The organism is Arachidicoccus ginsenosidivorans (genome assembly GCF_007971385.1).
In the GTDB taxonomy this organism is placed as follows: domain Bacteria; phylum Bacteroidota; class Bacteroidia; order Chitinophagales; family Chitinophagaceae; genus Arachidicoccus; species Arachidicoccus ginsenosidivorans.
Genome location: NZ_CP042434.1, coordinates 3,056,587 through 3,171,929, shown reverse-complemented (window position 1 = coordinate 3,171,929; position 115,343 = coordinate 3,056,587). Strand labels below are relative to the sequence as shown.

The following is a 115,343-nucleotide window of genomic DNA, read 5'->3' as shown; positions in this document are numbered from 1 at the left end:
CAGTTTTCTCCTAATTATTTAAGTCAGTTTGCCGGCAGCGGCAAGGAGAAGAGCAAAAAGGAGCATGTACTTTCTTTTACTTATTCCACTTCATTTGTGAAGTTGTTCCCGGTTTGCCCCAGGCAGCGCACGACGCTTTCTGCGTTGTTGGAAAGAAATTATACGGGCACCATGGAAAATATTTTTATCAACTCTAAGATCCACGAGATCCTGCTCTATAGCATGGATTGCCTGATCGAGGAAAAGAACCGTGAAGTTTTCACTTGTCGGTTCTTAGCAGATGATGCTGGCCTGGATAAGATCCAGCAGGCGAAAGATATATTACTGGAAAACCTGGACTCTCCTATTACCATTAAGGAACTAAGCAAGAGAGTAGCCATTAATGAATGCTATTTGAAAAAAGGTTTTAAGGAAGTCTTCGGTACCACCATATTTGATTTTTATCAACAGCAAAGGATGGATCATGCCAAATACCTGCTTTATCAAAAGGGATTGAGCGTGACAGACGTTGCAGCCATTTTAGGGTATTCTACAATTTCTCATTTTTCTGCTGCCTTTAAGAAACAAACAGGGATTAAACCTTGTGAGCTGTTGCTTAGGCCGTAATGGATGGGTATTTGTGATTGAAAATAATCAAGAGATTCGCAAAAAGGTTAGAAAATCTAAATAAAAAGAAAGCTAGTCATGGTGAACAATGCTCAATTGTCCCATTTAAGGTAGTCATAAACAGTAAGAACAGTATTTGCCCAAAATTACATGAAAATTCAATAGTTGTATTTTAATGGTTAACTTTGTATTCAAATTTTAATAATTGAAAGGCGAATTTTATTTTCCCGAATTATCCCGAATAATCTGATGGCGCTGAAGTTGATTTTTTTGATTAGTGAAAATATGATTTTTGCCGTTTTATAATTGAATAAGATATCGAAATAACACGCGGGGCGCATAAATCAAATAAACATATGCAATTAGACTTAATCAATTCGAAAATTGGTCGGAAAAATATAATAAATAATAATTTGGCAATGCCTGACCTTTATAAAGCTGTTGGCATGGTAGGCGTATTATTTGAAAATAAGTATAGGTTTTTAAAATCGCAATTAGAGCGATATTATGAAGTTGATGGGAGAACTATAGAACGCATTTTGGTAAATAACTCCGATGAATTATCAAATAGTGGTTATGAGGTTATGACCGGAGAACGTTTAAAATTGTTTAAAAAATCACTTCTTGATTCTTCCAATTTAAATGATCTAGAGCACAGCTCGATAATAAAGGCCCCTTCCTTGGGTGTATTCACTTTTAAATCTTTTTTAAATATAGGAATGTTACTTGTGGATTCCGAAAGAGCTAGACAAACCAGATCTTTAATATTAGATATTGTTATTGATGTTTTAAATAAACGATCTGGAGGTAAAACTAAATTTATAAATCAAAGAGAAGAAAAGTATCTTCCTGCTGCGCTAGATGAGTTCATTTATAGGAAAAAATTTATAGATGCAATTGATTTGTATATAGTTGATAATAATTTCAAGTACAGTCAATTAACGGATAAGGTTTATAAAAGTATTTTTAAAGAAAATTCTAACGAATATAGAAAAATTTTGAGATTGAGTTCGAATGATAGTGTTCGGTCTACATTATATAGTGAGGTGCTTCGTATTGTGTCAGATTTTGAGAATGCATTTGCAAAAAAATTAAAATTAGCTTTTGAAAACAAGGGAGAGAAGTTAAGTTTAACTGAAGCTCATGAATTATTTAATGAATTCTCCGAAAAAGCACTGCTTTTGATGGAAGCATCTGTAAAGGATGCAAGAAACAAGATGGCCAGCCGAGATTTAGCCTTTAGAGATGCTTTGCACGAGAAATTAGCAAATTATTTAAAGGATGTACCAGCAGAAGATTTTGAGAAGTTTCTCGGAGAACAAAGTTTGAATTTAGAAAGACAATTAGAATTGAATAAGGATGTATTTAAACGGTTAAAAGATAGATAAATGATATACATTAGCTCGGCGCAAATCATTTCTACGCATGATAAAGTTCTAAATATATCGGGTGGCAGGCCAGGTGTTAAAAATATTGAATATTTGGAAAGTGTTGTCCAAAATATTCAAATTGATCATTATTATCCCGAAATTGAAAGTAAATTAACCCATCTCGTTTTTTCTATCAATAAATTCCACGCATTTATTGATGGAAATAAACGGACTTCCATTGCAGCTGGAGCGCTTTTTTTGGAATATAACGGATTTGACGGGTTAGTTAGTAAATTTATTCGTGAGATGGAAAACATTGCCGTCTGTGTGGCTGAAAATTTTATAGACAAAGAAGTTTTAGAAGAAATAATATATTCAATTCTTTTTGAAAGTGATTATAGCGAGGAATTAAAAATGAAAATAATAATGGCGCAAGGCAAGATGGATGATATTGCCAGCAATTTGGATGATATTTATTAATAAATATTTTTTTTATAATTTTATATAGCTATTATTAACTCTACAACGTATTGCGCATATTAATATATACTCTAATTAAGTAATTGAAATACAATAAGTTACCCAAATTACTATTGATGTTACCGACATCGATGTCGGTAACATCAATATTTTTTATACAAGGATAAATTGCATCATTAAGTAATATTTTGATTTTGAACAGCCGTAAAAAAAACGATACCAATTATCGATAAAAACGGATCCACCCCATTTTAATCAATCAAATCTCACCATTCACAAATCCAACACCCAGTATTAGGATTTTTTACTTCCCAGTTACCCAATTTAATATTCTTTTTTAGCCTTTAATTGTTTAGGCACAAAACACACCTTTATAAATTTATACTAGATTATTCAAAATGACTTACGTCTATAATTTACAAGTAAATTACCCCAATGATCCCTTCTTAAGGTGATTCTCAAAAAAGCATTTAAGCAATCATCTAAAACGAGCAAGGCTGCCTATCACTTATATGCGACAGACAGCCTTGCTCGTTTATATCAAACATCCCTCTTCCTTTACACTTATCCCAGCTCTGGATAAAGCGGGAATTGCGTCATAAACTCATTGACCTGCTTTTTAACAGCAGCAATCACTTGTTCATCTTCTGCATTAGTCAGAATCTTATCAACAGAATCTGCTATAAAGCCCATATGCTCCTCTTTCATGCCACGAGTAGTTACTGCTGCTACCCCAAAACGAACTCCAGAAGTAACAAAAGCAGATCTGTCATCAAAAGGCACCATATTTTTATTGGCTGTGATTTCAGCTTTTACCAGCGCCTGTTCGGCTTTCTTACCACTGATATCTTTATTTCTAAGATCAATCAGCATTAGATGGTTGTCTGTGCCACCACTGATGATATTATAATCTTTGTCAACAAAAGCCTTAGCAAGCGCCTGGGCATTTTTCTGTACCTGATGGGCATAGGCCGTATAATCGTCACTTAGAATCTCACCAAAAGCGATGGCTTTTGCAGCGATAACGTGTTCTAACGGGCCGCCCTGTATACCTGGGAACACGGCCAGATCCAACAGTGCACTCATTTTGCGAACATTGCCCTTATTATCTGTCTGGCCCCATGGGTTATCAAAATCATTACGCATCATGATAATACCCCCTCTAGGTCCGCGAAGGGTTTTATGCGTAGTAGAAGTAACGATATGACAATGATCAAATGGGTCTTTTAAAAGTTTTTTAGCGATCAGCCCTGCTGGATGCGCAATATCTGCCATTACCAAGGCGCCAACTTCATCGGCTACTTTGCGGATACGTTCATAATCCCAATCCCTGCTATACGCACTGGCGCCACAAATAATCATTTTGGGTTTCAGGGTGCGCGCCTGATTTTCAAGCATTTCATAGTCAATCAGACCGGTCTCTTTGACAACGCCATAAAAATGCGCATCATAGAGTTTTCCGCTATAGTTCACTGGAGAACCATGGGTCAGGTGTCCGCCCATGCTTAAGTCCAGTCCCAGAATTTTATCGCCAGGTTGCAAACAAGCCAGATGAACAGCTGCATTTGCCTGAGCACCACTGTGTGGTTGCACATTGGCGTAGCTAATATTAAAAATTTCTTTTAAACGATCGATGGCCAGTTGTTCGGTCTGGTCTACAATTTCACATCCGGCATAATATCTTCTACCTGGATAACCTTCCGCATATTTATTCGTTAATACGGACCCCATTGCCTGAATGACCTGAAGACTCGTAAAGTTCTCAGATGCAATCAGTTCAATGCCACTTCTCTGACGATGTAACTCTTGATTAATTAGATCGAATACTTGGCTATCTCTTTGCATTGATTCTATTTTTGAAATTTAGTGTAATTTGGGCGTGAATTTACTACATTCGTGCAAAATAGCGGTACAAATAGGTAAAATAATTATCTTACAATAACGACTATTCGTGCGTTTTAGGATAATCAACTACAGAAAAAACGTTTCATGAAAGCAATTATTCCGGTAGCCGGAACAGGTGCCAGACTTCGTCCTCATACGTATACACAGCCAAAGGCACTGCTGCCCCTGGCTGGCAAAACCATATTGAATTTTATCGTAGACCAGCTAAAAGATGCTGGTATTCAGGAATTTATATTTATCATTGGCTATTTAGGTGAAAAAATAGAGGAATATGTACAATATACCTACCCTGAACTAAATTGTCAATACGTTTTTCAGTCTTCAAGGATTGGTACCGGCCCTGCCATTGCACTCACCAGGGACCTTGTAGGGGATGATGAAGTCTTTATTGTCATGGGGGATACTATCTGTGATTTTGATATCAAATCCGTACTGGATAGTCCCTATTCCATGATTGGTGTTCAAAAGGTGGATGACCCCAGGGGATTTGGGGTGGCGGAGATCGGTAGAGACGGCTTTGTGGAACATTTGGTGGAGAAGCCCAAAATCCCCATGAGCAATACAGCGCTAGTGGGGTTGTATAAGATCAAAGAGACCGATATTATGTATGATTGTCTCTCCCATATCTTTTCCCAGAATATTACCACAGAAGGACAGTTTCACCTGACAGATGCCCTGCAGTGTATGATTCACCGGCAGGCCAAAATCCAGACTTTTAAGGTGAAACATTGGTATGATTGCGGCCGCAAAGAAACTTTACTTGAAACCAATGCGCTACTACTTAAGAAAATCGGCAATGAAATAGATCCCACGGCCCAGATCGAAAACGCCATTATTAAACCGCCCGTCAGTATAGGACCTGGCAGTCGGGTCTCCAATACCATTATCGGTCCACATGCCTCTATCGGTGCCAATACCGTCATAGAAGCCTCTGTGATCAGAGACTGCATAATCGGCTCTTTTTCTAATCTGCATGAGGTGGTACTGGATAATTCTCTGATCGGTAATGATGCCAGTGTAAAAGGACTCAGTAGAAATTTAAATATCGGGGATAATACAGAAATCGATTTTGGGTAACCCCCCGCAGTACCCACACAATTTACGCCCTTCTATTCAAAGCATGTCAATACTCCCCTATCCAATTGTCATTGAGGTCTCTATCGACTTTTAATGGACTCAATGCAATGAAGCCAGTTCAGCACAATTTGTAGGCCTCCAGGAGTCATAAAAGACTCCGGATGAAACTGCAATCCATAAACAGGCAAGCTTTTATGGCAGATAGCCATAACCACCTCGCGCGGATGTTCTTTATCAGCTGCTGGTAAAATCGCCGTGGCCAGTACGCTTAACGCTGGTACTGCCGACTGATTATCCATGCCCCAGGAATGATAGAGCCCTACTTTAATGGGGGTAGCTAAACCGTCAAAAAGGTGCATTGCTGAACAATTTTCCACGTTATTTACAATGTGTACTCCTGCGCCTGATTGAGATTGAGTTTCTGCCTGCGCCTGGGAGTCATTCTTAGTTTGAGTACCAGTCATTAACTTAGTTTCCGTGCCAAAAGGCGTATTAGTCCCTTTTGCACAGGACTCCCCCTTCAATAACAACGCTACCTGCCTGCCATGCTGAATATGGGAAAGATTATACAACCGGCCACCAAAGTACCGGACAATGGTCTGGAGCCCCAGGCAAATACCTAGTATAGGAACAGGCATTAGGGCGCCTTGCCTGCCTTCTGCTGCACAGAGCAGGAAGTCCAGTAGGCGCTTTACGGCAGGATAATCCTCCGGCAACCCGGGTCCGGGAGATAGGACCACCCCGTCATAGCCAAGGCATTCATAAAGATTTTTTGGGGCAACGCGTCTACGGACCAAACCTTTACGGACGTGACCTTCTTTCCTGCCCCTTCAAAAAGACCGGCAAGATTGTAGGTAAATGAGTCATTATGGTCAATTATTAATATTTTTGCGCCCACTGGAACTTATAGAATGATAACAAACGCAAAGGAAGTATTTTTTCAGCGGATAAATACGCTCTATCAGGCAAAAAAGCCATTTTTCTTTCTAACGGACTATGAAGGAAAGCAAATGGAAGTGACTGCCTTGGAGGAGCTGGATGAACATGTTTGTTTCCAGGCTCCCTACTTATCCTTTCCTAGTAGCAACCAACAGGCGTTTTTACTGCCGGATAAACCGCTACTTTGGCAAAAACACCCAATTTCCTTTGCAACCTATCAAAAATCGTTTAACCTTGTTAAAGAAGCACTCCAGCAAGGCAATACTTACCTGGTCAATCTGACCTGCAGTACACCGGTAGAGACTAATCATTCACTACTTGAACTCTACCAGCTGGGTCATGGTAAATACAAACTACTATATAGAGATCAATTTGTTCATTTTTCACCAGAGCCTTTTATACGGATAGCAGGTAATACCATCAGCAGCTATCCCATGAAAGGAACTATAGAGGAAGATGAATTAAATGCGGCAGATACCTTACGTGCAAGTGAAAAAGAAATTGCCGAACAGTATACCATCGTTGACCTGATTCGCAATGATCTTTTCCAGGTGGCCACCCAGGTAGAAGTAGCCAGTTTTAGGTACCTGGAAAAGCTAAAGACCAATCAAAAAGATCTATATACGGTGAGCTCTCATATTACAGGTAGCTTAAGACCTGCTTATCTGAATCACCCCGGAGACGTTTTAAAAGCCATGCTGCCCGCCGGATCCATTACCGGTGCCCCAAAAGCCTCCACCCAAAAGATCATCCGGCAGGCAGAAATCCATAACAGAAACTATTATACCGGGGTCTGGGGTTATTATAACGGAGAAATACTGGACTGTTGCGTTATTATCCGCTATTTGGAAAGTACGCCAGTTGGCTTTATCTTTAAAAGTGGCGGCGGGATTACTTCGCTTAGTGATCCTAAGGCTGAATATCAGGAAATGATCTCAAAAATATATGTACCCCTTCCTTGAATCCATACGACTCGAACACCAGAAATTGCACTTTATGCCCTTGCATGAAGCGCGATTTGTCCGTACCCAAAAAGATAACTGGGGCCGGGTAATCTATACGGATCTGCAAAAACTGATACAGCAAAGTCCTGGATTTCCCGGAGATAATACAGGTGCTAATCCAGGAGATAATCCAGGAGATAATCCAAACGATAACGCAAAAGTTCATCATAAATATAAATGCCGCGTTGTCTATAGCCAGACAGATATTAGCATTCAATTTATCCCTTATACCCCAAAAGTCATTCTACAGCTTAAAACGGTCACTCAGGATCCTATTGATTACCATTACAAATCCACCAACAGAAAAGTTTTTGAAATACTTACTAAGGGACTCGCTTCAGATACAGAAATCCTGATCTTTAAAAATGGATTACTGACGGACAGTAGCTTTTCCAACCTGGCATTATATGACGGAAATACCTGGTGGACCCCAAAATCGCCTTTATTGTCCGGGGTACACAGAAGGCACCTTTTGGACAACCACACGCTTAAAGAAGTTGATATTACCATGGCCGATCTTCCTTCTTTTCAAAAAATAAAACTTATCAATGCCATGATGGACTGGGAAGATACATGGCAATTGCCCATAACGGCCATAGAAGGGATATTGAAATAAGGGAATAATATTTACCGGCGTATTGCTTATTGCTGCATTGAAAAGGAGAAAACGTAAATCCTGCATTTTATTATTTCAGAAAAAAGACGATTCAGTAACATTGGTTTTAACAGCGGACTAAAATGCTCCCCCCAACTTGCATCAAAATTTCATTTTAGATGTGACGGGAAAAATGGAAGAAAGGGAGAATATAGGTAACAAATAATTTTTGGAGTAAAATAATGGCAGATATAACTATTTCTTTAGTTGGCAATAGCCTAATTACCGCATAAATTATCAAAACCTTTATATCAGCTGAGTTTAAAATATTTAAGACTTCAAGTGGCACGGATATTCAGGTTGTACTGGAGAATGATTCAGTATGGCTTGATGCTCATTTGATTGCAAAATTGTTTGACGTAAATAGTCCCGCAGTTGTTAAGCATATCCAGAAAATATATAATACTGGCGAATTTTACCATCTGCTTCAACCTGTTCCATAATGGAACAAATTGAAGCAGATGGTAAAATTCGCAAAATGTATCAATATAACTTGGATGTAATCATTTCGGTCGGATATCGCGCTAATTCCAGGAAAGCAACACAATTTCACTAATGGGCGACTGGTAGACTAAAATAATATCTGGTAGAAGGGGTTGCTATCAATCTATGGCGTTTGGCACAATTACAGCGAACGATTCAAATAATCCGTGGGACTGTAAGTTCTCCATTCCAATTGTTACGGTGGTAATTGTTACGACCGTAACAATTACCACCGTAACAATAACGACCATTTCCTCATTATCCATTGAAGGGGCGCTAAATTAAAATGCTGTTTTTGCAGAGCGTATCAAACGCTCCACAAAAACAGCATTTTGTTTTCTTTATTTTCTCGTTTTCTCGGCTTTTCAGCCTTATTCGACTACCATCCACCGCTGGCTCCGCCGCCACCACTGCTGCCGCCACCAAAACCTCCGAATCCGCCGCCGCCGAAGCCACCTCCGCCGCCACCAAATCCACCACCACCGAAGCCGCCGCTACCACCGCGGCCCATGGCACTGCCAAGGATCATCGGTAAAATGATATTGGACCAGCCGCCACGACTGGCAACGCCGCCCCCTCCACCTTTGCCCCCTTTAGAAGCAATAACAATAAAGATGACAATGGCCAGGATAATAAAAAATACAACAGCACTCCCTCCTGAATCATCAGAACGGTCACGTGCTACCTTGTATTCTCCGGCCGCCGCCTTTTCCAGTGAATTAATGGCCTGGTCAATACCCCGGTAATAGTTTTCCTGTCTAAAATTTGGGGCCAGGTCATTTTCAATAATGCTTTTAGATTGTACATCGGTTATAGCCCCTTCCAGCCCATAGCCTACTTCGATTTTTATCTTTTTATCATTAGCTGCAATAAGCAGTAAGACACCATTGTTGTTCTTTTTGCCTCCAATCCCCCAGGATCTGAATAGCTTAGTGGCATACTCCTCAATTGGATAGCCATTCAGCGTAGGGATAATGACGACACTAATCTGATTGGAAGTACTGTCATCGAAGGCAACCAGCTTATTTTCCAGGATCTCTGCCTGCTCCGGGATCAGAATCCCCGCCTTATCCACCAATAACCTCGGTGGATTAGGTACAGGTAATAATGCCACATCCTGTGCATAAGTATGAACACTTGCAAAAGTGACCATACACAGTAAGATCAATAATAAACTCCGAAATTTTGAAGGGAAAGAAAAAGACACGTATAAATATGTTTTAAAGCTATTTGCCATAGACAATATCGTCCGGCAGCTCGTTGATGTCATTTATTTTATCATAGGGGAAGGCGCTTTTTAGCGCATCCCCTATGGATAATATAATTAGTTTAAGTCCACTACCATAGGCCTGTTCACGAAAATGGTCTTTGACCTGCTGTAATTTCTGTTTCCAAAAATCAAGGCCTACTTTCTGGTGGATACCCTCATCGCCAAAGACCGCCAATTGCCGGTCTTTCATGGCCAGATATATCAGCACCCCGTTTCTGGAAGCTGTCTCGTACATGTGGAGTTCATCAAATACCTCTTTTGCTCTGTCAAGCGCATCTACATATTTGCAGCGCCCTTCAACATAGAGCCTGATCTCACCACTGGTGGCCGTTTCTGCCGTCTTGATGGCCTGAACAATTTCCGCTTGCTGTTCAACAGTAAAATATCCAGGGTCTTTTTTCTTATTAAATAAACTCATTACACAAGGTTTAATCCGCACCCGCCTGTTAATATAAATAACCAAAGGGTCTGCGGCTGACAGCTCAGCTGATTATTTAATATTAAAATTAATATCCGGTGCTTTCTCTGCACCTGCATCCGCTTTATAATAAGCCTTGGCATGGAAGCCAAAAAGACCGGAGAGTATATTTTTAGGGAAGGTTTTTACCGTCAGGTTATAGCTATTGACTGCCGCATTATAATCTCTGCGCGCAACATTAATCCTGTTTTCCGTACCCTCTATCTGAGTCTGGAAGTCCTGGAACGCTTTAGTCGTTTTCAGATCAGGATAGGCTTCAGAGACCGCCATCAACCGGCTAAATGCTCCTTGTAACTGTGCCTGTGCGGCCTGATATTTAGCCAGGCTTTCCGGATCATTGATATCCACCGTAACACTGGTGGCCTTTGAGCGCGCACTGATCACATCATTTAACGTTGATTTCTCAAAATTAGCAGAACCCTCAATGGTTTTAATAACACTGTTATATAGGTCTGTGCGGCGCTGGTAATTGGTTTCTACATTACTCCAGACTTGCTGTACCTGCTGATCCTGTTTGACCAGACCGTTATATCCATTACAGCCATAAACGCCTAAAATAATGGCGAGAACTACAATAATAATCCAACCTTTCTTCATGGGTTTTTAATTTTAAATGGTTCATTTTGGCTGCCATAAGCTTCAATTCAGGCAGCACAGTTTATTAAAAATAGGTTTTTTTGTGGGTTTTACCGAAAATTTCGGGCAATTTTTGTCAAATGGCCCGTAAATCTATTTTTACGGGCCATTTGAGCCATGGGCGGTACAAATAGCTCAACACTTTTTACCTGATTACCCTGTTATTTTATGCCATAGCGGCTTGTACAGTCTGGATCAGATCGTTTATAGCGATCCGTTGCTGCTCCATAGAATCCCGGTGGCGGATAGTAACCGTCTGATCCTCCAATGACTGATGATCCACGGTAACACAAAACGGTGTACCAATGGCATCCTGTCTGCGATAGCGCTTGCCGATGGCATCTTTCACCTCATAAAAACACCTGAACTGCTGGGCACATTTCTGGTAGATATCATGAGCCAGTTCGGGTAGCCCGTCCTTTTTGGTCAGTGGGAAAATGGCTAGTTTCACGGGTGCGATCTTAGGGGAAATATGCAGCACCACCCGCTGATCCGTAGAACCATCCTCTTTGGTGATTGTTTCCTCCTCATAGCTATTGGAGAGTATGGACAAAAACATACGGTCCAGACCAATGGAGGTCTCAACTACGTAAGGAACATAGTGCTTATTGATTTCTGTATCAAAATAAGTCAGTTTTTTACCGCTGAACTCCTGATGACGACTAAGGTCATAATCTGTACGGGAGTGAATGCCTTCCAGTTCCTTAAAACCAAAGGGGAATTCAAATTCAATGTCCACTGCGGCATTGGCATAATGCGCCAGTTTCACGTGATTGTGGAAACGTAATTTTTCTTTGGGCGTTCCAAGGCTTAAATGCCAGTCAAAACGGGTTTGTTTCCATTTTTCATACCACTCCAGTTCGGTGCCGGGGCGCACAAAAAACTGCATTTCCATTTGCTCAAATTCCCGCATTCGGAAGATAAACTGCCTGGCCACAATTTCATTTCTGAAGGCCTTGCCAGTCTGGGCAATCCCAAAAGGGATTTTCATGCGGGCAGTCTTTTGCACATTGAGGAAATTTACGAAAATGCCCTGCGCGGTTTCCGGTCGCAGGTAGATGGTATTAGCTTCCTCGGTTACTGACCCCAGCTGGGTATCAAACATCAGGTTAAACTGACGAATATCCGTCCAATTGGCCGTCTTACTGACGCTGCAGACAATCTTTTGATCATCCAGCAGTTGACGTAGACCAGTGTAATCATCAGCCGCCAGGAGTCTGTCCATTTCAGCGAGCAGCTGCTCTGCCGCCTCAGCCTCTCCGCCGCCTTTCAACTCCGCCGCCTTGGCCTCAATCAGGTGATCTACTCTATATCTTTTTTTGCTGTCTTTATTATCGATCATCGGGTCACTAAAGCTATCCACGTGACCACTCGCTTTCCAGGTGGTGGGATGCATAAAGATGGCTGCATCAATGCCTACGATATTCTCATGTAACTGGGTCATGGATTTCCACCAGTAATCACGGATATTTTTTTCAGCTCACTGCCATAAGGACCATAATCATATACGGCACTTAAGCCATCATAGATTTCTGAACTAGAGAAAACAAAACCGTATTCTTTTGCATGCGAAATAATCGCCTGGAATTTTCCTTCTTCTTGTTGGGTACTCATATGGCAAATATAATTAAGACTTCAAAACGAAGGCATCTTTTTGGTAAAAATTCGGATAGATCTGCCTCAATTTAGATAAACAAGTGCCGATGCACGGTTTATGGCTCACTAATCCAGGCAGTAGATCCTTTAACCTTTGACTATACCCCCTTAACTTCCACTGCCGCTTTTATTGTCAGCACCACTGCTGCATCCGCCTGTTTTAAAAAGCAATAAGCACTGGCTTTGATCCAGCTTGAATCCGCCCAGTGCTTATTATCCAATATTTTATACGCTAATGTAGATGAGAGCCATTCAGTCGGCGATACTTTTACAAGCCAGGCGACCGGCTCACGGCCTGCATCCTCAATTAGTGTACTTTTGAGTAAACGTGTTGATCATCGTGGTAATTTTCCTCAGTTTTCGTAAGCGTTGAGGACAAGTATTCATCAAGGGAGACTTTCTGGAGCTTTTCCTTCTTATTATTTTCTTTGGCCAGTTGTGCCAGTCTGAGCTGCTCCAGTTTTTTATTCCGGATTTTAATGGCTAAATATAGTAAACCAGTTGCCATTACTAATAATACACCGATCGCAATGGTGGCATTCCATCCCAAGGCTACCATGCCAATGGCTGCTGCCATAAAAAAGGTCGTAACCCCCACCAGCGTACCGGCTACCTGACTGGCATTCAAACCGATATCCAGTAGCACATGGTGCACATGGGTTCTGTCCGCATGAAAAGGAGAAAATCCTCTTAGAATCCTTGTGGTAAATACCCTAAAGGTATCATACACAGGAACAATAATCGCAGCCAGTGCAATAACTACCCCACCATTACCCCTTTAAATAATCCGCTCAAAGGAGAGGAAGCCGGAAGCAAGTTCATTTTAGAAACAAAGGAGATGGCCATTACCGAGGCCAGAAATCCAAGTATTAAGGATCCGGTATCCCCATAAAGATCTTTGCAGGGGCAATATTGTATCTTAAAAAGCCCGCTACCGCACCGGCAATGGTAAAGCATAGCATGGCAGAGCCGATATTTTTATTGATAGCGAAAAGCACTCCCAAAAAGGTAAACAGCAACATACTCAGGCTACCTGCTAATCCATCTACCCCATCAATCAAATTGAACGCATTGGTTACGAAGGTGATACCGACAACAGACAACAAAAAACTAACCAGGTAAGGTAATTGGTGAATCCCTAAAAACCCTTGCAGATTTTCCAGGCGGATCCCCGCCAGGTAGACCACGATAATGGCTGCTACCAGCTGGGCTAAGAATTTCTTATAAGGATCAATGGCGACCAGGTCGTCTTTAAGCCCGGTAACAAATAACAGGAAACTAGCACCCAAAATACAGTTCCAACCTGTAAAATAGAAACCGACATTAAAAATAGAAGCCACAAATATAAATGCAGAGAAAATACCGATTCCGCCCAGATTTGGGGTTACATTTACATGTTTTTTGCGGTGATCGGGTTTATCCAGCAGTCTTTTCTTTTTAGCAACAAAAATAATATTGGGTATGGAAAAAATAGTGATTCCCATAGCCAGCAGGAACATAGCGATGTATATATAGACTACAGATTGTGATAGGTCAAAATATTTCATGCAAAGTCTAATTAACGTAACTAAGGCAATATAATATATTAAAATACGCGCCTTCAGAGAATTGATAAAAACACAATTTACGTGCCGTATTTCCTTTTAAATCTCAATATACTACCTGCGGTAAGGGTCGAAAAATGTTGATATATGCAAAAATATACTAAATAACCCAAACACTTACAAAATTTTACAGAAATTGTGGCTTTTGAGCTTAACCTTATGTAACGGGCAAATGTACCAGTGCGCTACACCCCTTTAAATTTATTTAGCATAGAGAGCAATCCATTCTGCGATCAGCACCATGTATTTGGGTACTCCGGCAGATTGCAATACTTTTGTAGCATAATAAACACGTAGCATGAATTCAACCAAGCGTTATCTCATAACAGCGGCACTACCTTATGCCAATGGACTCAAACATATCGGTCATCTGGCGGGCGCTTATTTGCCCGCAGATATTTATGTGCGTTACCTCAGAGCCCAGCAAAGAGAAGTGCTTTTTGTCTGTGGCAGTGACGAACATGGGACTGCCATTCCCATCCAGGCCAAAAAGGAAGGTACTACTGCTCAAGCGATTATAGATAAATACCATCCCATTATCAAGCAGAATTTCAAGGATCTGCTCATTAGCTTTGACATCTATCACCGCACCTCCGCTCCCATTCACCATGAGACGGCCAGCGCCTTTTTTAAAAAGCTCAATGACCAGGGTGATCTGGAAATAAAAGAAAGCGAACAATATTATGATGAGCAGGCGGCTACCTTTTTAGCGGACCGCTTCATCCAGGGAACCTGCCCCAATTGTGGCTTTACGCAGGCTTTTGGAGATCAGTGTGAAAAATGCGGGACCAGTCTTAGTCCGGAACAGTTAATTGACCCGGTCAGCACACTTAGCGGTAATAAGCCGGTGAAAAAAAGCACTAAACACTGGTATCTTCCCCTTGACAAGCATGAAAGCTGGCTCAGACAGTGGATTTTAACCGAGCACAAAGATGATTGGAAGGGCAACGTACTGGGTCAGTGCAAGAGCTGGCTGGATGGCGGCCTGCAACCACGTGCCGTAACCCGGGATCTGGACTGGGGCGTAAAAGTGCCGGTTCCAGGCGCCGAGGGTAAGGTACTATATGTATGGTTTGATGCCCCCATCGGGTATATCAGCGCGACAAAGGCCTATTGCAAAGAACACGGAATGGACGCCGATATTCTTTGGAACGATAAAGATACCAAGCTAGTACACTTTATTGGAAAAGATAATATTGTTTTTCATTGTATTATCTTTCCCGTAATGCTCAAACTGCATAACAATATCCTGCCGGATAATGTTCCGGCCAATGAATTTGTCAATCTGGAAGGCGATAAGATGAGCACCAGTCGTAACTGGAAGCTGGAAATGCAGGATTATATCGATGATTTTATCAATAAAGAAAATGGTGGTCCTGCCATGGCTGATGTATTGAGGTACTATCTGACGACCATTATGCCGGAATCCAAAGACAGTGAGTTCACCTGGAAGGGATTTCAGGATGCCAATAACAGTGAACTGGTAGCTATATTCGGCAACTTTGTTAACCGGAGCTTTGTGCTGATGCATAAACTCTGTAAAGGCAAAGTCCCCCCTTTGCATGCCACACGCCTGGACAGCAAGGATCAACAATTGATCAAAGACATTGAAGATGCTAAAATCAAAATTGAACAAAGTATTGAACATTATAAGTTCCGTGAAGCTTTATTTGAGGTGATTGATCTGGCCCGTAAAGGCAATCGCTATATGCAGGAAAAAGAGCCATGGATTGTAGCTAAGACGCTGGAAGAAAATCCTTTAAATCAACAACTGATTGACAATTGCCTGCACCTTTGCCTGCAACTGACGGCTAACCTGGCTATTTTCATTAATCCGTTTTTGCCCCAGACAGCCCAAAGGCTTTGTCATATGATGAAGGTGGTGGATAAAATGCTGGAATGGAAAAACGGCGGTCGTATTAAGCTACTCAGCGTAGGCTACAGCCTTCGCGCCCCTGAGTTACTGTTCCGCAAAATTGAAGACAGCGAGATTCAGCAACAGCTCGAAAAATTAAAAGCAGGTGCTGCTAAGGCAGATGCAGCCAAGGCAAAAACCGAGGCGGCATTAACTGGTGATAATAAGCAACCATTAAGCCAGGAGCCGACAGTTCCCTCTGACAGCAAGGCTGAAATCCAGTTTGATGATTTTGCCAAGATTGACCTTAGAGTGGGTACCATAAAAACCGCTGAACGCATCCCCAAAGCAGACAAACTTCTAAAACTGGAAGTGGATATGGGAGAGGAAGTGCGTACCATTTGCTCTGGTATAGCGCAGCATTTTACACCAGAGGAGATCATAGGTAAACAAGTAACCGTGGTGGCCAATCTGGCGCCCCGCAAAATGCGCGGGATCGAAAGTAATGGTATGATTCTCATGAGCGAAGACCACACAGGAAAACTGGTATTTGTTGGTCCCGATAGCCTGGTTCCAAATGGGAAAACTGTAAATTAGGGTAAATAAGCGATCCCTTGCGGAATTTAGCCGGGGAAGGGACACAATACTCTAAAACCAATTTTAAAAGCCAAAAGCGCTAAGCAATGTAAATTTGCTTAGCGCTTTTGGCTTTACTGCAGCTTATTTGTACAAACAAACAGTCAATTAATATCAAACATGTTCAAAACTGCCGGCCGCAGTACGGCTTTTACTTTGATAAAGTTCATAAGCCCCGAATAGAACCGCAGAAAACACCAAAGTAGACAGCAGACTAAAAGGAAAATAAAAAGGAAAACCGGCAATATAACAGGCTTTAAGTCCCGCTGTTGTCATCGGATAAAATCCGGCAAATGCCCAAACTCCGAGATTGGATAAAAGGAAAAACACCGTTGGCGCAATCAGCGAGGCAAGACCAACGGATAATAGACCTGGTTTTTTGATCCCAAACCCTATAAAGGTCAATAAAGCAAAAAGGACATAATTCAATAGCTGGCCATCATAAAAGCCAGGCGTTGTCCAGGCACCCATTTTATACAATAGCTGTATTAATACATCGCAGATAAAAAAACTGAGTAGCGGTAATAAAAAGGCATATTTCTTATCCTTTTTAAAGATGGCTCCGCCAAAGATAGCCATGGCATACATCGGCGTGACGCCGTATATTCCAGCAGGCATAGGGATCAACCGCATGACAACAGCCAGGGTGATCAAGAGGCCAAAACAGATCATTACCTTTGATTTCTTTTCCACGGGTACAATATATTTTTATGATGTTCCACAAAATTAGCAACAATTCAAGGGAATCCCAAGATTTCTTTGTGGTGGGCTCAATAATCACCCGGTAAAACCTCAAAAAGGAATAAAAAAACCTCCACTAAATAGGTTTCTATTTTAGCGGAGGTTCTTTTTATACCTTTTCTAATGTTTACAACACAACAATCATTCTATTGCAGTTGCAGACAGTAGTGCTTATTTTGCTGCTTCTTCAGTTGACTCGCCAGCTGCATCGTCTGCTTTAGGCGCTTCAGCTTCAATAGCAGGTGCTTCAGGTGCTGATTCAGCCACTGGAGCCTCTGGAGCCTTTTCTTCTACAACTTCCACATCTTCAATAGCAGATGCTGTTGTTGGTTCAGCGCTTGCAGTAGTAGCATCAGTTGCTTTCTTTGCAGCGCTGCGGCTACGACGGGTTCTCTTGGCTGCTTCCTGGTTTTCACCAGCTGCAGCTGATTTGCCGTATACTTCATTGAAGTCTACCAGTTCGATCATTGCCTTTTCGCCATTGTCACCAGGACGGATGCCCAATTTGATGATGCGGGTATAACCACCTGGACGATCACCGATTTTAGGGCCAACCACAGTGAAAAGTTCTTTCACCGCTGTCTTATTCTGCAAAAAAGAGAATACCAGACGGTGGTTGTGACTGATCTGCGCTTCAGAAGCGTTCTTCTTTGTCTTTGTAATCAATGGTTCTACATATTTACGCAGTTCCTTTGCTTTTGCAAGCGTGGTTACAATTCTCTTATGTGTAATCAGCTGGGCAGCCAGATTAGAAAGAAGGGCATCTCTGTGCGCTTTTTTGCGACCTAAATTGTTTTGTTTATCTCCGTGACGCATTTTTGTTGAATTTTATACTTACACCGTGTCAAGGAATGTAAGCACCGGCCTTTATTGGCCTATGTGATAAAAAATTAATCGTTTACTTCTACACCCATACGAATGAGATCCATGCCAAATTGCAGGCCTCTTTCGTGTAACACCTGTTCGATCTCGGTGAGTGATTTCTGTCCGAAGTTGCGGAATTTCATCAGATCTTCCTGTTCGTATTGAACCAGTTCACTGAGAGAGTTGATCTTAGCTGCTTTCAGGCAGTTAAAGGCACGAACGGAAAGATCCAGATCTTCCAGCGGCGTCTTTAATACCTTACGCAATTGCAGCACAGTTTCATCGACCACATCTTCTTTCTTATCCTCTTTGCTGTCAAAGGTGATGTTTTCATCTGTGATGATCATTAAGTGCTGGATCATTATGCGAGAAGCTTGTTTAACAGCATCTTCGGGATGAATGGTACCGTCTGTAGTGACATCCAGTAACATTTTTTCGTAGTCAGTGCGCTGTTCAACACGGTAGTTTTCAATAGCGACCTTTACATTCTTGATCGGGGTATGAATAGAGTCGATGGCGATGTAACCAAAGGGTGCATCTTTCACCTTGTTCTCTTCAGAGGGAACATAACCGCGGCCTTTGGCAATGGTTAGTTCGATATCCAGTTTTGCGGATGGATCCAGAACACATAAAACGAGTTCAGGGTTCATCACTTCAAAATTAGGAGTGGCTTCACCGATATTACCGGCGGTAAACTCAGGTTTGCCCTTGATGGACAAAACGACCTTTTCAGGACCCAGGTCCTGATCTACCGTCTTTTTAAAGCGTACCTGTTTCAGGTTCAGAATCAATTCTGTTACGTCTTCTGTAACACCAGGGATAGTCGCAAACTCATGGTCTACGCCATCAATTTTGATTCCTACAATCGCATAACCTTCCAGAGAGCTTAACAGGACTCTGCGCAGTGCGTTACCGATCGTTAAACCAAAACCGGGCTCCAGCGGACGAAATTCAAATTTACCATCGAAATCATTAGCCTTCTGCAATACGATTTTGTCTGGTTTCTGAAAGTTTAATATTGCCATATTAAAACTTGATTTTATTGAGCTTTCGGGCTTTATGGAAAAGCCCGAAAGATATTTGTTTTAGAAAAGATTGTGCGAATATAAAGAAATGGTTCCAAAACCATTTCTGCTGTCCGTTATTTAGAGTACAACTCTACGATCAGCTGTTCTTTGATGTTCTCAGGAACGCTCTCTCTTTCCGGGAAGGTAATGAATGTACCTTTCTTTTCTGCTTCGTTCCAGTCTAACCAACTGAATTTAGGGTTTTTACCACGGATCTGGGAGGTCAGAGAAGCATTGGCTTCACTTTTTTCTTTCAGACCGATGATATCGCCTGGTTTCAGACGGTAAGAAGGGATATTTACAACATCTCCGTTAACAGTGACATGCTTGTGGCTCACCAGCTGACGGGCAGCAGGACGAGAAGCAGCCAGGCCTAAACGATAAACGGTGTTATCCAGACGAGCTTCCAGTAATTTGATCAGGTTTTCACCAGTGATTCCTTTCAGACGGTTCGCGTCATCGAAAGTATTACGGAACTGACGTTCTAATACACCATAAGTGTATTTAGCCTTCTGTTTTTCTTTTAACTGTGTAGCATATTCACCCAGTTGCTTGCGTTTACGGTTTGCACCGTGCTGACCGGGAGGGTTAGGGTTTTTTCCTAAATACTTACCATTACCTAAAATAGGTTCGCCGAACATACGGCAGATCTTGGTTTTTGGACCAGTGTAACGAGCCATAAAATTTTACTTGTTTTGTGATTTTTTAATGACGATGTGTTATCTGTAAAAATCTAAAATGAATAGCACACCCTATGATTAGAATAAGAAACAGAAGCCTGTATTACCAGGCTTCTGCTTAATAATATAATTCGATTATACTCTTCTCTTTTTAGGAGGACGGCAACCATTATGTGGTAATGGTGTGATGTCTTTGATAATATTGATCTCAATGCCGTTCTGAGACAAAGAGCGAATAGCCCTTCTCTTCCTGAACCAGGACCTTTTACATATACATCAACCTTTCTTAAGCCAGCATCTACTGCTACTTTAGCTGCATCTGCAGCTGCAGTCTGCGCAGCGTAGGGTGTGTTCTTTTTAGAACCACGGAACCCCATTTTACCTGCAGAAGACCAGGAGATAACCTGTCCCTGTTTGTTGGTAAGGGCGATGATAATGTTGTTGAATGTTGCACTGATATGTGCATCACCATGCGCATCCACTTTTACGATTCTTTTTTTCGCAGCGGCTTTTGCACTTTGCTGTTTTCCTTTTGCCATTTTTTTTGTTTGTAGGTAGTCTTCTAAAATGATTGCCCCTCCTATCAGTGCCTTAATCTTACTGATCTGGCCCTAATTATCCGGTGGCTTTTTTATAAACACAAAATTTCAAATCCCAAACAGAGATAAAATCCGTTTGAGATTTGAAAAAAAGTTGAATATTATTTCTTAGGCGCCTTTTTCTTACCGGCCACGGTTTTACGCTTACCTTTACGGGTACGGCTGTTGGTACGGGTACGTTGACCACGTAAAGGTAATCCCTTACGATGACGCAGACCACGGTAACAAGCAATATCTAAAAGGCGTTTAATGTTCATCTGAACTTCACTACGCAACGCACCTTCTACTTTGATTTCGTTAGTGATGATGTTACGAATAGCAGTTTGCTCTTCATCATTCCACTCATTGACCTTCTTGTTGGGGTCAATACCTGCAGTGTTCAGAATATATTGAGCTGTTGAACGACCAATACCAAAAATATAGGTCAATCCGATTTCGCCTCTTTTATTTTTTGGTAAATCTATACCGGCAATACGAGCCATAAATTAATTAAGAATTAAAAATTAAAAAAATCTTATCCCTGACGTTGTTTAAATCTGGGATTCTTTTTGTTAATAATGTAAAGCTTACCCTTCCTGCGAACAATTTTGCAGTCGACGCTACGCTTTTTGACAGATGCTCTAACTTTCATTAGTGTTTTTATTTACAATTTTCTAAAACCCTTTTTATTTGCCGGATTTGCTTTTAAAAAGCTTGCCGGGTATATTGTCCAAAGGAAATCCTTTGGCTTTTATCGGACTGCTATTTATACCGGAATATAATCCGGCCCCTGGATAGATCATAAGGGCTCATTTCCACCCCCACTTTATCTCCGGGTAGAATACGTATATAGTGCATTCTCATCTTTCCCGAAATGGTAGCTAAAATCTCGTGCCCGTTTTCTAACTTAACCCTAAACATTGCGTTGCTTAGCGCTTCGAGAATTACTCCATCCTGTTTTATAAGTGGTTGTTTCGCCATACTATTTTTGGGAGCGCAAAGATACAATTAATAGGTGGAATAATAAAAATTTATTCCTCAAAATATTTGCATCCAGCGCAAGTTCTTGAATTTCAAGCGCAAATTTAGGGCATAAATTGCAAAGATTAAAATTAATTTAAGATTAATTTTAGAACTTATCCTCATCAGCCAATCGCCTTCACTGGTGTTACCGCCCTGCATATCTATTTGTTTATCAAAACCAGAGGGATTTACCCTGGGGTTTACCCTGGCACTGACAATTTAGCCTATAATATATATAATAGTACAAAAAAGAACAAGCGCGGTGATCAACCCTGCTTAGCTTCACCTGAAAATCTAAAAACGAAGCAATACCAACCAGGAATTGCCCCCTTACAATCAATACGAATTGCCCCCTATCATTGATGAGGTTGGTCCAAGGCTTGGCGAGTCCCGTGCAACTTATCCCCGGATTTTGCATTACGATTAGCTAAACAAGCTCATTATCAATGTAAATCTGAACGATTCAAATTTACATTGATGAAATTCAATTAGATAAAACCTAGGCAATACGGCTGATTTTTCAATTTAACCCATTAATTTTGCTCCGGCGTTTGCATCTACATCTTTTTGATGTAATTTCACGCCCTCATTATTAAGCAAAAAGACGGGCAGGTAATCTATCTGCACGATTGAAAAATGATACTATTATGGCCGAAGTGATTAAAATGCCGCGATTAAGCGACACCATGACCGAAGGAGTTATTGCCGCCTGGCATAAGAAAGTGGGTGACCCTGTAAAAAAAGGCGACCTGTTGGCTGAGATTGAAACAGATAAAGCCACCATGGAGCTGGAAAGCTATAAAGAAGGCACCCTATTATTTGTAGGTGGCCCGGACGGCAGCAAATTACAAGTGGATGATTTACTGGCCATTATAGGAAAGGAAGGGGAAGATATCAGTGCATTAACCAGTGGTGGTTCTGCGCCTGCTCAGCCAGCAGCTGAAGCGCCCAAAGAAGCAGCGACAGCACCTGCTGCACAGCAAAATCAGGCAGCACCCGCTGCTGCGTCTGCTGCACCTGCACTGGACCTGGCCAATATGGAGGAAGTTGTTTTGATGCCCCGTCTAAGTGATACGATGACGGAAGGTGTGATTGCTTCCTGGCAGAAAAATGTTGGAGACGACGTGAAAAAAGGCGATGTACTCGCTGAAATAGAAACAGATAAGGCTACCATGGAGCTGGAAAGCTACAAGGATGGTAAATTATTATATCAGGGTGCACCTGCTGGAGATAAAATTGAAGTAAATCACCTACTGGCCATCATTGGGGGTGATGGTGTAGACGTTGACGCCATTGTCAAAGCTGCCAAAAGCAGTGAAGGCGGACAAGCGGCACCTGCAGCTGAAAACGCAGCAACTGCCCCTAAAGCAGCAGAAGAAGCAACAGCAGCCCCGGCGGCTCAGACGGCGCCAGCCGCTCCTGCATTACAGGAAGTGGTGAATGAAGGCCGCATTTTTGCCTCTCCACTGGCCAAAAAGCTAGCAGAAGAAAAAGGCGTTGACCTTAAATACGTAAAAGGATCTGGTGATAATGGCAGAATCGTCAGAAATGACGTTGAAAATTATACGCCTGCCGCTACTACCGCTACCGCGTCCGCTTCTACGGCAGCTGCTGCACAAGTGCCAGCCGGACAGGAATCTTTTGAAGAACTACCGGTTTCCCAGATGCGTAAAGTCATTGCGCGCCGTCTGGCAGAAAGCAAGTATTCCGCACCGCATTTTTACCTGACCATGGCTATTAATATGGACGCAGCTGTTGCAGCCCGTCCTAAACTCAATAAAGAAGGTCAGCCTAAAATCAGTTTTAATGATATCGTGCTCAAGGCGGTTGCCGTAGCACTTAAAAAGCATCCTGCTGTTAACAGTAGCTGGTTGGGCGATAAAATCCGCATCAACCATCACGTAAATATCGGGGTTGCCGTAGCCGTGGAAGATGGCTTGCTGGTACCAGTTGTACGTTTTGCGGATACTAAACCGTTGACGGTGATTTCTCAGGAAGTAAAGACTTTCGCTAAAAAGGCAAAAGACAAAAAACTGCAACCTTCTGATTGGGAAGGCAGCACCTTTACCGTAAGCAATCTGGGTATGTTTGGTATCGATCAGTTTACTGGTATTATTAATCCACCGGATGCCTGTATTCTGGCTGTAGGCGGTATCTCTCAGGAACCAATTGTGAAAGACGGACAGATCGTGGTAGGTAATATCATGAAAGTAACACTTAGCTGCGACCACCGTGTCGTAGACGGTGCTTCAGGCTCTGCTTTCTTACAGACCCTGAAAGAGTTGCTGGAAGAACCTTTAAGAATGCTGCTGTAATCTGCAGTATTCGTTCTATAAGATATAAGTAAAATCCCTCTGTACAATTAAAAAGTACAGGGGGATTTTATTTAAGCTTAAGCGCAAATATGCATCTAAATATGGTTCTCTATTTTTAGTCTCTGTATTCCCCAATAACCTTTCAGCTTATTTAAATAAGATATCCATTTGAAGATCATTTTGGACCATTGATGAACCGTAGCTATTTGATATGAGGCCAAAGGTTGTAATAAGGGTGAGATATAAGGCTGACTTAGTCTTTGTTTGTTCCTTAAATACCTCAATTTTTGTTGCTAGTGAATCTGCGTTTTATACATTTAGCAAATTATAGGCTTATATTTTGCTAAATGTGGCATTTTTTTATAGTTATAGCTAATTATACAGTTATAATTAGCTAAATGTCGAATAAAATAGTAGATTTAGCCAAATATGACGCTTTAAATATGAGGGGCACAGCAACTATGCAAGCCTAAAATGTCAACATCCCAGGGTTAAAATAAAGCTGACGTCCCTATACTATTACACCGGACGGGTACAGGTAAAATAACACAGCCGATGTTAGGATGATGTGGACAACCATAGGGTGCAAAATCCTGTTAGGCATATTATTAGAGCAGTCCCAGTAATATTAATAGGCACCATACCATGCAATATTGTTAGGCAGTTGTCAAAATACATATCAAGGTGTTCTAATATCTATCATGCTGTGGCAGAAGCGGCCCCATTTTTGTCTAAAAATAAATAATCCTATATAATAGGTGAAGAAATTGGACCATAAAGTGTGATATTATTTGGCCTTGCTAAAAATATTGGTCCCCCATCTACGTGCTCATTATCCAGTTTACGAATAAATCATAATAAAATACGGCAGAAGGTAGTTGGTGAAAAAAGCAATTAGCGAAAAGATTGAATTTTCCACCTCAACAATGCAGGCTCGTCTATGGTTATAAAAGTAGAATTTGATCTTTGCATGACAATTCTGGCCAATAATATTTATAAAATATACGGAACGCATCTTGACGCATACAACCATAAAAAAGCAAACAGGAGATATAATACATTTACTGCTAATAATAGACAGCAATTCAGAGTCAAATTTCTTTTTACTGGTAGCGTAGCTTTCAGAGGTCGGTAAAAATATTTTTCGCACTAATTTTATTTTGTTTCTTTGTATGGTCAGCAAATCGCAATGGCAGGGCTAGGCGTGTAAATTATGCATTAAAATAAAATATTATATAATAGACACAGCATCGCCTAGGCGATGCCTCAATATTCTCCATAATTTTTATTGTTTATCAACATTCAGTTGACAGCCCGTTCCCTAGACGGGCCTTTTTTTACGTTAAGAGCTGCTACAAATATACAATATATATAAATTATAAACAAATAATAATCATTTAATTACAATTTTTCTTCACTGTTTTTGGCACTTTTTTTGCATAGGAGAATTTCAAGATTTAAGCACCGCTGATTTGATTTATCAGCTAAATAAAGTGAGCCATCATTTCTTTCCTGAGTTGTCGGACTGGCTTGGCGAGGTGAAGGACCACCGGATTGATAACTGTTGTAAATATAGCATGTCTAACCTATTGACCCAGGTCATTCACATGTTTCAGGTTCAGGGTTCAACCCGTAATAACATGAACCAACTAAGGAAAGATGGGAGCTATTTTAAGGATAATTTTGAAGCATTACACGGCGACATGCAATTAGCGCACTTTGACACGGTGAACAATGTAATTAAAACAGTAGATGCTGGAGACCTGATATTGGTATTAGGCAAGATGATTAACGCTTTAATCCGATCCAAAGTGATTAATCCGGCAGAAGGTTATTATCATATTGTAATGGATGCTACTGGAGTTGCGAGTTATCACACCCCACCATTGGATGGAGCGCTTTCCAAGAAAAAAATAATACAACTACTTATTATGCCAGTGTACTAGAAGCTAAAATCATAACGGATAATGGCCTTTGCCTGTCTGTGGCCAGTGAATTACTTAGTAATGAAGGAAAAGGGTTTTATGACAAGCAGGACTGTGAACTGGCTGCCTTCTCCAGGCTCGCAGACCAGTTACACAAACTGTTTCCCCGGCTGCCTATCTGTTTGCATTTAGATGGGCTCTATGCCAATGCAACGGTTATGAAAAATGCGAGCAATATGGCTGGAAATATATAATTACTCGTAAAGACGGTAACCTTCCAAAACTGGACGAGCAGATTAAGGACACCCTAGAAAAAGTTAGTTTTGTGTACCCGGAAGTGCTGAATCCAGGGCAAAAGGAAGCAAACCTAGGAGATGTTCAATATCTATGGGCTGCTAACCTCCAACACCAAAACCACCAGTTAAACTATATGGAGGGGAGATTCCCAAAGCATAACAGTCAAGCAGTGACCAAGTTCGCCTATATTACCAACCTAAACATTAATTTAGATAGCCCACAGCTTCAATCAATTGTCAGACGTTTTATGTCTTCTGGCCGCAGCAGATGGCTAATAGAAAACAAAGGATTCAATGATCAGAAGAATAACGGGTTCAATATGGAGCACAAATTTGTTCGCAAAAGCATCATGAACCTGTATAAATACTATATACTGCTGCAAATAGCCCATATAATTCATCAATTAACTATAAAGTCAAAGGCGGTGGTTAAGCTTGTCAAACAGTCAAAGGTTACCATAAAAATGCTGTGGGACCGGCTTAAATCTGTTTTATTGGAACGGGTCTTATGCAAAGAAACGATCATGCAAAACAGGCAACGGTGCCAAATCCGCCTGGAATAGATAAAGAGGCGGGAGGATAAGCCCATAAACCTTACGAAACCAATTTCTTAACTCCAACTAAAACCAAACCTAAACCTACTAACTACGCTACTAAATTGACTCAGCTTGCTGGGCTGGCGGAGCTATGCCTAGTCTTGGAAATTAGCACAGTAACGGAAATTTTACTTAAATTGACTCTGAATTGCTGATAATAGACACATGGCGCTCAAAAACGATCTTATAAACGTAGAATTGAAAAAAAAAGAGATCTGCCACTGGTGTTGGAATTGATGCAAGGCTACAAAGAACAAAAGTACCCGTGGCCAGGTAACAAAACCTTGAATTTTCTTCCTCAAGTTCCTGATTTTAGGGGACAGATTAAATTTTTGAAAATCTGTGATGATCATAAATCAGGAGGATCAATGCACGATTACTATCAAACAAATTAGAATCATAGAATTCGCCTCCAATATGATGAAAATTAAAGAAGAGATTGTTGAATCTGCCAATTCATCAAGTTACTACTAATTTCCTTAACATATTCATCAAGCCTTATTATTTTTTTTCCCTCATTTCTGGCGTGTGGTGCATTATTAATAGATTTAGATTGAACACTGCTAGCAAACCACGTCGTATGTAAACTTGGTACTGCTAAACCTAATATCATACCTGGAAGTCCATTGGCAATTTCGGGGCCAGAGGGTACTGGAATTTGTGGTGTAAAAAAAGCTACCACATAAAGCGAATCCATCATTAGTCCATTAGCTCGTCTGCAAGAAAATCCGGCTATATCACGAACCTCGTTAGTAATTTTCCAAACTATCTTTGGCAACGTGTCAGAAATAAAAAAATGTTGTCCTGATACAGGAAGATTTATGTCTAATTTTTTCTTCTTAAAATCAGTTAAAATTATATTATCACAACCTTCGACCTCACCAATGCGAAGATCTTCGTCCGCAGTTCTATTAGTTAATCTGGAATAGATACTCCGGTCTTTATTAAAATTTAATGAATATTCAATTGTTCTAAATGAAGAAGGATAACTTGCTTTATAATCTGTAATCAATTTGTTGGTTATATAATCATTTTTATCGTAGAATCGTTTCTTAATAAGAGCATCCAAATTAATCCGTTTTTTAAAAATAATAGTGCCTTCTCCAATAAATTGGGCATACTGCGCCTTCCCTATATTAATAGCAAATAATATGGATAAAAAAATTAAAAGCAATGCACGCTTTTGAAACACAATTTGAATTTCGTTCATCTTCTCAATAATTTATAATTTACTTACCGCCAACTTTATTAAAGTTCCAGATTGCAGATATCATGAGAAATCTTCTAATAGTCGTGTACGTGTTTTGTGTTAACCCAATATCATCCACCTTTCTTTTAAATCCATTATTTTGATTCAAAATATCTTTACACTCCAATTTAATGGATAAACTTTCATCTTTAAGGAAGGACTTTTTAATTGAAGCGTTCCAAATAACTTGATTAAAAACTGGAAGCACCTCTGTCTTTTCTTCCCATTGATAATTAAAATCTGAATGTAAATTTATTTTCCAAGGCAATTCTACGTCTCCTCCAAACTCCCCATTAAAATTGAAAGAATTATTGTTATAAATAGGTTGTAAAGAAGATCGGTTAAAAGCGTAGCCTATTGTGGGTCTAATATAGAAACTAAAATGATCTGTATTTTTAGCAAAATTAGGTGTTATCATAATTTCATTATCTGTAATCCTATTAATATTCATATTAATAACATTTAATAAAGATAGACCTCTAAGGGAAGCATCAAATCCGTATGTAATACCCTTTTTTGAATCAATTTTACCCAATTTGAATTAATAGAATAATTATTTGATGATTTATGTAGAAGATTAAGGTATGAGATTTTATTTTTTCCTGTAGATCCTTCTATTGACATATTTGTAACAATAGGATTATTTAAAATTCCAAAATCAGCAAAAAGATACCATCTACGCTGTATCACTTTGTTATAATCCATAAATGTAAAAGAAAAGCTATGGTTAAACGCTGGCTTTAATTCCGGATTACCCACATAAATATTTAATAAATCAATATTATTTTGAATAGGTTGCAATTGAAAGATAGTGGGTAAGATTGTTTTCCCATTGTATTCGCCAGTCATCCGAATACTATTCTTTATTGGAAGCTTGCGATTGGCAATAAATTTTTAAACTTTCTACTTGTTATATCTCCAATTAACAGATTGCGTTGTTTTAAAGTTATATATCCGAGCTTTGACCCAATATTTGCATTCCATTGTCCCTTATTAAAATTAAAAGTTACTCCGGGAGTATTAGATGTTTGACTAAATAAATAATGATTTGTGTTAAGGGAATCAATATTCAAATATTGTTTTTCAGAGTTCTTATTGTATGACAATATATCTGAGTTACTTTTTGAAAAAATTGAACTGTATTCAACGGACACATTAAAAAACTTACTTAACGGTTCCGTATACGTTAGAGTCCCCCATAGATTTGATTATAAAATTTAGACTTTTTAAGCTGGTCAACAATTTGGTTCGCTTTATTTTCGTCATCTTGATTATAAAAATTAATTTCGGAATACAAGTACGTCATAATATCTTTATTATTATATCCTTGACTTAGGTCAAGGATAAATGAACGACGCTTTTTCCTGAATTTTTGTAAATAACGTAAATCTGAATTAAAGTTTTTATTCTTACCATTGTCTCGAACGGTACGTTCACTGGAATTAATTAAAATGTCAGATGAATTCTTTATTTGACCTTCAAAGCTATCATCACTGTTATTATTACTTATTGTTCCATTAGCTGCGAAGGTAATAGAAGCTAAACTGTCTAATTGCAATTTAAAAAACGCATCTATTTTCTGTCTTGATGTATAATTATCAAATTTTTCAGTCGAATTATTGAACTGACTACTATCAATACCTATGTTCTGTTGTTGTATAGTTCTATTTTCTCCTTTTGTGTCTATTCGACCTACTTTATAATTTGCGTTCAAAGATTCTTTGTCATCATTCCATTTATTATCATAGTGAGCCCCTCCAGTTAAAACACTCGGAATTCCTGCACCATTATATTGTCCATTATAATTATCTAGTGACCCACCATCGTCATGAACAGTGATGAGCCCATCAACGATAGAAATATTATCTGCAGTTGTACCTAATTTCGATTGCTCGCTGAAACCGAGACCAGTAGTGCCCGTATTTGAATATGTGCCATAGATACTAATTTTTTCCTTTCCGTTGAATCGATTAAAAAAAGCCTGGTTATTATAATAAGTGTTAGCAACTCCACCTTCAATTTTCCCAAAATATCCATGCCTTTTATTTTCCTTAAGTTTCAAATTTATAGTAGTAGTTCTTTTACCATCGTCAATTCCAGTAAACATCGCTTGATCGCTACTTCTATGATATAATTGGACTTTATTTACCATATCAGCTCTTAGATTATGAGTTGCCAACGTTGGATCATCCCCAAAAAACTCTTCACCATCTACTAATACCTTTTTTACAGTCTCCCCATAGCAGTTATCTTGCCGTTTGCATCAACTTGAATACCGGGTAAAATCTTAAGGAGATCTTCTACATTAGCATTGGCAGAAATTCTATATTTACTTGTATTAAATTCTGTTGTATCTCCTTTGATGTTAATCGCTGGTGCATCGGCTTTTACTATGACATCTTGGAGCAAATGAGATTTTGAAATCATAAATATATTTCTGAATGAAACAGCATCGTTGTCCTGATCAATAGAAATATAGTCTGAGAAATCAGCATATTCTGGGTATAAAACAAGTAATATATATTTCCCTTTTGAAATATGGTCAATCAAGAAGTTACCATTTGAGTCTGAATAACTATACCCTTTTAAAATAGAATCCTTCCTATTTAGAAGCATTATTGTGGCATTTTCTAAAGGCATTTTATTGACAGTATCTGCAATATTACCTTTAATTTTCGAATTGCGTAATTGACAGTGAACAACATTTATAGATGAAACAAATGTTATACAGAATATTAAAAGGAAACTCAAATTCGTACCTACCAAAAACAATATTTTTTTTAAAAAAACTTTTTCGTGTTCTTCATTACCTTGCGACATAATATGCTTAAAGGTTAATATATATATTAATTCCATTTACATGTTTTGGGGTTATTTTTACAATTTTGGGGTTTGAATATACCCCCATCAACTGTATAAGCCCGACAATCACTGCAAATAAGTGTGAATCCACAATCTTTGCATCCCTCCACTTGACCTTTGTCTATATCCCAAGCGATGTTATGCCTGTAATATAATATATTATTTTAATACCGGGAATAGAAAAAATTGTTGCCAACCAAACCGCAGCATTCCTTACAAAGAAACAACATTAGATTTAGTGAGAAAAATATCCCTCCATCCTCTAGAAGCCGATCCAATTCTGAAAAGAAATCCTACTCTGAATTATTATCCAATGAGCTTTTTTCATTTGGTCTAATTTGCGATAAATTTACTGCGTTTTGTACATTTAGCAAATTATAGCCTTATATTTTGCTAAATGTGGCATTTTTTTATAGTTTTAGCTAATTATACAGTTATAATCAGCTTAATGTCGAATAAAATAGCAGATTTAGCCAAATATGACGCTTTATCCTATTATTAATTCTTCTAATATGAGTGGCATTCTGGCCATAGTTGTATCTCCCAGGAGCCGATTATGAAAGAAGCCGATTATGAAAGACAGACAGATCGTAGCAAGTAATATCATGAAAGTAACACTCAGCTGCGACCACCGTGTTGTAGTCGTTGCTTCAGGGTCGACGTTGCTTCAGGCTCTGCTTTCTTACAGCCCCTGAAAGAGTTGCTGGAAAACCTTTAAGAATGCTGCTGTAATCTGCAGTATTCATTCTATAAGATATAAGTGCGCTTAACTTGAGCTATCTATATATTTTTGTATCTTTATTTATTTGCATATAACCTTAAAAAAATGTTGAACAGAATAAAAGAGCAATAACCACCTTAGCCAATATGCCGTAAAATGGGAAGATTAATTTTATTTATAATGGCCGTTTCTCTAATTTTTAGTTGCAACAATACTAAAAACGCAACAGGCAATATTAACCCTTTTCACAATAAAAGGGAATCGTATTTTATCAGGGGAGAGCTGTATTGGAACATTGAAAACAAATCCCCTTGGCAATTGGATACTGCCGCTTACTACTTTGAGAAATTTTTAGGAGACCTAACAATAAAATACAAGCATCCATTGACCCAAAATGAAGAATGCGCTTTTTGTTGGCTTCCACAAATTTATTATCGCCGAGGGGAGTTTGAGAAATTAGATGCCTTTACGAAAATTGTTATGCGCTTTTATTCAAATAACTTTCGCATTGTTAATTCAATTTGGTGGAATTTTGCCCAAAGCAATTCTCTATACCCTCACAATCCTGAATTTGACAAAAAGTATACAACCTATTTCAAAAACCTTACAGGCTTTGGAGAGGGAGGCAAATATGGCGTACAGAAAAAATTATTAGAAGAAGTGTTCGATAACGATCAAAAGTTTAGGCGGCTCCTATTGAATAAAAACAATGAATTTTTAGATAGTATTCCAAAGGCAATAGACGACAGCATAGGAAGGGTTGATTCCATGAACATTGCAATTGTTGCTGGAATTATTGACAAGTACGGCTGGCTTGGACCAAAGGATGTTGGCGTTAAAGCTGTCATGGGGGAATTCTATACTATTCAGCATGCTGATCGTGCCACATTTTTTAAATATTACCCCATTATTAAGAAGGCATACAGGCAGCAACAATTAACACAAAATGAATATGAGCTATTTATAGACAGAAGGCAGGTTTATTTGCATAAACCGCAAATTTATGGGACACAAAGGAGTTATGATAGCACCCGAGGGGAATGGTTTACAGATCCAGTTAAGAAGTAATTTTATAGGGCGATTTGATTTTGCGAACCTTTCCATTAAAAAATTAAACTTTAAAAGGCACTAATATACTGAGTTACTATGGCATAAATACCCCCAGAGCACTCTGAGTGAACATAATATTACCAGGATTCCCACACAGATATACATGGTTTTAATGGGGAGCTTACCTGAAAGTCTGGCCGCAAAGGGTGCTGCTAATACACCGCCAAAAATAAGTCCTGCAATCACTTGGAAGTGCATCTGTCCGAACACTATAATAAAAGTGGCGGTACTGCCGATGGAAGTAAAAAACTTGGTAAAGGTAGAGGAGCCAATGGTATAGAGTGGATCCCTACCGCCGGATATCAGTGTACTGGTAACCAAGGGTCCCCAGCCACCACCAAAGGCATCTAAAAAGCCACCGACAAAAGCTACGGGGCGCACATTGACAATCTTGCGGTGCCGTTGCAATTTAAGGTTCTTAAAGGCCTTTTTGACAATCTTAAAGCCCAGGTAGAACGTATAGATGGCAATAAGCGGCCTTAGGATATGGCCGAACTCTTTGCCCATGGTACCTATAAAAAGTGCCCCTAAAATAGCGCCAATTGCACCAGGGATAACCAAGGCCACCCATAATTTTTTATTGACGTGTTTGTATTTATAATGACTGATCCCTGCAGTTCCTACGGAGAACATTTCTGCCATATGCACGCTACTGCTGATGCCGGCAATTGGGATCGGCAAATTGGAAGAAAGTAAAAAAGTAGTAGAGAGCACTCCATAGCCCATACCCATGGCTCCGTCTACCAGCTGAGCACAAAATCCTGCAGCAAACATCCAGAAAAACTGTTTATCCAGGCTTCCGGCCAGGTAATCAAAACTTTTGTTTACCCAGTGCACCGGTAGTACATAGCCAAACAGCCAATACCCCAATAGCATGACGGCTAAAAAGGCAATAGCGTAGAGTCCCAGCTTTTTCCAAAAGCTCGCTCTGAGCAGTCTTGGCTTTTCACTTTCTTTTTTCTGTAATGGATTGACCAGGCCTTGCGTCACTTGATTGAGCGCCTGAACCTTATGTTGAAAATCCCCTGTGAGGGTTTTTCTGAACTTTTGCAAGTTATCCAGTGAAGTTTCCAGTTCACCTGGCAAACCGTCCTGCAAAACCGTTTTGAGTCTTTTGGCCAGTGTAGGGGACTTGCCATTGGTGGAAATGGCAATTTTAATGCTGCCTTTTTTGACAATGGACCCTAAATAAAAATCACAGAGTGTCGGTTTATCGGCCACATTGATGAGTTTGCTTTTAGCCTTAGCATCTAAGCTGATTTGTTCATCAAGGGTGATATCCGCTGTAGCGACGATTGCGATATCGCAACTGTCCAAATCAGCAGGCTCATAAGGCTTAATCAGGATTTCCACATTAGGATATTTATCCGCATAGGCCTTAAAGGCAGTGCTGACCTCCAGCGCTACCACCTGAATCCTGGTTGCCGGTGCATTGGAAAGCACAGCCGTCAGCTTTTCCAGCCCGACATTACCTGCACCGACGAGCAGTAACCTGAGCTGTTCCAGTTTTAGAAAAACAGGGAATAGCGGGTTGGGCAGAGACTGCATAGGCGTCTGCCTGTCCGGACTAACCACAGGTGTTTGTTGCGCTAACATATAGCTAAATTAGGCTAATATTTTTCTGAATGCAAAATCCCCGAAACTTTCTTTTTCTTCTCTTTCCGCTACAAACCGTCCCAGCAGTTCATCCAATGTGGCCAGTATCTGGGATTCATCCAGGCTTTCCTTATAGAGTTTATTACAACGGAAACCTAAAGCATCAGCGCCGATATGCATATTATAATGTCCCAGAGAAGTCCCGATAAAGGCAATTTCCGCAATATAAGGGCGGGCACAACCATTGGGGCAGCCGGTCATCCTAATGGAGATCGCTTCGTTTTCCAGATGGTGCTTTTGCAGTATAGGCTCTATCTTATCCAGCAGACTGGGCAAATATCTTTGTGATTCAGCGAGCGCCAGGGCACAGGTATTGAGCGCCACACAGGCAATGGCATTTTTTCGGATAACCGAAGCGCTGTCCGTAAACTGAGTAACCCCGTATTTTTGTAAAATCGCCTCGATCTCGGCTTTATCCGCCTGATCAACATCGCTAACAACGATATTTTGGTTACACGTGAAACGAAAATCGGCTTTTCCTGTCTCTGCGATCTCATAAAAGGCCGTTTTATAGAGTCTGCCATTTTCAGTGTCATCCAGTATCCGGCCATTTTCTATAAAGGCAGTATAGAACCATTTATTATGGTGGTTCTTCGCCCAACCATAGGTGTCGATACGCTGGGTAAACACATAAGGTTTCAGCGGCTGGAACTGAACGCCGCTTCTTTTTTCCACTTCGGCCTTATAGGCGTCAACGCCCATGCGGTCAATGGTATATTTAAGCCGCGCCAGTTTACGGTCTTCTCTATTGCCGTAATCCCTTTGTACGGTAGCGATCTCATAAACCACTTTATCCAGGTCTTTCTTGTCGATGTAGCCAAACAGAGAAGCTACTCTAGGATAGGTGGCTGGATTTCCATGGGTGGCACCCATACCGCCACCGGCACCTACATTGTAGCCGACTAATTCTCCATTTTCGACTATAGCGATTAAGGCGCAGTCATTGGCAAAGACATCCACATCGTTTTCGGGTGGGATGGCAATGGCGATTTTGAATTTACGGGGTAGATAACGATCTTCATATAATGGATCTTCTTCTACTTTCTCCGCCACTTTTTCACTACCCACAAACACTTCATAGTAAGCCCTTGTCTTGGGCTTCATAAAATTACTCAGATGCACGGCTGTCTGATAGACTTCCTCATGGATGGGTGATACGTCCGGATGAGCAGAGGCCAGTACATTACGGTTTACATCGCCGCAGGCGGCGATAGAATCCAGGCCTACCCTATTGAACTGCTGATGGGTGGGACGGGCATGATGTTTTAAGATACCATGCAGCTGTACAGTTTGACGGGTGGTTATCTTAATGGTGCCAGTAGAATAGGTGCCGGCTACATGGTGCAAACCTTTCCACTGTTCAGCGGTCAATTTACCACCTGGCAGTCTGAGTCTTACCATAAAAGCCCATAAACGGTCCAGTCTTTTAGCGGCGCGCTCCTCTCTTCTGTCTCTATCATCTTGCAGATACATCCCATGAAATTTCACCAGGGCTCTGTCATCCTCTCTGATAGCCAGTGTATGTTCATCGGCCAGGCTTTCCAGTAAGGTTCCTCTAAGTCCCCGGCTGGCCTTTTTTATTTTCTCAACGTGTGATTCTTTGTTGCTCATTGAAGTATTTCTAATATGCGCTTGTTAAAGAAAACGCCGGCGCCCCTATTATTGGATATGCCATTGTTTTCTTTTACTTACTGTGTGTGCTTTTTAATTAATAGACATCTTTTAAAAACCGGCCTTCTTCTTTCAGGTTCTCCAGGTATTTACTGGCTTCGACAAAAGAAAGCTCTTTTTGTGTAGCGATAATCTCTGTCAGTGCTCTTTCGACATCAAAACTCATGGGTTCTTTTGCACCGCAGATATAGATATAAGCACCGTTTTCCAGCCATTCAAAAAGTTCTGCGCCTCTTTCGCGCATCTTATCCTGAACATAGACTTTCTTTTCCTGATCTCTGGAGAAGGCGCCATTGAACTCCGTTAACACGCCTGTATCCAAAAATGATTGAATTTCAGTTTGATAGAGAAAATCGCTGGCGATATGCTGGTCGCCAAAAAACAGCCAGTTTCTTCCTTCTGCTCCAGCGGCGTCCCTTTCAAATAAGAAAGACCTGAAAGGAGCCACCCCGGTTCCTGGCCCGATCATAATGACATCTTTGTCTTCTGGAGGCAATTTAAAGCCTTTATTCGGGTGAATGTAGAATTGCAATTTGGTCTCTTCTGCAACATCCAGCAGGTAGCCGGAGCAGAGCCCGGTTTCCTGTTTATCACCCACATAGAACTGATCTTTGGCTACGGTAATATGAATTTCGTCCCCGTGGGCCTCTGGAGAAGAGGAAATGCTATAAAGTCTAGGCGCTATAGGCTCCAGAATCTGCAATACCTGGATAAAATCTTCCTGATTATTTTTGAGCGGGTATATCTTTAAAAGGTCCACCAGACTCATACGGGTATCAGGAATCTCCTGGCCGGCAATATCTGCATATTTACGCACCACTCTTTCCGGCAGATATAATAATTGCGCCTTGATAGAGAGGAGTTCTTCTACTGTATGTGTCTGATCCCTCCAGGCAATGGTCTGCTGTGGGTCTACCTCTGTAAGGGACAAGACCTCTTGAACCACTTGGGTGGGATTGGGTGGTACAATACCCAGGGCATCTCCCGGTGCATATACCAGATCTTCTGCTTCAATTTCTATATGATGGGTTCTTTTGGCAGAATCCCGGTCATTTAAATTGAAGTTAGTGATCACGGTCCCTTCGTAGATTTTTTTATGACTGCCGGCAGCCGGCGCCTTGACTGTTGCTTTTGCAGTAGCCGCTGCGCTGTCACCTGACTGACCGCCAGAGAGCAGGCTCAAGGCTGTTTCCAACCAGCTGTCTGCATAGCTGGAATAGTCTGTATCACATTTTTGCAGTGGCACTTTACGTGTACCACCTCTGAGTTCAAGTTGTTTGTCCACATCCACACCTGCCTGGCAAAATAGTGGATAAGAGCTATCGCCGAGTGCCAGTACACCAAACTGAAGTTTATCCAGTTTCAGGTTTTCATCATGAACGGCATTATAAAATTTAATGGCGGTAATGGGCGGTTCTCCATCCCCCTGGGTACTGATAATCAGTAAAAGGTATTTTTCTTTCGCCAGATCGGTCAGTTTATACTGTTCAACAGAAGCCAACTTGGTTTTGATGCCTTTTTTCTTGGTAGCGGCAGCAAATTTTGTGGCGACGGATTTTGCATTACCGGTCTCTGAAGCGTAAAGCAGGGTAAGCTTATCGATCTGAACGGATGCAGCTATCTGCGCCGGGGCAGCTCCACCAGCTCCCGATGCGCCTGCCCTGGCAGAGGGCAATGTGCTCTGGTCCAAAAGACCGGCTAAAAAGCCGTTCATCCAGACGAGTTCATCATGGGTGGCTTCTTTAATAAGCTGACTGAAAATATCTTTTTTGGCTTCTACTAACATGACTGAAACTTTATAAATAATATAGGGTAATTAAAATTTAGGCGCTACGCTTTTTATGATTAATGACCTCTACTGCGCGGCTGGTGGAGGATCTGAAATAGGGCTGTATCTGTTCATCCGGTATCTGACTCAGCCAACAATACGCTTGATGAAGCTCGGGCACCCTGCCAATCACTAACAGTGAAGGAGAGATAAAATGCTGCTCCTTCGGCGGGGAGATAAGCTCTTTAAACTGGTAGGTATTGACCTTTTGATAAGGCGTTGTGGCCTGCTGAATAATAGAAATATATTTAGATCCATCGATGCCGTTTGTTTTGAGTAGACTTGCCAGCTCAAACCAGTTTTCGCCTGTCATATAAAAAACCAGGGTATCGTCCGTACTAGCTAGCTGCTGCCAGTAATCTGGCGCCACCGGATAACGCTCCGAATATGTCTGAAACCGTACACCTCTACTGTAGCCTCTGGCTGTTAGCGGCATCCCTGCGTAAGCGGAGGCGCCGGAGGCGGCCGTGATGCCTGGTACGATCTGATAGGCAATACCTGCCTGCTTTAAGCTTTCCAGTTCATCCAGTACGTTGGAAAAGATAGCGACATCGCCCCCTTTGAGTCGGACAACTTTTCTGCCCTGCTTAGCATATTTGACGATAAGCCTGTCTATTTCATTTTGGGCAACGGAACCACTCTGGGTTCTGCCTTCCTTACCTACAAAGACGATTTTAGCCCCTATTCTTACATGGGTATCTAAAATCTCCTGGCTGACCAACCGGTCTGTCAATACAACGTCTGCCTCGCTGAGCAGGCGGGCGGCTTTCAGTGTCAGGAGCTCAGGATCGCCCGGACCTGCACCAATGATGCTGACCCGGATCTCTTGTTCTTGCGACTTTGCAGTAGCTGCTCCTGTAACCCTAAATTTCATGTTTGAATCGTATGCTATTTATTAATTGGAAATGCCGTTTGAACCCTTTTTGTTGTTACCCTCTGGCTTTACACTGGAACCACTTTATACTTATATCTTTTGATTTACTGTAATAAAGCTGCGCCAACTGTGACAAAACTGGTTTGGTCTACCAGGATCGCACCACCGGAAGCTCTGATGTCATTATAAGCATCGTAGGCCAGCGGGGAGGCGGTTTTTAATTTCACTTCCACTACTTCATTCAGATCTGCCTGGCTGACATCATAGATTTTTTCCAGTTCATTGACGTCCAGTTTGTATTTAATCTCTTTGACCATCGCAGCAACTACTTTGCTGCCATGTTGCAGGAAGTATTTTTGCCCGACACTTAGCGGTTTTTCATCCATCCAGCAAACTACGGCATCAATATCCTGGCCTACTTTCAGGCTGCTGTCTTTTTTAACGATGCTGTCACCTCTACTGATATCTATATCCTGATCCAGATGTAGGACAACGCTTTGTGGCGCGAAGGCTTCTGGGACTTCTTTGCCACCCAGTTCAATTTTATCGATGGTGGCTTCTACGCCAGAAGGATATACGACGATCTGGTCTCCCTTTTTGTAGATACCGCTCTCAATCTTACCGGCATAACCGCGGTAATCATGTAGATCATCTGTCTGGGGGCGGATGACGTACTGCACTGGGAAACGGGCATTGGTCAGGTTCACTGAGCTTTTGACTTCTACATTTTCCAGATAATCTAGCAAGGTCGGTCCCTGGTACCAATCCATTTTGGTGGAAGGATCCACGATATTATCTCCTGCCAGTGCACTGATGGGCACATAGGACACATTGCTTAAATTTAAAGTAGCGGCGACTTTTTGATAGTCAGCTACGATATCATTATAAGCTTTCTCACCGTAGTTCAATAGATCCATTTTATTGATGGCTACTACTACGTGAGGAATATTGAGTAAAGAAGCGATTAAGGAATGTCTTCTTGTTTGCTCTACTACGCCGTTGCGGGCATCCACCAGAATAATAATCAGATCCGCATTGGAGGCACCTGTGACCATGTTTCTGGTGTACTGGATATGTCCCGGTGTATCTGCTATGATGAACTTCCTTTTTGGCGTGGAAAAGTATTTATAGGCAACATCAATGGTGATGCCCTGTTCTCTTTCTGCACGCAGGCCATCCGTTAACAAGGCCAGGTCAACTGAGCCGTCCTTACGGTTCTTGCTGCTGCGCTCAATGGCGTCCAGTTGATCGATCAGAATATTTTTGCTATCATATAACAAGCGTCCGATAAGGGTACTCTTACCATCATCCACACTGCCTGCTGTTAAAAATCTAAGTAAATCCATTTTGTTGCTTTTTTGTAAGTTTTACGTGCGCTGCACATTTTAGTTTCCAGTCCAGATTTAGAAGTAACCGTTCTTTTTACGGTCTTCCATGGCCGCTTCTGAGAAGCGGTCATCGATTCTGGTTTCTCCTCTTTCACTGGTCCTGGTAGCAGTGATTTCACTGATGATATCATCGATGCTATAGGCCTCAGAAGCGACTGCGGCTGTACAGGTCATATCCCCTACGGTGCGGTAACGCACTCTTCTTGTGGAGATCTTGTCGTTCTCGTCAATCTGTATAAATGGAGATACGGCGATCAGTGCATTTTGGTATTCCAGCACCTCTCTTTCATGGGAGAAGTATACGGAGGGTAACTGAATATTTTCCCGTTTGATATAGTTCCAGATATCCAGTTCTGTCCAGTTGCTGATCGGGAATACTCTTACGTTTTCTCCTTTATGGATCTTGCCATTATAAGTATGCCATAGTTCAGGGCGTTGGAGTTTTGGATTCCACTGGCCAAAATCATCTCTGACAGAAAATATTCTTTCTTTGGCCCGGGCCTTTTCTTCATCTCTGCGCGCACCACCGATGCAGGCATCAAATCCAAATTCTTCAATGCTGTCCAGTAAGGTGAAGGTCTGCAGCTGATTTCTGGAGGCAAATTTGCCTTTTTGTTCCGTCAGATGCTTGGCCTTAATGGTATCCTCTACTTTGCGAACGATTAACTGTTCGCCAATCTGTTCTGCCAGCTGATCTCTGAAGGCCAGGGCTTCCGGAAAATTATGTCCGGTATCGATATGTACTAATGGGAAAGGGAATTTACCCGGTCTGAAAGCTTTTAAGGCTAAATGTACCAGGGTGATGGAATCCTTTCCGCCACTAAATAATAAGGCAGGTTTTTCGAACTGTCCCGCTACTTCACGAAAAATATGGATGGACTCTGACTCTAGTTGATCCAAATAATCCAGTTGATAGTTACTCATAATATACTTGAAAAATAAATGTCGAATTGTTGTTTGCTTGACTTAAGAATGGACGTGCAGTCCGCATTCCTTTTTACTGTTGTCTTCCCACCACCAGCGGCCGGCCCTGAAATCTTCTCCCGGTCTGATGGCCCTGGTACAGGGCTGACAGCCGATGCTGACAAAGCCTTTGTCATGCAGGCTGTTGTAGGGAATATTATTTTGTTCAATGTAGGCCCTGGTCTTTTCTGTACTCCAGTTAAGGATCGGATGAAACTTTAAAAGTTCATGGGTGCCGTCCCATTCGAGTTGGTCCATTGACCTTCTGGAAGCAGAGTGTTCGGCTCTAAGTCCGGTGATCCAGACCTTTTTGCCTTTTAGTGCCCTGCCCAGGGGTTCTACTTTGCGTAGATAGCAGCACTGTTTGCGCAGTTCAGGAGATATATAAAATGCATTGGGGCCTTCTTTTTCAACGAAGGCTTCTAGTTCACTGTGAGCCGGATAATAGGGTTTGATATGTGTATGATATCTTTCATTGGTACTGCTCCATACAGAATAAGTCTCCTTGAAGAGTCTGCCGGTATCTAGTGTAAAGATTTCAATATCCAGTCCTTCTGATAAGATCATATGTGTGATGGCCTGATCCTCAAAACTAAAGCTGCTGGAGAACACGACCTCATCCGGGTAGGTCTCTGCCAATAAGCGCAGTGCCTCTATCTCACTTAGTCCACCAATTTTATAGGCTAATGCATCCCAACTGTTCGCCATTTTAATACTGCACTTAAATAATTAAATAAATATTCAAAATATCTGGTGATTCCACGCACCGGGGTAGCTTACATTGCCAAAAGTCTACCATATTTGTGGACAAAAATAGTTATAAAACAAACAGGGGCAAAAAAAAATATACAATTAGTCGATTACTTAGGGGCTGAAAATAAGTATAACACTCATTTTCAGCACATTACAATATTAAAAAATAAAACATAAATAACGTTCGTAAGTTGAAAATTGCGGCTATTTAGTGTATAAACCTAGAAAATCTATGGTTCTTTTCCAGGCTAAATCAGCTGCCGCACGGTTAAATCTGGGCGTAGTGTTATTATGAAACCCATGATTGACATCCGGATAGATATATACCTGGTATTTTTTGTGATTTTCCTTGAGTGCTGCCTCATAGGCAGGCCAACCTGCATTGACTCTTGTGTCGAGGCCTGCGTATTGAATTAATAGCGGTGCCTGTATCTGTTTAACCTCATCCTCAGGCGGTTGTCCTCCATAAAATGGAACAGCTGCAGCAAGTGTAGGGATTTTTACGGCCATCAGATTAGCAATGCCTCCACCGAAACAAAAGCCCACAACGCCTACTTTGCCATTGCAGCTTTTTTGATCCCGCAGGTAATAATAGGCAGTAATAAAGTCTTCCAGCATTGACGCTGTTGTACGCTGCGTTTGTAGGCTCCTGCCTTCATCATCATTGCCAGGATAGCCGCCCAGTGGTGTCAGTGCATCTGGTGCAAGGCTGATAAAGCCTTCCAGCGCCAGTTTTCTGGCTACTTCCTCAATATATGGGTTTAATCCTCTGTTTTCATGAACGACAACCACTCCACCTAATTTACCTTTAGCACTTTTGGGTTGGCATAACAGGGCTTTGATCCGGCCGCCCCCATTTGGGGAGTCATAATAAACATATTCTGACATAATTCTAGGATCATCCGGGCCAACTTCCACTGAATTTTTATAATCCGGCATCAGAAAACTCATTAATGCCGGGACTGTCAGTCCTCCAACTGCATACAGCGATAATTTTTGAACAAAGTCTTTTCTGGTGATGCGGTTATGCGCATACTGATCATACAAATCAAAGACTTCTTGTTTGATGGCGGGTGGTTGGACAGGTGCCTGCCCTGCAATTTGTTCCTCTTCTTTAGCGTCTTTCATGATTGGGCACTTTTTGATAAATTAAATGCAGCAATGAATGCAGCACTAAGCAAATAAGAAATTAAGTAATTTAAAGGCTTGATACGTTAAAGATACTGCTTTTTTTTAGATATCATTTTTAGGTTTGCCTCTCTTATACCCCAGCAATGGCGCATGCAGCTGTGTTTATTGGTTAGTTTTTTAGGCAATACCATTTCTGCCCTGGCTAGACTTGGTCTTCTGCTATATTAGAGGCTATTGGCAGCTGGATTCTAAAGGTTGTGCCTTTGCCAGGCTCGCTTTGGCGAACAAAGATACTCCCATGGTGGTACTGTTCTACAATCCTTTTGGTCAGCGCTAGGCCCAGGCCCCAACCACGTTTTTTGGTGGTAAACCCAGGGTTGAATACCTTTTTGAATTGGCTGTGTGGGATGCCTTTGCCGCTATCCTGAATATCAATTAATATCTGACGTTCATTTTTGTGTAGGCTAACTTGGATACTGCCAGTGCCACTAATGGCATCCAGTGCATTTTTAAGTAGGTTTTCAATCACCCAATCCATTAATGGTCCTGATATCATTGCCTGATAAGGCGGCTGAACTGCTGTAAATGTAAATTGTACTCCACCACCGGCCCTTTTTTTGATATAATGGACCATATTTTCTACCTGGCTGGCGACATCGGCTGGTAACAGCTTTGGCGCACTTCCGATTTTGGCGAACCGGTCGCTGATGAGTTTTAAGCGGGCAATATCGGTTCCCATTTCTCTTAGAATCTGGAGATGGTTCTTTTGATCTGTATTCGCCTTATCTGCTTCTTGTCTCTTTAAATCGGCTGGACTATAATCTGTGGGTCGCTCCAGCTGCTCATAGTTGCTTTTAAGGATCTCTGACCAGCCTTCCAGGCTGGTTAGAGGTGTCCCTAACTGATGGGCTGTCTCTTTGGCCATCCCTACCCATAATCTGTTCTGTGCGCTTTTATTGGCCACTCGTTGGATGACGATCAAAACAATGATAAATAAGCCCACGATGCAAAGCTGTATGACGGGGAAATATCGGAGTTCTCGTTGCAGGCGGCTTTCTCCATAATAATAATGCAGGGAGGCGGAGGTATCTTGATCAAAGGTCAAAACAATCGGCGCATGCATGTTTTTAAAGTCACGGAGCTTATCTTTTAAATAGGCTGGGTTATCCACTGCACTGGCACTGTCAAGGTTCAGGTAGTTGCCTGTAATGCTGTCTTTAACTGTCGTTTCTATTATCGGGATATCTTTGTTTTCTGAGGATATTTTGACTGCGAGATTCAAATTTGTCTCATCTGTTGCATTCGCAATGGTCCTTTGTGCTTCTACCCAGGTCTCTACTCTTTGGGTTTCTATCTTGCCCAGCTTTAAGGAAAGATACCTGGAATAGACTAAACTACCGGTGACGATCACAAGGGCGATCAGTACCAGTAGGATTTTCCAGTTAAAAACGGGGGCGAACTTCATCCCCCGAAATTAAGGCAAATTATGGGAATAGGTATTATGGGCTGCATTATTTATGGGAAACGAAGTGGAGCTAGCATAAAACATCTGGAGCAGCTACAACGGGAAAGGTGGCAGTTATTTAAGGGCTGAAAATGTTACACCGATTCAGAGTAGAATTTCATTTTAATGCTGGCGGAGCTTTCAAAGGGCAGCTAAAAATAAATATTTACAACAATGAATATATTCATCTTTATTTTCTTATACCAGGCATTAATCTAACTTCAACAGAATTATAACTAGCCCTCACCTTACTTCCCAAAGCACTCTATTTAAGTTTAAGAATACACAATCCTTCCATAATGAAATTAAGCAAAAAAGATAGGCCAATAAATTCTAATTTTTAAATTAAGCACCATTATATCTCATAATTTAATAAATTTTTACCATTTAAGAAATTTGAGTACATTAGCTGTCAATATAAGAAATGCAAATAATTGAAATAAACAAAATAAAGCCACTTTATATATTTATTTAGCTTATAATTACTAAGAATAAAATATAATTAATTACCCATAAAATTGATAAAGGTTTCATTAAAACTTTAAACCATTATGAAGGAAAGAAACTATTTATATCCAAAACTCATATTTATCTTGTTAATACTACAGTTTGAAACAACTTTTACTTCTTATGCCCAAAAGTCGCAAACAATCCGTATTGCCCCAGAAGCCGCAAGAGGTGGGCAGGTTTCGGACATATTTGATTCTGTTTCCTTTATACCTTTAGAATCCACTAAGGAATCCGAATTTGGAGAAATTAATCAGTTAATTGTAACAGATAAATATTATATAATACTAGATAATCGAACAACAAACTGCATTCTTATTTTCAATAAAGATGGAAAGTTCCAAACAAAAATAAGCGATTGGAAAGGACATGCGCCAAATTTTCTATCCAACAAACCGTATATTTCCGATGGAAAGTGGATTAATTATATAAGCTATGATAACCAAAACCACGTTATAGAGGTTAAGCTTTACCAAAATAAAGATTCCACCACTTATGAATTCGATCTAAATGGAAAATTAATAAAAAAAATAAAAAAAACGTGGGGGGAATCAGATCAATGGTTGAATTTAAAAAATAATGACAGAATACACCTTCACTCAATTTCAAAAACCTATTTCAAAGACAAAACAATTGATGCATTTAATCAGATTGATATCATAAATCATGATTCAACCATAAATTCATTTTGGCCAATAGATACAGCCTATCCTTTAATTTATAATTACAGTGGTCAAAATTATATGGCAAATTATGGTCTAACATTTTATAAAGACACTGTTGCTTTATTATCATTTCCGGGAAGTTATGATGTATACGAAGTCACACCTAATGCTATAGAGAAAAGATATAAATTCATATTTCCAGAGAATCTATACTTACAAGATAGTCTCAGATCAATTAAAGCTTTTAGTAAGTATAAAATCTATAAACATCCTCACATTTTTAGCACTAAAACTATTCAGGTAGGTTATTTACTCTTTATAAGAGCTTTTGATGTAAGAGAAAATGACACATATATATATAATCTTTTAAATGGAAGCATTACGAACTTTTCAAAAATTGAGCCTGACAAAACCTCTTATTTCCTAAAAATTTGCGACGCATCAGAGGGAGGCGTAAATTACAGTAATAAAGGATTTTATTTATCGGATGGGAAAAGCATCTACACCGCTTACCCAGGTAAATATTTAAGTCAGCAATTTGGGGAAGAGATTGCTAAATCAATAAAAACAATACCCCGTTAAAAAAATTCTTCGCAAGTCCCAAAAAATTTAGAAACTATGTCATTGTAAAATTAACTCCAAAATCTCAAAATTAATGTATGCCTAAAGCAAGGGCAATAATATCAACCATTGTAATAATCTTTATTTTTATTTCTTCTCCCAATTTAATGGGACAAAATACAACTAACACTACAATAAAAGGAAAGGTGATTGACTCATCCTTAAATAAAGGATTGGAAGCAAGTACGGTTACTATATATAAAACAAAGGATTCAACGTTAGTTAACTATACGCTATCAGATATCTACGGGAATTTTACACTTGACAATATCCCCCATAATCAGGAATTATACATCATTATCAACGCTATAGGGTACCACCCATTGTATAGACAATTGAAATTCACCGATAGTAACAAAATTAATAAAGTTACTCTTTACAAATTCAAAATGCAGCCATCCACAAAAGCTTTGAACGATGTAATTGTCAAAAGTGTGCCTCCTATTACAATGAACAACGATACCATTGAATTTCATGCAGATGCCTTTAAAATGGACCCCAATGCAGTTGTAGAAGACCTACTTAGAAGACTTCCAGGAGTAATTGTGTGGGGGATGGTGCAATTACCGTAAATGGGAGGCCTGTCCCATCTGTTTTAGTAAATGGAAAACCGTTTTTTGGAGGAAATGCAAAAATATCAACTCAAAATATTTCTAAAGAAGCTGTGGACAAAATTCAAGTATATAGTAAAAACAATCAAAATCATAACAGCGATAGTACCCTGGAGGCTAATATTCAATTAAAAAAAGGACATGAAAAAGGTTATTTTGGAAAAATGATCATCGGGGAAGGCACGACTCATCGACATAACTTATTAGGAAACATCAATATTTATAATAACAAATTCCAATTAGGAGTTATTGGGACTAATAATAATGTAAATAATTTTACCAATGACATCAATACATTAATTGCCAACAGTACTTATAAAGGCATCGGAGCATCATTGGATTTGCAACCAGATTTTGAATCTGAAGGGAATAATAAAACACTTTCAACAGGGTTTACCCTTAGAAATGAAATTAAAAAAATAGTACATTAAACTTAGATTATTTATTTCAAAATAGAAAAAACAATTTGTACAAGTCAGCAAACTCAATCAGAAACATAGCCCAGGATAGCACACAAAATACATTATTGTCATCCAATGATGATAACAAAGAATCTCTAAGAACTCTTAAGGCAAAATATATGTGGAAAATAATAAATCCCACTTATCGGTGAGTACTCAACTTAATTTTAAAGATGGAGATTCTAATATTCAAGATTCTACTGAAGTGTTCATAAAGTCTAATCCAACCTTGCAAAGCAAAAGTTATTCAAAAGAAATCTCAGCTTCCAAAAGCAATTCCAAGCATATTAAAATTAATTATGGTCTTAAAAAAAGAAATGGTTTGGACGATGTTATTGGATTGACTTATGAATTTAATCAAAACTGGAACCGATTTAACAATAAATCAGAAACATCATTTCAATCTGAACAGGATCCAACTCAGAATTTATATTTCAATAGACAGTATAAAAATTTGAATGAAAAAACTAATCATAATTTATTATTTGAGGCCAATAATATGTTTGAATCATATAGTAACAGGTATTTTGGAGGCATTATCATAAACACGAAAAATGAGTTTAATACATCAATTATTCTTCAGGACAATAATATTTATGATCATTTGGATAACGAACTATTGCAAAATAAATATTTAACTGTAGTAAACCATACACGCATAATTAACGAAAGGCCAACAATTAGTTTAATAAAAGATTTGAACCGTGACTGGCCAGGAAGATATAATAAAAAACTTTCGTTTCAAGTTGATTTCGCAGCTCAATTATACGAATTCAAAAATAAATCTACTCACGATTTCCAAGTCATTAAAAAATTTCACATAAAATCAATCCCCTCCTTTGCCTTTAGCTACGATTATAGAAACAGCAATCTATATAATAAATTTTCTTTTAATTTCAAAAGATCCTATCGCTATCCTATCTTAAATGAATTAGCTCCCACTACGGATAGTTCCAATATTTATTTTTTAAATATCGGGAATAAAACTTTAGTACCTTCAACTACCAATTCATTTATATTTGGCATTACTCATTTTGGATTAAAAAAATATCCTTGGAGCTATTTTTTTAATTTTAGGTTGGATAAAACAAATAAGTATTTTGCAGACAGCAGTAGTACAGATTCATTGGGAAGGACCATTTCCTCTTTTACCAACTTTGGAGCACAAAACCGTATTGCAGAATCTTTTAGGTTAGAAAAATCATTTGTATTAAACAAGAACCAATTTAGTTTAAGCCTAAATGAAAATAATTCCTACAGCATTCAACCCGTCTTTATAAATAGCAGGCAATATCAATCGAAATATTTTGTATCAAGTTCCTTCCTGTCAATGAATTACGAGTTGATAGACCTTTTTCAAACGATGTTAATAACCGAATTTAGATTTTCTAAATCTAGGCAAGAAGCAAATAATGATGAAGGTATATTCAAATATAATAATAATGAATTCATTCAAACGCTAAGTGGGAGTTTTAACATAACAAAACGCTTTAATATAAGTTCAAATGTAAAATATCATCGGTACTCTACCGCTGGTCTCAAACCCATTAATTATGTAATCTGGAATGCAAGTGCCACATTCAGATGCCTTAAATTAAATAATCTGGAGTTTAAATTTTCGGCGCTCGATTTACTTCATCAAAACTCATCCGTCATAAATATTGCTTCAAATAATACCTTTCGTCAAATACAAACAAATGTTTTACAGCAATATTTTATGCTATCTGTTGCATTTTATCCAAGAAACTTTGGTAAAAATCCAGATTAGTCTTGCAAAAGTTTTCAACGATCAACAGGGAAACAATATCTTTCAGGCAAAAATAGATTCATAAGATATATGACTATTTTGAGACTGCTTAATTATTGTCATCTCCGCAAAATTTTGCTTCATTTGCTTCACAGATGCAGCAAAATTTCTTTTATAATAAAAATCATATGTTTGTTTTTTTATCTCCTGAAAGAATATGTCTTCAGGGAAATCTAAGAAGCTGGATATTTTATCAACAAGGGTCTTATTTGTACTTAAGATCCCCTTCTCTATTTTGGACAAGGTTCCCTGTTCAATCTGCAAATTTTCTGACAGTTCCTTTTGTGTTATGCCACGATATTCCCTTACTAATTTTAGCGTATCGATATTAAATATTTTCATTATTCCTATATATAAGCTATCTAAAACTCGCTCAAAAAAATAGCCTTGATCTGAAATTGCCCAATGCGACCACCTTAAAAACGTTCGGTCAATTCATACTAAACAGTGGATAGATCTTAATTTAATGCCAAGTCTAGTGCTCTGTTAAGTTTAATATGACGGATATAATCTTTTTAATTTGATTCTAGCATCGGTAGCTGTAAATTGCCAGTTTATCTTAGACTTTTTGTTATTCCGTGCATTATTCCATGCCTGAACTTCATCTTCCACCATCTCTATAGTTGGAATATGGCGATTCAAGCACTGTCCGTTTAAAACATGTAACTCTATTTCCGCCATATTCAACCAACTACCATGCTTTGGAGTGAATACAAATTCAAATCTATCCCATAATTGCTTTGCCACTTTAGGTTCAAATGCCTCATAAAATGCAGAAGGTGAATGCGTATTAAAGTTATCCATTACCAAAGTTATTTTTTTTGCCTTTTTATAATGACTGGCTATCTCTTTAATGAATAATGCCCAATCTCTCTTTTTCTTAAACTCCGTCACTTTTACAAATCGCTTACCAGCCAAAGGTTCATTTGCCATAAATATATTTACACATCCTTTCCTTATATACTCATAATCTTCTCGTTTATCCATCCCCGGTTTCATTTTAATACTTGGTCTTCCTTCTTCAATTAGCTGCTTAGGGCTTTCATCCATACACACCACAGGAAAGTCGGGATCATATGGTCTCTTATATACATCCAATACGTTTTCCATATTCGACACAAATTCGCCACTTCTCTCAGCTGGAATGACCCAGCCTTTCACTTTCCAAGGCTTAAGTTCGTTTTTTTTAAAACATTCCCAACCGTTACATGAGAAATCTTATCAACATACTCCAGCTCAACCAGCTTATCCGCTAATAAACGCAATGTCCATTTAGCATAACCTTTAGGTGGCGCGCTACAACATAAACTCACTATATTGGCTTCCAAATCACCATCTACTTTTCTATCATAGACTCTTGTCGTTGGTTTGCGGTCTAAAACGGAATCTAAGCCCTCTTCAATAAACCGCTTCTTAACCCGGTCAATTGTACGCATACCTATTCTTAATACTTGGGCTAATTGCTCATTGGTGACTTTTTGAGAGTATTTCCCTTCATCACAGTTTAAAAGGATATAAGCCGCTCGAAAAGTCTGCGTCGTATGGGACCCCTTATTTATAATACCTTGAAGAACATCAACTTCCTCTTTGGTCAGATGTATTGTATATCGTATCATTAGTATAAATTTAATACAAAGATATGATATTTAATCAATACGTCATATTATGCTTAACTGAACACTAGTCTCATTTTTAATCAACGATTACATTTAATGATTTTTTCGGATCAGTTCCAAATGGCTGCATACACACTTAAGTCTTCAATTTCATGGCAAATTTCCTTATCTTAAATTATAAACTAAGGCAAGATATGCAATTTCTTTTTATAAGTTTCCAAAATACACAAAACTAATTAATTAATAATGCCTATTGAATGACAAATAATATCCATATAATATTAAAACCACGATTATCCCGATCAAATCGGGGAAAAAGATTTTAAACTCCCCCTTTTTCCGGATTGCGTAACCCTTTTTCCCGATTTGATAAACAACATCCTACAGCGCCCCCCTATCTTTGTATCCACAACACACAGTAACATATCACAATTTCGAATAGAGGTGGCGACCTAGTCTTAGAACGCCACTAAAAAAAATCCAAAATCAGACTTTATATAAGGTCTGATTTTTATTTTTTGGGGAGCCTCGCAGGAATTTCCATATCGCGTAACCCTTTTTCCCGATTCAATAAATAATTGATTTACAATATGCTGATCTTTGTATCCTGAATATGTAACATATCACACAATTTGAATAGAGGTGGCGCTCCATTCCTGGCGCGCCACTAAAAAAATAAAAGCGGGCTGCTTGATATTAAAAATCAAGCAGCCTGTTTTTATTTTCCTGCCGGGCTTTAATTTAGAAAAAGTTTCATAATACTGATATTCGCGGGAATTGCTTCAGTATCTAAGTGGAGGTTGAATGGTAGGTTCAGTTATATTGCGTATTGGCACATTTGGCCGTAACTGAACACTTCCAGGATGTGTCAGTAATTCCCTATCCCGTAATCCTTTTTCCTGAATTGATAAACGGCCTTTATTGTCTCCACCTACCTTTGTGCAAGCAGACGTTAAAACATAATCACAATTCGAATAGAGGTGGCGACCTAGTCTTAGAACGCCACTAAAAAAATCTAAAATCAAACTCCGCAGTTATTGTTAGTAACTATCGGAGTTTGATTTTTATTCTTTTTAATATCTAGGGCTGATCCTTGTCTGTTTTCTCTGTTTTTTAATCCTTTTGTTCGCTATTTGTTCGCTTTCGATTCGTACCCTTTACGGTTTCTGCTTTCCAAATGGGTGCCTTTTACAGCAGGCATTTAAAATTAACTTCTAAGTTGGCATAATGATGATTATACGAGCCGTAATATCAATGCTTTACTTTGTGTTGCCCTTCATGTTCCCATTTGTGTACCCTACTTAAAGGAAAATGTCGGGGACTTTACGTCATGGTAAAACAAAAAGATCCATTTGCCTTCTTCACCTTCTGCCCACCACTTTTTCCTGAGTTCCATGCACTTTCTACCGTCGTAGTCATATTTGGCGACAAATCTGTTTTTCATCTGCCCTAATTGCGGGGCATCATCTGCACCGTAAAAAACGGTTTCTTCACCTTCTTTGAACCAAAATACCTGGTGGTATTTACTATGTGCTCCGGTTACCTGATAGGTAATATAGCCGTCTAGTGTTCCGTCCCCATCCAGGAGCACTACTTGCGGGTGGTCTTTTAGGATCTCAAACTGCTCTTTAAGATAGGATGGATTCTCTCCACTTAACCCATAGGCTAGTTCGCTTGCCTGAAGATAATAAGTGGCATTGGGGAAAGTAAGGGTGGCCTCGCCATTCGGTTTTGTCATCTTTATCCCACCTGCATGGTCTTTATGTAAGTGAGAAAGCAGTACTTTGGTCACTTCGCCAGCACCAATTCCATGCGCTTTTAAAAGCGCATGAATTTGCGGTTCCCCATCTTTTGTGAACCCCAACCCGGTATCCAAGAGTAGTATATCTTTATCTGTTATAATCAAAAATGGCTGTATTTCAACGAGTAAGCTCCCAACAGCCCTTTTTTGAAGATCATCCGTAGATGGGTCAAAGGGTATGAACTTCTTAGAACTGTCTATGGTAAAAGCGCCTTCTGATAAGGGTATTATTCTCATGTGGCAAAGATAATCCAATCAATGCAACTGGTATGCAGCCAGGTTGTTATTCTTTCGGTCAGCCGTCACGGGCCTTAGGTAAATAACCCTTCTTTTCCAGAGCAAGTTCGTAACTTCGCTATATGCCTTTTGAATTACATGCCGAATATAAGCCCTCAGGGGATCAACCTGATGCCATCCGCCAATTGACGGAAGGCCTTAAGGATGGTGAACAGTTTCAGACACTTTTGGGTGTTACCGGATCTGGTAAAACCTTCACGATGGCAAATGTCATCCAGAATGTACAGCGCCCGACCCTGGTATTAACGCATAATAAGACCCTGGTAGCTCAGTTATATGGTGAGTTTAAGCAATTTTTTCCCCATAACGCCGTAGGTTACTTTGTCAGTTATTATGATTATTATCAGCCGGAAGCTTTTATGCCGGTCAGTAATACCTATATTGAAAAGGATCTGAGTATTAATGAGGAGCTGGATAAGCTGCGGCTGCAAGCCACAGCCCAGCTTTTGAGTGGTCGTAGAGATATTATCATTGTGGCCAGCGTCAGTTGTATTTATGGTATCGGTAACCCCGCGGAATTTGAAAAGGGGATTATCCGGCTCCATGTTGGTCAGGTCATACCACGGCAGGCATTTTTGCATGCACTTGTCAATTCTTTATATACCCGAACCCAGGTGGACTTTACCAGGGCGAGCTTCAGGGTGAAAGGCGATACGGTGGATATCAATCTGCCATATGTGGATTATGGCTACCGGATTACCTTTTTTGATGATGAAATTGAATCTATCGAGACCATTGATGTCATCACGAACCAAAGGATGCTAAAAATGGACAATGCGGCCATTTTCCCAGCAAATTTATATTTGGCTCCAAAGGAGATGATGCAACAGATCACTTATGAGATTCAGGATGAGCTCAGGGCGCAGGTCGAATATTTTGAAGGTATCGGCCGCATGGTGGAAGCGCAGCGTATTAAAGAAAGAGTAGAATATGATCTGGAAATGATGCTGGAACTGGGATACTGTAATGGTATTGAGAACTACTCCAGATTTTTTGACAGAAGAGAACCAGGCACAAGACCTTTCTGTCTCCTGGATTATTTCCCAGATGATTTTTTGTGTATTTTAGATGAGTCCCATCAGACGATTCCTCAGATATCCGGTATGCACGGCGGCGACCGAAGCAGAAAGCTGACCTTGGTTGAATACGGCTTCCGTCTGCCCAGTGCTATTGACAACAGACCACTTAGTTTTAGTGAATTTGAATCTATGATCGGCCAGACTATTTTTGTATCGGCCACGCCTGGTAATTATGAGTTAGAGAAGACAGGTGGTGTCGTGGTAGAGCAGATTGTCCGGCCAACTGGTCTGTTGGATCCACCCATTGAGCTCCGCCCTAGTCATGACCAGGTAGATGACTTGTTGGACGAAATCGACCAACAGGTGAAAAAGGGTGGCCGCATTCTAGTGACAACGCTTACCAAAAGAATGGCAGAGGAGATGGACAAATACCTCAAAAAGATCAATATCAACTCTAAATATATCCATAGCGATGTAGACACACTTGACCGAGTGGAGATTCTGCGTCAATTAAGACTTGGTGAAATTGATGTACTGGTAGGTGTCAACCTGCTCAGGGAAGGGTTGGATTTACCAGAGGTAACCCTGGTGGCAATACTTGATGCGGATAAGGAAGGTTTTCTCAGAAATGAGCGGTCGCTGACGCAGACGGCTGGTCGCGCCGCCCGTAATGCGAATGGCCGGGTCATTTTTTACGCAGATAAAATGACGATGAGCATGCAACGAACCATCGATGAGACCAACCGCAGACGGGAAAAACAGATTGCCTATAATGAGTTGCATCATATAACGCCTACGACCGTCACCAAAAGCAAAGAGCAGGTATTTGCACAAACAGCTGTACTGGATATTAAGGGGTTTGATGAACATAAAGCCTATGCGATCGGCTACAACGAAGATATTGTTGAACATAAGGTATACGAGTCTCAAGTAGATCCAAATAAGCGTACCATTCCCTTTTTAGAAAAGGCAATAAAAAGGCTCAAAAAAGAAATGGACAAGGCTGCCAAAGACATGGATTTTATTGAGGCGGCGAGGCTTAGGGATGAAATGTTCGCACTTCAAAATGAGCTTAAAACAAAGAAAAAATAAAACTAGATAATATTTTATAGCTTTTCTTTAAACCAACCTAGAATTTCTAATAAGGCAATCAATTTCTTTATCATTTTAGGTAAGCAATCTCAGGTATTTCTATCCCTTTTTAAGTCGCTAATGCCTATTTTCAATTCTCAGGCCCATGCCCATGGTCGGCCCCATAAGCGGCGAGATTAACATCACACCGATAATAGCCGCAGTCGAATTGCCATTCAGTCCTATGGGTGCTATAAAAATCGCGAAAATCAACGTCCAGAGCTTCCCCCGATGAAATCGGAGTTCTTTTTGATAAATAGAACAACGTCCTGCTCATCTGCCTTATCTACATGAAAGTCAAACCTTCTGGCAATGGCAGACTTTATCAATCGTAAAAGGCGATAATCTTTATTATAGCCTTTAGCAAGTTATTGTCTGAATAAATAGGTGAAGACTCAAGATGCTTCCTTAGAGGCCGGGGATAGCTTTTTTAAAAAGAAGACGCCAGCGATGCCCGAGATAAGAGAGGCCAGCAAAATACCATACTTCGCTTCATCTATCATTTTCATATCCGTAAAGGCCAATCCTGTGATAAACAATGACATTGTGAATCCAACCCCTGCCAGCAGTGCAACACCGATAATGTGTTTCCAGTTGGCTTTGTGTGGCAGCGCAGCCCAGCCGAGCCTTACCATTATCCAGGTAAACACAAGAACCCCAATAAACTTTCCTAGCACCAGCCCAACGGATACACCCAGGCTTACCGGGTTGGATAAGGACCGGAAGAAGTCGCTGCCAATTGGCATACCTGCATTGGCCAGGGCAAACAGCGGCATGATAACAAAAGCTACCCAAGGATGCAACGCATTTTCAATTTTCTGTAACGGCGTTTCTGCATCCAGACAGAGTTGTTTTATATTACTGATCGTTCTATGTTGCTCCCAGGTCATCAGTGAACCGTCTTGCCTGTGGGCCTGTTCAAAGTTAGTTGCATATTTTCTGGTATTTTCAACAAATTCCTGCTCATTTATCTTGGTTCTGGCCGGGATCATAAAGGCGACAAGCACGCCTGCTATCGTTGCATGCACACCGGAAAGTAAAAAGAAATACCATATAATAATGCCTATTACCAGATAGAATATCGTATCCCTGATACCCAAACGGTTGCCGATCCAAAGAACAATAAGCAATACTAAGCCTATCGCTAACGGAACAAGTGCTATCGTTTGTGTGTAAAATAGCGCAATCACAAGTACAGCGCCCAGATCATCGGCCACAGCCAGGGCCGACAGAAAGGTTTTCACCGACCCGGGTATATGTTTTCCTGCCATAGATAATAAGCCGAGGGCAAAAGCAATATCAGTCGCCATCGGAATACCCCATCCATGGGAAGAGGGAAGGCCTTTGTTGAATGCCACGAATATAAGTGCTGGTACCAGCATGCCTCCCAGCGCGCCCACCATTGGCAGCGCTGCTTTTCTGAGGGTAGAAAGCTCCCCGGCAATGAACTCCCGCTTCAGTTCCAGGCCGATGACAAAGAAAAATAAGGCCATTAATCCATCATTGATCCATACGTGCAGTGGTTGGACGAATCGCTGTTGCTCGATTCCGATGGAAAACCTGGTTTCCCACAGATGATGGTAACTGTCGCTCCACGGAGCGTTTGCCCAAACCAGTGCAATAACGACACAGGCAAACAGCACAATACCGCTTGTATACTCCTGGTGAATAAATTTGCTAACAGGTTTTAGTAGCTGGTCGATAGGAGATCTTGTCATGGTAGGACAAATATATTTGTTCCGCTCCAAATGGTCATGCTTTTCAATCAAAAATTCCTACTTTTATTTCTTCTTTTGATCTAAGGGCGTAATTTGAGTAGCCTTCACCTGAAACCTATACGATGTCACACTCAAAAAAACTCAGCGAATTCTCGGCCACAGCGATATGCGGCAATGATATTACTTCTTCCTGTCTGTACGTTTCTGCTTTGACGATAGCCTATGCCGGGCAGTACGCATGGCTGGCGCTGCTAATCGTTGCAGGGGTGCTTTTTCTGTTCAGGAAGATCTATGGTGAAGTGGTCGGAGCGCTTCCCTTGAATGGAGGCGCCTATAACGTTTTGCTTAATACCACAAGCAAAAGTAACGCCTCCATTGCGGCCTGTCTGACCATTTTGTCCTATATGACAACTGCGGTTATCTCAGCCAGTGAAGCCATGCACTACCTGAAAGGCATTTTTCCGTCCATTTCCGTCATGGTGGCCACCATTATCCTTTTGACTTTGTTTTTATTACTGGTCATGTCGGGCATCAGTGAATCCTCTGTAGTGGCTGCTGTAATTTTTACGCTTCATCTGGCAGCCATGCTGCTTTTAATCGGTAGCGGCATTTGGTTTGTGATAAAACATGGTTTAAATATTGCGGCGCTGAATTTCAGGACACCGTTACAGGGTGGCTTTTGGACAGCCCTGTTTCTTGGATTTAGCACCGCCATGCTGGGTATCTCTGGATTTGAGAGTTCCGCTAATTTTGTGGAAGAGCAAAAACCGGGCATTTTCAGAAAGACGCTCCGAAATATGTGGATTGCTGTGACTGTAATAAATCCACTGATGGCGCTTACTGCTGTCATGGTCCTGCCGCTGGTAGACGTCGTTCAAAACAAAGAAGCACTTCTTTCTTATTTAGGGCAAAATACGGGAGGCAGTTGGCTGGCTACTTTTATTTCGATCGATGCCGTTCTTGTATTAAGTGGGGCACTGCTTACTTCTTATGTAGGGGTGAATGGTCTTATTAAAAGAATGACACTGGATCGGATACTTCCGCAATTCCTGTTGAAGGAAAACAGTCGCGGCAGTTCTCCAAGAATATTACTGCTTTTTTATATACTCTGCCTTTCGGTGCTGTTTATAACGCATGGTCAACTGGGGCCGCTTGCCGGCGTTTACACGATTAGTTTTTTATTGGTGATGATCTATTTTGGTTTTGGCAATTTTCTGCTGAAAATCAAACGCGGCAGACTGCCTCGTCCTGAAAACGCTACTGTGGCCTCTGTAACGATTGCGATTCTTGCCGTAGCTGGCGCACTGTATGGAAATGTTGTTACGCATGCAGCCTACCTGATTGTTTTCCTGCAATATTTTCTTCCGGCTATTGTTATTATCTTTTTGTTATTAAGCAGAAATGAAATCTTAAAATATATGCTCATATTGGTCGGCCATCTGTCAAAACATTTTAAACTGTTTGCCGCCATTAGCAGATTGCATATCAGTCGCAATCTTAAAAAATTAACTGAACAGGAATTCGTTTACTTTACTAAAGCCGACGATATCTCTATCCTCAACAAGGTTATGATGTATGTGGAAGAAAATGAGATCACGAAAAGAATAAAAATTGTAACGGTCTTAAAGGATGAAAGTGATGTCTCTGCTTCTTTCATGGCTGATCTGGAAGTGTTGGACAGGGCCTACCCGGACATTAAGATTGAATACGTTCAGATCCACAACGCCACATTCGGACCCGAGACGATCAAGCGACTCAGTGATGAGTGGAATATTCCTATTAATTTCATGTTTATCAGTTCTCCCAGCGATAAGTTCGCACACAGGGTGTCTGATCTCGGAGGCGTAAGATTAATTATTTAAAGACCAGATAGGCATATAGGCATAGCGTATGTTGTGTTGTATGCATTTTGTTATTTACCTCTAAGGCGTTATCTTTGAGCATATCAAGTATTTTCTAACCTTAAGACAACCCATTACAACCCATGCATTTTTTAGCGATTACACCTGACATGAACCATTTAGAGAGCTACTGGACGAAATTCTGGGACGCGGCGGCTGTTTGGGGGCCAAAAATAGCCATCGCCCTGATATCTACATTGCTTATATATCTGATCGGGTCCTGGCTGATCAGGATCATAATGAAATATGCCAATAAGACTTTTGAGCGTCGCCAGATGGATATCTCTCTTAAAAAGTTCCTATTGAATATGATCCGGTGGACCCTGAATATCTTATTATTTATTCTGATCATTACGCAGCTCGGCATACAGACTTCTGCCTTTGTAGCCATGATCGGAGCGGCCGGACTGGCTGTAGGCCTGGCGCTGCAGGGTTCACTGGCCAACTTTGCAGGCAGTGTAATCATTCTGACCCTCAAACCCTTCAAGGTAGGCGATTATATTGAATCGGCTAACGGACAATCCGGAACTGTCAGAGAAATTGATATTTTTGCCACCAAATTAATTACACCTCAGAATCAGTTGGTCATTGTACCCAACGGTGCGCTCTCCAATGCAAGTATTATTAACTATTCCCAGATGGGCAGCCGGCGTACCTGGTTTGATATCGGGGTTTCCTATGCTGCTGACCTTAAACAGGCTAAACAAATTCTGATGGATGTCGTCAGCAGTAACAAGCATGCCTATAAAGAACCGGCTCCGCAGATTGTCGTCACAGAACTTGGAGACAGTGCCGTAAATCTTTCAGTAAGAGTGTCCGCTGACAATCAGGCGTTCTGGGGTATGCGTGAGCAATTAATTATTGACTGCAAGGCGGCCTTAGATAGGGCTGGCATTGAGATACCTTTCCCTCAGCGCGACATTCATATTTTTAACCAATAGGAGCGTATTCTCATTTTCCTTTTCTCTGACAAAAAACCTATCTGCATCGTCCATCTTACAACTGCCTGTCAGCAGTGCTGGCGGAAGACAATAAATATTGTGTTCAGGATAAGTTTTTTCCAAAATAAGTTGGTAGCCGTTTTTAAGCATTTAAATGTGGCTTTCTGCCTGGAGGTTGCCAGAGAAAAGCTCTAAATTTATAGGACAATTAGCTGACCGGAATGAATAGCAGGGGATAAAAATAATTCCGTCTTTAAAAGTGTTTCATAATCAGTGCGGAACAAACTGCTTAATTTATATTTACATATATCAGAAAAAAAATTAAATACATCTATTTGACAATATGTACGGCAATTACTTAGGGTCCGTGCAAAAATAATTTCCGATTTAAATTTGGACGGATTGTATAATTTAGTTTAGGAATTGTATTATGTGGCCAAAGGTTAATTTCGGCCCACTGTTGATCTGTAATCTTTATTCCTGTCTCATAATTCCGCATATCTATTTCTGCTTTTATATCTAAGCCGTTTTTTGCGGTAGTTCCCCGAATGAAATTTAATGCTGTCCCATAAGTCTTTAGAGGTTGTCCGGCCCAGTTTTTACTAAGTTCGCTAAACATATGATGCTCAATGGGGTTAAACTTAGAGGTTCCAGGAGGATAATGGCAAACTGTGACTTCTATGTTATATTTTTCGCAGATCTTTTTTTGAATGCCATATTTCCACATTTTGTTAGATGAGCCGTTGCTGCCACCACCGTCAGCTAATATGAGCAGGGACTTTATGTTTGCCTTATTCGGTTGTGATCGTAGCCAACGCTCGATAGAATTAACTGCAAACTCACTTGTATCAGATGAGATTCCTCCCACCACAAGACCGCGATTATGCTTAAGGTCATATATACCATATGGGTTAAATTTACCTTCGGCGAGGGTTAAAAAATCATAAGCGTTTACCTGAGCCGGAGCTTTGCACCAAGTCCTCCCTTTGTTGTAAAAATTACCGATCAGCTCCTTCTTTTTAGAATCGACACTAATAACAATACTATCCTCCCTATTATTAAATTCCTTCCTTACCTGTTTAATGTATTTAAACTGCTGATCCCGTTCCTTTATTGAAATTGGTGTGGCTTTTTTGGGGTCAGATTCGAATCTTTTATAATTTATTTTCAAAGAGTAACCCATGTTTTGCAATAGCTTCTTGACTGTATTTGGGCAAACATTAATATCCTGCTCTTTAAGTAGCTCAGATATTTTGGAGAGGGTTGTTCTGGTCCATTTTGCATCACTCATTGGGTCGCCAGCAGTTTCTTCCTCAATCAAGTTTTCTATGATCTGGATTATTCCTGGTGTTTTTTTTTAACGCCCGGTCTACCGCCTCCTGTTTGGCGTATCCCATTTAAATTCACCTTTTTTCCCAAGAGTTGCTGCCGGCCTTTGCTAACAGTCTCTGGGTGAATCTGCAAAAGTTCACCGATTACCCTATCCCCTCCATGGCCGTATTTAATAGACTCTAGCCCTGCATATAAACGTCGTTGTTGCTCATCAAGTAAGCTATAAAATAAAATCACCGCTGCCTTTAACTCATCGGTGATCAGACTTGCTGACAGGCTTTCATTAGAAAATACTTGACTATCAGACACAGAATTACGTATAGCCATTTGTTGGTTGCGAACCTTACCGTCAACAGAAAAGTACACCCATTCTCCGCCAAATTGAGCACGGAATACTTTCTGTTCTTTAAGGAGATTACCAACAGCAAGTCGCACCGTTACTTTTAACACCGCTTCCAACTCTTTTATGCTTTGCCCACCAACAGACGTGTTTATAAAATAGAAGCAGGTATCTTTCAAAGTGTTGTATTTAGAGAAATGAATGGTGTCATTAAAACTCCAGAGCCCCGCTTCGGAAAATTTAGGTATATCAAACAATGTATAATATTTACCACGGTCGGAATAACTTGTGATATATCCCAATGATTTTAATTTTCTCATGATAGTCATTGTTACATCACTCTTTATGTGAACTTTAATTTGGTCCAGGGTAACAACTTTATCCTTTTTAATGAGTTTTTCTATCTCGAGTTTAATCTTATCCTGCATGTCTTAAATGTTATAATTAAACAGACAAAACGAAGTTATGTATAATGAATGTTTTAGCTCTTCATAAAGAAGTTCTTACCCAACTGAAGTGGCAAAAATAGAAGCCCTTTTAACCAAACTACTTAATCAACAAATGGGAAATGCGCCAGGCAAAATACCTGCTATGGGGGGAAAAAGACTTAATAAATATCGAGACAAAATCATTTTGTTTCTCAAGTACCCTGATAAAAATATCTCTCCAGAATAGCATGGAACATTACTTTCAAAATACACCACACAAAATTTGGGTGTTGATATAAAAATTAGGCAATGTCAAAGGTACTAAAAAATTATGGTGTTGAAGGGCCGACTGGTCGTCCTGCCAATTAGGGAGCTGAATAGTTTCATTGTTTGCCCTGGCATATAATTGCAAACTCCATAAAATCGACTTTCTAACATGGGTAACGCATGTAATGAAAAGAAAAAGAATAAGTAAACATACTAAAGATAAACTCGATGAACTACTTCCACACAAATGGCCCACATTACGGTCAGAATAAAATAAAAATGATCTAACGATCTTAGGTGACTTACATCTCCAAAAAATGTAGATACTTGGCTGGGGTTTCATGCCGCTAAATAGCTGCTCAAGCGTTCACTACGTTGTTAATAACTAAAGCCTTCCTTCATCTATCCGTATGGTTCATTACAGCAAAGATTGCGAGAACTGGCTACTTAAACTGCCGAGAAAAGCAAGTATGAATGGAGGAGGCCAGTAAATTAAATATTGCCAAAAATCTAAGAAAGGTGCTTTTGTCCGCCGTATAGAAACTACCAACCAGTACCGCATTTTTGCCTGGCACAAAATCGTTAATGATGCAATATTCAATCAGCGGATGATATTAGCCCAAAATAGATTTTGCAACCGCAATAACTAAGTCCAAATTAAGCGCTTACCACTAAAATCAACGCTAGATTTACGATTGCAATGGCCAATATGAGTCTGACTCCTCCATAAATTACAGAAAAAAAGGGACTGCATTCTTGCAGTCCCAGAGACTTGTTTAAAAGTCTGTACATGATTGAGTTTTTATCTGAGCCTCTTTTGACTTGTTTTGGCTAAAAGCTCAAATACGACATATTGCCATTTAATTTAGCTTGACAGAGAATTTCCAGCTACTTGGGGGTAAACACTCATGGTCATTACACACCATGAAATTAACCGAACCGCTTACATTGGTTTTAAGGCCTCCTTTCACTTTTACAGTTTGTATAAACTGTACTTTGTCACCATAATATTTGACATCCACACCAAAATTTTTATCATGGGTTGTTTTCAGATCACCTTTCTCTTTTGGCTTTCCGATAAGCGTTACCAACGGATTTTTGCTAAAGCTGATACTCGTAGGTACTGGACCTCCATCTGGCGTATTCTGAGAATAGATATGCCAGGGCGCTGGTAACACTGCTGTAAGCGTGATCGTATAATTGCCGTCTGTAGCTTTTGCGGCGCTCGCTGTCCATTGAACAGGATTTTGGTTTTGATCCTGAGCCCTTACGATAATAGTTGCCGATACAAGGACCAGTAGCGTCAGCAATAAGTGATTCAATTGCCTTTTCATTTCCATTTTCATATTTTTTTTCTTTTTTGATTACTATTTTTTCTAAAAATAATTGTCCAGTTTAGCTCAGTTAAGGTTAGATAGCACTTCCATTTGCTTATCCAAGCAAGGTCTTTTCCAACCTGGCAACTGGAATATAATCTGTAAATATTGTATCAGTAGAGATATAGTCAGGTCGAACAGTTTCTTCTCTCATCAGATCTGTACTCAAATATTTTTATTGCTATCCGGTAATATGGTGACCACAACGCTATCACTGCCAAGTTTTTCAGCCAGCTTGATCGCACCTACTACATTGGCACCGGAAGAAATACCCACAGCCAGGCCAAGTTCAGCTGATAATTTCTGCGCCATAATGATGGCATCGCCATCACTGGCCTGCACGGTCTCATCCAGTTGATCCAACTGTACAATGGAAGGAATAAATTCATCAGAGATGCCCTGGATACGGTGACTACCTGTTTTATAACCTGTAGTCAAGGTAGGCGACTCGCTGGGTTCTAGTGGATGGATCGTTATTGCAGGGTTTTCACCACGCAGATACTGTCCAATGCCCATTACAGTACCACCAGTTCCAACGCCTGCTACAAACGCGTCAGGCAAAAGACCAATTTGCTGCAATTGAAAATAAATCTCCGGCCCGGTTGTTCTTTCATGCGCCTCTGCGTTAAAACAATTGCTGAACTGTTGCGGTAAAAAGACATCGCCATCAGCTGCCATATTTTCACTGAGCCGGATACTGCCTAAAAACCCACCTTCTTCTTTGCTGACTGTGATAATTCTGGCGCCAAACCCGCGGATAATATCCATTCTTTCCTTGCTTAACCAGTTAGGCATGATAATATTTACTTCATGCCCCATAGCCTTGCCTATGGCCGCAAAGGAAATACCTGTGTTACCACTGGTTGCCTCAATAATAACATCCGTAGGTTGTATGCTTCCATTTTCATATGCCTTATGCAATATATATAGTGCCATACGGTCCTTAATACTGCCTGTCAGGTTATAATGCTCGCATTTCACGAATATCCGACCTGGTTTACCTTTATATTGGTAATGCAGTTCCAACATTGGCGTATTGCCTACTAACTGCCAAAGCCGTTGAATCCGCTCACTGGTCGTAGCGATGTTCTTAGTCACTGTTTCCATATCAATTGTAATTTTATCCAATCGGACAAAGCTAGCTATCACCATAAAAACAAACAATACTTTGCCATTATTCAAAAATATTAATTGAATATTGGAATATTTCAATCAATATTATTGTTACCTTAGCCCTTCAAAAGCGCTAAATTTTAGTTTTTATTGTCTATAAAATCAGTCATCAATGCCGGAAGAACAATTACTCGATCAAACCGACCAGCAAATCCTCAAAATCCTGCAGGAAAATGCCGAGTTGACTAGCAAAGAAGTGGCCGCCCAGGTCAATAAATCAACAGCAGCCGTTCATGAACGTATCCGAAAGCTTAAAAAAGAGGGGTATATCAAAAAAATAGTGGCCATTTTGGACAGGAAGAAAATTAATAAAAACCTGGTAGCTTTCTGTCATGTGCTTTTATATAATCATTCTTCCAGTACATTGCAGACCTTTGAGCAATCTGTGATCCAAATGCCGGAAGTATTGGAATGCTTGCAGATGACAGGAACCTTTGATTTTATTTTAAGGGTAGCTGTAAAAGATATGGACGATTATCAGCATTTTTATCGAAATAAGCTGGCGGCACTTCCCAATGTCACCACCGTCCAAAGCTTTTTCATTCTATCAGAAGCAAAGAGTGATTTTGGTTACCGTTTATAAAGGAAGTGTGCATGTAGAATGATAATACAAAGATAGCCTGGTCCAACAAATGCGATATTTTATGGACCAATAATTTGATATTTTTGGAGCCGGTTAGGAAGAAAATGCCAGCAATTCCTAACCTCTCACCTATCCAATAGTTCGAAAATATTAATTATATTCCGCTGAAATCTATAATTGACCTATACAATAAAAATACACTGAATTGTTGGTTGCTAATGTGAATTATCAATTGAGAATCATCAATTATGAATAATTTCTTTGCAAATTCAATAACGATGTTTGTAAAAATCAAGAAATATAGATAAAAAGGAAATGATACACTATTATGTCATTTTTATAATTTCACTACGATATCTATCAAGAATAGAAGATTTAGCGATAAAGCCCAACCATACCCCTTCTTCATTTATCACAGGTAGTACATTTTTGGCGGAATTTAATTTTTCAAACTTATGGATTGCCGAATGCATATCATCTTTGTTGGTAAGGGTTTTTTGCTTGGTCATTAAATCTCCAGCTGTAACTTTAGCATTTTCTTCTCTTTTCTTGTCATCAAAAATAATAAATTTCATATCATTAAGATAAATAACACCTTCTAAATGCTGTTTATCTCCGTCACTTACGACAGCGTAAACATCTTTATCAGACCGTTGAATAGAGGAAAGTATTTCAGAGATTCCTGTATGTACCTTAAACACAGGATAATCTTTTCTGATCAGAATTCTCAATTCTAGTCTACTTAATGCAAAACGATCTTTGTCTGTAGGGTCAAGCTCCGATTGTTGAAAAAGCTTTTTCATTTCCAGAGACAACGGTTCAAAGGATTTCATAACAAAAAAGCTAATTGCTGCGACCATCATAAGAGGAATAAAAAGTGAATAGCCGTTTGTGACTTCCGCTGACAAAAATATAGCAGTCAATGGCGCAAAAAACAAACCACTCAACATTCCTGCCATGCCCACCACAATTAGATTGGTTATTGGCACATTTGTATATCCGATTAACTGAAAAAAACGGCCAACAATAAAACCCAGCAAGGCACCTATTACAAGTGACGGTGCAAAACTTCCTCCATTACCACCACCCATAATGGTAAATGCGGTAGCAAAAATTTTAAAAATCATGACACCTACAATAAAAAGCCAGATCAACCACCCGTTATTAGTGTGGGCTATCAAAATAGAGTTATGTGGAAATTGTCCGGTTTCTGCAAGGGTTTTAATAAAAATATATCCTTCACCAAAAATCTGTGGAAAAAAAAATATGAGTACTGATAACAAAAGAGCCCCAACTAGCCAACGCTTGACAGGACCATTCATCGCAGTAAACTTATGGTCTATCCAGTGAAAAATCCGGGTATAAAGCAAGCATAAACACCCTGCTAGAAGTCCCAACCCAACATAAAGATATAAGTTACTATAATTAAAATCACGGATCGTTTTAAAAGTTAATAATACGTTATCACCCAATAACACTTTAGCTAAAAGCGCCCCGCTAGCTGAAGACATCAGTAGCGGTATAAAAGAAGCGATAGATACATCAATCATCAACACCTCAAGAGCAAACAGAATTCCCGCAATCGGCGCACCAAACGCTGAAGAAATTCCCGAAGCAATCCCACAGGCCAAGAGTAATGTCCTCTCTTTATAAGGCAAAAAAGTAGCGCGGGCCAGATTCGATCCAATTGCCGCACCAGTAGCCACCATTGGCGACTCCAAACCGCAAGAACCACCAAGTCCAACTGTTAATCCAGCGGTGGTAATATGGGAATAACATTGGCTTAAAGGCAATTCAGAAGACTGTTTTGCTATCGCATAAACAATTTTATCATTACCCTTTTTAAAATTTTTACGATATAGTTTCTCTATCAAAAAGCTGCTAAGACCAATTCCCAGAATAGGCATTAAAGCTTGATACCATACAATATCACCAAAACCGGAATTTTCAAAGAAAAAATGCTCCAGATTGACGACAAACAATTTAAGTGCAATAGCGCCTAAACTTGCCAAACAACCAACCACCAAGCAACAAAAAACAAGAAATTGTTGCTCTGTCATACGTCTTTTTAGTAATAAAATACTAAACTTCAGTTGTGTCAAGATTAAACGAACTAATTTCTCCACTATATGCGTTACCGACTCCTTTGACATTTCTGGGTGCAAATGTAACTCAATACATATTAATAGTTGTAAGTTTCCAAAATCCTTGGGATTTATAAAGATGAGTTTAATTTATTCAGGACTCCTACCAAACCTTTAAAACACCTATTTCATTATATTTCTTAGCTTAAAACTAAAATCATACGGTTATTCATAGACAGCAAAGGCTGGCGTGACAGTTTTTTGATTGGGCATTTATAGATTACATCAATGTAGTGATGTGTAATATCCTGACCGTGATGCCCGTCATTTGAGCCTTAGTGCCTATTACCAACTCCTCCCACTGAATATCATAAATGCACTTTAAGTTCCGCGATAAGTAGCTAGGACCGCTGACTGCTGAATTACAAAAACTTCAATGGTCAATAAATAAAATTAAAAAATTTAATTCCATCCATAATACTTATTGTTCATATTACATTATGTCGATGAATAATTATACAGTTAAATGGGCTTAGTGGTCATATATTTTTTGAATATTTAAAACACCAATACTTTTAATATTAATATTATATAATTATTTTTTATATAATCCTTTTTACCACTAATTGACTATTTTTATAATAAAAAAGAATACTTTTGTTAGATAATAATGATATACAACAAAAAATAAACGACATAATGATATCAATTTATCATATTATATTTATAATAATATTAATTATAAAGTACAATTTGAGGGTCGCAACTAAGACAATGTAATAACTAACATTAAAAAAGGAGGAATTATGATTGGTTTAATTTTGGCGGGCGGGAAAAACTTAATTACAGTCAGAGACATGACTACGAATGTTTTACCAAACGGCTTGAATATGGTAGAGTTGGCCTATCGAAAACTAACAGAGATCGGACTTACGACTTATTTGTCCGTAGAACCACTTTTACCTGGGGATCTTCCTGCATATGGGGATATGCAGTTGATTATAAACCAGAAGGGTATCAATGCCACTGGTCCGTTATTGGGGCTACTGTCTGCTCACAGGAAATTTCCGATGGATGATATTTTCGTCCTGGCTTGCAATATGCCTTTTATGAAAATCAGTTGCCTATATTACCTTTTTGATCTTTGGCTGCAGAGGATCAGTGAGATCAATGTCTATCAGAAAGGCGGGAGGGCGGAACCATTTTGTGGAATTTATAGCTATGATGCATTAAGGCAAATTGCACGGTTGGTCTCTGATAAACAAAAATCACATAGTAGTTTGCAATATTTTGTTCAGCGATTGAACACATGCTATATGCATATTCCAAAGGAAGACGAAGTCGCATTTTTGAATATTCGTACTCAAAATCAGCTTGAACTGTTATGTAAAACACAGATGTCTAACCCAGATCAGTTGCTCAGATCAAACGCGGCGTATCTGTTTCAAGGTATTTAAAGATTAGGAGCTTTTTGAGGTTCGAAAGACTTGGTGTGTTATAATGGACCCTTTTGAGGTGTTTGGGTATATGGTGGTGGCACTTTATTTAATAGAAGCGTGTCTTTACTTAGCTAAGCCCTTGCAAAGGGTTATTATTTTAAGCTGCAGACCATTGGGGTTTGTATTTATATAAGTGTGCTTTAAAGAAGTTAGACACCTTTAAGAAGAGGTCAAATAATAATATATTTAAAATTAATTAGAATTATGGCTAATCAGATATGTGGACAATTAGAGAAATTGCAAATCTTTAGTTTAAAAGGGGTTCAGATGAGAACTTTCCATATTACCTGGTTTATGTTTTTTATCTGTTTTTTCGGCTGGTTTGGGCTAGCACCTTTAATGCCTTTTATTCGCGATGATTTGCATCTAAGCAAATCCCAAATAGGTAATTTGATGATCATCTCAGTTTCGACGACGATAATTGCCAGATTGATAATCGGCAGGCTCTGTGATTTTTGGGGGCCGAGAAAAACTGCCATTCGGTTACTTCTAATAGGATCTTTGCCCGTGATGTGTGTAGGGTTAGCGAATAGTTATACAACGCTTCTATTGTTCAGGGGAGCAATTGGTATTATTGGTGGAGCTTTTGTGATTACACAATACCATACTTCGATGATGATGGCTCCCAGAATAAAGGGAACTGCAAATGCCATTACAGGGGGTTGGGGAAACCTTGGTGGAGGCGTAACCAATATGGTCATGCCCTTAATATTCGCTACTATTGTTGGTTTTGGGTACACGAAACAATCCGCATGGAGGTATGCAATGATTCTTCCTGGATTATTAATGTGGCTGACAGCCTGGCTTTATGCCAGATATACAAAGGATACACCAATGGGTAATTTTGATGAGATTGGCCACAGAAAAACAGAAAAATTAAAAACCGACTGGCAAATTTTACGAGATTGGCGCATCTGGGCGCTTACTTTAGGATATGCCACCTGCTTTGGCGTTGAGATTACTTTTGATAATGTAGCCGCCCTTCATTTTGTGGACCATTTTCACCTCTCGCTGAAGACAGCTGGTATTTGTGCAGGGGTATTTGGAAGCATGAATTTGTTTGCAAGAGCTCTGGGGGGATATATATCTGATAAAACGGGAGAAAAATATGGGATGCGGGGCAAGGGGCTGTTCCTGGCTTTTATGCTATTGTTAGAGGGCGTTGGGCTATTATTATTTGCTTATGCAGGTACGCTTTTAATGGCCATTATTTGGATGCTTTCATTCGCATTATTTTTAAAAATGGCCAACGGGGCTACCTATGGGATAGTCCCATTTATAAACAAAGAGCATGTCGGGTTGATCAGTGGCATAGTTGGCGCAGGTGGCAACTTCGGAGGTATGCTGTTTGGCTTTCTATTTAAAAGCGACCATATGACATATATTCAGGCATTCAGCTATATCAGCATTTTATTATTGGGACCTCATTGCTCATTCTTGTTTCTAAGTTTGGCCGAACTCCAAGTCAAAGAGCTCCTGAAAGTAACATTAGCCCTATTCCAGGCCTAGAAAGCGATGCATAATGGGAGTATTGGGAGCAGCCTACCATTGATAGTATGATGTCAAGCCCTACTTGTACCTAAATTCAAGTTTCATTGTAATATTGGCGGAAAAGTAAATCATCAAGAATACTAAAGGTTGTCGCGAGGTTGCTTCGGCAAAGAATTATTGCGCAAAGCTCAGTATTCACCTAAGGCATTTTTAGCATATTACTGCAGTTACAGTTAACATATGTCAGATAAATTTCTATGACGATAAATTTACCATAAATAAAAAACAGGCAGATGAGTTGCGCAAAAAAGTAAACTTATTTATAATTAGAAAGTACAGTGGCTAAAAAATCTATACTCCTCACTGCCGTAACAACTTTTGGGGTAGCAAATGGAATGTACAAAACAAGTCTTATCCAAAACGAAGTTACCATGGACGCTTTGCTACAAACTCTGCTACTCATTTTTATCTTCCATCTGCTGGTAAATCTGATTGGCTCTTGCTACGACCCGCTCAGGGAACCCTTCAATTCTGATAAGTTCAAGGGCATTACGCGTGATTTTCCGACCTGCTTTAAGTCGGTAATCAAAGCTTAGTTTTCCGTCCGGATGCACCTGTTCATTAAAATAATACATTTTATAGGTTTCTGAGAGTAACTGTAGCAATTCAAAATCATGCGTGGCGATAAGCGTTATATGGCTAGGGCAACTGGCAAAATATTGTAAAACGGAAGCAGCAATGGCAATGCGCTCACGGCTATTGGTCCCATTAAACGGCTCATCAAAAAGTAATAAACAGGGATGATGTTTGCTTAATTTGAAGACATCCCCCATGTCCTTCACCTCACTTTGGTAATGGCTAAGGCCTTCCGTCAGCCTATCCGTATGATGCATTACAGCAAGGGTGGTGAGTAGCGGCCACTTAAACTGCCTGGCAAAGCAGGTATGAATGGAGGTGGCCAGTAAATTACTCAGTGCCAAAGATCTAAGAAAGGTGCTCTTGCCTGCCGCATTGGAACCGGTAATCAGTACCGCATTTTTGCCAGGCACAAAATCGTTGATGATGCAATTTTCAATCAGCGGATGATATAAACCCAAAATAGATGCCTGGTTTATATCAGTTGTAAAGACTGGGATGCAACAACCGCAGGCTTCTCGAAGTTTATAATGGACCATAGAAAATCTGTTTTTGCAACTGTTTTGTATAAGTGATGAATCAGCGCTTTTTTAAAATTCACCTCCTTTACAATAAAAGAAGCCGCCCTAACCTCTACCAGTGTAAATGCTTTAATGAGTTCATAGAGCAGCCAAGGCAACATATAAAGCTCAGAAGAGGTAAATAACTGTAAAGATTGGTTGATACTAAGCCGCTTTCTAAGTGGTTTCAACGCGGTATAAGCATCAAGGGTAACATTGTCCTGCATAAATAAATCCCCCGCCACTTTATTCAACTTCCCACATGCGTCATATAAGGTAATCACCGAATTTAAACTTCTGCGGTAGGTGTCCAACACCATTTTATTATGAAAATGCAAATAAAGATTAAACCCAAATAAACCGATTAATATAAGCAGTCCAAAGTGAAAAAAGATGGAAAGAACCACTGCCAAACCCATGGCTACTTGCAGATAAGGCACCCACTTATAATACCAAGTGCTTTTAAGATCCCCTCCAAAGATCAGATAGGGCAGATCTGCACTGTCCTGGCCAGCCAACACTTTAGCAATCTCCCCGAATTGCAATCTGAACTGCGCTTCAGGGTCTAGTCTCTGCAATTCATTTTCAAGCCTGGTGATGGCATCTAAACTGTCTAGCGGCCGTTTAAGGCGGTCATACAAATATTGCCTGCCTGGCACGGTAACCGTAAAATCCACCATGGTAAATGCGGCTTCCAGTTCCAGGTCCTGATCCGATTTTTCCAGTATCAAAGGCTTTCGGCTGGGTTGCTGTTCATAATAAATTTTGACATATTCTTCCATGGATACTTTATTTGGGAGACAACTTTTTAGCGTAGACGGTTTTAATGCCGTTTTATAATTTATCGTTATTTTACTGATATTTCGCTAATTTGTAGCCTGCATTTAGCCTACCGCTACAATAATACGACGGTTTATCTTATCATGCAAATCTCGCCGTCACAGGATTTGTCCATCAAATACCCATGCTGCTGTACAAAAATAGCAATCGGCTATAATTTCACCTAACCCGCCATGGCTATTATACTTACCTTTTGCATACATCGCTTAGGACAGGTAATGGTCAGGTGATGGCTAGTAAAGATTTCAAAGGGAAAGAGGCTCCAGGTCACTAAATTCTCAATGTAAATACACAAATGCTACCTAGTACATGTCGACACCTGGGTACAGTCATCCACTACCCTAGCAGCTTAAGGCTGCACTTTACTGCAATGACATGCGGATCTGCACCCCTGCACTGGTCATCACAATGGGTGGCGTCGTGGACACGTAGGGTATATTGCGGGTTTGGTTAAAAAAGAACTTCAGGTTGAACCGGTTATTGATTACATAGTTTATGGAAGGTGAAATGGAGATTACTTTTTGCCCCCCTGTGCTGTAATTATTGGTCTGGTCAAGTGTCGTACTGGAATTCAGTTGATCACTCATGGCCAGATCCAGCCCAAAGGTCATGTCATTGCCTACACCATCTGCTGACTTTTTAGGTACCGGCAAAAAGGGCAGTTTTGCATTATGCCTGGTGTAATTAAAGCCTAAGGAGTATTCTGTGGAACTTACTTCGCTGACCTGATAATCCACCAGGCTTAATGATAGTTGTTTGCTTCTGGAATAATCAAAGCGGATATTGCTCTGGTTCATAAAAGTAATATCAACACCCACTAGTGGAGAGAAATTCTCCGAGATCGTGATATTGGGAATCAGAAAATACGGCACATAGTTCCCTGAGGTGGAATCTATAAAGGAAGGCATTCCCTGCATCAGTCTATCCTGAAAGTTCAGGGAGCTGGTAAAACTATTCATGGAAAGGGTCCCGTTATAGCCACTTCTGATGGTGACATTGGATAGAATACTAGATAGCGATCCCAGCCGGCTGAGTCCGGAATAGGTAATATTCCAGTTGGGCATCGGGAATATATGACCGAGCGGATTGGTTTTAATACTTTTATTCTGCTCTTCAATTAAGCCGATTGTTTCTGGGGATTTTCCTGTATAGGCAGCCAAAAATGCCGGAATCAGCACATTTTGGGCATACCGGCCATAGCCGTTTGCATAGCCGTCCCCGTCAACGCCGCCACTGTAATAAGGATTGTTTTTAGCCAGTCTGCCAGAAATAACTTCCCTAAAGTCAGCAAAGCGCTGGAAGCTTTTTGACACTTGTCCAGACTTGGGCTTTTCAAAGATCCCATGGAGCACCGCATAGGATACGGTGAATCCACCTGCACTATAAGGGCTGAGGTGTTCAAAACGACCCGTACCGGAAGTATCTTTAAATAGCTCAGAGTAATCTTTATTAAAAGATTTCATGAGTGTGAGGTCAATGATCAGATCGGGCACCGGTTCTAATTGGGCGTTAATATTGATATTCTGGTTATAGGTCTGGCGGTACAGATCATTAAAATAAGGGTCTGTTGTTAATATATGATCTCTGGCCTTGGCTTCCAGCCACTCCTTGGTGGGCTGCTTGCCAAAAATATAACCCAGCCCCGGCTGCCCGGAATGCCAGTTCTCGCCCAGCGCTTTGGTGCTGTCCATATATCCTGGAAGCCGACTGGTATAGCCGCTGGAATAGGTTACAGAAATACTTTTAATCATGGTCAGTAATCTGACAGCAGCCGAAACGGCTTTACTTGTTCTAACCACTTGTTTTCTGTTAAAGGCCACCTTTGCTTCCTTAATGGCTGCTTTCATGGCCCGCCAATTTCTTAGCGCCAACTTACGTTCTCTTCCCTTCAGGCCTTTGACCACTTCCTTTCTCTTTGGCAGGTTTTGAATCAGGGAATCCAGCCTTTTTTTGTCTTCTGGTTTTAAGGAGTCTACCAGGGAAGGCATACTGGTGGTATCCAGGGCAGCCTGGATAAATTTGGATTTATCATAGAGCTTTCTAAAATCAAACTGACCATTTAGATTGGAGCTATTGCCATTTTCAATGATATTACCCAGGGATTTGGACAGCAGGCTGGAGGCTACCCAGTCGTAATTCATGCTATAGCTATATTGCATGGAGATCCAGTCTGCAAAAGGTAGTTTATCTAGAGGGAGATTATAAGACAAGGCGGCCTTTTGCGAATACTGGGTATTACGGCCGCCTGTCCAGAAGTTATGCCACATGGAGTCTCTTTTGGCCTTGGTATCAAGGTACCCATAAGGCTCATCGACATAAGACAGGTTATTTGCGGTAAAATCAAGGTTCAGGCTTCTGGTCAAATTCCAGTTCAGGTTATAATCCCTGGACATCCTGAAGTACTTATCAAAAGTAGTTTCTGCCGTGTCTACCTCGGCGCCGCTGGCATAAAGATTGACCGATCTTGGCGTGTAGATTCCCATTTGCCGGTCTACGGTCGTTCTAAAACTAAGCAGGGACGGCGTGGGATTGATATTAAATGAGCGAATAAATTCCAGCCAGGGGCTTTTGGATTTTATGAGTCGTTTAAAAGGTTCTATAAAATGCGGTTTCCCATTAAAGGTATAACCTAGTCCGGCAAAATATTTATCAATGCTGTTTTCTGCGATCAGCGGGCTGCTCTGATCGATACTGGAAAAGGTATAGGAAAAATCAAAATTACTGATATCCCAGATCTTCGGCTTCATAGAAGGTCTTCCAAAACGGACATTGGAAAAGCTGATGGTTTTACTGGTTGTCTGATCCAGCGACATGCGTTTAACGGAGTCTCTCTCCCTACTGGTATGGTAGCTTCTAAGTTTGTCTTTCATGCGTACATCCAGGTCATAAGGATCATACTCAGGTGTTAAGACCGTTTTGTTATAGCTGGCATAAACGGGTATGGAAATACCGGCCTTTTCGGGGAAAAGCCGCCCTGCATCAATGGTGGCGGAGGCATCAAATTGCATCATGGAGTTTTTCGCCCGCTCGTTGACGCCTTGCTCCAGTGTGCCAAAGCCGGCAGAATACGTATTGGCCGAAAGGCTGACAGAACCCAGATCTGCCAGTTGCATATCGACCCTGCCCAGGGCGGCCCAGCCGCCATGTTCATTGAGCTTGGAAAGTCCAAGCTCATCTGCCCACACTTCAAAATTTGCCGGCTGTGCGCTATTGGTATTTTCTACCCCTATAAGCAGACTGGTGACTTCCCCTAAGTTAGGATTGCCTTTCACGGAAAAAGTCTCTCCATTAGTCTCTTCCCTGTAGATTTCATTCATGGGATGCCCGCTACTATTACGCCTGAGTTTTAAGGCCACCAGATCCTGCAAGGCCAGTTTTAATTGATTGAGCTCCGGCCAGATCTCGGCCGCCGTGGCTGTCTGACTGGGCAGGGTGACCTGTAGCGGAATTCTGACCTCGTAATAATTGTCCAGGTAATCCTGACCGATCCGGATGACCGCTGTCAGCTCATTATTGCTTACCGGGCGCATGCCGGGTAATGATTCTGCATGCAGGAACATGGAGAGTTCTCCATAAGCCCTTAAATCAAGTTGAATACTTTTGAACACTGCCCTGGCATCTCCCTTAGCAAGATTTTCACATGCAGGCTCATGGACTGTTCTTTTTCTAAGTAAACAGAGCCATTGGAAGCGCCGCCTGCGGCCATTATGGATTGCAGCTGCTGCACACCTGGCGGCATCTTATAAGGGATGGGTAGTCTTTCACTATTATCCTCCGTATTAACAGATAACACTGTAAGTCCTGTGGTGCTGTTCTGAGGTAGTGAGGTATAAGACCCTGTGGTATCCAGGTTATAGGTAAAAGGACGCCAATTGTTGCGCACCAGTCCCAGTCTTGCAAAACGAAGTGTCACGGAGTCCTGAAAGCCGGTCAGATACATCCGCATAAAGCGGATGGATTTAAAATCATTGATATTACCCACCTTACCGGTAAATGCATTTATAGGAATACGAAACAAATACCATTTTTCTTTGGTCGTACTGTCGTTGGCCAGTTTAGGCTGTACGGTTCTGACGTCTGCAATAAAAGGATCGGTCAGTGTCATGCCTGGCTTTAAGTTCAAGTCATACTCAAAATACTGCTCTGTTTCATTGACCGTATTATCTCCGTTTAAATCCTCATTATCCGGATAGGTGGTAGCGGCGGAGGCGCCGTTGCCATTAGTACCTGCTACCGGTGAATTTCCTTCTGTGTTATTATAATATTTGTACCGGGCCAATATTCCGTCGCTGGCCGTAAAGCTCCCGTCTCTATACCATTTATAATCATCTGCAGACGGGTCTTTTAAGGCGTTTTGATAGATGGGTGAAGCGGTACCAAAATTATCTGCCAGGCTCTGCAGATAAAGGCTGTGTTTTCTTCTTTCCGATTCGTCTCCCATCCCGTCAAACCCAACGTCTTGCAAAACCCTGTCAGAAGCCACGTTATTAAAGGCATTGGTCAGCTGTATGGGATTTACCGGCGAAACACCCCATACCGAACTGCTGTCAACAGCTGTGGGGGTGTTGGGGGTAGAAAGGCCGTTTTCATAAAAACGTTTGCCGTCTTTTAGGACATCTTCGCTGACATCGCCCAGGTTAAAAATCAGTTTTCCCCCGGTACTGCCTGGATCCTTAATAAAAGGATCCTGCAACCAAAATTCAATATACTCCACATTACTGGTGACAAAATCGGTCTGATCCAGTGCCCGCATAATACCACCCCACCTGTCCTGGGGCCGGCTTAGTTTGCCGTTACGATCAATATCGCCTGGCATACTGGAAAAGTTATACGGGCCGCGCTGGGTTGGATAATAGGACAAGTCCAAAGTTGTAGACTGCAGGGCAGAGGAAAGAACACTCTGTTTGGGAAAAAGCTCCCCTTCATATACGGGTCTTACTCTGGGGTCACTGAGTTCAGAAAGGTTTTTATAGAGTGGATTGCTTGAATTGCTTCTGTCCTGCAAAGTTGGTTCTATATTATACCAGGCCAGCAGCGCTCTGTTTTTCCCATAATCCAGGTTATCGTTCAGCGTCGCCTCCGGGAACAGGCCATTGCCGGCAGGTGTGGAAGCCAGAGCCCAGGAGGTTAATGGATAGCGTAGATCAAAAAGGTTATCGGAGCTTTCAAAATCATCTATATACACTTTGCCGTTGCTGCCGGATCCTATCTGCGCCGGATGGCCTGGTTTTAACATGGCGGCCTCCCCGTAGGCACTAATGGAGCTAGGAGCGGTAGTCGTATAAAATGGCAGTTTATCCAGCATTTTTGTCAGCCCGGGAAAATCTGAGTGGTAATTGAAATCGACACCGAACATGGTGTTGTTAATCGGATCTTCACCGTAATTGGTCTTAAAAGTATAAGGCTGCTCGGTAAGTTTTTCCATGGTGGCACCAAAGGATAGCTTATCACTGGCCAGATAATCCAGTCTAAGGCCCATAAAGTTTCTTTGAGCAGTACCCAGGTTGGCATTGTTCTCAAACTGAACATTCACCGGTGTACCGGCGCTTAGGATGCTTTGATTGATAATCTGGATCATTCCCAGGTTATAATCAATGGTATAGTCAGTGCCTTCCACCAGGTTACGGCCACCGGCCGTAACGGTGACGGAGCCCTGCGGGATATTCATTGCGCCCAGGCTGATCTGCGAGCTGGAGCTGCCTTTGACAGTCCCCTGCAGGCTAAACCGGTCCAGATTGGCATAGGTCTGGGCGATGGCTTTGATACTGTCATAGAGCGCGTAATAGATGACTTTATCCTTGGTCGCCTGGTCCACGCCCTGATAACCAAGTGAATCCAGGTCTTTACCAAAGGGTTCTAAAACGGGAAAGATAATTTTTCCCTGGCTGGGCAGGACAGTAAAACCGTCTACATAATCGAACTGTCCGTCTGGTGCAGGATCGTTTTGACTATTTAGCTTGTCGGCACCAAGTACCGATATAATGGATTTGCCTTTGACAGCGCTGCCGGCGTCGGGCAAATATCTTTTGACGCCGCCACTGGGTTCACTGTAATAAACATTTAAATTAAACTGATCATTTTGCAGTCCCCCTACATTAAGGGAATAGACGTTTTTCATCATCCATCCCCAGGTCGGTAATTGTACTTGCTGTGAACTTCCTTTGATTAATTTTAGAAACAATACTTTTTGTACCCCTTGGGTAGAATCCAGGGCGACATCCTGAGAAAACTCACCTACCTGATAGGTTCTGCCGTTATAAGTATACTGATAAGCGACTGCCAGTACTGCATCTGGAGATAATTGTTGATTAAGCGCTATAAAGCCTGCCTGGGGGTTGAAGGTATATTCTGTCGAATCCAGTTTGCGGGCATAGGTCTTTTCAAAATCCTGTCCGGAGACCATGCCTCTGGATTGCAATATAGAAGTTACCATGGCTGGGTTACGTGTCTGTCCGCCAGCAAGGATAGAGCCATAGAGATCGTTGGCACCGTTATCCGGTAAACCGTTATAGGAATGCAGGGATTGTATATTGTTATTATAGGGGGTATTTTCTCCAAGATCCATTAATCCAACGATATTACGCACATTAGTGGTCGCACCGGTTTTGTTTGTGACCCAAACCTCCATTCTAAGAATCCTGACCTGGCTTTTTACAACCGGCAGGTCATGCATCACTTCGTTATAGTGGTCTTCAAAATAATTGCCCAGTAGGAAATCCCGGTTCTCGTCATAATCACTGAGGGACAGATCAATTTTCTGGGCCAGGCCGCCGCCCTGCAGGGTAATGGACTGCTTTTCGGAGCGGTTATTGGCAAAGGCGCCCGTCAAGTATAATTTGCCCAGCTGAATTTGTGCTTTTACCCCAAATAGGTTCTGGATGCTGGGCATGAGTGTAGCCTTGCTGTCAAAAGAGATATTTCCGGCTTCTACCAGCTTTAAGAGTTCGTCATCACGGCCTTGGTATTTGAGTTTAAACTGGTTGTTGAACTCAAAGGTGCTCTGCGTATTGTAGGTAATTGGTAGCAGTAATTTACTGCCGACCTTGGCCAGTAGGTTCAGATTGGCACTGGCGTCCATATTGAAGTTACCGGTTTTACGGGCTCTTTCTGAAAGGGTGGGGTTTTGAATATTCTGTCCCTCATAACCTATAGACAGGTCTACACTGCCTTGAGGTGTTACATCTACTTTCTTTCCATCCTTGGTCACTCCGAATATGCGGTTAAATAAGCTGGAATCTACTTTGCTCTTGGGCCTTTTCTGCTTGAAATTCAACAGGTCCAGTGATCTGGAGAGTTGGTAATAATGCTGCTGATCCTGCACTTGTCCCTGGAGTTTTAAAAAATCCGCCCGGCTGATCTGGATATCTCCCCGGTAACTTTTATCTGTTGAGTCCGCTTTTCTGAAATACAGGTACTCATGCGTAAGGCTATCATAGCGGACATAGGTCTTTAAGAGGCTGCTGTCACTTCCCTTATCCTGATCGAAAATATTATAAGGGCGAAGTGGGTCAGTAAATCGGTAGCCGTAATAATCATGAATGGGATATGGATAAAAGGGTCTGCCTGCAGAATCAGCCAGTGATTGCGCACTCAGACGCAAAGCAGACAGCATAAGGATACCGGCTACCCATAAAAATCGATAGAGAAGTTTATGATATATATTACTCAAAGCTGAATTCTCACTTCTTTTAGGCAGTTTGTCCTGCCAAAGTATTAAAACGGAATTTTAGCTTTTAAAGTATAATAGCAAGGGCTAAATTCATGAAAAACAACACTAAAGGTTCTTTAGAGATAATTTGATGAGGCTCTCCAGATCCGTGGCACTCTCTGAGCTGGCTTTCAGCGTCTTACGGATGGCGCTTTCTGCCATCTGCCTGCTAATGCCCAGCGCCATAAGGGCGTCCAGCGCATCTGACTGAACCGATCTGCCTATTGGCGCTACTCCGGATACGACCTGCTGGTCATGCATTTTGGACAGTTTGTCTTTTAGTTCAAGGGTCAGCCGTTGGGCTGTTTTTTTGCCGATGCCTTTGATTCTTTCCAGTTCGACGGCACTGTTTTGGACTATGGCCCGGATAATTTCATCTGGTTTCATGCCGGAAAGCATCATGCGGGCGGTGGACGCTCCCACGCCGGAGACTGAAATCAGTTGCAAAAAAAGCATTTTTTCGTTGAGATCCGCAAAGCCGTATAGTGTATGTGCAGTTTCTGTTATCTGCAGATGGGTATAGAGTAAGCCTTCTTCTAGTCCACTGATCGCCGAGTAGGTATTCAGGCTTATTTGCAGGTCATATCCCACACCTGCTACATCTACAGTAACATTTGCGGGTGTTTTATTCACGAAACGGCCTTTGACATATGCGATCATCTGCTTATTGGTTAATTTTTATTTTAATTGCTTGGTATAAGTGTTTAATACCCTTTAACTGCCTCAAAAATAAGACAAAACCTGGATTCTTAATATATTAAATTCACAACTCATACATTGGCCTAAAGCTTTGGATTTTCACATATCAGGATTTTGAGATACTTTTGACCATTATTTTTTATTGAACTGAAGAAAACTTTTATTCGAAATAAGCTTCATACATGAGTAAATTACGTGCCGCGATTACCTCCGTTGGAGGTTATGTTCCAGAGGATAAACTCACCAATGCTGATCTGGAAAAGATTATTGATACGACAGATGAATGGATCACCACCAGAACCGGAATTAAAGAAAGAAGGATTTTAAGAGACCCTAACAAGGCCAGCAGTGATATGGCTGCGGAGGCCGTTAAGGAGATTTTGGCTAAAAAACAGCTGGATCCCCTGGATATTGACTGCATCATCTGTGCGACAGTAACCCCTGATATGATCTTTCCGGCTACGGCCAATCTGATTGGGGATAAAGTCGGTGCTAAAAATGCTTATGGTTTTGATATCAGTGCCGCTTGCAGCGGCTTCTTATATGCCCTGAATCTGGGTACGTCTTTAATTGAAAGTGGCAGAAATAAAAAAGTGATCGTCGTAGGGGTAGATAAAATGAGTGCCATCGTAGATTATACCGACAGAACAACCTGTATTATTTTTGGAGATGGTGCAGGTGCCGTGCTGCTAGAACCAACACCAGAAGATGTGGGTATAATGGACTCTATTCTCTATAGTGACGGTTCTGGCGCCAAACATCTGCATATGAAAGCAGGTGGTTCTTTGCGTCCGGCTTCTATTGAAACAGTGGCCGCAAAAGAGCATTTTATTTACCAGGAAGGCAAACATGTCTTTAAATTTGCTGTTACCGGTATGGCAGATGTCAGTCAGGAATTATTGGAAAAAAATGATTTGACCGGTGATGATATTGACTGGCTGGTTCCCCATCAGGCCAACTTAAGAATCATCGATGCCACCAGGGAAAGAATTAACCTGCCCAGGGAAAAAGTGATGATCAATATCCACAATTATGGCAATACAACCGCAGGCACGATCCCGCTTTGCCTTTGGGACTATGAAAAAAAGCTCAAAAAAGGGGATAAACTCGTTTTGGCTGCCTTTGGTGGTGGATTTACCTGGGGAGCCATATATCTCAAATGGGCTTATTAATCAATATCTTAAAAGAAACTATAAAAAACAGCCGTTCTCTTAAATGAACGGCTGTTTTAATTTTGCCAAATGACAGAATGTAAGTAAATTCACAATTGGTATGAATCTTGTTTTAAACTGAATGCCAATTACTTAAAAACATATTACTTTATGAAGAATAATCAGAAATTTTTGTCAGGCTTTTTGTTAGGTGCTGCAGCTGGCGCTATCGTTACCACTTTCCTAAATGGTGATAAAGGGCAGACGGTTATTCAAAATTTCAAAAATGTTGTTCGGGAAGCAACCGATGATCTGAAGACAGGTCTGGAAAATTTTGATGAAAAGCTGGAGAAATGGACCAATAAAGGTCGCAGTTTTATTGCTGATTTAAAAAGCAGCAATAAAAAAGAGGATATGTATGACCTGGAGGAGATCTTCTCCTAAAATCAACCATGTATGGAAGAACAAAACCCTAATTTTTTTAAACAGTACCGTGAAAAGATAGAAGGATATTTAGAAGACAGATTAATGTTGCTCAGACTTAAGTCTGTCAAAAAAATATCGACCCTTATTGTGCAAATGGTAGGCATGGCATTTTTGGCCTTGTTGTCAGGTTTTATTGTCTTGTTTATCAGTATTATGCTGGGCTTTTATCTGGGTCATTTATTGGATTCCTATTATGCTGGCTTTGGTATTGTAACCCTGTTATTTGTCCTGACTTTTATATTTTCTATTGTATACAGGAAGAAATTAATGCGCAAAGTCATCAGTAGTATTATTGATACGGTGCTTGATAAAAAAGAAGATGATGATTAACTTACGCAATCAAAAGGTGGATTTGTCCCATATCAATAGCCTGGAAGATATTGATCAGGAGATTCGTATGCTGAAAAGACGCATCCGGGCGACAGAAGGTGAAATCAAAGCAGATTTTAAGGCTATTCCCAAAGAAGCCGTAAAGGCTTCTATTGGCAGGATTGTACCTTTATTTAAAAAAGACACGACTGCTGATAAGGCATTTACGACCATTCAAACGGTTGTCAGTGGCGTAGTGGCTGCCATTATTGCAGGCAAAAAAAATGGAGGCGGTTTTAAAAAAGGTGTAGCTGCTGTTATCAGTCAGTTAAGTTTTCTGGGAACCGCTAAGGCGGTTATGCAGTTCTTTGCCAACCGGCAAGGTAAAAATCCAGGCAAAAGCGCAGAGCCAAAGGCTAAAGCTAAAGCGGAGGCCAGCGGTAAGAACCCCGAAAATCCGGATCCAACCAGCCAGACGGTTGTGGAAGTGACCCAGAAACCTGATCCTTTAGGATAACTTAATGCAGAAAAAAAATAGACGATTAAATTCTATGCTCCGTCAGAACAATATATGATGGCTGCATAGCTGACTATATTAGCTCAGGGGCGTTTTTGATTTCCATTCTTTTTTGAAAGCTTCAATTAACCACCAGCAAATGCTATTCTCCAAAGTATTGAAAGGTAATTCCGCTTCCCTGCTGTTTTTTAAATCTACAGCTCTTCAAACTGAAACTGCTCCACTTTTCGATCCTTAGAGGAAAAAGAAATACCAACAGCTATTTTCTTTCTTGAATCACTGGCGTATGGGGCAAGATAGGCCTTGTCCTTTATTTGCTGTAAGGCCACAGCAGCCGTGCTGTCTAGTTTTAATTCCAATACATAAATATAAAGATCCGTCTTGACCATAATATCGCTTCTCCCCATCGCACTGTGTACTTCTGTATAGACGTTTACACCGGCCAGTTTGAAGGTAAGATAAGTAATTATATGAAAAATCGACTCAGTATCTGCCTTCCAGCGGTCATAAGGTGTTTCAGCAAACATTGCATTTAGCTGAAGGATCAGCCCCTCTATATCATAAGTATTTAATGCCTTATTTATTTTCGCCACAAGAGATAGTGAATCTACGCCCAGACCTGCCCGGTAAATACTTAATAGGCCATTGAGTAAACTGGATTTCACCTCCAGGTTTGGAAAACCAAGTTTATAAAGTTCCTGGCCGTTCTGATCGATGTTTTTAATGGTCAGATAACCGGTCTGGAACAGCAAAGCAGCAACATCAGGGTGGTTTGTATCAAAAGAAGCTAAGGCCAATCCACCCATCTCATAATCCTCTACATCGTATATGGCTTTTTTCTTAAGTTGTTTAAGCAAAAAGGTGGGCGTACCCGTGGCATACCAATAATTACGAAAAATGGGCTCATCCATAAAATTCAATAGGGAAAACGGATTATATACCCAGGTTTGCATATTCCAGGTATAGCCATCATACCACTGTTTGATCTGTGATAAGATATCAGGTCTGTCTATTTGCATCCTTGCTATTTCCTGCGAAAAGTTTGTCTCTAATTCCTGTTGGGTAATCCCTACAATATCACCAAATTGGGAGGAAAGTGTGATATTACGCAAATTATTGAGATCAGAGAATATGCTCACCTGACTAAATTGGCTTACGCCGGTAATTAATAGAAAACGGATATGCTCATCACTGTCTTTCAAAATGGAATAAAAGTTCTTCATAACAGACCTGTTGGCATCCACCATTCCTGGGTCCTCCAAAAAATCTATGATGGGCTTGTCGTATTCATCGATTAAAATAACGACAGGGCCACCTATAGCAGCTTTTTCAATCAGTTCCTTAAACCTAAGGTCATATTCTTTTTTCGTCAGAGGTATACCCAAGCGATTGGCGTTCTCCTCTAATGCAACGTAAATCGCCGTTTCTAGCCCTGCAGTTCTAATACCCATATTTGAAAAACTAAACCGAATCACCGGATTAGTCACTGACCAGTCCCATTTGTCATAAATCCACAGCCCTTCAAAAAGCGCCTTGCTACCATTAAATAATTCATTAATAGTATCGATAAGCAGGCTTTTACCAAAGCGTCTGGGGCGGCTGAGAAAATAATATTGATCTGTATCCACTATTTGGTGGATCACCTCAGTTTTATCAATATAAACATAGTCGCCTTGCCGGATTTTTCGGAAACTTTGAAGGCTAATAGGATATTTACGTAACATATAACGAAGATACGAAGATTCCTACTGATTTTGGAGCAATAATGGCATGCCAAACCGGGTTAAATGCCATGGCAGACTGTGGGCAACACAATAGTGCTATAGCGAATAACTGCGGGGAGTGGCACTGCTAAATCTATATAAGGCTCCATTTTTTTTGGCATTTTGATAACTTTTAAGCATCTATTTTAAAAAATAACAAAAATATTTTTTAAATTTCGATATGAAGAAAAGCAAACCAACACTTTGGGGATTAAATCTGCTCTTTTTTATACTCTTGTTAGAAAATGTGGGTAAATTATTCGACTTTTCTATTATGGACAAGATTTCCATAGCACTGATTTATTATGGATGCTTTATAGATTCATAATGGTTTTGATCTGTGGCTTTTTACTATACAAAAATTTGAATAAGCCCAAAACACTTTAGAAATTTTGGTTGCATAACAAGACAGGCTGAAAGTAAAGTAACGTCCTGGCAGAACGCCCTTTTAATCCCCAAAAAATAGTATAGGATAACTGGCAATAAAAGCCTGCCGTTGTTTCTTTGGTTGTCTAAAGCCTTAATTCTTATTGTGGACACTTTCCCTGCACTATATACGCCATTTACACTTGCGCCCTACAAGTTCCAGCTACCCCCACTGCCCCAATCAAATACTACTGCTGCAAATTAATATGATCAGGGACATCCTTCAAATTATAAAAATGCTGGGTCATTTTGTTTTTATCGAAAACGATGATCCTAAGGCCCGTCGGATCTTGGCCAAGGGCTTCCCCTACTGCAGATGTGGTAATCATTTTTACCCCTTCATATTGGCCATGTTCATTTTGGTGCATGTGACCAGTAAATACGGCGTTCACGTGATATTTTGCAAATAGTTTTAAATATTTTTCTCGTTCAGGCGTCTCCATATTTTTTAATTCTGTTTTTGCCTTGTCATAATACAGGTCGGGTTCTGATGCACTGTCTAAAAATAGCGGAATATGACCAAATACGATGATCTGCCTGGCCTCTTTGGATCTTTTGAGCTCACTTAGGAGCCAGGTGTACTGTCCCTCCCTTAAATCACCCGGTGCTTTTTGGTTGGCAAGACTGGTATTAAATCCAATAAAACGTATGCCTTTGTGCATAAAACTAAACCTGTCATACCCAAATAATGATTTATAGTATTCGATGGATTTTTCGTCAGGTGTATTGCCTACATCATGATTACCTGGTGTTAAGAAAACCGGGATATTCGGATCAATCATGGCAGTCACCCGCCTGAACTGCTCCAGCTGGTCTTTACTCCCCGCATTATTGACCAAATCCCCCGTAATCACTACAAAATCCGGATGAGTGCGATTGATGATGGAAACTGCTTTTTTATAGCGGGCAATCTCCACCGTTGTACTATCCTTAAAAAAACCGATTTGGGGATCTGAGAGCTGGACTATAAAAAAAGGCTTATTCTCGCTTGGTGTCTGTGCATGGATGCTTTTAATGCATATGCAAAGTCCGACAAAAGCAAGAATTTTATAACCCAATGATTTACAAATCATATTATTTAATATTTGATATCTAATATTAATTTCAACAAAAATAAGTTGATTCATTTTTTTTAACGACCAACACAGCGAAGATATTTGATACAAACTAGATCCTTTGGAGACTTCTCCATTCTATAGCAAGCAAATTGAAGACGCCTGCCAAAAATAAGTCCGGAAACGCCAGATCCGCTCTGACCTGATCTGACCTTACCTTCCTTACTACCTTCCGCTATAAAAGCCCCAAAATAACCATCGATGCATCTTTTTATAGCCCTATTGCTATAGATCGCTATAAAAATACACAAAATTGACACTCTATTGCTTCTAAATTAATCTGCAATTTCATTTAAAGGTCAGTAACAACCAATCTCCGGTACAGTTGCTTTCTAGTGTCCTTATTATTTAGCATAGATAACTGCAACTGCCGTCAAACTGCACCACATTACATAAGTATAAACATTCATAGATATCTTATTGATTTTAACCTGATTTTATAATCAATTTACCTTCCATTTAAAGCCGGATAGCTGAAATTATTACAATAAACAATTTGTGCATAAATATATCAGCCGATTTGGGGCTGGAAGGTACACACAACTGGTAAGGGCTGCTGTTTTTTTGGTATCTTGCAGGCCCTATGCAAGATTATTTAAAAGGACTCAACGACAGACAACACGAAGCAGCCACACATATCAATGGGCCACTGATGATTGTAGCGGGCGCAGGCAGCGGCAAGACCAAAGTACTGACGACTCGTATCGCACATTTAATGGCCAAAGGGGTGGATGCCTTTAATATATTGGCGCTGACTTTTACCAATAAAGCAGCCGCAGAAATGAAGGAACGTATCGAAAAAATGCTGGGCAACAACGAAGCCCGCAATCTCTATATTGGTACTTTCCACAGCGTATTTGCCCGCATTTTAAGAGGAGAGGCGCACCGACTGGGCTATCCGAATAGTTTTACGATCTACGACTCGGATGACAGTAAAAGTGTGATCAAGGCCATTGTCAAAGAAATGGAATTGGATGACAAACAGTACAAACCCAATGTGGTGCTCAGCAGAATTTCCCAGGCGAAGAGTTCGCTTATCGGACCGCTGCAATACCAGGAAGATTACTACCTGCAACAGGAAGACCAGCGCACCAATCGCCCTGCCATTGGAAGGATCTATAAATTATATGCTGAGCGGTGCTATAAAAATGGCGCGATGGATTTTGATGATTTGTTGCTCAAAATGTATGAGCTACTTAATACTTTTCCGGAGGTCTTACTTAAATACCAGCACAAATTCAGGTATGTGTTAATCGATGAGTATCAGGATACCAATGCGGTTCAATACCAGATCACCAAGCTTTTGGCTGCCGCCCATGAAAATATTTGTGTGGTGGGAGATGACGCCCAGAGTATTTATAGCTTCCGTGGCGCTACTATTGAAAATATTTTGCAGTTCCAAAAAGACTATGATGACGTAAAAGTGGTTAAACTGGAACAAAATTACCGTAGCTCTAAAAATATTATCGAGGTGGCCAATACGGTCATCCGCCAGAATAAAGGGCAGATACCAAAAGATCTTTGGACAGACAAAGAACAAGGGGATACGATCAAAGTGGTCGCCACCATGACTGATAATGAAGAAGGCAAGTACGTGTCCACGATGATCCAGGAATTAAAGCTGCGCAATCATTACCATAATAATGATTTTGCCATTTTATACCGCACCAATGCACAAAGCCGTGCCTATGAGGAAAACCTCAGAAGAACGGGCATTGCCTATAAGATATATGGAGGACTAAGCTTTTACCAAAGAAAAGAGATCAAAGATTATGTCGCCTATCTAAGGGTTATCGCCAACACTCGTGATGAGGAAGCGCTTAAACGCATTATTAATTATCCGGTCAGGGGCATCGGCAAGACTTCCATGGAAAGACTGCTGACGATCGCCAACCAGCATAACCTGACCTTATGGGATGTGCTGCTGCGCGTAGGGGAAACAGGCCTGAAAGGTGCTGCATTGGAAGCCGTTAAAAAGTTCATGACCATGATGCAGTACTTCCAGTCGCTGCAAACCCATAAAAATGCCTACGAGATTGCCTTTGAAGTAGGCAAGCATACCGGGCTGGTTAAAGAATTGTTCAACGACAAAACGGTTGAAGGCCTGGCGCGTTATGAAAACGTCCAGGAACTGCTCAACTCCATCAAAGAATGGACAGATCAACAACAAAACCTATCTCAGATTGATGAAGAAGGCACCGTTCAGGACGATATAACAGATGAGACCCTGCAAAATGCGACTACGCTGGGATTATATCTGCAGCAAATAACATTACTAACAGATGCGGACAAGGATAAAGAAGATGCCGACGTTGTAAAATTAATGACCATCCACGCTGCCAAAGGCCTGGAATTCCCGGTGGTTTTTGTCGGAGGCGTAGAAGAGACCATCTTCCCCAGTGGCATGAGTATCAATACCAGAGAAGAGCTGGAAGAAGAACGCCGGCTGTTCTATGTGGCCATTACCCGGGCCAAAGAAAAGCTCTGGCTGACGCATGCCAACAGTAGGTACCGTTTTGGTAATCTTGTATCCAATGACCCCAGCAGATTCTTAGAGGAACTGCCCAATGATTATATCGACAAGAGTTATTCAGGGGGTACCGGTAGTGGATATGGCGGATTTGGCAATAGCTCCAGGGGAGAAAGTACTTTTGGCGGAGGTTTTAGCCGCAGTGGCGGTGCCGGTAGTAGTAATGGTCATAATGACGCCGCTGCTGCCGCACGTAAATATGGTCCCCGCCTGCCAAGAAAAAGCAGACTTATAAACCGACCGTGCTCCCTACGCAGGCTCCGCCGCAGCAAAAGGTCAATGTCCATGTTCCTAAAGGTGATTTTGTTCCCAGTGATACCAGCGGTTTACTGGAGGGTATGCAGGTAGAGCATCTGAAATTTGGTTTTGGCACCGTCATTAAGATGGAAGGTGCTGCCCACAACAGGATTGCCACCGTAGATTTTAGCACCAATGGAGAGAAGAAAATAATGCTGAATTATGCTAAATTAAGGATCATAGAATAAAGTATTATGAATCTTCCTAAAAGCATAAATGGAGTCGGTGTTTACCGACTCCATTTATGCTTTTAGGATTTTATAGAGTATTTTCTTGGGTATGTAGAAATGTAAAGCCTATCCCGGATAAACCCGAATGGGTTTATCTGCCTCCTACTCTTCTCGTAGTGCAATCAGCTCGCCATCCAGCACGATTTGCTTGGTTTCCAAGTCTTCACCATTCATGACAGCCATCAACATTTCTGTGGCTTTTCTGCCCTGCTCATAAGGAAACTGCTCAATAGAAACCAGTGGCGGTGTATCCAGATAGCTGCGCATAGGCAGATTGGAATAGCTGACAAAGCAGATATCCTTATTGATCACCAGATCTGTATGTCTTTTGACATACTGCATGGCATCCAGCGCTACATAATCATTAAAGGCGATTACGGCAGTAGGTCTGTTTTTCTGGGATAAAATATCTTTCATCGCGCTCCAGCTGCTCTCTTTTGTCAGATCGGAAGAAGAAAACAAAGAAGGGTCGGTCTTCGCTCTTTTTCTACTTAGACCTTCCATGAAGCCCCGCATGCGTTCATTGGTCGCCGTAAGGGTTTGTGGCCCTTTTAATAAAGCAATATGACGATGTCCCTGGTCCCACAGAAAATCAACAATTTTGATGGAGCTTTTAAAAAGGTCGCAGGAAACCGTATAGGTATCCTCTTCTTTTGGCACTCTGTCAAAGAAAACAACTGGTATATTGTAGTTGCTTAGTTTTTGAAAATGTTCAATATTGCGCGTGGATTTAGAAAGCGATACCAAAAGGCCATCGATTCTGTTTTTAATAAAAGTAGCCAGTATCTGTTTTTCTTTTTCTACATCGTCATGGCTCTGGCCAAATAACACATTGTAGTTATTCTCAAAAGCCACATCTTCAATCCCACTGATGGCTTGGGAAAAGAAATTCTCGGTCAACTCCGGCAGGATCACCCCCAAAGTAAAAGTCTTACCCATTTTAAACTGAATCGCTGCCTGATTGGGCTCATAGTTTAATTCTTTGGCCACTTCCTGCACCCGCATTTTGGTTCTTAAACCAATGCTGGGATGATCATGGAGTGCCCTGGATACTGTTGATATGGATACACCAAGCTTCTTGGCGATTTCTTTAATAGTGGCTTGTTTACTCATTGAACTAGAGAAAATTTGGGGTTTTCAGTTGCACGTCGGAAAGATACGCAAATTTGCGTAAATTCTATTCAACGGGTCGCACAAACATTCGTTAGATTCGGTTGTTCTTTCTTTTTTATCTGAAACTGAAAGGTTTACAACCTTCATCACGTGGGCAATCACAATTTTTATTACCTTCACCCTGTGGCCTTATTAATACTAATATTCGACCATCCGGACAGAGGAATACCTGAAAAGGCGTCGATCTAATTAAGTAAGATAATAGGAACATTAATTGTAGCCCATAAAACGCTAGGTGATAAGTGATAAGCAATGGACAGATCTAAATTTCTAAAAACAGCGGGCGCATTGCTCCCGCTTAGTTTGTGCAGTAAAAATGCCTTACTCGGTGCAATGAATACGCATCAAAAACTGAGTCCTGATGACAATCAGTCGTTCAATACTGGAGACTTGGCACTCAGGTCCGCTTCAAAAATTCCGCCATACCTGCAAAAGGGAGATTGCATCGGTATTACCAGTCCTTCGGGACATATTCAATATAAAGAACTACTGCCGGCCATTAGCCGGATCAAATCCTGGGGGCTGACCTTTAAAACGGGGCAGACTATTGGTCTTAAAGATGGTACTTTTGGAGGAACGGATCAGCAGCGTGCCACTGATTTTCAGCTAATGCTGGAGGATCCTGCCATTAAGGCCATTCTTTGTGCCAGGGGCGGCTATGGAGCCGTCAGAATTATCGACCGTATTGATTTTTCCTCCCTGAATAAAAATCCTAAATGGATTATTGGTTTTAGTGATGCGACTGTATTTCATATGCATATCGCCCATAACTATCATATGGCCACTTTGCATTCTAAAATGTGTAACAGCTTCCCGGATAACTGGGATAAAGCGACCGAACAACAAAAGGCAACGATTGATTCTATCCGCGATGCCCTGATGAATACACAAAAGATGCATTACCGAAGTCTTATGAATCCTATGAACAGATCCGGTAGCGCTGAAGCGGAATTAATTGGCGGCAATATGCGCACCATTGAGAATCTTTCCGGTACCCGGTCCAGTCTTGAGGCAGCCGGCAAAATCCTGTTTTTAGAAGAAACCCATGAATATTTATATAATATGGACCGCATGCTCTGGAACCTGGAACGTACCGGACAGCTAAAGCACTTAAAAGGATTGATTATTGGTGCTATGATCCGTACGCCGCAACGTGATCCTAATGATGAAATGAATAAGTCTATCTACGAGTTGGTCATGGAAAAAGTAAAGGAATACAACTATCCAGTTACTTTTGATTTTCCGGTCGGACATATTGTGGAAAACTATGCACTCAAATGCGGGGTACCCCACCGGCTGGACGTTACTACCATCGGAACGACTTTAACGGAGCTGTAACCAAGCCTTTTTTTGCATATTACAATGAATCAATTACAACTTATGCCCATACGAATACCACCCGCACTTAAAAAAAATGACCTGATTGCTATGGTTGGTCCTTCAGGTTACATAGAGCTAAAAAGAACCAAAGATTGCGTAAAGACTTTACAGGCATGGGGATATCAGGTTTTTGTAGATCAGGACACTGTGGGCGCTGACTCCGGCAATTATTTTGCAGGATCAGATGCGATTCGCGCAGGGCACCTGCAACTGGCACTGGATAATCCAGCGGTAAAAGCAATCTTATGTGCCCGTGGTGGCTACGGAATGAGCCGCATTATTGATCAGCTGGATTTTAAGGCTTTTAAAAAATCGCCTAAATGGGTGATTGGCTATAGTGATATTACGCTTTTGCATTTGCATCTGAATAGTAAAGTAAAAGTGGCCTCTTTGCATGCCCCCATGGCAGCAGCTTTTATGTCAGATCAAGACACCAGTTATCTTAGCTATTTACATAAAGCACTAAAAGGGAATCTGAGCAATTACAAGTTCGCCCCACATCCAGCTAATAGAACAGGTAAAGTCACAGGGGAACTGATTGGCGGCAATCTTTGCCTTTTAGCGCATAGTGTCGGATCTGTCTCTGAGCCTGATCTGAAAGGTAAAATTCTCTTTATTGAGGACGTTGGTGAACATTTTTATACCATTGACCGGTATTTATGGCAGCTGAAACGAGCTGGCTGGCTCCATAAAATAGCCGCCTTACTGGTGGGTGATTTTTCTTCTACCAAGGATACAACCAGACCTTTTGGCAAGACCATGACAGAGATCATTATGGATGCGATCCCTAGTGATCTGCCAGTGGCTTTTGATATACCTGTCGGGCATCAAAGTGCCAATATAGCCTTAAAATGCGGCGCACGCCATACACTACATATTGGCAAAGGGGCAGTAACTTTAAAGGAACAAAAATAGATAGTAGCGCCTCAGAAAAATAATTTGTCTATCTAAATGCATTTAAATCTATCTACTAAACAGCTGGTTCTCAAAGACCAGATATCTGCTCCATTGTATCTATAATTTGTAATTTAAACAGCTGATTGTCAACCATGATATTAAATACGTCTCCCGGCATTTTAACAATAAAAAAATTGTCATTAATTTTGACAATAATAAAATTGTTAAATGCAAAATGTAGCTAGACAAATCGCCTCTAAAACTATTTTTTATGCAATCCGTGAAATTAAACGCATCAAGATGAATTTAAATGCCGGAGCTAATATTCAAATTGTAGCTCCCAGAAGGGTCGGTACTTTCTAGATAATGCTGATGAGAGATTTATACACATTTATTTACAGGTAGACAACGCTAGATCAAAAAATGAATTCTTTAAAAAATTGGTACCTGCTATGATCCATGTTATGGGCCCTATTACAAATGAGCATACCGGTTAATTTACAATTTTTCGCTTTTTAACTTATTTAAGAAACAGGACAAAAGCTGTTTTTAAAATAACAATAGTTAAGAGAAGTATCGTTAAAAAAGTGGAGAAGTTATTTTAGGACGGATCAAGGCTTTTTTAGTGATAATAAAATAAGAAATACTGAGCGGCCAATTATAAGGGAAAAATGGTCATATCAAATTAAATTAAATTAAATTAAGAGCCGACAATCATTTGAAATTAACATAAACAGCTTTATAAGATGATCTGTAAATCAAATCAAGGGGTTAAATTGAGAACTGGACAGTATTTTGAGAATTTACAATCATATCATTGAATTTGACAATAAAGTGGACAAATAAATGGGAAAATTTGCCAAATTATGCCTGTAACCCCACAATAAAGGTAAAATAGATAGGTATCTTTAAAGATTTAAACCAAATAAATAATAGCACAACAACGATGAAGCCCTTTCTTAAACGAGTTATACCGCACAATTTGCATAGATCAGCGAACCTTCATCCTGGATCTCATTTCAAACGCGCAGGTTGGATCTGCGCCATACTCCTACTAATGTTGCCTGGAGCCTTCCAGGTACAGGCACAAGTCAACTCAGCGGTAAGCCCCCCAACATCAAAGCCACTAATAAAACAGCATACAGAGTGGCTCACTGGGGTTCGAGACACTTCATATACCAGTTTTAGCGATTTTCAAAAAAACCTTAAACACTATCCTTTTATTCAGCTGGTTCCAGATTCCAGTACGGCAGCAGTAACAGAAAAACGAAACCTGGTCTATGCGGATTTGCATGGTAGAAAACTGCATATAGATGCATTTTTGCCCACCGCTTCTCTAAACGCAAAAGCAACTATACCGGCCATATTGATTATCCATGGAGGTGGTTGGCGCTCCGGCGACCGGTCCCAGCATATCCCGCTCGCCCAACACCTGGCGGCAAATGGCTTTGCCTGCTTTACAGTAGAGTACAGGTTATCGACGGAAGCTTTTTTCCCAGCGGCTGTTTATGATTTGAAAGCTGCTGTTCGCTGGCTCAGAAAAAACAAGCAAAAGTTTAATATTGATGGCCACAAAATAAATGTACTTGGCTTTTCCGCAGGTGGTGAACTGGCCGCTTTCTTAGGTATGACAAACGGCCTTAAAAAGTTTGAAGGTGATCAGGGCAATGGGCACACTTCCAGTAAAGTCAATGCAGTCATTGATATCGACGGCACGTTGTCCTTTGTGCATCCTGAGGCTTCCGAAACCCAGCATCCTGATAAAATCGGTGCCTCCGCCTGGTGGTTGGGCTACCCCAGAACCCAAAGGCTGGATCTTTGGAAGGATGCCTCTCCATTGACTTATGCTGCAAATAATACAGTTCCTTTTATTTTTTGAATAGCGCTTTAGAGCGGATGCACGCCGGCAGAGATGATTTTAAAAAATTAATGGATGCCAAAGGCGTCAAGGTTAAAATTATTCCCTTTGCGGATACACCGCACTCTTTTTGCCTCTATAGGCCCTGGTTTGGGAAGGTAGTAGCAGATGTTACCACTTTTCTGCAGGAAATTTACGGACTGCATAAGTAAATATCCAGTGGTTTTGGGCATAAAGTTATAGGTCTGTCCGCCGTAAAATCAATTTAATTTTATTGTTTTATGAACCGGATCCCCTTTCGGGGAGTGTAAAATACCAATGGAAGAAATCTGAAGTAAAATTCTGGATCGTTCTTTGTCTACTTCCCACTAAAAGGCCAGGCGCCCCTTATACTTGAAGTATATCGGAACGTCTGGCCTTTTAAAAAGATCGAATGTTGACCACCTAGAAGGTCGCCAATGTATTATTTCCCTTTTTGAATCAGCGGATAATGGTCAATGGTTTCAAAGACGTAATCCGGATGGGTTTTAAGAATCTGTACAAATTTACGCAGGCTGTCTTTATATTGGTCACGGAACATTCTGTCGTGCGCCAAAATAACCACCGCATTGGAAGCATAGGTTCTTCCATCTGCTAAAATATCCTCGACTTCTTTGGCCATTTGTTCGGCACCCTGTACGGGAACGGATCTTCTGCCAAAGCGCCATTCAAGATCCCAACCAACGGCGTTATAACCGGCGCTGCCCAGTCGCTTACAAACTTCCAATGAAGAGTGTGGCCCTTTGATTTTACCGTTTTCTACCCAGGAGTTCATACCGGGCAGTCTGACGATTTTAACAGGCACTTTCAGCTCTTTTTCGCCCAGATAGATATCCTGCATGGCACTGTCCGGGTTGGCATAGAATTCACGGTAGTGATCTCTGAATCCATGTGAATGACTGTGGTTTGCCAGTAAAAATTGTGGATAACTGTTACGGATAGTGTCTACGATTCTTTCTCTGGATGGACTGAACTGATGCATACCTACCATAAAGAAAGTCGCTTTTACCCCTTCCTCTCTAAAAACTTCCTCACAATTAGTGGTTCCTGGAGGCTGCGGGCCGTCATCCCAGGTGAGGTAAACGTATTTTTTTGCGGGATCCAGTTTAATGGAAGATCCTGGCTTTAGGACTGTAACAACACTGTCCTTAGCGGGTTTATCTGTCTTGTTTTCTTTTGCTCCGTCCCCTTTGCAGCTCGCAAAGACGGCTACTACTGAAAGTGTAAGTGCTGTTTTAGCCAGCAGTTTACTCATTACCATGCGCATGTTGATTTTTGTTAGATGTTTTAATAATTGGCTTAAAGCTATAAGGAAATTTACAAACCAACTAAATTTCCCTGTAAAATTTTAAAAATCTGGTTTTCCCGGTTGTCTAAAAAGAAAATCCGGCACTGTTTTTTTGCAGTACCGGATGATTATTTTTGATAATATCTTACTTGATAAAGATGGATTATCCGCCAAACATACCTTTTAATTTACCTAAGATACCACCACCGCTTTGTTCAGTTGAGCTATTGTTATCTCCTGTAAAAAGGGACATCGCATCTCCCAGATTAATCTCTCCATCACCGTTCCTATCCAGTATGCTTTTCAGGTCAATCCCGGCAGTTTTCCCACCTGTGAGTTGATTGACCACTCCTTGAAGATCCAGACTGCTGTCGTTTGGATCATTTACTTTATTGGTCAGTTTGCTGAGTACAGCAGGGATTATGGAAGCCCCTAGAGAGCTGGCTGCCGATGGGCTGATGCCCAGTTTCTCTGTTAATTTACTAGTCAGATTGCCAGTCATCTGTTGGGTGGTATTATTGCCAGCAATATCTGTTTTTTTACCGGTGAGCATGCCCAGGATATCAGAGATTCCCCCTCCTTTCAATCCGTTTTCCAGATCGCCCAAAATAGAATGGGAGGCTTCCTCAGCGACTGCTCCAGCCTGTTCATTAGGTACATCAGGATGGGCTTGAACGGCCTGCCCTGCGGCATTTTTAATTAGGTTTACAATTTCATCTAACATTGTTTTAAAGAATTAAGCGTGAACAATTGAAATTCTACATTTCAAAATACACCATTTTTTGCTAATCTCATTTATTTTTTTGCGCAAACAGCAGAGCAACAGGCCTCGGCAGGGTAATCATCTGGGATGTTTCGCTGAGCAGGCCTGTCGTTGCATCTCTTTTATAAACCCTTACTGTATTGTCATCGCGGGTAGCGACGAGTAAGAAGTGGCCAGTCGGATCAATAATAAAGTCCCTTGGATGTGGGCCTGTACTTTGATGGGCTACTTCCTTTAAAAGTCCGTCTGGCTGCACCTGAAAGATGGTCAGATCATTGGCTTTCCCTCTATTGGAGGTATAAACGAACTTTCCGTCAGGTGATACCCGGATGGCAGAAGCGCCTTTATCCGCATTGGCGGTATCCTCTACGGTGGTAGATACCAGGGTTTGTAAATAACTTAATGAATCATTATGCCAGCTGTATACCATAAGTTGGGCATCCAGTTCATTTAACAGGTAGGCATACTTATGATTGGGGGAAAATGCGATATGGCGGGGCCATAGCCGGCAGGGATCTTGTATTTAATAGCGCCAGCTTCATCTACCGGCAATAAGTTATTGATTTTAAATGGATACTGATAGAGGGTATCGTTGCCCAGATCGCAGACAAATAAGTATTTTTGATCCGGAGAGAAAATCGTGGAGTGTACATGTGACTGGGTCTGTATTTTCTTATTGGCACTGGTTCCTTTATGAGCAATGATCTGAGTCGCAGGCCAGAGTTTGCCACTGGTGTCGGTCTTATAGATGGAGAAGTTGCCACCATTGTAATTGGCTTCAGCCACATTCTTTCCCAAAGAGTCTATGGATACATAGCAAGGTGCGTCGCCATTGGTAGGCTGTGTATTCAGGAAATCTAATTGTCCTGTCTGGTCATTAAAAGCAAAAGCTGAGATCATCCCTTTGGTTTTATCATCTGTATTCTCATTAACTGCATATAGATATTTCTCGTTTTCTGATAAAGCCATATAGGATGGGTTCACAACATGGTTGGTATGTGCTACTTCAGTCATCTGACCACTGGTATCGTCAAAATCATATACATAGATTCCTTCACTGGCATTCCCGTCTGTATAGGTGCCTACAAGTAAAAAGTACTTATTTTCTCTCATCTTTTTGGATTGACAGCGTTGCATGGTCATCATAATGATCAAACCCAGACAACATATTTTAAAAAGCTTACCCATAAATGAAATAATTTATAATAGGCACCAAAATTATCCATTTTCATCTGTATTTGGGCGGGATAAGGGTCTTTTATTTATATTAATTCCTAGTGCTCAATCATCTATCAAATTGATTATCAATTGAAAATTAATTCAGGATAGTAATCCGGTGCATTTTCACATTAAATAAACAATAACATATTTTGCCGGTTACTTTGAACACGAAGCTGGATATTTGCCACATTTGACAGTATAACGATAATATCTCATGAGACGACTTCTTACTTGTATTTGTGCGCTGACTTTGAGCTCCTTTTTGTTTTGGGGCTGTGGTTCAGGTAAAAATAATAAAGACTCAAACACTAAAAATACACAAAATAACGATGTTCAGGTTAAAGACGACACGCTAAAAGGATTTATGCTGGCGGGCGTTTATTTTGTACAAGGTTATGGTGGAATGGACAAATTTGAGACGAAGCTGAAGACATTGATTAATCAGGATAATACCGGCGCTCCTTTTTTGACACTGCTGGATAGCGCCTACCACAAAACCTTTGTATTTCCTTTTGGCAGGTCTGCTAGCCAAAAGGTGGATTCCAGAAACACGCTTTCTGACTGGTTCCAGATTTCGAGTCAGCATGACTTCTTCCTCTTTTTAAACAATCTGAAAGACAGTGGCTTCCAGTCGCATTATGAGTTAACCAAAAAAGTCCTGGATGCGAATGGCGGTAAAAATGCCGAAGTCAACAAAATTGATCTGAAAGCAAATCAACTGCCGGAGGGCAGTGATGTCTTACTGCAGTTTGTTAAGGATAATTATGACGACTTTTCCCCGGCAGGTATCAAGGCCTGGAATATCGGCCTCTATGTTTATATTGTCAACTTAGGCTACAGCGCTGAATACATAGATCCTGTCAATGCCAAGGCGCTCATTTTGGAGCAATTAAAATTGGCGGAAGCGCAATACAAGGACTGGAACACTTATTTTAGTGATTTTATGCTGGGCAGGGAATTTTCAGGGGTGGCCAAATCTGAAAATGAGGTCTATAAAGCTGCTATTAAGGGTATGCTGCAAGGGCATTATAGCATGTATACTTATATGCCGCTTTAGTTCCATAAAAGCATTCAATGGTTCGATAATAATAACGCCCCTCATTTTTTTAAAGAAAATGAGGGACGTTATTATTTTGTAGCTATTTATAATAACTGGTGCTTATAAAAAGCTGTTTTATCATAAAAACTGGCATCTTCTGTGGCGCTATCTTCCAACAATTGATTATTTTTATTTAGATCTGGTAACTTATAACATGTAATTGATAACGGGTAAAGAGAGCAGTTCTCTTAAAATCAGCCAATAGGCTATTATATCATTATGGATCCAATCCGCATCATACGCTGTTTTCCTCGTGCACGCCACCTGGCAATTTATATGATATGCCTGCTTATTGCATTGAATAGCTCTACTCGACTGTTCGCCCAGATTTCTCCTCCCGGGTTGAGTGATACCCGTGTATCGTCCTGGATGGCGGTTGGGCTGGATCAGTCTTTAGATAAAGACCAGTCCTGGCAATCCTTCTCCTATATCGGTTATGGCTTTATGAGTAATCCTGCGGGAGTCTATAATTTATTTGAGAAGCCATCCATGATGATTGTAAATCAGGAAATCAAAAGAAAACTAACGGACCATTTTAGCGCCACCGGCGCTCTGAGCTACCGGTGGCAATACCGCTATCAAGATGCTAAACCCTTTCACAAAGCTGACCCTTCCTCAAAAAAGGAGTTCAGGATTTATGGAAAGCTTTCTTATAACTGGAAAACGGACAAAATCAAATGGAATATTGATTTTAGACCGGAATATCGAAAATTCTTTTTACCTAGTTTTGATGGTGAGACGCCGCGTAATGCTCTAAGAGCCAGATTTAAATTGAAATCCACCATCCCGCTGGCTAATAACAATTGCCATTTTCTGATTCTCTCCGCGGAAAGTCTCTTTCAGAACGAAAAAGTGCTGCCATTAGGACAGGATAAGGGTGACTGGACGGGGTTTTTCTATGATGACAGTCGATTTTGCCTGTACTACCGGTATGCACCTGCTGGTTGGCCAGTTTATGGCGAAATAGGCTACATGAATAACCTGGCAGGCAAATCCCCAACTATTTCCATGCACCATATTGGGTTGGACATTGTCTTTAAGGATTTATTTTAAGGGTCAGGATCTGCTGGATTAACGTTTGTTATAGGCGCGTTTCTTTTTTTTCGAAAAACAAACAACCGTTACCTTTGCCCTAAATTTTGTATTTTCACCGTTTCTAAGAAAAACAAAGGATCCAATGAAGACAATCAAAAAACTTTCAATGGTGCCCCTGGCTGCTGCCCTACTTATGGCAGGTGCTTGTGGTAATAATAACCAACCATCAAAAACCGATACAACAGTGGATACGTTAAGTAGTGAAAATCCTTTTTTAAAGGCCAGCACCCTAGCCTATCATGCGCCTGATTTTACCCATATCAAGGATGGTGATTTTAAACCGGCCATTCTTGAAGGCATGAAACGCCAACTGGCGGAAATCAAAAAAATAACAGATAACCCGGATTCTGCCACCTTTTTGAATACCCTGGTTCCTTTGGAGCAAAGCGGGGATGTGCTCAAAAGAGCTTCAGCCGTATTTAACCTTTTGACAGGTGCCAATACCAATGATTATTTACAGCATGTTCAAGAAGAGCTTGCTCCTTTGCAGGCAGCCCACCAGGATGCCATATACTTAAATAAAGCCTTATTTGACAGGATTACTGCGGTATATAATAACTTGAGCAAATCTAATCTTGATAGTGAGTCCAAAAGGTTGGTCCAGTATTATTACCAGGAGTTTGTCCTGGCCGGGGCTAAACTGTCTGAGGCGGATAAAGCGCAGCTGAAAAAGTACAATGAACAGGAAGCTTCTCTTAGCGCCAAATTTACCAACCAACTTCTGGCTGCCGCCAAAGCGGGTGCTTATATTGCCAATAGCAAAGATGAGCTTGCTGGTATGTCCCAGGGGGCTATTGATGCGGCGGCAGAGGATGCAAAGGCAGCTGATCTTAATGGTAAATGGTTGCTTCCTTTGCAAAACACCACGCAGCAGCCAGCCCTCGGATCGCTGACGGATCGTTCTACCAGGGCCAAACTTTTTGAACTTTCCTGGAACCGCGCTGAAAAGGGCGATAGCAATGATACACGTAAGACCATTGCTACTATTGCGCAGTTAAGGGCTAAAAAAGCAGCTTTATTGGGTTATCCCAGCTATGCGGCCTGGAAACTGCAGGACCAGATGGCCAAGACACCTGAAGCAGTGGATAAGTTCTTTGCCAGTCTGGTGCCGGCAGCTGTGAAAAAGGCGCAAAAGGAAGCGGCAGATATACAGCAAGTCATTGATTCTACACATGGCGGTTTTCAACTGGAACCTTATGACTGGGATTATTACGCGGACAAGGTCAGAAAAGCCCGTTATAACCTGGACGAAAATGAAATCAAGCCCTATTTTGAGCTGAATAAGGTACTGGAAGATGGGGTGTTTTATGCGGCCACACAACTCTACGGCATTACGTTTAAGGAAAGAAAGGATATTCCTGTCTATCAAAAAGATGTCCGGGTTTTTGAGGTCTTTGATAAAGATCAATCACCTATGGGTCTTTTCTACTGCGATTATTTTAAAAGAGATAATAAATCGGGCGGGGCCTGGATGGACAATATTGTTACTCAATCCAAATTACTGGGCACCAAACCAGTAATTTATAATGTGTGCAATTTTACAAAACCAGCGCCCGGTCAGCCGGCACTTATCAGTTTTGATGATGTCACGACCATGTTCCATGAATTTGGTCATGCGCTCCATGGGTTCTTTGCTGACCAGCAATATCCGAGCTTGTCAGGTACTAGTGTCGCCCGAGATTTTGTAGAGTTCCCCTCTCAATTTAATGAGCATTGGGCTTTGGAACCAAATGTATTAAAACACTATGCTATTCATTATAAGACTGGTCAGACGATCCCGCAGGACCTCGTGGATAAAATCAAAAAAGCCAGTACTTTCAATCAAGGGTATATGTTGACTGAGCTGCTGGCTGCAGCAGCACTGGACATGCAGTGGCATAAATTAAAAGCGGATGCACCGCTGCAGGATGTGGATAGTTTTGAATTGCATTCCCTTCAAAAGACAGGGCTTTATCTAAAAACCGTGCCTCCGCGGTATCGGTCCAGTTATTTTCTGCATATATGGGGCAATGGTTATGCTGCCGGCTATTATGCTTATCTCTGGACAGAAATGCTGGATGACGATGCTTATGAATGGTTCAAAGAACATGGCGGACTAACCAGAGCAAATGGCCAGCGTTTCCGCGATATGATCTTATCCAAAGGCAATACGGAAGACCTTGAAAAGCTTTACCGTGCCTTTAGGGGCCAGGCTCCCAGTATCAAACCAATGGAAGAAAACAGGGGCTTACTGGAGTAAAGCTTTTTCTAATCACATTCATATAGAATCTACTTATACCAGAGAAGCAATTTTGAAAATTGCTTCTCTTCTTTTGTATTTATGCATCAGTTGGGGGCAATCCATCATCCATTGCTGGGTCGCACGGATAGAAATTACTATTTAGATTTTTTAGGTGACCTCGATCTTTATAAGCAAAATTGAATATCTTTAGGACTTACCTTATTTATACACACGTTTAAATTTTCTTAAACTCCATGCAAAAGATAAAAACAATCCTGATGGCAGCTGTATTTTTCTGTGCCTGCCTTACCGGTTTTAGTCAAAGATCTAAACTCGCGCCTACACCGCCAATGGGTTATATGACCTGGAATTATTATGCCGATAAGATTACTGAGCAGGATGTGCGGACCATCGCCGATGCCATGGTGGCCAATGGGCTGGTACAAATAGGCTATGACTATATCTTTATTGATGATGGCTGGCAAGGTGGCCGCGATAATAGAAACAATATAATCCCGGATCCTAAAAAGTTTCCTTCTGGCATTAAAGCGTTGGCGGATTACGTGCACAGCAAAGGCATCAAACTGGGTATCTACTCTGATGCGGCGCCTTTAACCTGTGCCGGTTATACGGCCAGTCTTCATTTTGAAGAGCAGGATGCCAAGACTTTTGCGTCCTGGGGTATTGATTATCTTAAATATGATTACTGCGGCGCCCCTCCTGACAAAGAAACAGCCATGAAGCGTTATAAAAAAATGGCCGACGCCTTAAGTAACTCTGGACGAGATATCGTTTTTGGTATCTGTGAATGGGGTGGCAGACAACCCTGGACTTGGGGCGCTGAAGTAGGCGGCAATCTCTGGCGCATTGACGGTGATATCCGCGATAAATGGTCGGCTGATTTTGATGCACCTGGCACGCCCAAGGGCGGCATCGGTATCCTGGATGCAGTGAATAGAAATGCGGATCTGGTTCAGTACGCTGGTCCTGGCAAATGGAATGACCCCGATATGCTTGTAGTTGGATTATATGGGCGCAAAGGGCCTTCTGGGGATTTAGGAGGTGTAGGTTGCAATGACATTGAATATCAATCCCAAATGTCTCTGTGGTGTTTACAGGCTGCTCCGCTTATGATCACTTGCGATGTTGCTCATATGAACGAGGCAACAAAACGCATTCTGACCAATAAAGAAATACTGGCGATCGATCAGGATCCATTGGGCAAACAGGCCGAAAGAAAAATAAATAAAGATGGCTGGCAAGTGTACCTGAAACCACTCTCAGATGGCAATTATGCCTTGGGTATTTTAAACACAGATTCAACCAGCAGAAAATATAATATAAGCCTGGAGCAACTGGGACTTTCTGGAAAGTATAATACATTAAATGTATGGACAGGTGAAACGAAGAAAAAACAGTCAAAACTGAGCTATGAAGTTAAACCCCATGCAACCATCGTGCTTAAGTTGAATCAGCAATAGTTAGAGGATTATTTTCGCAAATGGCAAGTTTAAAATAAAAAAGTGGTTGGATAGAGCGCCTCGGGGTTCTATCCAACCACTTTTGTATTGGAGCTTTTTACTTTTGCTTGCCGGTCTTTCAGGATTAATCGGTGGCGGTAAGGACTAAAACAACGCTTGATCTACCTGCATTTACAACAGGATTGAATCCCACCTCCATTAAAAATGAACCGGAATAACTATTTTCTTTATTAAGCTTTATCTTGGACTTTGCCCCCTTATACAAATTGACTTCTTCAATTTTATAGTGTTTGTGTGCATCCAGGCCTTTTAATTTTACAGGTAATTCGCTGCCGGCATCGTAGCGGTTGGAGACCAAATAGCTAAACATAACGGCCTTACTTTTATCTGTATTTACATACATTATTGAGGCAAAATCATGATTCCAGGGGCTTACCAAGCGGTATTGATCACCATGCCAGATCACGTCTGATAATTGATCATATTGTTTAACAGCATCCTTGCAAAAGGTTAGTTCTTCTGGTTTTAGCTTACTAACTGGGATATCGAATCCGAGCTTACCCATCATTGCGACATCAACTTTATATTTTATGGGTTGGCTGCCCCAATTAGTAACATGGTTGGCCGAGGCAATGGCGGGATAAAAATAAGAGTATTCCCACTGCAGGTATATGCGCTCTAAAGGATCCGTATTATCACTTGGCCAAAATTCGGTAAAATATTTAAGAGCCGCATAATCAACCCTTCCTCCACCACCTGAACAGAGCATCATGGGCACTTTAGGGTATTTTGCTCGGATTCTTTCCAGGACTTTATAAAGGCCTCTTACATATTCTACATACAACTCCGATTGGTTTTTTAAATGTGCAGAATAGGCATTGTAAATAACCGCGTTGCAGTCCCATTTTATATAGGCGAGTGTCGGGTTTTTAATAAACAGTGAATCTACGATACCGAAAACAAAATCCTGAACTTTAGGATTACTCAGATCAAGGACCAGCTGGTTCCTGAAATAATATTCCGGCCGGTTGGGTTGTTTTATGACCCAATCCGGGTGATTTTCATATAATTCGCTTTTTGGATTGACCATTTCCGGCTCTATCCAGATCCCGAATTTTACACCCATTTGATCAGCCTGTTTTACAACCGCCTGTATGCCATTAGGTAGTTTCTTTTTATTGGCCTGCCAATCACCAAGTCCCGCATGGTCGTCATTTCTGGGATATTTATTGCCAAACCAGCCGTCATCCAGTAAAAACAAGTCTACGCCTAACTTTTTGGTATCCCCCAGTATTGCTTTTAATTTTTCTTCGTTAAAATTAAAATTAGTTGTTTCCCAATTGTTCAGCAAGGTTAACCTACTACCCTGGCCATCCAATATCCGGTATTTCCTGGCCCAGGCCTGGAGGTCCCTGCTTGCCTTCCCCGTTCCTTTTTGAGAGAGCGTATATAAGAATCTGGGGGTTTTAAACAATTTACCAGGTGCCAGTTCATACGCATCTGCAAAATTATTCATCCCGGCAATAACACGCAGGTTATTTTGATTATCTAATTCCAGGTCAATGCGGTAATTGCCGCTCCATTCTATGGATCCTAACATCACCTCTCCTTGGTCCTCCTCAGGCGCCTTCCCATTTGAAACCATAAATATCGGAGGCTGAAATAAATCAGCTCTTGTTCCAAGTTTTGTATCTAGTGTTTTAATACCGTGAGACAATTTGGTTACTTCGGGCTGCATCTCTCTGGCCCAATCCCCATGATATTGCTTTAACCAGAAATCACGGCCATACCAATAGAGATTTGCTGAAGCAAATTTATTAAGCCGGACATCTCCTTGCTCATTTTGCAGAATCTCCGCCCACTGTTCAACGACATTTTCTGTCTGATAGGCTCTATAAATCAGGGTTACTTTAAAATCATAAACAGGATCTTTTAGCTGAACGCTGGTTTCTACGATATCATCAGACACCTTTTTAATTGAACTGCTGACATATTGTAAAGCTAAAGACGTATTACCATCCGCGTGAATGACACTGATAGCAGGCTCAAAAAGATTTCTTGAACCAGCAGTCGAATAAGGGGCATTTGAAACACCGCTCGGATCTCCAGCTTGCTGTAATTGCTGCTTAAACTGAATATAATCATTTTTATCTTCAAGCTTTTTGCCAAAATAGCTAACATGCAACAAATGGCCTTTATCAACAGTCAATACCATGGCAGAATTCTTAGTTTCTATAGGTATTACCTGTCCACTGGCCACAGTGTAACTCATTACTACACTTACCGGTAATATGAATAAAATATTTCGCCAAATAAAACGAATTTTACAATACTGAGAGAGCATATTAAATATATTCAATTAAAAAAGTATATGAAAATACTAAATTAAAGGATTATAATAAAGAAACATCGGATTTGTCCTATTTATTATTGATTTATAAGTCTTCCACTTTTATATTATCAATAAGTTGATGAAAGGAATATCTAAAGGCCTTTTTTAAAAATACACCTGCCAGGTGTAAGAATGCTGTAAACAGCCGAATAACAAAGGTCAAAATCATAGTTGATAGGTTTAAAGGTTCAAAAATAAATTTACATTAACATAAATATTAATATAAAAACAAATACTAGGCATTTTGCCAATAAAAATATTATTTCAAAATTTCAATTTTATAATAATTACACTACATTTGCAATCCAAAGAATCTTTAGCTCAGTTGGTTAGAGCGTTACCTTGACATGGTAAAGGTCACTGGTTCGAATCCAGTAAGGTTCACCCTATTGGACAGGCGCGAAAATTCCGCACCTGTCCAATTTTTTTTATCCTGTAACTTATTAATAATCAAGAAAATAAGGCCGGTGGCTTCATTGACTTTTGCGGTTCGATATGTTCCATTTTCAAAAAACAGTTTTTCGTCGAATATCGAACCAATTATTGCACGCTTAGTTTCCAGATTATTTGTTTTAAAGAACTCTCCTATTTTAATTAATGCATCTATGGCATTATTAAGAATGCTGCTTATATCCTTGACAGTAGCATTGAAATTCGCCACCCGCGATTCGAGCGCTGTAATCTTTCCTTCGGCCTCTCTTTTTATTTCTTTGTATTCATCCGGATCAATCTTATCATGAAGCATTAAACTCCTTGCCTTTTGCACCATCATATTTTGTTCTTCTATCTGATCAGATATCTCCTTAATTCTTTTATTCAAATCCTGATTATATGTCGTTGTGGATGTCAGAACAATCTTTTTATATAATTCTGCAACAGCTGGTTGAGGGGTGTATTTTTCAAGCTCTTTGTAAAATGCCTCATTTACAACCTCTGCTTTTTCCCTAAATCCACATGAAGGTTTACAATGATAATAATAATAATAATATTGCGACCTTCCTTTTGAAGCACTGCCAGTCAGATTATCACCGCATTTGAGGCAAGCTAAAAAGCCTCTTAGTGGCAGCAATTCATCTGAAACAACTTTAGGAGTATAAGTTGGCTTCCGCAGCCGCCCATCAAGCGCTTCCTGGGTCCGGTAAAACAAACTTTCAGAAATAAGAGGTGTGTGTTACCCTTTAACAAGCCTGCTTTCTTCATCCTTATATTTAGGAATGAAGATCAAACCACAGTAAACAGGGTTCCGGAGCGCTACCCAAAAATTATTCTTACCACATCTTAATCCCTTCTTTTTAGCTATTCTCCATACGTCCACTACAATAAGATTACTGTCTGCAATCATTTCAAATGCCCATTTCATTATCTCACTGTACTTCCCATCTGGTGTAATATATTTTTTGCCCATTTCGGTTATACGATTCAGATACCCTACTGGCATTCAGGTAATCGGCCGCTTTCCGCTGTTGGACAACAGCCCACCTTGCTAACCTGCCCGGATTGCCGGAAGGCGGATGCTTTTTTAGTAATGAGAACATAATATTGTTTTCTAGCGTTTTTGAATGTTCAGATCATGGTTATCGATGATCTGCCACCTTTCGATCAGGAAGCCGTGTGTATTGTTGTCGGATTGTTTAAACCTGCGCAGCAATCCTTCAGTAACAAGGTTGCGGGTGACAATGCTGGTCGGCCTGGTAATAGTGAGCTTACCGTAATAACGGAAGTACAACGGATCCCGGTTGAGGTCAAGGCTGATACTGTCTGTTTGTATCCGCTCGGAAATATTGGCGCTGACTACGTTGGAGAAAAAGCCGCTTTCCCGGAGGTTGCTGTAAACACTCTGGGCAGAACCGTCGGCCAGATACAGCGCTTTTGTTATATGCTTAACGTTGTCCTTTTCATCAGGGTCTAAAGTAAAGAACCAGTAATGGAACATATTAATATGGTCGCGTAGCTCCACCGGGAGATTGTCTTCCCTGTTGGCGGCCATTGCTTCCACCAGCTTACCATTATACAGGATCCATATTTTATTCTGTATCTCGGAGACTTTTTTAAAGGCATTATATTCAGTAAAGCAGCAGAATGCAACACTAACACAGATGATCACCAGTGTAAAAAGCCATACGTGACGAAATGAGGTTTCTATATTTCTAAGTTGTTTCAGCATGATGATATTTTAGGAAATGATAAAATGAAGAGGCTCCTGGTCATATTTTGCCACCGACAACAGGAAGCATTTTATTAGCCTTATGCAGTAACGTGTCTTTACCGCCACCGCCGGCCTGCATAATATAGCCCGCCACCGAAGGCACCGTTGTATAGCCAACAATACTGATCACCATAAATATGAGATAGGCGAAGGTGTTTACATTGTCATCCACCGTCATGAGTTCCAGTATCTTGCTGCTGATAGCGCCGAAAATATTGGCAACAGGCAGCCACATAAACACATTGATATTCCTGCTTACCCAATGACTGAGCGTATGATGAAAACCGTCAAAAGTGGCCAGTCCAAGCACCAGCGGACCGATAATAACCAGTACGATCAGGTAAAAGGTCCGTATCGTATCGATGGCCAGTCCTGCTACAGCATAGAGCATCTCAAGAAAATCCTTTATAAAGGATATGAACATTTCCTTTATCCGGAAAAAGGAAAAGGCATTACCCAAGAAACCCTTTGGCTGTCCGGAGTCATCCGGCTGCTCATACTGCGCCCACTGGTCCGGGGATCCTGATGATGTTGCGCCTACAGTCTCCGGCTGTTCCATCACCTGCTTTTTCTGCTGGTTGAGATAATCTCAATGGCTTTGTTGCTGTCCTGTGCCATTGTTGCTGTCGCATCAGAGACAGGTTGCAATACGCCGTTCATCATGCTAATAAGCGCCGGAAATAATATAGCGATCCCCAATCCAAAGGGTTTCAGCAAAGGATAAAAATCCACCGGCTCCGCCCTGGCTATGTGGCCCCATACCCTGGAGCCTATATACCAGACTGCCGCAAAACCGGCGATGGCACGACCAACGCCTATCAGCCTGCTACAGAGCGGAAGCATCTCCTTAAAAAGATTTTCCAATACATGATGTAAAGAATAGATGCTCTATCCGAGGCTCTGTGCATGACTTGTAGCAGGCAGCAAAAGAGCGGTATCATTTATTGGTGTTTGGTGGTAAACTTTATGGCTGGTGTCTAAAATAACCTTTTCTCTTTTGTTCATCCGTGCTGACACGGATATAGAGGTAAGTGAATGCCATTTGAGTATTGTTTTGAGTAAAGACAATAAATTTACCAACAATAGTTGGACAACTATCGAATGAAAAAGTCGCAAAAGTCAAAGTAAATGCAGAAAAATAACCTTTTGGTTTTAAGGCTATAATTAGAGCTGCTATTGACAAATGAACAGTATCAGATATCCACTTTCTCAATATAAATTACCACGAATTGACAGCAGAAAAAGTCTTATATTGCATAATGAGTGACAATTAGACCCCTATTGCAAATAAAAACTTAACTGATATGCTAAAATAATTGACAAAAAATTTGAAATTAATCCTGCAAACCTTTAAGTTTGCCATTGCAAAAGCGTTTAAATCCAACCCATATCGCAATCAGTTACTAAAACCATGGCCGAACAATACAAATATATAAACGCCTATATTGATGACCAAAGGGCAAACGGTAAGTATAGCTTTACTACCGAAGGATTGCATAATCAATTAGGCGTATCTGAAAATGCTTTGAAGAAAACCTTGCAACGGCTCAAAAATCAGGAATCCGTAGTAATGCTTCGTAGAGGTTTTTATGTCATTGTTCCACCCGAATACAGGGCCAGAGGTATTATTCCGACCAGTCTGTATGTAAATGACCTGATGAAGTTTTTGAACCGGGATTATTATGTGGGCCTATTAAACGCAGCCGCTTATCACGGGGCAGCTCATCAGCAACCCCAAAACTATTCCATAATTACTGAAGGTATTGCTTTGAGGCCGATCAAAAATGATAAAGTAGACATTTATTTTTACATCAAGAAATCCTGGAATAACAAGGATATCATAAAGAAAAAAGTAGATACGGGTTATATCAATATTTCATCACCGGAACTGACCGCCTTGGATTTGGTTAGCTATTATAATGAAGTGGGCGGATTTAACCGGGTAGCTACTGTAATTGAGGAATTGAAAGAAGTGATAAACCCTGATAAATTAGTAGAAACTGTAAAGCAGTATGATGAAATATCAGTAGTTCAACGCCTGGGATATATATTGGAATGCATTTTAGAGGAGAATGAATTGAGTAATGCCTTATACAGCTATCTTGAATCTATTGGATATTATCCCGTTTTACTCCGACCACAAAGAAAGAAACCTGAAAATATGATAACTGGCAACAAATGGAAAATTGTGCCTAACGTAAAAATAGAAGCAGATATATGATACCACAGTCGTACATAACCGCATGGCGAAAGCAGGCGCCCTGGCAGGAAAACTACCAGGTGGAACAGGATTTGATTATACAGCGGGCATTGATTGCCTTGTTCAGTGATGCATTTATCAAAGAACGTCTAGCGTTTCGTGGAGGGACAGCCTTACATAAATTGTTTTTGGCTCCGGCAGCCAGGTATTCAGAAGATATTGATTTGGTACAGGTAAAAGCAGAGCCATTCGGAGCAATCATTGACAAGATTCAGGAACAGCTTGCATTTTTAGGAAAGCCTCGCATCAAACAAAAAGAGCATAACAACACCATTGTGTACAGTATTCTTTCGGAAGATGATGTACCCATAAAACTAAAAATAGAAGTCAATACCAGGGAACACTTTTCTGTTTATGGCTTGCAAAATATTCCTGTAAAGTTGGATTCCGAATGGGACAATGGAGAAGCTTTAATACCAACTTACAGATTAGATGAATTATTGGCAACCAAACTAAGAGCTTTATACCAACGCAAGAAAGGACGTGATTTGTTCGATTTTTGGTATGCCTTGAATAATGCGAAAGTAAATGTAGAAGAGGTCATTGAAGCGTTCAAATACTATATGAATGAAGAGGGAAATACTGTTATCCAAAAGGAATTCCTCGAAAATATGGAAAAGAAAATTGAAGATGCAGATTTCACAGGAGATATGAACGGATTGTTGAGAAGTGGAATTGCATACGACATAAATGAAGCGTACGAATTTGTAAAACAAGAAATTTTAGAAAAGATATAAATGGCAATAAAGAAATCAGAATTATATAGCTCATTATGGGCAAGTTGTGACGAACTTAGGGGAAGTATGGATGCGAGCCAATACAAAGATTATGTATTGGTCTTACTCTTTATGAAGTATGTATCGGACAAGGTAAAAAAAGAGCTAGCAGAAGGCAAAACGCCAGTGATTGAAATGCCTAAAGGCAAGGAAGTCAGTTTCTATGATATGTTGAAATATCGTGGTAAAAGTGATGTTGGTGATAAAATTAATAAAGTAATAGGAGAATTTGCGAAAGCAAACAGTTTATCGGGAATTATTACAGAAGCCGACTTCAATGATGATGCAAAATTAGGAAGTGGTAAAGAAAAAGTAGATTTACTTACCAACTTATTAAATATTTTCAATCGCCCGGAGCTGGATTTTAGTAAAAACAAAGCGGAAGGTGATGATTTACTAGGTGATGCTTATGAATACTTAATGCGTCATTTTGCTACTGAAAGTGGCAAGAGTAAAGGTCAGTTTTATACTCCGTCGGAAGTTTCACGAATTATGGCTCAGATAATTGGTATTGACAAGTCCAAAAGTCAATCCGAAACGCTATATGATCCCACATGTGGCTCAGGCTCTCTTTTGTTAAAATCGGCCGATATAGCTCCACATGGTATCACTATTTATGGTCAGGAAAATGATAATGCCACACGTGCTTTGGCTGTAATGAATATGTGGCTCCACAATTTCGCAGATGCAGATATACGCCAGGGTAATACAATGGCAGATCCTAAATTTACAGATGACAAAACAGGAAAGTTAAAAACTTTTGACTATGCAGTTTCTAATCCCCCATTCAGTTATAAAAATGGATGAATGGATTAGTTCCAGATAAAGATGTTTATAAAAGATTTGAAGGATATGCCATTCCTCCGAGGAAAAACGGAGATTATGCATTCCTGCTTCACCTGATTAAGTCGCTGAAGTCAAAAGGGAAAGCCTGTATCGTAATGCCTTTAGGTGTCCTGTTTAGAGGAAATTCAGAGGCTGAAATTCGGAAGAGAATTATCAAGCAAGGTTATATTAAAGCGATAATTGCATTACCACCGAACCTGTTTTATGGAACAGGTATTGCTGCTTGTCTGATGATAATTGATAAAGAAGGTGCAAAGGATCGTAAAAGTATATTTATGATTGATGCCAGCCGGGGTTTTAAAAAAGATGGCAACAAGAACCGTTTAAGAGAACGTGATATTCATAAGATTGTAGATACTTTTAAAAACAAGATAACAACAGATCCGAAATATGCCCGTGATATTCCTCTATCTGAGATAAAAGGTCCTAAAAATGACTACAACCTGAACATTCCGCGTTACATTGACAGCCAGGATCCAGAAGATATCCAGGATATTGAAGCTCATTTACTAGGTGGAATTCCATTGGCAGACATAGAGGCATTAAAAATCTATTGGGATGTTTATCCATCGTTGAAAAAAGCATTGTTCAAACCGATAAAAAACCGAAAGAATTATGTTCAGTTGTTAGAAGAAAAAGAAAACATCAAAGATGCCATATTCCAACATACTGAATTTGTCCAATATGATCTAGAGATGCAAAAGGTCTTTAAGGAGTGGCGGACCAAAACCATAAGGCATTGCAGAAAACTAGATAAAGGTTTATATCCAAAGCGAGAAATCCATTATTTATCGGAAAGTTTGCTTAAACAATATGCAGGCAAAGCTTTGACTGATCAATACAGTATGTACCAGTACATCATGGAATACTGGGAAGAAATCATGCAAGATGATCTTTATGAAATAGCAGCCGATGGCTGGAAAGCTGGTAAAGAAGTGAAACGACTAGAAAGGAAAACTAAGAAAGGAGAAAAAGAGACTGTAAAAGCGATTATCGGTATTGAAGGATTGGAAGGAAGATTGATCCCTCCCGCATTATTGATACAAGAATATTTTTCCGAAGAACAGGAAGCCATTCACCAGCTCGAAAGCGATATAGAAACAGTAAAAGCCAAAATAGAAGAAATAATAGAGGTAAAGAGTAGTGAAGAAGGATTATTAGACGAAGTTTCCGATGACAAAGGGAAAGTAAATAAAACTGCAGTTCAAAAACGATTTAAGGTAATATCACCTCAAAAAGACAAAAAGACAGAAGAGGAGTATGAAGAAGAGTATGAAGTATTAGAACTATTGTATATGCTGTATGCGGAAGAGGCTGACAAAACGGCTCAACTTAAAAATGCAAAAACAAAATTAGAGCAAAAAATAATTTCCAAATACCCCAAACTGACAATAAAAGAAATCCAGTATATAGTGATTGAACAGAAATGGATGGCAACTATAGAACTGCATATCCAAAATGAGATGAACAATATTAGTCATCGATTGGCACAACGTATTAAAGAGCTTGCAGAACGCTATGAATATACTTTACCTCAATTAACTAATGATCTGGATGGTTTTACGAAAAAGGTAGAGGCTCATCTAAAAAAAATGGACTACACATGGTAAAAGGAATGAAACATACAGAAATAGGATTAATTCCAGATGACTGGGAGGTTAAAACCATTGATGAACTTGCCCAAGTTAAGAGTGGTAAAAGACTGCCTTTAGGAAACTCCTTATCTGTTAAAGAAACTCCATACCCATATATACGGGTTGCTGATATGGTTACGGGTAATGTGCTTTTGGATAATATAATGTACGTACCTATCAATGTATATCCTCGAATTAAAAACTACAGAATATTCACAGATGACATATTTATTTCAGTTGCTGGAACGCTGGGCGTAGTCGGTTTCACACCTAAGAAATTAAATGGAGCTAATTTGACTGAAAATGCAAATAGATTAACTGAGATAAAATGTAACAAAGAGTTTTTATTTCATATTCTGAATTCTTCCCTTATTCAGAATAAAATTAATTCAGAAAAAACTCTCGGTGCTCAACCTAAACTTGCGTTAACAAGAATCAGAAAATTTATAATTCCCCTTCCAAAAGAAAGAAAAGAGCAGGTGGCTATAGCTCAAGTATTGGATGATATTGATGCTTCTGTTATTACATTGGAAAAATTAATAGCTAAAAAGCAAGGTATTAGAACAGGCTCTATACGACAACTTTTAAATCCTAAGAGAAATTGGATTGAATATAACTTAGGGAAAGATGCTACTTTAAAAGCTAGAATTGGTTGGCAAGGCTTAACTAAATCGGAATATAAAAACACTGGTGATTTTTATTTAGTTACAGGTACAGACTTTTCAAGTGGAAATATCGATTGGAAAAATTGTGTTTATGTTGAAGAAAACAGGTACAGTCAAGATAAAAATATTCAATTAAAAATAAATGACGTATTAGTTACAAAAGATGGTACTATTGGAAAAGTAGCTTTGGTAAGGGAACTGAAAAAACCTACAACTCTAAATAGTGGTGTTTTTGTTATAAGAGCTATTAATAATAGTTTTGATCCTAAGTTTTTATTTTATATCCTGTCATCAAAGATTTTCAAGGACTTCCTTGACCAACTTAGTGCAGGATCAACAATTAATCACTTATATCAAAAAGATTTTGTGAATTTTAAGTTTTTTGCACCCAAAGAAATAAAAGAACAGAAACGCATCGCTCAAATTCTATCCGATATGGATGAGGAAATTCTAGCTTTAGAGGCCAAACTGAAGAAACAAAAACAGCTTAAGCAGAGTATGATGCAAGTATTATTAACCGGTAAAATACGATTATTATAATGATGAACACACCAAATCCTATAACGTATTTTGAAAATTTATCCGCTTTGGGCATTACCTGTCCACACGATGATGCCTTTGCTCCGGATGGAAACAAAATTTACTATCGTTATATCCCCAAAGG

100 protein-coding genes, 1 tRNA gene and 3 pseudogenes (2 of these 104 only partly in view) are annotated in these 115,343 nt (G+C 40.5%); 47 read left to right on the top strand and 57 right to left on the bottom strand.

From position 1 onward, the window contains the following. The 3 genes from FSB73_RS12690 to FSB73_RS12680 all read left to right on the top strand — a co-directional run. Window positions 1–606 carry the 3' portion of a helix-turn-helix domain-containing protein gene (locus FSB73_RS12690; RefSeq protein WP_146782734.1) on the top strand. Its footprint begins 315 nt before the window's first position, so only the last 606 of its 921 coding nucleotides appear in the window; its start codon lies off the left edge, out of view; its stop codon occupies window positions 604–606. A gap of 356 nt (window positions 607–962) precedes the next feature. After that, window positions 963–1,994 (top strand): DNA-binding protein, encoded by a 1,032-nt coding sequence (locus tag FSB73_RS12685; RefSeq protein WP_146782731.1) that lies wholly within the window; start codon window positions 963–965, stop codon window positions 1,992–1,994. Next, complete coding sequence (locus FSB73_RS12680) at window positions 1,995–2,456, top strand: type II toxin-antitoxin system death-on-curing family toxin (protein WP_146782728.1); 462 nt, start codon at window positions 1,995–1,997, stop codon at window positions 2,454–2,456. Between the two features lie 564 nt (window positions 2,457–3,020). Here FSB73_RS12680 and FSB73_RS12675 read toward each other — a convergent pair. Further along, complete coding sequence (locus FSB73_RS12675; protein ID WP_192904055.1) at window positions 3,021–4,301, bottom strand: serine hydroxymethyltransferase; 1,281 nt, start codon at window positions 4,299–4,301, stop codon at window positions 3,021–3,023. A 144-nt stretch (window positions 4,302–4,445) separates the two neighbouring features. On the opposite strand from FSB73_RS12675, the gene FSB73_RS12670 reads away from it, so the two are divergent. Continuing rightward, window positions 4,446–5,438, top strand: coding sequence for a sugar phosphate nucleotidyltransferase (locus FSB73_RS12670; RefSeq protein WP_146782722.1), 993 nt, complete (start codon window positions 4,446–4,448; stop codon window positions 5,436–5,438). 80 nt (window positions 5,439–5,518) lie between these two features. Here the strand turns inward: FSB73_RS12670 and FSB73_RS12665 are convergent, their stop codons facing one another. Next, window positions 5,519–6,235, bottom strand: coding sequence for a glutamine amidotransferase-related protein (locus FSB73_RS12665; protein ID WP_146782719.1), 717 nt, complete (start codon window positions 6,233–6,235; stop codon window positions 5,519–5,521). Window positions 6,236–6,349: 114 nt separating this feature from the next. On the opposite strand from FSB73_RS12665, the gene FSB73_RS12660 reads away from it, so the two are divergent. From FSB73_RS12660 to rhuM, 3 genes are all read left to right on the top strand, one after another. Next, window positions 6,350–7,339, top strand: a complete 990-nt coding sequence (locus tag FSB73_RS12660; protein ID WP_146782716.1) for an aminodeoxychorismate synthase component I — start codon at window positions 6,350–6,352, stop codon at window positions 7,337–7,339. Then, the gene (locus tag FSB73_RS12655) at window positions 7,323–7,997 is read left to right on the top strand and encodes an aminotransferase class IV (protein ID WP_146782713.1); all 675 of its coding nucleotides are present in this window, start codon (window positions 7,323–7,325) and stop codon (window positions 7,995–7,997) included. Before FSB73_RS12660 ends, FSB73_RS12655 begins: the two co-directional genes overlap by 17 nt. Before the next feature lie 451 nt (window positions 7,998–8,448). Continuing rightward, on the top strand, window positions 8,449–8,592 hold the full coding sequence (gene rhuM / locus FSB73_RS27620; protein WP_394344848.1) for a RhuM family protein: 144 nt from the start codon (window positions 8,449–8,451) through the stop codon (window positions 8,590–8,592). Window positions 8,593–8,898: 306 nt separating this feature from the next. Here rhuM and FSB73_RS26710 read toward each other — a convergent pair whose 3' ends face one another. From FSB73_RS26710 to FSB73_RS12620, 8 genes are all read right to left on the bottom strand, one after another. Then, window positions 8,899–9,672 carry a TPM domain-containing protein gene (locus FSB73_RS26710; protein ID WP_146782707.1) on the bottom strand — a complete coding sequence of 258 codons (774 nt, stop codon included), beginning with the start codon at window positions 9,670–9,672 and terminating at the stop codon, window positions 8,899–8,901. A 73-nt stretch (window positions 9,673–9,745) separates the two neighbouring features. Beyond that, complete coding sequence (locus tag FSB73_RS12640; protein ID WP_146782704.1) at window positions 9,746–10,207, bottom strand: TPM domain-containing protein; 462 nt, start codon at window positions 10,205–10,207, stop codon at window positions 9,746–9,748. Window positions 10,208–10,279: 72 nt separating this feature from the next. Further along, window positions 10,280–10,864 carry a LemA family protein gene (locus tag FSB73_RS12635; RefSeq protein ID WP_146782701.1) on the bottom strand — a complete coding sequence of 195 codons (585 nt, stop codon included), beginning with the start codon at window positions 10,862–10,864 and terminating at the stop codon, window positions 10,280–10,282. 205 nt (window positions 10,865–11,069) lie between these two features. Further along, on the bottom strand, window positions 11,070–12,347 hold the full coding sequence (locus FSB73_RS12630; RefSeq protein WP_317132795.1) for a glycine--tRNA ligase: 1,278 nt from the start codon (window positions 12,345–12,347) through the stop codon (window positions 11,070–11,072). Beyond that, on the bottom strand, window positions 12,344–12,517 hold the full coding sequence (locus FSB73_RS27965; RefSeq protein WP_317132794.1) for a hypothetical protein: 174 nt from the start codon (window positions 12,515–12,517) through the stop codon (window positions 12,344–12,346). Before FSB73_RS27965 ends, FSB73_RS12630 begins: the two co-directional genes overlap by 4 nt. A gap of 140 nt (window positions 12,518–12,657) precedes the next feature. Beyond that, window positions 12,658–12,780, bottom strand: a complete 123-nt coding sequence (locus tag FSB73_RS26705) for a hypothetical protein (RefSeq protein ID WP_262712323.1) — start codon at window positions 12,778–12,780, stop codon at window positions 12,658–12,660. A gap of 86 nt (window positions 12,781–12,866) precedes the next feature. After that, complete coding sequence (locus tag FSB73_RS12625; protein ID WP_146782697.1) at window positions 12,867–13,289, bottom strand: hypothetical protein; 423 nt, start codon at window positions 13,287–13,289, stop codon at window positions 12,867–12,869. Between the two features lie 139 nt (window positions 13,290–13,428). Then, window positions 13,429–14,106: a glycosyltransferase family 4 protein gene (locus FSB73_RS12620; protein ID WP_146782694.1), complete on the bottom strand. Its 678-nt coding sequence runs from the start codon at window positions 14,104–14,106 to the stop codon at window positions 13,429–13,431. 355 nt (window positions 14,107–14,461) lie between these two features. Here FSB73_RS12620 and metG point away from each other — a divergent pair, with 355 nt between their 5' ends. Beyond that, the gene (gene metG, locus FSB73_RS12615; RefSeq protein WP_146782691.1) at window positions 14,462–16,615 is read left to right on the top strand and encodes a methionine--tRNA ligase; all 2,154 of its coding nucleotides are present in this window, start codon (window positions 14,462–14,464) and stop codon (window positions 16,613–16,615) included. 153 nt (window positions 16,616–16,768) lie between these two features. Here the strand turns inward: metG and FSB73_RS12610 are convergent, their stop codons facing one another. The 8 genes from FSB73_RS12610 to infA form a co-directional block, all read right to left on the bottom strand. Next, window positions 16,769–17,347 carry a DUF6580 family putative transport protein gene (locus FSB73_RS12610; RefSeq protein ID WP_146782687.1) on the bottom strand — a complete coding sequence of 193 codons (579 nt, stop codon included), beginning with the start codon at window positions 17,345–17,347 and terminating at the stop codon, window positions 16,769–16,771. Window positions 17,348–17,566: 219 nt separating this feature from the next. Further along, window positions 17,567–18,211 carry a 50S ribosomal protein L17 gene (gene rplQ, locus FSB73_RS27615; protein WP_146782684.1) on the bottom strand — a complete coding sequence of 215 codons (645 nt, stop codon included), beginning with the start codon at window positions 18,209–18,211 and terminating at the stop codon, window positions 17,567–17,569. A 74-nt stretch (window positions 18,212–18,285) separates the two neighbouring features. Further along, on the bottom strand, window positions 18,286–19,284 hold the full coding sequence (locus tag FSB73_RS12600; protein WP_146782681.1) for a DNA-directed RNA polymerase subunit alpha: 999 nt from the start codon (window positions 19,282–19,284) through the stop codon (window positions 18,286–18,288). 116 nt (window positions 19,285–19,400) lie between these two features. Beyond that, window positions 19,401–20,006, bottom strand: a complete 606-nt coding sequence (gene rpsD / locus FSB73_RS12595; protein WP_146782678.1) for a 30S ribosomal protein S4 — start codon at window positions 20,004–20,006, stop codon at window positions 19,401–19,403. 53 nt (window positions 20,007–20,059) lie between these two features. Further along, window positions 20,060–20,545, bottom strand: coding sequence for a 30S ribosomal protein S11 (gene rpsK, locus FSB73_RS12590; RefSeq protein WP_449371686.1), 486 nt, complete (start codon window positions 20,543–20,545; stop codon window positions 20,060–20,062). A 161-nt stretch (window positions 20,546–20,706) separates the two neighbouring features. Then, entirely contained in the window at window positions 20,707–21,087 is a 381-nt protein-coding gene (gene rpsM, locus FSB73_RS12585) for a 30S ribosomal protein S13 (RefSeq protein ID WP_146782675.1), read from the bottom strand. 32 nt (window positions 21,088–21,119) lie between these two features. Then, window positions 21,120–21,236: a type B 50S ribosomal protein L36 gene (ykgO, locus tag FSB73_RS12580; RefSeq protein WP_146782672.1), complete on the bottom strand. Its 117-nt coding sequence runs from the start codon at window positions 21,234–21,236 to the stop codon at window positions 21,120–21,122. A 110-nt stretch (window positions 21,237–21,346) separates the two neighbouring features. Further along, entirely contained in the window at window positions 21,347–21,565 is a 219-nt protein-coding gene (gene infA, locus FSB73_RS12575) for a translation initiation factor IF-1 (RefSeq protein WP_066208999.1), read from the bottom strand. Window positions 21,566–22,254: 689 nt separating this feature from the next. Here infA and FSB73_RS12570 point away from each other — a divergent pair. From FSB73_RS12570 to FSB73_RS12555, 4 genes are all read left to right on the top strand, one after another. After that, window positions 22,255–23,922, top strand: coding sequence for a pyruvate dehydrogenase complex dihydrolipoamide acetyltransferase (locus FSB73_RS12570; protein ID WP_146782668.1), 1,668 nt, complete (start codon window positions 22,255–22,257; stop codon window positions 23,920–23,922). A gap of 1,472 nt (window positions 23,923–25,394) precedes the next feature. Beyond that, on the top strand, window positions 25,395–25,868 hold the full coding sequence (locus FSB73_RS12565) for a transposase family protein (RefSeq protein WP_146782665.1): 474 nt from the start codon (window positions 25,395–25,397) through the stop codon (window positions 25,866–25,868). A 38-nt stretch (window positions 25,869–25,906) separates the two neighbouring features. After that, entirely contained in the window at window positions 25,907–26,101 is a 195-nt protein-coding gene (locus tag FSB73_RS12560; protein WP_146782662.1) for a hypothetical protein, read from the top strand. A gap of 71 nt (window positions 26,102–26,172) precedes the next feature. Then, complete coding sequence (locus tag FSB73_RS12555) at window positions 26,173–26,706, top strand: hypothetical protein (protein ID WP_146782659.1); 534 nt, start codon at window positions 26,173–26,175, stop codon at window positions 26,704–26,706. A gap of 460 nt (window positions 26,707–27,166) precedes the next feature. Here FSB73_RS12555 and FSB73_RS12550 read toward each other — a convergent pair whose 3' ends face one another. From FSB73_RS12550 to FSB73_RS12525, 5 genes and pseudogenes are all read right to left on the bottom strand, one after another. Continuing rightward, complete coding sequence (locus FSB73_RS12550; protein ID WP_146782655.1) at window positions 27,167–27,949, bottom strand: GLPGLI family protein; 783 nt, start codon at window positions 27,947–27,949, stop codon at window positions 27,167–27,169. A gap of 19 nt (window positions 27,950–27,968) precedes the next feature. Further along, entirely contained in the window at window positions 27,969–28,439 is a 471-nt protein-coding gene (locus FSB73_RS12545; RefSeq protein ID WP_146782652.1) for an outer membrane beta-barrel protein, read from the bottom strand. Between the two features lie 11 nt (window positions 28,440–28,450). Further along, a pseudogene (locus FSB73_RS24910) lies at window positions 28,451–29,142 on the bottom strand (outer membrane beta-barrel protein). A 32-nt stretch (window positions 29,143–29,174) separates the two neighbouring features. Next, window positions 29,175–30,140 (bottom strand): hypothetical protein, encoded by a 966-nt coding sequence (locus FSB73_RS12530; RefSeq protein WP_146782643.1) that lies wholly within the window; start codon window positions 30,138–30,140, stop codon window positions 29,175–29,177. 74 nt (window positions 30,141–30,214) lie between these two features. After that, complete coding sequence (locus FSB73_RS12525; protein WP_146782640.1) at window positions 30,215–30,844, bottom strand: carboxypeptidase-like regulatory domain-containing protein; 630 nt, start codon at window positions 30,842–30,844, stop codon at window positions 30,215–30,217. Between the two features lie 578 nt (window positions 30,845–31,422). Between FSB73_RS12525 and FSB73_RS27610 the strand changes: the two genes are divergently transcribed. After that, entirely contained in the window at window positions 31,423–31,545 is a 123-nt protein-coding gene (locus FSB73_RS27610; protein ID WP_146782637.1) for a 2-oxo acid dehydrogenase subunit E2, read from the top strand. A gap of 344 nt (window positions 31,546–31,889) precedes the next feature. Continuing rightward, window positions 31,890–32,639 carry a DUF6624 domain-containing protein gene (locus FSB73_RS12515; protein WP_146782633.1) on the top strand — a complete coding sequence of 250 codons (750 nt, stop codon included), beginning with the start codon at window positions 31,890–31,892 and terminating at the stop codon, window positions 32,637–32,639. A 60-nt stretch (window positions 32,640–32,699) separates the two neighbouring features. On the opposite strand, the gene FSB73_RS12510 is transcribed toward FSB73_RS12515, so the two are convergent. The 9 genes from FSB73_RS12510 to FSB73_RS12470 form a co-directional block, all read right to left on the bottom strand. Then, window positions 32,700–34,277 (bottom strand): TSUP family transporter, encoded by a 1,578-nt coding sequence (locus FSB73_RS12510; RefSeq protein ID WP_146782629.1) that lies wholly within the window; start codon window positions 34,275–34,277, stop codon window positions 32,700–32,702. 9 nt (window positions 34,278–34,286) lie between these two features. Next, complete coding sequence (locus FSB73_RS12505; protein ID WP_146782626.1) at window positions 34,287–35,948, bottom strand: NADPH-dependent assimilatory sulfite reductase hemoprotein subunit; 1,662 nt, start codon at window positions 35,946–35,948, stop codon at window positions 34,287–34,289. Window positions 35,949–36,045: 97 nt separating this feature from the next. Continuing rightward, a complete protein-coding gene (locus tag FSB73_RS12500) occupies window positions 36,046–37,794 on the bottom strand; it encodes a diflavin oxidoreductase (protein WP_146782623.1) in 1,749 nt (582 codons plus the stop codon). Between the two features lie 37 nt (window positions 37,795–37,831). After that, on the bottom strand, window positions 37,832–38,710 hold the full coding sequence (gene cobA / locus FSB73_RS12495) for a uroporphyrinogen-III C-methyltransferase (RefSeq protein ID WP_146782620.1): 879 nt from the start codon (window positions 38,708–38,710) through the stop codon (window positions 37,832–37,834). A gap of 104 nt (window positions 38,711–38,814) precedes the next feature. After that, on the bottom strand, window positions 38,815–40,056 hold the full coding sequence (locus tag FSB73_RS12490; protein ID WP_146782617.1) for a sulfate adenylyltransferase subunit 1: 1,242 nt from the start codon (window positions 40,054–40,056) through the stop codon (window positions 38,815–38,817). A 57-nt stretch (window positions 40,057–40,113) separates the two neighbouring features. Then, window positions 40,114–41,022 (bottom strand): sulfate adenylyltransferase subunit CysD, encoded by a 909-nt coding sequence (cysD, locus tag FSB73_RS12485; protein WP_146782614.1) that lies wholly within the window; start codon window positions 41,020–41,022, stop codon window positions 40,114–40,116. A gap of 42 nt (window positions 41,023–41,064) precedes the next feature. Further along, window positions 41,065–41,769 carry a phosphoadenylyl-sulfate reductase gene (locus FSB73_RS12480; RefSeq protein WP_146782611.1) on the bottom strand — a complete coding sequence of 235 codons (705 nt, stop codon included), beginning with the start codon at window positions 41,767–41,769 and terminating at the stop codon, window positions 41,065–41,067. A 249-nt stretch (window positions 41,770–42,018) separates the two neighbouring features. Continuing rightward, complete coding sequence (locus FSB73_RS12475; protein ID WP_146782608.1) at window positions 42,019–42,942, bottom strand: dienelactone hydrolase family protein; 924 nt, start codon at window positions 42,940–42,942, stop codon at window positions 42,019–42,021. Between the two features lie 205 nt (window positions 42,943–43,147). Further along, the gene (locus FSB73_RS12470; RefSeq protein ID WP_146782605.1) at window positions 43,148–44,410 is read right to left on the bottom strand and encodes a sensor histidine kinase; all 1,263 of its coding nucleotides are present in this window, start codon (window positions 44,408–44,410) and stop codon (window positions 43,148–43,150) included. Between the two features lie 590 nt (window positions 44,411–45,000). On the opposite strand from FSB73_RS12470, the gene FSB73_RS12465 reads away from it, so the two are divergent. The 4 genes from FSB73_RS12465 to FSB73_RS12450 all read left to right on the top strand — a co-directional run bounded on the left by FSB73_RS12465 (window position 45,001) and on the right by FSB73_RS12450 (window position 49,082). Then, entirely contained in the window at window positions 45,001–46,203 is a 1,203-nt protein-coding gene (locus FSB73_RS12465; protein ID WP_146782602.1) for a 6-bladed beta-propeller, read from the top strand. A 77-nt stretch (window positions 46,204–46,280) separates the two neighbouring features. Then, entirely contained in the window at window positions 46,281–46,814 is a 534-nt protein-coding gene (locus tag FSB73_RS12460; protein ID WP_146782599.1) for a carboxypeptidase-like regulatory domain-containing protein, read from the top strand. Continuing rightward, window positions 46,790–47,284: a hypothetical protein gene (locus FSB73_RS12455; protein WP_146782595.1), complete on the top strand. Its 495-nt coding sequence runs from the start codon at window positions 46,790–46,792 to the stop codon at window positions 47,282–47,284. Before FSB73_RS12460 ends, FSB73_RS12455 begins: the two co-directional genes overlap by 25 nt. Before the next feature lie 151 nt (window positions 47,285–47,435). Next, window positions 47,436–49,082 carry an outer membrane beta-barrel protein gene (locus FSB73_RS12450; RefSeq protein WP_146782591.1) on the top strand — a complete coding sequence of 549 codons (1,647 nt, stop codon included), beginning with the start codon at window positions 47,436–47,438 and terminating at the stop codon, window positions 49,080–49,082. 42 nt (window positions 49,083–49,124) lie between these two features. On the opposite strand, the gene FSB73_RS12445 is transcribed toward FSB73_RS12450, so the two are convergent. From FSB73_RS12445 to FSB73_RS12435, 3 genes are all read right to left on the bottom strand, one after another. Further along, on the bottom strand, window positions 49,125–49,463 hold the full coding sequence (locus tag FSB73_RS12445) for a helix-turn-helix domain-containing protein (RefSeq protein WP_146782588.1): 339 nt from the start codon (window positions 49,461–49,463) through the stop codon (window positions 49,125–49,127). Between the two features lie 150 nt (window positions 49,464–49,613). Then, a protein-coding gene (locus FSB73_RS12440) for an IS630 family transposase (RefSeq protein ID WP_146782585.1) occupies window positions 49,614–50,737 on the bottom strand; the annotation gives its coding sequence in 2 pieces (ribosomal slippage) (window positions 49,614–50,320 and window positions 50,320–50,737; 1,125 coding nt in all). Between the two features lie 1,297 nt (window positions 50,738–52,034). Beyond that, complete coding sequence (locus FSB73_RS12435; RefSeq protein ID WP_146782583.1) at window positions 52,035–52,775, bottom strand: MBL fold metallo-hydrolase; 741 nt, start codon at window positions 52,773–52,775, stop codon at window positions 52,035–52,037. Between the two features lie 122 nt (window positions 52,776–52,897). Between FSB73_RS12435 and uvrB the strand changes: the two genes are divergently transcribed. Next, window positions 52,898–54,946: an excinuclease ABC subunit UvrB gene (gene uvrB / locus FSB73_RS12430; RefSeq protein WP_146782580.1), complete on the top strand. Its 2,049-nt coding sequence runs from the start codon at window positions 52,898–52,900 to the stop codon at window positions 54,944–54,946. A gap of 434 nt (window positions 54,947–55,380) precedes the next feature. Here uvrB and nhaA read toward each other — a convergent pair whose 3' ends face one another. After that, the gene (nhaA, locus tag FSB73_RS12420; RefSeq protein ID WP_146782576.1) at window positions 55,381–56,703 is read right to left on the bottom strand and encodes a Na+/H+ antiporter NhaA; all 1,323 of its coding nucleotides are present in this window, start codon (window positions 56,701–56,703) and stop codon (window positions 55,381–55,383) included. A gap of 122 nt (window positions 56,704–56,825) precedes the next feature. On the opposite strand from nhaA, the gene FSB73_RS12415 reads away from it, so the two are divergent. Beyond that, window positions 56,826–58,565 (top strand): APC family permease, encoded by a 1,740-nt coding sequence (locus FSB73_RS12415; protein WP_146782572.1) that lies wholly within the window; start codon window positions 56,826–56,828, stop codon window positions 58,563–58,565. Between the two features lie 122 nt (window positions 58,566–58,687). Beyond that, window positions 58,688–59,545: a mechanosensitive ion channel family protein gene (locus FSB73_RS12410; protein ID WP_146782569.1), complete on the top strand. Its 858-nt coding sequence runs from the start codon at window positions 58,688–58,690 to the stop codon at window positions 59,543–59,545. A 358-nt stretch (window positions 59,546–59,903) separates the two neighbouring features. Here the strand turns inward: FSB73_RS12410 and FSB73_RS12405 are convergent, their stop codons facing one another. Together FSB73_RS12405 and FSB73_RS12400 are read right to left on the bottom strand one after the other, a co-directional pair. Then, window positions 59,904–60,866, bottom strand: coding sequence for an ISAzo13 family transposase (locus tag FSB73_RS12405; protein WP_158639531.1), 963 nt, complete (start codon window positions 60,864–60,866; stop codon window positions 59,904–59,906). Window positions 60,867–60,883: 17 nt separating this feature from the next. Continuing rightward, a complete protein-coding gene (locus FSB73_RS12400; RefSeq protein WP_146782563.1) occupies window positions 60,884–61,645 on the bottom strand; it encodes a hypothetical protein in 762 nt (253 codons plus the stop codon). Window positions 61,646–61,733: 88 nt separating this feature from the next. On the opposite strand from FSB73_RS12400, the gene FSB73_RS23290 reads away from it, so the two are divergent. Next, window positions 61,734–61,892, top strand: a complete 159-nt coding sequence (locus FSB73_RS23290; protein WP_158639530.1) for a hypothetical protein — start codon at window positions 61,734–61,736, stop codon at window positions 61,890–61,892. 880 nt (window positions 61,893–62,772) lie between these two features. Here FSB73_RS23290 and FSB73_RS12395 read toward each other — a convergent pair. Further along, entirely contained in the window at window positions 62,773–63,258 is a 486-nt protein-coding gene (locus tag FSB73_RS12395) for a protein-disulfide reductase DsbD domain-containing protein (protein WP_146782560.1), read from the bottom strand. A 195-nt stretch (window positions 63,259–63,453) separates the two neighbouring features. Then, window positions 63,454–64,395 carry a PLP-dependent cysteine synthase family protein gene (locus FSB73_RS12390; RefSeq protein ID WP_225973973.1) on the bottom strand — a complete coding sequence of 314 codons (942 nt, stop codon included), beginning with the start codon at window positions 64,393–64,395 and terminating at the stop codon, window positions 63,454–63,456. A 178-nt stretch (window positions 64,396–64,573) separates the two neighbouring features. On the opposite strand from FSB73_RS12390, the gene FSB73_RS12385 reads away from it, so the two are divergent. Further along, window positions 64,574–65,044, top strand: coding sequence for an Lrp/AsnC family transcriptional regulator (locus FSB73_RS12385; RefSeq protein WP_146782557.1), 471 nt, complete (start codon window positions 64,574–64,576; stop codon window positions 65,042–65,044). A gap of 326 nt (window positions 65,045–65,370) precedes the next feature. On the opposite strand, the gene FSB73_RS12380 is transcribed toward FSB73_RS12385, so the two are convergent. Beyond that, entirely contained in the window at window positions 65,371–67,104 is a 1,734-nt protein-coding gene (locus tag FSB73_RS12380) for a chloride channel protein (protein WP_158639529.1), read from the bottom strand. 830 nt (window positions 67,105–67,934) lie between these two features. Between FSB73_RS12380 and mobA the strand changes: the two genes are divergently transcribed. Together mobA and FSB73_RS12370 are read left to right on the top strand one after the other, a co-directional pair. After that, window positions 67,935–68,585, top strand: coding sequence for a molybdenum cofactor guanylyltransferase (gene mobA, locus FSB73_RS12375; protein WP_146782551.1), 651 nt, complete (start codon window positions 67,935–67,937; stop codon window positions 68,583–68,585). Between the two features lie 246 nt (window positions 68,586–68,831). Beyond that, window positions 68,832–70,136 (top strand): MFS transporter, encoded by a 1,305-nt coding sequence (locus FSB73_RS12370; protein WP_192904054.1) that lies wholly within the window; start codon window positions 68,832–68,834, stop codon window positions 70,134–70,136. Between the two features lie 437 nt (window positions 70,137–70,573). Here the strand turns inward: FSB73_RS12370 and FSB73_RS12365 are convergent, their stop codons facing one another. From FSB73_RS12365 to ruvA, 4 genes and pseudogenes are all read right to left on the bottom strand, one after another. After that, entirely contained in the window at window positions 70,574–71,215 is a 642-nt protein-coding gene (locus tag FSB73_RS12365) for a MutS-related protein (protein WP_158639528.1), read from the bottom strand. 14 nt (window positions 71,216–71,229) lie between these two features. Beyond that, the gene (locus FSB73_RS12360) at window positions 71,230–72,096 is read right to left on the bottom strand and encodes a hypothetical protein (protein WP_146782544.1); all 867 of its coding nucleotides are present in this window, start codon (window positions 72,094–72,096) and stop codon (window positions 71,230–71,232) included. 420 nt (window positions 72,097–72,516) lie between these two features. After that, a pseudogene (sov, locus tag FSB73_RS24905) lies at window positions 72,517–79,766 on the bottom strand (T9SS outer membrane translocon Sov/SprA). Between the two features lie 162 nt (window positions 79,767–79,928). Further along, window positions 79,929–80,522, bottom strand: a complete 594-nt coding sequence (gene ruvA, locus FSB73_RS12345; RefSeq protein WP_146782534.1) for a Holliday junction branch migration protein RuvA — start codon at window positions 80,520–80,522, stop codon at window positions 79,929–79,931. Window positions 80,523–80,743: 221 nt separating this feature from the next. Between ruvA and FSB73_RS12340 the strand changes: the two genes are divergently transcribed. The 4 genes from FSB73_RS12340 (at window position 80,744) to FSB73_RS12325 (ending at window position 83,024) form a co-directional block, all read left to right on the top strand. After that, window positions 80,744–81,733 carry a beta-ketoacyl-ACP synthase III gene (locus tag FSB73_RS12340; protein WP_146782531.1) on the top strand — a complete coding sequence of 330 codons (990 nt, stop codon included), beginning with the start codon at window positions 80,744–80,746 and terminating at the stop codon, window positions 81,731–81,733. A gap of 150 nt (window positions 81,734–81,883) precedes the next feature. After that, window positions 81,884–82,156: a YtxH domain-containing protein gene (locus FSB73_RS12335; protein WP_146782529.1), complete on the top strand. Its 273-nt coding sequence runs from the start codon at window positions 81,884–81,886 to the stop codon at window positions 82,154–82,156. A gap of 12 nt (window positions 82,157–82,168) precedes the next feature. Next, on the top strand, window positions 82,169–82,528 hold the full coding sequence (locus FSB73_RS12330; protein ID WP_146782526.1) for a SoxR reducing system RseC family protein: 360 nt from the start codon (window positions 82,169–82,171) through the stop codon (window positions 82,526–82,528). Further along, entirely contained in the window at window positions 82,518–83,024 is a 507-nt protein-coding gene (locus tag FSB73_RS12325; RefSeq protein WP_146782522.1) for a hypothetical protein, read from the top strand. The genes FSB73_RS12330 and FSB73_RS12325 overlap by 11 nt, the downstream gene beginning before the upstream one ends. A 194-nt stretch (window positions 83,025–83,218) precedes the next feature. Here the strand turns inward: FSB73_RS12325 and FSB73_RS12320 are convergent, their stop codons facing one another. After that, entirely contained in the window at window positions 83,219–84,748 is a 1,530-nt protein-coding gene (locus FSB73_RS12320; RefSeq protein ID WP_146782519.1) for an ATP-binding protein, read from the bottom strand. Between the two features lie 220 nt (window positions 84,749–84,968). Between FSB73_RS12320 and FSB73_RS23285 the strand changes: the two genes are divergently transcribed. Further along, window positions 84,969–85,115 carry a hypothetical protein gene (locus FSB73_RS23285; protein WP_158639527.1) on the top strand — a complete coding sequence of 49 codons (147 nt, stop codon included), beginning with the start codon at window positions 84,969–84,971 and terminating at the stop codon, window positions 85,113–85,115. Window positions 85,116–85,401: 286 nt separating this feature from the next. Here FSB73_RS23285 and FSB73_RS12315 read toward each other — a convergent pair whose 3' ends face one another. Further along, complete coding sequence (locus tag FSB73_RS12315; RefSeq protein WP_158639526.1) at window positions 85,402–86,286, bottom strand: metallophosphoesterase; 885 nt, start codon at window positions 86,284–86,286, stop codon at window positions 85,402–85,404. 625 nt (window positions 86,287–86,911) lie between these two features. Between FSB73_RS12315 and FSB73_RS12310 the strand changes: the two genes are divergently transcribed. Both FSB73_RS12310 and FSB73_RS24900 read left to right on the top strand, forming a co-directional pair. Then, entirely contained in the window at window positions 86,912–89,206 is a 2,295-nt protein-coding gene (locus FSB73_RS12310; protein WP_225973972.1) for an ATP-dependent helicase, read from the top strand. Beyond that, entirely contained in the window at window positions 89,197–89,343 is a 147-nt protein-coding gene (locus FSB73_RS24900; RefSeq protein ID WP_225973971.1) for a hypothetical protein, read from the top strand. The genes FSB73_RS12310 and FSB73_RS24900 overlap by 10 nt, the downstream gene beginning before the upstream one ends. A gap of 144 nt (window positions 89,344–89,487) precedes the next feature. Here FSB73_RS24900 and FSB73_RS12305 read toward each other — a convergent pair whose 3' ends face one another. Continuing rightward, the gene (locus tag FSB73_RS12305) at window positions 89,488–90,498 is read right to left on the bottom strand and encodes a LacI family DNA-binding transcriptional regulator (RefSeq protein WP_146782513.1); all 1,011 of its coding nucleotides are present in this window, start codon (window positions 90,496–90,498) and stop codon (window positions 89,488–89,490) included. Window positions 90,499–90,810: 312 nt separating this feature from the next. On the opposite strand from FSB73_RS12305, the gene FSB73_RS12300 reads away from it, so the two are divergent. The 4 genes from FSB73_RS12300 to FSB73_RS12285 all read left to right on the top strand — a co-directional run bounded on the left by FSB73_RS12300 (window position 90,811) and on the right by FSB73_RS12285 (window position 94,905). Beyond that, entirely contained in the window at window positions 90,811–91,896 is a 1,086-nt protein-coding gene (locus FSB73_RS12300) for a S66 peptidase family protein (protein ID WP_146782510.1), read from the top strand. A 42-nt stretch (window positions 91,897–91,938) separates the two neighbouring features. Continuing rightward, window positions 91,939–92,853, top strand: coding sequence for a S66 peptidase family protein (locus FSB73_RS12295; RefSeq protein ID WP_146782506.1), 915 nt, complete (start codon window positions 91,939–91,941; stop codon window positions 92,851–92,853). Between the two features lie 964 nt (window positions 92,854–93,817). Further along, complete coding sequence (locus tag FSB73_RS12290) at window positions 93,818–94,714, top strand: alpha/beta hydrolase (protein WP_158639525.1); 897 nt, start codon at window positions 93,818–93,820, stop codon at window positions 94,712–94,714. Then, window positions 94,711–94,905, top strand: coding sequence for a hypothetical protein (locus tag FSB73_RS12285; RefSeq protein WP_146782500.1), 195 nt, complete (start codon window positions 94,711–94,713; stop codon window positions 94,903–94,905). Before FSB73_RS12290 ends, FSB73_RS12285 begins: the two co-directional genes overlap by 4 nt. A 251-nt stretch (window positions 94,906–95,156) precedes the next feature. Here FSB73_RS12285 and FSB73_RS12280 read toward each other — a convergent pair whose 3' ends face one another. The 3 genes and pseudogenes from FSB73_RS12280 to FSB73_RS24895 form a co-directional block, all read right to left on the bottom strand. Continuing rightward, the gene (locus tag FSB73_RS12280) at window positions 95,157–95,993 is read right to left on the bottom strand and encodes a polysaccharide deacetylase family protein (protein ID WP_158639524.1); all 837 of its coding nucleotides are present in this window, start codon (window positions 95,991–95,993) and stop codon (window positions 95,157–95,159) included. A gap of 190 nt (window positions 95,994–96,183) precedes the next feature. Beyond that, window positions 96,184–96,744 carry a DUF937 domain-containing protein gene (locus tag FSB73_RS12275; protein ID WP_146782494.1) on the bottom strand — a complete coding sequence of 187 codons (561 nt, stop codon included), beginning with the start codon at window positions 96,742–96,744 and terminating at the stop codon, window positions 96,184–96,186. A 67-nt stretch (window positions 96,745–96,811) separates the two neighbouring features. After that, a pseudogene (locus FSB73_RS24895) lies at window positions 96,812–97,896 on the bottom strand (lactonase family protein). A gap of 322 nt (window positions 97,897–98,218) precedes the next feature. Between FSB73_RS24895 and FSB73_RS12260 the strand changes: the two are divergent. The 4 genes from FSB73_RS12260 to FSB73_RS12245 all read left to right on the top strand — a co-directional run bounded on the left by FSB73_RS12260 (window position 98,219) and on the right by FSB73_RS12245 (window position 103,900). Next, window positions 98,219–99,061 (top strand): DUF1266 domain-containing protein, encoded by an 843-nt coding sequence (locus FSB73_RS12260; protein ID WP_146782485.1) that lies wholly within the window; start codon window positions 98,219–98,221, stop codon window positions 99,059–99,061. Between the two features lie 261 nt (window positions 99,062–99,322). Next, entirely contained in the window at window positions 99,323–100,156 is an 834-nt protein-coding gene (locus tag FSB73_RS12255; protein ID WP_146782482.1) for a DUF2490 domain-containing protein, read from the top strand. A gap of 124 nt (window positions 100,157–100,280) precedes the next feature. Continuing rightward, window positions 100,281–102,437 (top strand): peptidyl-dipeptidase Dcp, encoded by a 2,157-nt coding sequence (dcp, locus tag FSB73_RS12250; RefSeq protein WP_146782479.1) that lies wholly within the window; start codon window positions 100,281–100,283, stop codon window positions 102,435–102,437. Window positions 102,438–102,673: 236 nt separating this feature from the next. Beyond that, window positions 102,674–103,900, top strand: coding sequence for a glycoside hydrolase family 27 protein (locus FSB73_RS12245; RefSeq protein ID WP_225973970.1), 1,227 nt, complete (start codon window positions 102,674–102,676; stop codon window positions 103,898–103,900). 124 nt (window positions 103,901–104,024) lie between these two features. Here FSB73_RS12245 and FSB73_RS12240 read toward each other — a convergent pair whose 3' ends face one another. Further along, window positions 104,025–106,172, bottom strand: coding sequence for an alpha-galactosidase (locus FSB73_RS12240; RefSeq protein ID WP_225973969.1), 2,148 nt, complete (start codon window positions 106,170–106,172; stop codon window positions 104,025–104,027). 430 nt (window positions 106,173–106,602) lie between these two features. On the opposite strand from FSB73_RS12240, the gene FSB73_RS12235 reads away from it, so the two are divergent. Beyond that, window positions 106,603–106,676 (top strand) — tRNA-Val (locus FSB73_RS12235). A 787-nt stretch (window positions 106,677–107,463) separates the two neighbouring features. On the opposite strand, the gene FSB73_RS12230 is transcribed toward FSB73_RS12235, so the two are convergent. The 5 genes from FSB73_RS12230 to FSB73_RS12210 all read right to left on the bottom strand — a co-directional run bounded on the left by FSB73_RS12230 (window position 107,464) and on the right by FSB73_RS12210 (window position 109,711). Beyond that, window positions 107,464–107,697, bottom strand: coding sequence for a hypothetical protein (locus FSB73_RS12230; protein ID WP_146782476.1), 234 nt, complete (start codon window positions 107,695–107,697; stop codon window positions 107,464–107,466). Between the two features lie 141 nt (window positions 107,698–107,838). Further along, on the bottom strand, window positions 107,839–108,456 hold the full coding sequence (gene traK / locus FSB73_RS12225) for a conjugative transposon protein TraK (RefSeq protein WP_146782474.1): 618 nt from the start codon (window positions 108,454–108,456) through the stop codon (window positions 107,839–107,841). A 40-nt stretch (window positions 108,457–108,496) separates the two neighbouring features. Beyond that, window positions 108,497–109,057, bottom strand: coding sequence for a hypothetical protein (locus FSB73_RS12220; protein ID WP_146782470.1), 561 nt, complete (start codon window positions 109,055–109,057; stop codon window positions 108,497–108,499). Further along, the gene (locus FSB73_RS12215) at window positions 109,057–109,341 is read right to left on the bottom strand and encodes a hypothetical protein (protein WP_146782467.1); all 285 of its coding nucleotides are present in this window, start codon (window positions 109,339–109,341) and stop codon (window positions 109,057–109,059) included. Before FSB73_RS12215 ends, FSB73_RS12220 begins: the two co-directional genes overlap by 1 nt. A 121-nt stretch (window positions 109,342–109,462) precedes the next feature. Beyond that, window positions 109,463–109,711 carry a hypothetical protein gene (locus FSB73_RS12210; RefSeq protein ID WP_146782465.1) on the bottom strand — a complete coding sequence of 83 codons (249 nt, stop codon included), beginning with the start codon at window positions 109,709–109,711 and terminating at the stop codon, window positions 109,463–109,465. A gap of 198 nt (window positions 109,712–109,909) precedes the next feature. Between FSB73_RS12210 and FSB73_RS12205 the strand changes: the two genes are divergently transcribed. The 6 genes in view from FSB73_RS12205 to FSB73_RS12185 are tightly spaced (at most 59 nt apart) and all read left to right on the top strand, a layout consistent with a single transcriptional unit that may run on beyond the window. Continuing rightward, window positions 109,910–110,719: a type IV toxin-antitoxin system AbiEi family antitoxin domain-containing protein gene (locus tag FSB73_RS12205; protein WP_146782463.1), complete on the top strand. Its 810-nt coding sequence runs from the start codon at window positions 109,910–109,912 to the stop codon at window positions 110,717–110,719. A 59-nt stretch (window positions 110,720–110,778) separates the two neighbouring features. Continuing rightward, window positions 110,779–111,495 carry a nucleotidyl transferase AbiEii/AbiGii toxin family protein gene (locus FSB73_RS12200; RefSeq protein ID WP_225973968.1) on the top strand — a complete coding sequence of 239 codons (717 nt, stop codon included), beginning with the start codon at window positions 110,779–110,781 and terminating at the stop codon, window positions 111,493–111,495. Continuing rightward, a complete protein-coding gene (locus FSB73_RS26700; RefSeq protein ID WP_262712322.1) occupies window positions 111,496–112,341 on the top strand; it encodes a class I SAM-dependent DNA methyltransferase in 846 nt (281 codons plus the stop codon). It begins immediately after the preceding gene. After that, window positions 112,338–113,990: an SAM-dependent methyltransferase gene (locus FSB73_RS12195; RefSeq protein ID WP_262712321.1), complete on the top strand. Its 1,653-nt coding sequence runs from the start codon at window positions 112,338–112,340 to the stop codon at window positions 113,988–113,990. The genes FSB73_RS26700 and FSB73_RS12195 overlap by 4 nt, the downstream gene beginning before the upstream one ends. Continuing rightward, window positions 113,984–115,219: a restriction endonuclease subunit S gene (locus tag FSB73_RS12190; protein WP_146782457.1), complete on the top strand. Its 1,236-nt coding sequence runs from the start codon at window positions 113,984–113,986 to the stop codon at window positions 115,217–115,219. Before FSB73_RS12195 ends, FSB73_RS12190 begins: the two co-directional genes overlap by 7 nt. Beyond that, window positions 115,219–115,343, top strand: the 5' portion of a protein-coding gene (locus tag FSB73_RS12185; RefSeq protein ID WP_146782454.1) for a hypothetical protein. The gene runs 301 nt beyond the window's last position; 125 of the gene's 426 nt are visible here — the first part of the coding sequence; it begins with the start codon at window positions 115,219–115,221; its stop codon lies beyond the right edge, outside the window. Before FSB73_RS12190 ends, FSB73_RS12185 begins: the two co-directional genes overlap by 1 nt.

What these genes read in the sequence shown, in the direction of transcription:
- FSB73_RS12635 (WP_146782701.1), bottom strand. Translation starts at nt 10,864, where the DNA reads ATGAAGAAAGGTTGGATTATTATTGTAGTTCTCGCCATTATTTTAGGC.
- FSB73_RS26700 (WP_262712322.1), top strand. Translation starts at nt 111,496, where the DNA reads ATGGCAATAAAGAAATCAGAATTATATAGCTCATTATGGGCAAGTTGT.
- FSB73_RS12500 (WP_146782623.1), bottom strand. Translation starts at nt 37,794, where the DNA reads ATGTTAGTAGAAGCCAAAAAAGATATTTTCAGTCAGCTTATTAAAGAA.
- FSB73_RS12385 (WP_146782557.1), top strand. Translation starts at nt 64,574, where the DNA reads ATGCCGGAAGAACAATTACTCGATCAAACCGACCAGCAAATCCTCAAA.
- FSB73_RS12470 (WP_146782605.1), bottom strand. Translation starts at nt 44,410, where the DNA reads ATGAAGTTCGCCCCCGTTTTTAACTGGAAAATCCTACTGGTACTGATC.
- metG (WP_146782691.1), top strand. Translation starts at nt 14,462, where the DNA reads ATGAATTCAACCAAGCGTTATCTCATAACAGCGGCACTACCTTATGCC.
- FSB73_RS12630 (WP_317132795.1), bottom strand. Translation starts at nt 12,347, where the DNA reads ATGACCCAGTTACATGAGAATATCGTAGGCATTGATGCAGCCATCTTT.
- FSB73_RS12435 (WP_146782583.1), bottom strand. Translation starts at nt 52,775, where the DNA reads ATGAGAATAATACCCTTATCAGAAGGCGCTTTTACCATAGACAGTTCT.
- FSB73_RS12295 (WP_146782506.1), top strand. Translation starts at nt 91,939, where the DNA reads ATGCCCATACGAATACCACCCGCACTTAAAAAAAATGACCTGATTGCT.
- rpsK (WP_449371686.1), bottom strand. Translation starts at nt 20,545, where the DNA reads ATGGCAAAAGGAAAACAGCAAAGTGCAAAAGCCGCTGCGAAAAAAAGA.
- FSB73_RS12550 (WP_146782655.1), bottom strand. Translation starts at nt 27,949, where the DNA reads ATGAACGAAATTCAAATTGTGTTTCAAAAGCGTGCATTGCTTTTAATT.
- FSB73_RS12525 (WP_146782640.1), bottom strand. Translation starts at nt 30,844, where the DNA reads ATGGAATTAATATATATATTAACCTTTAAGCATATTATGTCGCAAGGT.
- dcp (WP_146782479.1), top strand. Translation starts at nt 100,281, where the DNA reads ATGAAGACAATCAAAAAACTTTCAATGGTGCCCCTGGCTGCTGCCCTA.
- FSB73_RS12245 (WP_225973970.1), top strand. Translation starts at nt 102,674, where the DNA reads ATGCAAAAGATAAAAACAATCCTGATGGCAGCTGTATTTTTCTGTGCC.
- FSB73_RS12680 (WP_146782728.1), top strand. Translation starts at nt 1,995, where the DNA reads ATGATATACATTAGCTCGGCGCAAATCATTTCTACGCATGATAAAGTT.
- FSB73_RS12340 (WP_146782531.1), top strand. Translation starts at nt 80,744, where the DNA reads ATGAGTAAATTACGTGCCGCGATTACCTCCGTTGGAGGTTATGTTCCA.
- FSB73_RS12415 (WP_146782572.1), top strand. Translation starts at nt 56,826, where the DNA reads ATGTCACACTCAAAAAAACTCAGCGAATTCTCGGCCACAGCGATATGC.
- FSB73_RS12330 (WP_146782526.1), top strand. Translation starts at nt 82,169, where the DNA reads ATGGAAGAACAAAACCCTAATTTTTTTAAACAGTACCGTGAAAAGATA.
- FSB73_RS12530 (WP_146782643.1), bottom strand. Translation starts at nt 30,140, where the DNA reads ATGGTAAATAAAGTCCAATTATATCATAGAAGTAGCGATCAAGCGATG.
- FSB73_RS12675 (WP_192904055.1), bottom strand. Translation starts at nt 4,301, where the DNA reads ATGCAAAGAGATAGCCAAGTATTCGATCTAATTAATCAAGAGTTACAT.
- FSB73_RS12400 (WP_146782563.1), bottom strand. Translation starts at nt 61,645, where the DNA reads ATGCAGGATAAGATTAAACTCGAGATAGAAAAACTCATTAAAAAGGAT.
- FSB73_RS12255 (WP_146782482.1), top strand. Translation starts at nt 99,323, where the DNA reads ATGGATCCAATCCGCATCATACGCTGTTTTCCTCGTGCACGCCACCTG.
- FSB73_RS12240 (WP_225973969.1), bottom strand. Translation starts at nt 106,172, where the DNA reads ATGAGTTACACTGTGGCCAGTGGACAGGTAATACCTATAGAAACTAAG.
- FSB73_RS26710 (WP_146782707.1), bottom strand. Translation starts at nt 9,672, where the DNA reads ATGGTCACTTTTGCAAGTGTTCATACTTATGCACAGGATGTGGCATTA.
- FSB73_RS12480 (WP_146782611.1), bottom strand. Translation starts at nt 41,769, where the DNA reads ATGGCGAACAGTTGGGATGCATTAGCCTATAAAATTGGTGGACTAAGT.
- FSB73_RS12190 (WP_146782457.1), top strand. Translation starts at nt 113,984, where the DNA reads ATGGTAAAAGGAATGAAACATACAGAAATAGGATTAATTCCAGATGAC.
- nhaA (WP_146782576.1), bottom strand. Translation starts at nt 56,703, where the DNA reads ATGACAAGATCTCCTATCGACCAGCTACTAAAACCTGTTAGCAAATTT.
- rplQ (WP_146782684.1), bottom strand. Translation starts at nt 18,211, where the DNA reads ATGCGTCACGGAGATAAACAAAACAATTTAGGTCGCAAAAAAGCGCAC.
- FSB73_RS12465 (WP_146782602.1), top strand. Translation starts at nt 45,001, where the DNA reads ATGAAGGAAAGAAACTATTTATATCCAAAACTCATATTTATCTTGTTA.
- FSB73_RS12510 (WP_146782629.1), bottom strand. Translation starts at nt 34,277, where the DNA reads ATGTTAGCGCAACAAACACCTGTGGTTAGTCCGGACAGGCAGACGCCT.
- FSB73_RS12205 (WP_146782463.1), top strand. Translation starts at nt 109,910, where the DNA reads ATGGCCGAACAATACAAATATATAAACGCCTATATTGATGACCAAAGG.
- FSB73_RS27965 (WP_317132794.1), bottom strand. Translation starts at nt 12,517, where the DNA reads ATGAGTACCCAACAAGAAGAAGGAAAATTCCAGGCGATTATTTCGCAT.
- FSB73_RS12685 (WP_146782731.1), top strand. Translation starts at nt 963, where the DNA reads ATGCAATTAGACTTAATCAATTCGAAAATTGGTCGGAAAAATATAATA.
- FSB73_RS12320 (WP_146782519.1), bottom strand. Translation starts at nt 84,748, where the DNA reads ATGTTACGTAAATATCCTATTAGCCTTCAAAGTTTCCGAAAAATCCGG.
- FSB73_RS12215 (WP_146782467.1), bottom strand. Translation starts at nt 109,341, where the DNA reads ATGCTTCCGCTCTGTAGCAGGCTGATAGGCGTTGGTCGTGCCATCGCC.
- mobA (WP_146782551.1), top strand. Translation starts at nt 67,935, where the DNA reads ATGATTGGTTTAATTTTGGCGGGCGGGAAAAACTTAATTACAGTCAGA.
- rpsD (WP_146782678.1), bottom strand. Translation starts at nt 20,006, where the DNA reads ATGGCTCGTTACACTGGTCCAAAAACCAAGATCTGCCGTATGTTCGGC.
- FSB73_RS12395 (WP_146782560.1), bottom strand. Translation starts at nt 63,258, where the DNA reads ATGAAAATGGAAATGAAAAGGCAATTGAATCACTTATTGCTGACGCTA.
- FSB73_RS12360 (WP_146782544.1), bottom strand. Translation starts at nt 72,096, where the DNA reads ATGGAAGAATATGTCAAAATTTATTATGAACAGCAACCCAGCCGAAAG.
- FSB73_RS12195 (WP_262712321.1), top strand. Translation starts at nt 112,338, where the DNA reads ATGAATGGATTAGTTCCAGATAAAGATGTTTATAAAAGATTTGAAGGA.
- FSB73_RS12310 (WP_225973972.1), top strand. Translation starts at nt 86,912, where the DNA reads ATGCAAGATTATTTAAAAGGACTCAACGACAGACAACACGAAGCAGCC.
- FSB73_RS12640 (WP_146782704.1), bottom strand. Translation starts at nt 10,207, where the DNA reads ATGAGTTTATTTAATAAGAAAAAAGACCCTGGATATTTTACTGTTGAA.
- cysD (WP_146782614.1), bottom strand. Translation starts at nt 41,022, where the DNA reads ATGAGTAACTATCAACTGGATTATTTGGATCAACTAGAGTCAGAGTCC.
- FSB73_RS12315 (WP_158639526.1), bottom strand. Translation starts at nt 86,286, where the DNA reads ATGATTTGTAAATCATTGGGTTATAAAATTCTTGCTTTTGTCGGACTT.
- ruvA (WP_146782534.1), bottom strand. Translation starts at nt 80,522, where the DNA reads ATGATCGCATATGTCAAAGGCCGTTTCGTGAATAAAACACCCGCAAAT.
- FSB73_RS12410 (WP_146782569.1), top strand. Translation starts at nt 58,688, where the DNA reads ATGCATTTTTTAGCGATTACACCTGACATGAACCATTTAGAGAGCTAC.
- FSB73_RS12280 (WP_158639524.1), bottom strand. Translation starts at nt 95,993, where the DNA reads ATGGTAATGAGTAAACTGCTGGCTAAAACAGCACTTACACTTTCAGTA.
- FSB73_RS12380 (WP_158639529.1), bottom strand. Translation starts at nt 67,104, where the DNA reads ATGACAGAGCAACAATTTCTTGTTTTTTGTTGCTTGGTGGTTGGTTGT.
- ykgO (WP_146782672.1), bottom strand. Translation starts at nt 21,236, where the DNA reads ATGAAAGTTAGAGCATCTGTCAAAAAGCGTAGCGTCGACTGCAAAATT.
- FSB73_RS12505 (WP_146782626.1), bottom strand. Translation starts at nt 35,948, where the DNA reads ATGAGCAACAAAGAATCACACGTTGAGAAAATAAAAAAGGCCAGCCGG.
- FSB73_RS12275 (WP_146782494.1), bottom strand. Translation starts at nt 96,744, where the DNA reads ATGTTAGATGAAATTGTAAACCTAATTAAAAATGCCGCAGGGCAGGCC.
- FSB73_RS12600 (WP_146782681.1), bottom strand. Translation starts at nt 19,284, where the DNA reads ATGGCAATATTAAACTTTCAGAAACCAGACAAAATCGTATTGCAGAAG.
- FSB73_RS12220 (WP_146782470.1), bottom strand. Translation starts at nt 109,057, where the DNA reads ATGGAACAGCCGGAGACTGTAGGCGCAACATCATCAGGATCCCCGGAC.
- FSB73_RS12475 (WP_146782608.1), bottom strand. Translation starts at nt 42,942, where the DNA reads ATGAAAGACGCTAAAGAAGAGGAACAAATTGCAGGGCAGGCACCTGTC.
- FSB73_RS12325 (WP_146782522.1), top strand. Translation starts at nt 82,518, where the DNA reads ATGATGATTAACTTACGCAATCAAAAGGTGGATTTGTCCCATATCAAT.
- FSB73_RS12570 (WP_146782668.1), top strand. Translation starts at nt 22,255, where the DNA reads ATGGCCGAAGTGATTAAAATGCCGCGATTAAGCGACACCATGACCGAA.
- FSB73_RS12260 (WP_146782485.1), top strand. Translation starts at nt 98,219, where the DNA reads ATGAGACGACTTCTTACTTGTATTTGTGCGCTGACTTTGAGCTCCTTT.
- FSB73_RS12300 (WP_146782510.1), top strand. Translation starts at nt 90,811, where the DNA reads ATGGACAGATCTAAATTTCTAAAAACAGCGGGCGCATTGCTCCCGCTT.
- infA (WP_066208999.1), bottom strand. Translation starts at nt 21,565, where the DNA reads ATGGCGAAACAACCACTTATAAAACAGGATGGAGTAATTCTCGAAGCG.
- FSB73_RS12655 (WP_146782713.1), top strand. Translation starts at nt 7,323, where the DNA reads ATGTACCCCTTCCTTGAATCCATACGACTCGAACACCAGAAATTGCAC.
- FSB73_RS12335 (WP_146782529.1), top strand. Translation starts at nt 81,884, where the DNA reads ATGAAGAATAATCAGAAATTTTTGTCAGGCTTTTTGTTAGGTGCTGCA.
- FSB73_RS12230 (WP_146782476.1), bottom strand. Translation starts at nt 107,697, where the DNA reads ATGGGCAAAAAATATATTACACCAGATGGGAAGTACAGTGAGATAATG.
- FSB73_RS12670 (WP_146782722.1), top strand. Translation starts at nt 4,446, where the DNA reads ATGAAAGCAATTATTCCGGTAGCCGGAACAGGTGCCAGACTTCGTCCT.
- rpsM (WP_146782675.1), bottom strand. Translation starts at nt 21,087, where the DNA reads ATGGCTCGTATTGCCGGTATAGATTTACCAAAAAATAAAAGAGGCGAA.
- FSB73_RS12445 (WP_146782588.1), bottom strand. Translation starts at nt 49,463, where the DNA reads ATGAAAATATTTAATATCGATACGCTAAAATTAGTAAGGGAATATCGT.
- traK (WP_146782474.1), bottom strand. Translation starts at nt 108,456, where the DNA reads ATGCTGAAACAACTTAGAAATATAGAAACCTCATTTCGTCACGTATGG.
- FSB73_RS12620 (WP_146782694.1), bottom strand. Translation starts at nt 14,106, where the DNA reads ATGAAATATTTTGACCTATCACAATCTGTAGTCTATATATACATCGCT.
- cobA (WP_146782620.1), bottom strand. Translation starts at nt 38,710, where the DNA reads ATGAAATTTAGGGTTACAGGAGCAGCTACTGCAAAGTCGCAAGAACAA.
- FSB73_RS12460 (WP_146782599.1), top strand. Translation starts at nt 46,281, where the DNA reads ATGCCTAAAGCAAGGGCAATAATATCAACCATTGTAATAATCTTTATT.
- FSB73_RS12545 (WP_146782652.1), bottom strand. Translation starts at nt 28,439, where the DNA reads ATGAATATTAATAGGATTACAGATAATGAAATTATGATAACACCTAAT.
- FSB73_RS12305 (WP_146782513.1), bottom strand. Translation starts at nt 90,498, where the DNA reads ATGAGTAAACAAGCCACTATTAAAGAAATCGCCAAGAAGCTTGGTGTA.
- FSB73_RS12390 (WP_225973973.1), bottom strand. Translation starts at nt 64,395, where the DNA reads ATGGAAACAGTGACTAAGAACATCGCTACGACCAGTGAGCGGATTCAA.
- FSB73_RS12660 (WP_146782716.1), top strand. Translation starts at nt 6,350, where the DNA reads ATGATAACAAACGCAAAGGAAGTATTTTTTCAGCGGATAAATACGCTC.
- uvrB (WP_146782580.1), top strand. Translation starts at nt 52,898, where the DNA reads ATGCCTTTTGAATTACATGCCGAATATAAGCCCTCAGGGGATCAACCT.
- FSB73_RS23285 (WP_158639527.1), top strand. Translation starts at nt 84,969, where the DNA reads ATGAAGAAAAGCAAACCAACACTTTGGGGATTAAATCTGCTCTTTTTT.
- FSB73_RS27610 (WP_146782637.1), top strand. Translation starts at nt 31,423, where the DNA reads ATGAAAGACAGACAGATCGTAGCAAGTAATATCATGAAAGTAACACTC.
- FSB73_RS12490 (WP_146782617.1), bottom strand. Translation starts at nt 40,056, where the DNA reads ATGGATTTACTTAGATTTTTAACAGCAGGCAGTGTGGATGATGGTAAG.
- FSB73_RS12370 (WP_192904054.1), top strand. Translation starts at nt 68,832, where the DNA reads ATGGCTAATCAGATATGTGGACAATTAGAGAAATTGCAAATCTTTAGT.
- FSB73_RS24900 (WP_225973971.1), top strand. Translation starts at nt 89,197, where the DNA reads ATGCAGGTAGAGCATCTGAAATTTGGTTTTGGCACCGTCATTAAGATG.